Below are 92881 nucleotides of genomic sequence, written 5' to 3' on the forward strand. Positions count from 1 at the left end.
ATCCTCCTGCCAGTCGCCGCCCGCGTATTCATAAATACGACGGAAGCTGACGTCCGGGGTCAGGTCTTTATAATCCTTGCAGGCCAGCTCGCAGGTTTTGCACCCGGTGCAGCGGCTGGAATCAATAAAAAATCCATACTGGGTTGTCATCGGTTACTCCTTACGCCTTTTCAACCTGAACGAGGTTTGTGTGGGATGGGTTGCCCTTCGCCAGCGGCGATGGACGCTGCGTAGTGAGAACGTTGATGCAGCCCGCCTGATCGATACGGTTCGCATCCGGGTTATACCAGGCCCCTTCCCCCAGCGCGACAACGCCAGGCATCATGCGCGGAGTCACTTTAGCTTCGATATGCACTTCGCCACGTCCGTTGAAGATACGTACGCGATCGCCATTACTGATGCCGCGCGCTTTCGCATCCATCGGGTTGATCCACATCTCCTGTCGGCAGGCCGCTTTCAGAACGTCAACGTTGCCGTAGGTGGAGTGAACACGCGCTTTGTAGTGGAAACCGGTTAACTGAAGTGGGAATTTCTCCGTCAGCGGATCGTTGTAGTTTTCGAAGCCAGGCGTATAGATCGGCAGCGGATCGATAACGTCCCCTTCCGGCAATTCCCACGTGGCGGCAATTTTTGCCAGCTCTTCGGAGTAGATCTCGATTTTGCCCGACGGCGTGGTCAGCGGATTGGCCTGCGGATCGTCGCGGAAGGCTTTATACGCCACGTGATGCCCTTCCGGATCGCGCTGCTTGTACATGCCCTGCTTGCGGAAGGTATCGAAGTCCGGCAGGTCTGGAATGGCTTTGCGTGAGAGCTCGTGCAGATGGCGCATCCACTCTTCCTGAGTACGCCCCTCTGTGAACTGCTGCTCAACGCCAAGACGTTTCGCCAGCTCGGACGTCATCTCATAGATAGTTTTGCACTCGAAGCGCGGTTTGATGGCCTGGTCTGTGAAGATCACATAGGACATGTTGCCGCAGGAGGCGTCCAGCGCGAAATCCATCTGCTCAGAGGCGGTGCAGTCTGGGAGCAGAATATCGGCATACTTCGCCGATGAGGTCATGTGGCAGTCGATCACCACAATCATTTCGCACTTCTTGTCGTCCTGCAAAATTTCATGGGTGCGGTTGATCTCTGAGTGCTGGTTGATCAGGCAGTTACCGGCATAGTTCCAGATCATTTTGATTGGCACATCCAGCTTATCTTTGCCCCGAACACCGTCGCGTAGCGCGGTCATTTCCGGGCCGCGCTCAATCGCGTCCGTCCACATAAACATGGAGATGCTGGTCTGAACCGGGTTATCCAGCGTTGGCATACGTTCAAACGGTACTTCATACGAGCCTTCACGCGCCCCGCTATTACCGCCGTGAATGCCGACGTTGCCAGTCAGAATCGAGAGCATAGAAATAGCGCGGGTGGCAATTTCGCCGTTCGCGTGACGCTGCGGTCCCCAGCCCTGGCTGATATAAGCCGGTTTTGCTGAACCAATTTCACGGGCCAGCTGAACAATACGTTCGACTGGAATGCCGGTGATGGTGGATGCCCACTCAGGGGTTTTCGCTACCCCGTCGCTGCCCTGACCAAGAATATACGCTTTGTAATGCCCGTTAGCCGGTGCGCTGGCTGGCAGCGTCTTCTCGTCATAGCCGACGCAGTATTTATCAAGGAACGGCTGATCGACGAGGTTTTCAGTGATCATCACATACGCCAGCGCATTGACCAGCGCCGCATCGGTACCAGGGCGGATAGGGATCCACTCGTCTTCTCGCCCCGCGCCGGTATCGGTGTAGCGCGGATCGACGATGATCATACGTGCGTTGGATTTGGCGCGCGCCTGCTCAAGATAATAGGTTACCCCACCGCCGCTCATACGCGTTTCGCCCGGGTTGTTGCCGAACAATACCACCAGCTTGCTGTTTTCTATATCCGACGGGCTGTTACCGTCTGCCCAGCCGCCATAGGTGTAGTTCAGGCCCGCGGCAATCTGTGCGGAAGAGTAGTCGCCATAATGGTTGAGATAGCCGCCGCAGCAGTTCATCAGGCGCGCTACCAGCGTTTTACCCGGCGGCCAGGAGCGGGTCATGGTGCCGCCCAGCGTCCCGGTGCCATAGTTCAGGTAGATGGATTCGTTGCCGTATTCTTTGATCAGGCGCTGCATGTTGGTCGCGATAATATCGTAGGCTTCGTCCCAGCTAATGCGCTCGAACTTCCCTTCCCCACGCTTACCGACACGCTTCATCGGATATTTCAGACGATCCGGGTTATAAACGCGACGGCGCATTGAGCGGCCACGCAGACAGGCACGAACCTGGTGTAACCCTTCGTAGTTATCATCGCCGGTATTGTCGGTTTCAACGTATTTGATTTCACCGTCCACAACATGCATACGCAGGGGACAACGGCTACCACAGTTAACGGTACAGGCACTCCACACCACTTTTTCCGGGGCTGAAGCGGGAGACAGAGCCTCCGCCGCCGACGCCAGACGGGTAAAAGGAAGCGTAAAGGCGCTGCTGGCAACCGCCAGACCACCTATTGCCGTGGTTTTCATCAACCCACGGCGAGTGACCTCGGCAGCCATTAACGCTTCAGGCGCTTTGATTTTCATAAAGACTCACTTTGGTTGCTCACAAAGAAAAGAGAGGCGGCGCATACCGCTATGTAGTTTTATATATAACGAATTCCTTCGTTACAGGTGTTTTATGCTAACTTTCGTTCGGAGGAGTATTACTACTTTAGAGGGAGGGAATATTGCGTCGTATCAAATCAAAGATATAAAAAAAGCGCCCTGAGGCGCTTTTTTGTTTTGCAGCAAAATATTAGCCGATGAACTGCTGGCCTTTCATGTAAGGACGCAGCACCTCAGGGATCTCAATACGACCATCTGCCTGCTGGTAGTTCTCCAGCACGGCAACCAGCGTACGGCCAACCGCCAGACCAGAACCGTTCAGGGTATGAACCAGACGGGTCTTCTTGTCGGACTTGCTGCGGCAACGCGCCTGCATACGACGCGCCTGGAAATCCCAGACGTTAGAGCAAGAGGAGATTTCACGGTAGGTGTTTTGCGCAGGCACCCAGACTTCGAGGTCGAAGGTTTTGCAGGCGCCGAAGCCCATGTCACCGGTGCACAGCGCCATACGGCGGTATGGCAGCCCCAGCAGCTCCAGCACTTTCTCTGCGTGACCTGTCATCTCTTCCAGCGCGTCCATAGACTCTTCCGGACGAACGATCTGCACCATCTCAACTTTATCGAACTGGTGCATACGGATCAGACCGCGCGTATCACGACCGTAAGAACCGGCTTCAGAACGGAAACATGGAGAGTGCGCAGTCAGTTTGATTGGCAGATCGTCTTCGTCGATGATCTCATCACGCACGAGGTTGGTCAGCGGCACTTCCGCGGTTGGGATCAGCGCGTAGTTGCTGCTGTCAGCTTCTTCGTCCAGCGGACGGGTATGGAACAGATCGCCGGCAAATTTCGGCAGCTGGCCTGTACCGTACAGCGTATCGTGGTTAACCAGATACGGAACGTAGGTTTCGCTGTAGCCATGCTGCTCGGTGTGCAGATCCAGCATAAATTGCGCCAGCGCGCGGTGCAGGTGAGCAATCTGTCCTTTCATTACCACGAAGCGAGAACCGGTCAGCTTAACCGCAGCCGCAAAGTCCAGGCCCGCGTGCATTTCGCCCAGCGTCACGTGATCGCGCACCTCGAAGTCAAACTCGCGAGGCGTACCCCAGCGTTTCACTTCAACGTTGTCGTTTTCGTCTTTGCCGACAGGGACGCTGTCGTCAGGAATGTTCGGGATCGCCAGAGCGATATCACGAATTTCAGCCTGAAGAACGTCCAGTTCAGCTTTCGCCTGATCCAGCTCTTCACCCAGTTTGTTCACTTCCAGGCGTAATGGCTCAATATCTTCCCCGCGCGCTTTCGCCTGGCCAATGGATTTCGATCGAGAATTACGCTCTGCCTGCAGATTTTCTGTTTGTACCTGCAAAACTTTACGACGCTCTTCAAGAGCGCGCAGCTTATCTACATCCAGCTTAAAGCCCCGGCGTGCCAGTTTTTCAGCGACTGCGTCTGGCTCATTACGCAGCAGATTGGGATCGAGCATGCTTATCCTGTGCTTATCGAATTAAAAGAGGAAAAAGTGACCACAGCCTGCGGCCACAGAGATATATTGCCAACATTACCGCAACGATTGAACTAACGGTAGCGTTTTATAGGGCTATTTTGATCCTGTCCGGCAAGCCAGGCGAGCTTTTCGCCAATCTTACCCTCAAGACCTCTATTTGTGGGGTGATAATAGCGGGTTTGTGCCATCTCCTGCGGGAAATACTCCTCGCCGGCGGCGTAGGCGTTGGGTTCGTCATGGGCGTAGCGATACTCCTGCCCGTAACCCATCTCTTTCATCAATTTGGTTGGCGCATTGCGCAGATGAACCGGCACATCGTAGTCCGGACGTTCACGTGCATCCGACATCGCCGCTTTGAAGGCGGTATACACCGCGTTACTTTTCGGTGCGCAAGCCAGATAGACAATTGCCTGCGCAATGGCACGCTCGCCCTCCGCAGGCCCGACGCGGGTAAAGCAGTCCCAGGCGGAAATAGCGACCTGCATGGCGCGTGGATCGGCATTACCGACATCTTCTGACGCAATCGCCAGGCAGCGACGCGCGACATATAACGGATCGCCACCGGCGGTGATGATACGCGCATACCAGTAGAGCGCCGCATCCGGAGCGCTGCCGCGCACGGACTTGTGTAATGCAGAGATGAGGTCGTAAAAACGATCGCCTTTATTATCGAAGCGCGCGCTGCGCTCACCGGCAATTTCGGTGAGCAGTTCAGGCTTTAATACGCGCTTGCCCGCATCGTCCACTTCGGCCATATCGGCCATCATTTCGAGCGTGTTCAACGCACGACGGGCATCACCGTTAACCAGTTCGGCGATAGCAAGACGCGTCTCGTCCGGCAGAACGATATCCTGCCCGCCGTAACCGCGCGCTTTGTCCTCCATCGCCTGCGTCAGAACTTTTTCAATATCTTCCGTGGTCAGCGATTTAAGCAGATACACGCGCGCCCGGGAGAGCAGCGCAGAGTTCAGTTCAAACGACGGGTTTTCCGTGGTGGCGCCAATAAAGAAAATCGTACCGTCTTCAATGTGCGGCAGAAAGGCGTCCTGCTGGCTCTTGTTGAAGCGGTGAACTTCGTCGACAAACAGAATGGTGCGACGTCCGGCATTGCGGTTTTGTCGCGCCCGCTCGATCGCCTCGCGGATCTCTTTCACCCCCGACGTGACCGCCGAGATGCGCTCAACGTCCGCGTTGGCATAGCGGGCGATCACTTCAGCGAGCGTGGTTTTTCCGGTGCCGGGTGGCCCCCAGAGGATCATGGAGTGCAGATGCCCCGCCTCAATAGCGCGCGGCAAGGGTTTCCCCGCAGCCAGCAGATGTTGCTGACCGATGTACTGCGCTAAATTTTCTGGCCGCATACGGGCGGCCAGAGGTTGAAACGCATTATCTGAAAAATCGAGCGACAGGTTGCTCACTCATGCCTCTTACTTATTGCGTTGATCGTCCACCGTTACGCCCTGCGGCGGGGTAAAGGTGAATTTCGATGCATCAATGGCGCCGTTTTGCTGAGACTTCAACTGATAGCTGCTGCGCTGATCGTCCTGCTCAACCGCGCCGAACTGATTGATGGTACCGTTGCTGCTCACGTTAATGGTGAACTGCTTCAGATTACCGTTGCTGCCTTTTGGCGTCAGGACGAACTCATCACCGTTTTGTTTGATGTTGTACTGCTGCCAGTCGCTGGACTGGTTACGGGCAATGAGCATAAACGGCGTATTGCTGGTCGCGTCTTTTAGCCAGGTGGCGGTCGCCTGCTCAACAAACGGGTTGTAGAACCATAAGGTTTTCCCGTCAGACACCAGAACGCTTTCATCCGGCTGGGTCATGTGCCAGTTGAACAGATTTGGGCGTTTTACCCACAAATCTCCCTGGCCTTCCTGCACCGCGTTGCCGCTGCCGTCAGTCACTTTTTGCGTGAAGCTGGCGTGGAAACTGCTCACTTTATCCAGTCGGCTTTTAAGGTCGCTGGCTGCATCAGCCCAGACGCTGCTGGCAACAAAACTGGAGAGTAATGCACAGGCGATGGCGATTTTTTTCATTGTTATTCCTTAAAATACGTCTTCCCGATATGGGGGTTCCGTTTCTATTCTGTACCTGCCCGAAGGCAGGCGACAGAAGAATATGCTTAATTTTTGCTGATTTACCCTTCTTTGCAATCGCTGAAGATTACTCAAAAGGCGGTGGCGCCAGCACCTCACGGTTACCGTTGTGCCCCTGTTCGCTCACGATGCCCTGGGCTTCCATCTGCTCAATGATACGCGCCGCGCGGTTGTAACCGATACGGAACTGGCGCTGCACGCCGGAGATGGACGCTTTGCGTTTTTCGGTGACGAAATTAACCGCCTGGTCGAATAACGGATCCAGCTCTTCGCCGCCGTCAAAACCACCGCCGCCACCTTCGTTTTCGCTGTCAGAGGTGATGCCGTCAACATATTGCGGTCGCCCGCGCGCTTTCCAGTCCTGCACAACCGCGTGCACTTCCTGGTCGCGAACAAACGCACCGTGAACACGCACCGGCGAGGTGGAGTTCGGCCCGGAATAGAGCATATCACCCATCCCCAGCAGCGACTCTGCTCCGCCCTGGTCAAGGATAGTACGGGAGTCTATTTTACTCGACACGGTAAACGCGATACGGGTCGGGATGTTTGCCTTAATAAGACCGGTGATTACATCCACGGACGGACGCTGCGTTGCCAGTACCAGGTGGATGCCCGCCGCACGCGCTTTCTGTGCCAGACGCGCAATCAGCTCTTCCACTTTCTTGCCAACGGTCATCATCAGGTCGGCAAATTCATCCACCAGCACCACGATGTAAGGCAGTTTTTCCAGCACCGGATGCTGGGCATCCATGCTGTCACCCGGCTTCCAGTATGGGTCCGGAATCGGACGGCCCATACGCGCCGCCTCGGCGATTTTCTCGTTATAACCGGCCAGGTTACGCACGCCCAGCGCCGACATCAGCTTGTAGCGACGCTCCATTTCATTGACGCTCCAGCGTAATGCGTTGGCGGCGTCCTTCATGTCGGTAACCACTTCCGTTAACAGATGCGGAATGCCTTCGTAGACGGACAGTTCGAGCATTTTTGGGTCGATCATGATGAAACGCACGTCTTCAGGCTGCGCTTTGTAGAGCATACTGAGGATCATGGCGTTCACACCGACCGATTTACCCGAGCCTGTTGTACCCGCAACCAGCAGGTGCGGCATCTTCGCGAGATCGGCAACCACCGGATCGCCGGCGATATCTTTACCCAGCACCACGGTCAGCGGGGACGGGTTGTCGCGGAATTTGGTGTTATCCAGAACTTCACGCAGATAAACGGTCTGGCGTTTCTTGTTTGGCAGCTCAAGGCCAACGTAAGGCTTGCCTGGGATCACTTCCACCACGCGTACCGCCACGGTGGACAGAGAACGCGCCAGGTCGCGGGAGAGGTTAGAAATACGCGCCGCTTTTACGCCCGGTGCCAGGTTCAGTTCGAAACGGGTGATCACCGGGCCCGGTGAGTAGTTCACCACGTCCGCTTTAATGCGGAAGTCAGCCAGACGCGCTTCCACCAGACGGGCCATCTGCTCAAGGGCAAAGGTATCCACCGGCTCGACTTCCGCTGGCGGTGGCGTTAACAGATCCAGCGACGGTAGCGGCGTACTTGGTCGTTGCAGCGGTCGGCTGTCTCCGTTACGCATCAGCAGCGGGTGAATCAGGCTCTCCTGCGGCTGTGGTGCTGGCTGCTGGAACTGTGGCTGAGGCGGTTGAGAAGGTGTCTGCGGCTGCGCATACGCCTGCGGCGCCGGCTGTTGCGGCTGCACGTAAGCCTGTGGTGCAGGCGGCTGACGCACCGGCTCCGCTTCCGGCATTACGCTCGGCGTGAACAGCGGTTCGCTTGGGCCATCATCCACCAGATCTTTCATTGGTGAGAATTCGAAATCCGACAGCGAGAACGGGTTTGCCCCCGAAGGTTGCTCACCGGAATAACGCTGCTGCTGCGTTGCTGCAAACTGGCGCGCCAGCTCCGCTTCGGCCGCATCATCGTCGTCCTGCTGTGAAGGCACGTCATGCTGTGAAGGCACGTCATGCTGATACTCTTCGCCGTAACGCTGATTCTGCTGGGCAGCAAACTGACGCGCCAGCTCATCCTGATGCAGTTCGTCGGCATCATCTTCGTAGTCGGACTCACGGGCTTTTTCTTCCGCCATACGCTGGGAAGGCAGTTTAATGCCATAAGAGGCCAGCTCCCGGCGAGTCGGTACGCGCACGCGGTTAGGGCGCGGCAGCTGTGGACCAATGCCCTCTTTCACCTGAGGACGCGGGGCGCTGTCGGCTGCCGGGCTGAATAGCGGAGCGGACGCGGCAGCGGCTGCCGTTGCCTGCTTCACGGCTTCTGCACCCGACGCAACGGCTGGCGTAGGTTCTACAGGTGGAACGCTGACCGAAGGCGCTTTTGCAACAGGCTCCTGCACCGGCTCGGGCACGGGCTGATACCAGGCGGCAAGCTGCTCGCGCTCACGGGCGCGGCGCTCTTCCACTTCTTCAAAATAGTATAATGGCGGACGGGATGGCTTCGCTTCCTCCACCACTTCGGGTTCAGACACCGGCGCAACGTATGGCTGTTCAGGTACAGCGGGTTCGGGCGTATAAGCCTGATACGGTTGTTGCGGCACGCTGGCAGGCTCAGGCGGCTGATACGGTTGCTGCCACTGTTCCTGCTGCACAGGAATATAACTTTCAGGCTCAGGCGCAATGGTCGGTTCAGGCGTATGGACGCCTGGCGCAGTCTGCCAGTCTACCTGCGGTTGCTGGATCGCGGACTCCGGTGCCGGAACAGGCGAGGACGGCATCACGGCTTCAACAGGCGCAACATGGGCCTGAGCAGCCGTCGTTGCGGCAGCAGCAGCGGCTACCGGTTCAGTCACGGAGTGGCCATTCAGCAGCGGATCGTATTCGTCATACTCTCCCGGCGTGGCTCGATGGCCAGAGAACAGTACGTCATCAGGATCGACGGCCGCACCGCGATACTCAATCTGCTCGTCTTCATCCATACGTTTGCCGGAGAACAGCGCGGCATCCGTTTTACGGCCTAACGGGTTAGCAAATTTTTCAGCGACGCGCTGGCGGCGCGCCAGAGCACCGCGCAGAATACGCGCGCGGCGAGATTCACGCCGCTGTACAGGCGCCTCGTCTTCCTCTTCGTACTCATCTTCATACTCGTCTTCATCGACCCACGTATCGTCACGACGGGTACGGTTGCTGGCGAACGTCAGCAGCGTCAGAATAAAGCTGCCGATCTTCTCAGCAATGCTCACCCAGGACCAGCCGGTAAACAGCGTCAGGCCCGCCGCCCAGATACAGAGCAGCGCCAGCGTGCCGCCGCTGCTATGAAGCATCGGTTGCAGCGCGGAGCTCAACAGGCTGCCGATCACCCCGCCGGAGGCGAAGTACCAGATATCATCAGCGTTGATCGCCGCCAGCCCACAGGAGGTGAGGATCAGCGCCAGGGCGCCAATCAGGCGCAGCGAAACGGCAAAATAATCGATGTAGTCGTCGTTCTGTCGATGACGCCAGGCAAACCAGCATCCGCCAATAATGATGACGGGAAGGGTATAAGCCATCACTCCGAAAATGAAAAAGAGCGTGTCCGCAAGCCAGGCACCGGGAACGCCACCTAAGTTATGAATAGGCTCATGCCATGCGGTTTGCGACCAGCTGGGATCTGAGGGGTTGAAACTGAGTAAGGCGGCCATCAGCCAGACGGCAAAAAGGGCAATAACAATCAGTAACGCCTCGAGGAGACGACGTCCGCTGCTTAGCTTAGATAATGTGACTTCTTTGTCTTCAGTGTATTCCTGGCTCAAGAAAGGCTCTCCAGGTATCAGGCATGTCCTGCCTGTGTGCTAAAACGGACAACAGCGCCGGGTATCCCCGGCACTGTTGCTGTATGGATTAACAGGAGTGTAATCAAACTACACTGATTTTGCACCTGTTCCGTGTTAGCGCGTCTTAATAACCAGACGATTGCTCTGTTTGACCTCTTCCATCACCACATAAGTACGGGTGTCGTTCACGCCTGGCAGACGCAGCAGGGTTTCACCCAGCAGCTTACGGTAGGCGGACATATCAGGCACACGGGTTTTTAACAGGTAGTCAAAATCACCGGAAACCAGATGACACTCTTGAATTTCTTCAAGTTTTTGTACAGCGGCGTTAAATTGCTCAAACACATCCGGCGCACCACGATTCAGAGTAATCTCAACAAATACCAGAAGTGAGGCATCCAGATAATGCGGGTTTAGCAGAGCCGTATAGCCCTGGATAAAACCCTGTCTTTCCAGTCGACGCACACGCTCAAGGCACGGCGTCGGGGAAAGTCCCACACGTTTTGAAAGCTCGACGTTGGAAATACGCCCATCCTTTTGCAATTCATTAAGAATGTTACGATCGATACGGTCGAGATCTTTGCCAGGGCGCTTCTTGCTATCTACCATTATTATTGTCTCTCTGTATTCCTTCCCTACTCCTGCCTGGACCCTGTGCACATCACTGTTCAGAGCCTGCACCCGTTATTCATCACATCGCCTGGTTATGTATTAGACGCGATGTGGATTCGGGTTCTGCGGTAAGAAGACCGTTGCCCGAAAGCAGTCACAGACATCACGTATGGCGTCTGTCCACACCATGCGTAGATTTCACTGACCCGGTAAAAATGGCATTTACGTGCATGTCTATTCGGCATGCAGTTCATGCGTCTTTTTTTCTTCCTTGAATGTTTTCGCAAAAGCGCAGGGGATTGTCAAAGCAAAACATCGATTTTTAGTACAAGATGCCGGATATTCATTACGGGGGGGTATTAATCATCATTTTATTGCCTTATAAACGCGCGATTTTCAGTAGCAGACGTGATATGACCGTGTCTGATCCATAGGGCGTGACTATTGCATATATCGGAAGCAAAACTGTCGTGCTCTTTTTTTACGGCAACAAATTCCCTACAATCCAGCCCATTGCCTGCCAACAACAATGGGGATCTCATGGGCACGACCAAACACAGTAAGCTGCTAATCCTTGGTTCTGGACCTGCGGGATATACCGCAGCGGTCTATGCTGCACGCGCTAACCTGCAACCGGTACTGATTACCGGGATGGAAAAAGGCGGTCAGCTGACCACCACCACGGAAGTGGAAAACTGGCCGGGCGACCCGAACGACCTGACCGGGCCGCTGCTGATGGAGCGCATGCACGAGCATGCTGCTAAATTCGAAACCGAAATCCTGTTCGACCACATTAATAAAGTGGATTTGCAGAACCGTCCGTTCCGTCTGACCGGCGACAGCGGTGAATACACCTGCGATGCGCTGATCATCGCTACCGGTGCCTCTGCCCGTTATCTCGGTCTGCCGTCTGAAGAAGCATTCAAAGGGCGAGGCGTATCAGCCTGCGCGACCTGCGACGGTTTCTTCTATCGCAACCAGAAAGTTGCGGTGATTGGCGGCGGCAACACCGCTGTTGAAGAAGCGTTGTATCTGGCGAACATCGCCTCAGAAGTACACCTGATCCACCGTCGCGACACCTTCCGCGCCGAGAAGATCCTGATCAAACGCCTGATGGATAAAGTGGCGAGCGGCAACATTGTGCTGCATACCAACCGTACGCTGGAAGAAGTGACCGGCGATCAGATGGGTGTGGCAGGTCTGCGAATTCGTGATACGCAGAACACCGACACCGTCGAAACGCTGGAGGTGGCAGGCCTGTTTGTGGCAATCGGTCACAGCCCGAACACGGCCATTTTCGAAGGCCAACTTGAGCTGGAGAACGGCTACATCAAAGTGCAGTCTGGCATTCACGGCAATGCGACGCAGACCAGCATCCCAGGCGTCTTCGCGGCTGGCGACGTGATGGACCATATTTATCGTCAGGCGATCACCTCTGCGGGCACCGGCTGTATGGCCGCCCTGGACGCAGAACGCTATCTGGACGGACTGGCAGAACAAGGTAAATAATCTTTACAAGTCAGTAACAAACGTAAATAAAGGCGGCCACTGGTCGCCTTTATTTTTGCTCACGTGTAACATGCAGATGTCTAATTTCTTATAACGTCACCTGCAAAGTACGCAATGGAAAAAACCCGTCAACAAGAGTTAACGCGCTGGCTGAAACAGCAAAGCGTTCTGTCCCGCCGCTGGCTTATGATTTCCCGCGTTCTGGGATTTATCAGCGGTCTGTTGATTGTTGCCCAGGCATGGCTGCTGGCCCGCATTCTCAATCATATGATCATGGAGAGCATCCCGCGCGAAGCGCTGCTGCTGCCGTTTATCGTTCTGGTGCTGGTTTTCGTCCTGCGTGCGTGGGTGGTCTGGCTGCGCGAACGGGTTGGGTTCCATGCCGGCCAGCACATCCGCTATGAGATCCGCCGCAAAGTGCTCGACCGGCTTTCGGAAGCCGGGCCTGCGTGGATCCAGGGCAAACCGGCCGGTAGCTGGGCGACGCTGATCCTGGAGCAAATCGACGATATGCACGATTACTATGCGCGTTATCTTCCACAGATGGCGCTGGCAGTGTTTGTGCCTCTGATGATTGTTATCGCCATCTTCCCTGTTAACTGGGTAGCGGCTCTGATCCTGATGGGGACCGCCCCGCTCATCCCGCTGTTTATGGCGATGGTCGGCATGGGTGCGGCAGATGCTAACCGTCGCAACTTCCTTGCGCTGGGTCGGTTGAGCGGTCATTTCCTGGACCGTCTGCGCGGAATGGAAACCCTGCGGATCTTTGGTCGTGGTGAAGCGGAAACCGAAAACATTCGCCTGGCGTCGCAGGATTTTCGTCAGCGCACCATGGAAGTGTTGCGCATGGCCTTCCTTTCTTCCGGCGTGCTCGAGTTCTTTACCTCCCTGTCGATTGCGCTTGTGGCGGTTTACTTTGGCTTCTCCTACCTCGGCGCGCTGGACTTTGGCCACTACGGTACGGCGGTCACGCTTTCCGCCGGGTTCCTGGCGCTGATCCTGGCCCCGGAATTTTTCCAGCCGCTTCGCGATCTCGGCACCTTTTACCATGCCAAAGCGCAGGCGGTGGGTGCTGCCGACAGCCTGAAAACCTTTATGGAAACGCCGCTGGCGCATCCGGAGCGTGGTGAGGTGACGCTGAATACGAACGATCCGGTGACCATTGAAGCACAGGATTTTTCTGTTCTGTCGCCTGAAGGCAAAGTGCTGGCCGGCCCGCTGAACTTCACCCTGCCTGCCGGGCAACGTGTGGTGCTGGTGGGTACCAGCGGCTCAGGTAAAAGCTCATTGTTGAATGCGCTGTCAGGTTTTATGGCGTACACCGGATCGCTGCGTATCAACAAAACGGAGCTACGCGAGCTCGATCCTGATGCCTGGCGTAAACAGCTAAGCTGGGTGGGTCAAAACCCTCAGCTGCCTGCCCCGACGCTGCGCGAGAATGTGCTGCTGGCAAGGCCGGATGCACGTGACGATGAGCTGCAATCGGTCCTCGACCGCGCCTGGGTCAGCGAGTTTTTGCCGCTGCTTGCGCAGGGTGTCGATACCGTCATTGGCGATCAGTCTGCCGGGCTGTCAGTGGGCCAGGCACAGCGCGTCGCGGTTGCCCGTGCGCTGCTGAACCCCTGTTCGTTAATGCTGCTGGACGAACCCGCCGCCAGCCTGGACGCTCACAGCGAGCAGCGCGTGATGGATGCGCTTAACGCAGCCTCACGCCAGCAAACTACCCTGATGGTGACCCACCAGCTGGAAGGTATTGCCGACTGGGATCAGATCTGGGTGATGGAAAACGGACACATTGTTGAGCAAGGCGATTACGCCGCGCTTGTTGCCGCGCAGGGGCCCTTTGCGACCCTGCTGGCGAACCGTCAGGAGGATATCTGATGCGCGCCCTGCTTCCCTATCTTGCTTTGTATAAACGCCACAAATGGATGCTGACGCTCGGGATCGTACTGGCGATTATCACTCTGCTCGCCAGCATCGGCCTGCTTACGCTTTCTGGCTGGTTCCTCTCCGCGTCTGCGGCCGCAGGCTTTGCCGGGCTATACAGCTTTAACTACATGCTGCCTGCCGCCGGGGTGCGCGGCACGGCGATTACGCGAACTGCCGGGCGCTACTTCGAACGCCTGGTCAGCCACGACGCGACCTTCCGCGTGCTGCAACACCTGCGTATTTATACGTTCAGCAAATTGCTGCCCCTCTCCCCTGCCGGGCTGGCACGTTTTCGGCAGGGCGAATTACTCAACCGCGTAGTTGCGGATGTGGATACGCTGGATCACCTCTATCTGCGCGTCATCTCGCCCATGGTGGGCGCGTTTGTGGTGATTGTCGTGGTCACGCTGGGGTTGAGTTTCCTGGATGTTCCCATCGCACTGACGCTCGGCGGCATCATGCTGATGACGCTGATTATTCTGCCGCCCCTGTTTTATCGTGCAGGTAAAACCACCGGGGAAAACCTGACGCGTCTGCGCGGGGAATACCGCCAGCAGCTCACCTCCTGGTTGCAGGGTCAGGCCGAGCTCACCATTTTTGGTGCCATCAAGCGCTACCGCACCCGTATGGAAAATACGGAACTGAACTGGCATGAAGCCCAGCGTCGCCAGTCTGAACTGACCGCGTTTTCTCAGGCGCTGATGATGTTAATCGGTGGGTTTGCCGTTATCGCCATGCTCTGGATGGCCTCCGGTGGCGTGGGCGGTAACCCGCAGCCTGGCCCGCTGATTGCGCTGTTTGTTTTCTGTGCCCTGGCAGCCTTCGAAGCCTTAGCCCCGGTCACCGGCGCCTTTCAGCATCTCGGCCAGGTGATTGCCTCTGCGCTGCGCATTACGGATATTGCAGAGCAGGAGCCGGAAGTGAAGTTCAGCGCGGGTCAAACCATCGTGCCGGAGCAGGTCGCGCTGACGCTCAGCAACGTCACCTTCGCCTACGACAAGCAGGCGCAAAACGCGCTGGAAGATATCAGCCTTTCTGTTGATGCCGGGCAGCGCATTGCGATCCTTGGCCGTACGGGATGTGGCAAATCGACGCTTCTGCAACTCCTCACGCGCGCCTGGGACCCGCAGCAGGGCGAGATTCGGTTTAACGACCTTCCGCTGTCTGATTTTAGCGAAGCGGCCTTGCGTAAAACGGTCAGCGTCGTGCCCCAGCGTGTGCACCTGTTCAGCGCTACGCTGCGCGATAATCTTCTTCTGGCGGCACCGGACGCCTCTGACGATACGCTGCGGGCGATGCTGGAACAGGTTGGGCTGCACAAGCTGCTTGAGGACGACGGGTTGAACAGCTGGCTGGGTGAAGGGGGCCGACAGCTTTCCGGCGGCGAACTGCGTCGTCTGGCCATCGCGCGCGCCTTACTGCACGATGCGCCGCTGATGTTGCTGGATGAACCGACAGAAGGTCTGGATGCGACAACCGAGAGTCAAATTCTTGATTTACTGACAAAGGTGATGAAAGGCAAAACCGTGCTGATGGTCACTCACCGCCTGCGCGGGCTGGTGAATTTCGATCGAATAATTGTGATGGACAACGGACACATAATTGAGCAAGGTAATCACGCAGAGCTGCTGGCAAAACAGGGTCGCTACTACCAGTTTAAACAGCGCCTGTAGACTATATTTGTAGCGTCCTCTCTCGCGTACTGGAGTTCTGTTGTCATGCGCCTGGTGCAGCTTTCTCGCCATAATATTGCGTTCCCTTCTCCGGAGGGGGCGCTGCGTGAACCTAACGGATTGCTGGCTTTGGGCGGCGATCTCAGCCCGGCGCGTCTCTTAATGGCTTACCAGCGCGGCATCTTCCCGTGGTTTTCTCCCGGCGACCCGATTTTATGGTGGTCTCCGGACCCGCGAGCCGTGCTGTGGCCCGGGCAGTTTCACCTGAGCCGCAGCATGAAACGTTTTCACGCAAATTCGCCCTATCGCGTCACGCTCAATCATGCCTTCGGGCAGGTTATCGAAGGCTGCGCTGAAGATCGTCATGAAGGCACCTGGATAACCCGCGACATCATTATCGCCTACCACCAGCTTCATGAGCTGGGCTACGCGCACTCCATCGAAGTATGGAAAGATGATGACCTCGTTGGGGGGATGTACGGGGTGGCGCAGGGCACGCTGTTCTGCGGCGAGTCGATGTTCTCCCGCGCCACGAATGCGTCGAAAACCGCGCTGCTGGTTTTTAGCCAGGAATTTGCCCAACGCGGCGGACAACTGATGGATTGTCAGGTGCTGAATGAGCACACCGCCTCGCTCGGCGCGGTTGAAATTTCCCGCCGACGCTATATCGAACACCTTGAACAGTGCCGACAGGAGACTCTTCCGCGCGATTTTTGGGTTCCCAGAATGCTCTTTATGCCCAATGCCTAAATGTTTTCCGCATATTTTTTATGAGGGTGTTATAATTACGCCGCAGAGTAGCTTCTGCCTGTTGCCCCGCCGCCGTTTGGGACCCTCGCTTCAGATAACGTCCTGACGTTTATCCTGTCGTATCCCCTTTACGAATGCGCTTTCCGTTCGGTTGTACCGTGACGCTTGGGCAATACGCTGAAATTGTTTTGCTGCGTTTTAAACGCGCAATTCTTTACTTAATTGATGAATTTCGGCATTATCTTGCCGGTTCAAAACTTGGTAGTGATACCCCAGAGGATTAGATGGCCAAAGAAGACAATATTGAAATGCAGGGTACCGTACTTGATACGTTGCCTAATACCATGTTTCGCGTAGAACTGGAAAACGGTCACGTGGTAACTGCGCACATCTCCGGTAAAATGCGCAAAAACTATATCCGCATTTTGACGGGCGACAAAGTGACTGTTGAACTGACCCCGTACGACCTGAGCAAAGGCCGCATTGTCTTCCGTAGTCGCTAATTGTTTTCGCCTGTAATGGCAGATGAATATTTAAAAGGTCGGGACAATCCCGGCCTTTTTTATTTATGGCCTTAGTGTGGCTGTGTCGGCAGATGTATTGTCATGCACGGGTTCATGGGTACGATTAAATCTTCAGCTATCGCGTGGGTAATGTCATGCAACAGTCCCGTCAGGTGCGGCAACATATCGCGGTCAAAATGCGAAACCAGCAGCACGTGGTTTAACGCCCGGCAGTAGTCACATTTCGTTTCTGTATCTTCCAGCAACCACTCTTTTTGTCGCGGCTGTTCCGCTTCGTCCTCAAATTCCACCACCTGAAAATCACGCATGGATTCTGTGAGGCCGGATTTTACCTCTTCCAGATAAGCTCCGAGACAGCGGCAAACGGGCTGCGTTTGTGGGAGCGAATGACAGTCGAGCAGGATTTCAGTGAGCAGGTTACAGCGTTCGGCAAGAGTTGGGAGATCGGGGTTGAGGGAGAGTTCGGTGTAGAGCTGGGCGAAGCTATTAATATTAGTCATATGTAATCCTTTATGCACGCAAGATTGTCTGTGCACACACTTTCAGGACGCCAATCCCGGCACCCGATTTTGCAGGTGCGACACCATTTTATTACTGTAGATTTATCCAGCAACTGACTTCGAAAGAAACTGGAAAGCGCCTCGCAAAATTCCTCTGCGGCCTGATGCCCTCACCCCAGCCCTCTCCCACTGGGAGAGGGAGCAAACAAAAAAAACGGCAACCGAAGTTGCCGTTTTGCTTTTACCTTTCAACTCAGTGAGCCGCTTCCGGCTTGTGCTTCGCCGCACTCTGGAAATCGTACGTCAGCTCGTTCTTCGCCTGATCCAGCGCCACGGTCACCTGGCCGCCGTCAACCAGCGATCCAAACAGCAGTTCGTTCGCCAGCGGTTTCTTCAGGTTGTCCTGAATCACACGCGCCATCGGACGGGCACCCATCGCACGGTCGTAGCCTTTCTCGGCCAGCCAGTTGCGGGCCTCCTGGCTCACTTCCAGCGACACGCCTTTCTGATCCAGCTGAACCTGCAGCTCGACGATGAACTTATCCACCACCTGATGGATCACCTCGGTAGACAGGTGATCGAACCAGATAATGTTGTCCAGACGGTTACGGAACTCCGGCGTGAAGATCTTCTTGATCTCCTCCATCGCATCGGTGCTGTTATCCTGATGGATCAGGCCGATGGATTTGCGCTCGGTTTCACGTACCCCGGCGTTGGTGGTCATCACCAGCACCACGTTGCGGAAATCGGCCTTGCGCCCGTTGTTATCGGTCAGCGTCCCGTTGTCCATCACCTGCAACAGGATGTTGAACACGTCCGGGTGCGCTTTCTCAATTTCATCAAGAAGCAGGACCGCGTGCGGATGCTTGATCACCGCGTCGGTGAGCAGGCCGCCCTGGTCAAAGCCCACGTAGCCCGGAGGCGCACCAATCAAACGGCTGACGGTGTGACGCTCCATATACTCGGACATATCAAAGCGCAACAGCTCAATGCCCAGCGCTTTGGAGAGCTGCACCGTTACCTCGGTTTTACCCACACCGGTCGGGCCGGCGAACAGGAAGGAACCGACAGGCTTGTGGTCATGCCCCAGGCCAGCACGGGCCATCTTGATCGCTTCGGTTAAGGCCTCAATAGCTTTATCCTGACCAAAGACCAGCATTTTCAGGCGATTGCCGAGGGTGCGCAGCGTATCACGGTCGCTCTGAGAGACGCTCTTCTCAGGGATACGTGCGATACGGGCCACCACGGACTCGATATCCGCTACGTTCACGGTTTTCTTACGCTTGCTCGCTGGCATCAGGCGCGCACGCGCACCCGCTTCATCAATCACGTCGATCGCTTTATCCGGCAGATGACGATCGTTGATGTATTTCACCGCCAGCTCCACCGCCGCACGCACCGCTTTCGCGGTGTAACGCACGTCGTGGTGCGCTTCGTACTTGGTTTTCAGGCCGTTGATGATCTGCACCGTTTCGTCAACCGACGGCTCGGTTACGTCGATTTTCTGGAAACGACGCGCCAGCGCACGATCCTTCTCAAAGATGTTGCTGAACTCCTGGTACGTCGTAGAGCCCATCACGCGGATCTTGCCGCTGGAGAGCAGCGGTTTGATCAGGTTGGCGGCATCTACCTGACCACCGGAAGCCGCGCCTGCGCCGATGATGGTGTGGATCTCATCGATAAACAGGATGCTGTTGGTGTCCTGCTCCAGCTGTTTTAACAGCGCTTTGAAACGTTTTTCAAAATCACCGCGGTATTTGGTGCCCGCCAGCAGCGAGCCGATATCCAGCGAGTAGATGGTGCAGTCGGCAATCACTTCCGGCACGTCGCCCTGCACAATGCGCCAGGCCAGACCTTCGGCAATCGCGGTTTTACCCACGCCAGATTCCCCCACCAGCAGCGGGTTATTCTTGCGGCGACGGCACAGCACCTGTATGGCACGTTCCAGCTCTTTGTCGCGGCCAATCAGCGGGTCGATACCGCCAACGCGAGCAAGCTGGTTAAGGTTGGTGGTGAAGTTTTCCATACGATCCTCCCCGCCTGCTTGCTCTTCATTGCTGTTGATCTGTCCGCTGGGATCCGATGCCTGGTTAGGCTCGTCTTTTCGCGTTCCGTGAGAGATGAAGTTGACCACATCGAGCCGGCTGACTTCGTGTTTACGCAGCAGGTAGGCCGCCTGGGACTCCTGCTCACTGAAGATGGCGACCAGCACATTGGCGCCCGTCACTTCGCTACGTCCGGAAGACTGGACGTGGAAAACCGCGCGCTGTAGCACGCGCTGGAAGCTGAGCGTCGGCTGTGTGTCGCGCTCTTCTTCACTGGCTGGCAGCACCGGTGTGGTTTGTTCGATGAAGGCTTCGAGTTCCTGACGTAGCGCCACCAGATCCACGGAGCAGGCTTCCAGCGCTTCGCGGGCAGATGGGTTGCTAAGCAGTGCGAGCAGCAAATGCTCGACGGTCATAAACTCATGTCGGTGCTCACGCGCTCTGGCGAAAGCCATGTTTAAACTGAGTTCCAGTTCTTGATTGAGCATAGGCACCTCCCCCAATTTTATGCCTTATCAGGCCTTTTCCAGCGTACACAGCAACGGATGCTCGTTCTCCCTTGCATAGTCGTTCACCATCGCTACTTTGGTTTCCGCTACTTCGGCAGTAAAGATGCCGCAGATCGCTTTGCCACGATAATGAACGGTAAGCATCAGTTGCGTTGCACGTTCAACATCATAAGAAAAGAACTTTTGTAGCACGTCAATAACAAATTCCATCGGCGTGTAATCATCGTTCATTAACATAACTTTATACATAGATGGCGGTTTTAGCGCGTCGCGCACTTTATCTTCCGCCAGCTGGTCAAAATCCAGCCAATCGTTGGTCTTACCCATTATGCATAACCACTTTGAATCTACCTCAGATGTTAGATAACAATCATCTATTACTGTCATCCGCGATGTCTGTCACAAACTGTTGCAATAGCGTTAACTGCCTCAAATTTTGGTTGATTATTGTCCCAACTCCAGCGCCAAACGCTTGACGGCTTCTTCCGTTTCTCTAAATTGTACAAGCGTGAGTTGGCGAGGTTTTGAACAGCCCCCACTCCACCACCGGTTCATTCCATCTTAATTTATAAGATTTACGAAGGATGTCGAAGCATGGAAATGGGTACTGTTAAGTGGTTCAACAACGCCAAGGGGTTTGGCTTCATTTGCCCCGAAGGCGGCGGCGAGGATATCTTCGCTCACTATTCCACCATTCAGATGGATGGTTACAGGACGCTCAAAGCCGGGCAGTCCGTCCGGTTCGATGTACACCAGGGGCCAAAAGGCAATCATGCCAGTCTGATCGTCCCCGTTGAAGCAGAAGCGGTTGCATAGCTCTCTGATTCATTGTGTACACCCTGCAGGCAAAATGCCAGCCCGATCGGCTGGCATTTTTATTTTCGGGTTATTCGCGCGCCAGCGCATCCACCGGATCCAGCCGCGCCGCGTTTCGCGCCGGTAGCCAGCCGAACAGAATTCCGGTGAAGGTGGAACATAAAAACGCCGTCAGGATCGCCATCGGCGAGAAGCCAATCTCCCAGCCCGGTAAGAAGAGCTGGAGCGCAAAGGCGATCATCATCGAGAGCGCAATCCCCATCGCACCGCCCACCAGACACACCAGCACCGCTTCAATCAAAAATTGCTGCAGCACGTCGCTAGCTCTGGCTCCGACCGCCATGCGGATGCCGATCTCCCGCGTACGTTCGGTCACCGACACCAGCATAATGTTCATCACCCCTATCCCGCCGACGACCAGCGAAATCACCGCCACCAGCGTCAGGAACAGCTGAAGAGTACGTGTGGTCTTTTCCGCCGTTTTCAAGAGGCCATCCATATTCCAGGTGAAGAAATCCTTTTTCCCGTGGCGCAGGGTTAACAGCCGCTCCAGCTGCTGTTCCGCCAGCCCGCTGTCGTAGCCCTCCTTCACTCGAACGGTAATAGAGTTAAGCCAGGACTGCCCCATGATGCGCCCGGAAATGGTGGTGTACGGCAGCCAGACGCGCAGGATTTTACTGCTGCCGAACATCGACTGCTTCTCTTCCGCCACGCCGATCACCGTCGCTGGCATGTTGCCTACGAGGATCACTTCCCCCACCACATTGGTCTTATTCGGGAACAGCTGCCTGCGGGAGTTAGCGTCTAACACCACCACCTGCGCCCTGCCCGCCAGCTGTTCAGCGTTGAAGGTCGCCCCTTCGCTGAAGGTCATGCCGTAGACGTTGAAGTAATCTCCGCTGACGCCGTTAGCGCTGGCCGCCACGTCGATGTTGCCGTAGCGCAGACGCAGGTTTTGCGAGACGGCAGGCGTGGCGGAGTTCACCCACGGCTGCTTCTGAATAGCCGCCAGATCGTCATACTTCAGCGCCTGCTGATACTGCGGCTCGTCGTCGCCAAAATCTTTGCCGGGGTAAACGTCGATGGTGTTAGTCCCGATGGCACGAATATCTGCCAGCACCAGCTGTTTCGCCGCATCGCCCACCACCACAATCGACACCACTGAGGCAATACCAATAATGATGCCAAGCATGGTCAGCAGAGTGCGCATTTTGTTGGCCGCCATCGCCAGCCAGGCCATGGTCAGCGCCTCGCGGAAACCGCTGGAAAACTGGCCCCAGCCGGTTGCGGCTGGCAGCGCCTCTTTCGCCGCCGCCGCTCTGGACTGACGTGGCGGCGGGTTGCTGACCAGCTCGCCGTCGTGGATCTCGATAATGCGTTCCGCCTGCGCTGCCACCTGCGGATCGTGGGTGACGATAATCACCGTATGCCCCTGATCGCGAAGCTGATGCAGGATCGCCATCACCTCTTCACCGGAATGGCTGTCGAGCGCACCGGTTGGCTCATCGGCGAGGATCACCTGCCCACCGTTCATCAGCGCGCGGGCAATACTCACGCGTTGCTGCTGACCGCCGGAAAGCTGCGAAGGCTGATAATCAACACGCTCCGCCAGCCCAAGACGCGTTAACAGCGCCTTCGCGCGTTCGAGGCGTTTTTTGCGCTCGACGCCCGCATACACCGCTGGCACTTCCACATTCTGCGCCGCGCTCAGGTGTGAAAGCAGATGGTAACGCTGGAAGATAAAGCCAAAATGCTCGCGACGCAGCTTCGCCAGCGCGTCGCCGTCCAGGGTGGAAACATCCGTCCCGGCCACGCGATAGGTGCCGCTGGTAGGCTTATCCAGACAGCCGAGAATGTTCATCAGCGTTGATTTACCCGAGCCCGATGCCCCGACAATCGCCACCATTTCACCGGCTTCAACGCGCAGGGAGATGCCTTTCAGCACCTCCACCGGCCCGTCGCCGGACGGATAGCTGCGACGAATGTCATTCAGCTCAAGCAGCGCCGTCATTGCGCGGCTCCAGGCAGGCTTTCGCTGGTGACCACTTCCTCACCCTCTTCCAGCCCTTTAACCACCACCACGTCGGTGTCGTTACGTGCGCCAATCACCACTTCCCGCTCGCGGGTTTCACCGTTGCGCAGCACTTTCACCTTGTAGCGATTGTCCCCGGCGGATTCGCCCAGCGCGGAGAGCGGAACCGTCAGCACGTTTTTCACGCCGGTCAGCTGGATATGCACCTGAGCGGTCATGTCCAGACGCAGCACGCCCTGCGGGTTAGGCACCTCAAAACGCGCATAGTAGAAGATGGCGTCGTTGACCTTCTCCGGCGTCGGCAGGATATCTTTCAGCACCCCTTCATAGCGGGTTTGCGGATCGCCCAGCACCGTAAACCAGGCTTTCTGCCCCGGCTTAAGGTGAATGACGTCCGCTTCAGATACCTGGGCTTTCACCAGCATGGTGCTCATATCCGCCAGGGTCAGGATGTTCGGCGCCTGCTGCGCGGCGATGACCGTCTGGCCTTGCAGGGTGGTTATCTGCGTCACTTCCCCGGCCATTGGCGCAACGATTTGCGTGTAATCGAGGTTGGTTTTCGCCGTATCCAGCGAGGCCTGATTCCGCTTGATTTGCGCATCGATGGTGCCAATCTGCGCCTGCTTCACCGCCAGCTCCGTGGCGGCTGTGTCCAGATCCTGTTTCGAGATGGCCTGCGTTTTCGCCAGCGCCTGCTGGCGCGACAGGGTGACCTGAGCGAGATTACGCTCCGCCTGAGCCTGAGCGCGCTGCGCGCGCAACTCCATCAGCGTCGCTTCCACTTCGCGGATCTGGTTTTGCGCCTGCTCAGGATCGATCACGCCAAGCAACTGGCCTTTTTTAACCTTATCGCCAATCTCAACCGACAGGGTTTTAAGCTGACCGCTGACCTGCGCGCCCACGTCAACCTTACGCAGGGCATCCAGCTTCCCCGTCGCCAGCACGTTTTGTTGCAGCTCGCCCGGACGAACAATCAGCGTTTGATACTGTGGTACCGGCGCGTTCAGTACCTTCCATAACCAGAATCCGCCTGCTAACACCACTACCGCCAGCAGCAGAAACAGCTTTCTGCGTTTTCCCTTCAGGTTCATAAATATTCCAAATAATTGTTCTGGCTATCATCACCGTTGATTTTATCTAAACCACTCCTCAACGAAACCCCCGATCCCCGTAATCGTCGGGAATTGTTTACCCGATGTTGATAAAGCGCCTGCTGAAATAGCGAAATTCCACCAGAAGCAGGATCTAACATGTCTTCCATCGTCGATACACCTTATTCAACGCTGTCCCAGCCTAAATCGGGCTGGCAACTGTTTAAAAGCCTGGCATCGGGTTCCCTCACGCCGGGGCTGGCGTGGCAAAATCCGGCCTATCGACGTAAGTTTATGTTGCGCTCGCTGGCAACGCCGTTCACCACTGCGCGCCTGCTCGGAAACCTTGCAAAACAGCCCCGTCTGATGCAGATCCTGCGCGTGCAGCCCGGCCTGCCGTGCCGCCTGCACCGACCGTGGCTGACCGTCAATATGGGCCGTCAGAATACGCTGGACGCATTGGACAATCACTATCAGATGATGAGCCGCCATCTTCCGGCGTCACTGCTGAACGGCTACCTTTCCAGCCAGGGCATCACGCTGGTGACGTTAACGGGCAAAGAGGAGCAGCAGTTTAGCGTTCGCCTGAGCGCGGATGCGTTTCTGGACAAAGAAGGGGAAGCGACCCTCACTTTTTGTGACCACCAGAACACGGTGCTGGCCGAGCTGACCTTTACGCTGTGCAAATACCAGGGCAAGTCAACGCTCTTCATCGGCGGAATGCAGGGGGCGAAAGCGCATGTCCCGCACGAGCACATTCAGCTGGCGACCAAAGCCTGTCACGGACTGTTCCCAAAACGTCTGCTGGTTGAAGCGGTCATGACGCTGGCAGGCGCCTTCCCCGTCGAGCAGATCCTCGCGGTGAGTAACGCCACCCACATCTACCGCAGCTGGCGCTATCGCAAGAAAAAAGAGGGAAAATTGCTGGCTGACTATGACAGCTTCTGGCGCTCCCTTGGCGGACAGCAGCAGGAGAACGGCAACTTTGCCCTGCCACTGACCATGCCACGCAAACCGATGGAAGAGATTGCGAGTAAAAAACGGTCCGAGTACCGCCGCCGCTATATCCTGCTTGATAGCCTGCTCCAACAGGTATCGCAGGCGACTGCCCGTTAATCGGCTCTCCCGCGTGCCAGCCAGAGGACGCGGGAGAACATTTTACGCAGCAGCGTGGGCACCGACTCCACGCCCCGCCTGCCCGCTTCCGTCGCGACTTCAATGGCCAAATCCGGTTTTGACGACCGATGGATAGCTTTGGCAATCACCCTACGCATATTCATGGGCACATCCACCGGGATCATCGCCACGCGGTGAAAGACATCGTCAAATCCCTGGCGGTACATAAAGTGCTCCATGTCCATCGCGGGCAGCGTGGTCAGATGTTCCCGCTCCTCTTCACGATCGTTATTGAGCAGGCCACGCACGGTCGCCGCATATTTTTTACCCGCCTCATCGCCATCCACCAGCACGTGCCACTCTATCCCCATCCGGCGCGCAAATTTGATCAGCGGCTTTAAGCCAGACTGAGCAAATTCGATCACTTTGATCCCTTCGGCATCAAAGTGGTGCCCGCACTGGCGCGCCAGCTCGTTTATCACCCAGGTTTCAGTTTCACCTTCCACCAGTAACCAGCAGCGGGCAAACAGGGAAGAGGCTCGGTTAAAACGGATATGAAACGCAATGCGCCGGCCATCTTCGGCATTTAACCCGCCGGGCCCGAGCCGGTAGGCGGTGACCCGCGAGGATTCACGCACCAGGCGGCAGACATACTCCACCGGCGTCAGGGAGAGCAGCTCGCCGGAATTCGTGGTGGTGACACGCTGCAACGGCAGCAGATTAAGAAGATGCCACGCCACGGAAAGCATAATCGGGTGCAGCCGCGTTTCCGGATCTTCCACCAGCAGCAGCGGGCGCGCGTCCCGATCCAGGCGCACCGTCCCTTTCGCCTGTAACAGCGTGGAGAATAATCCCAGCAGGATCACCCGATGCGTGCGCCCGCTGGGGCGGTCAATCATGCGGTTGATAATATCGAGATAGCGCCAGCTTCGTTGCTCGTCGTGCGAGCGGCGGCGCATCAGGCGGTGGCGCGCCTGCCCCGTTCCCTGCTCAGAGAAGTAGTGCTCCAGCAGTTGCACCATGGCAGACAGCCCCTGACGGATCTGGCCGTCGGTGAGGTTCTGCGGCCGTGAGACCAGTTCACGGGCGAGGAAATCCAGTTCGCGGGCGGTTACTTCCACCTCGGGCATATTCGGCACGGCGCCGTTACGGATCCGCCGCATAAAGCGCGCGTCTCGTAAGCGCAACACGGGGGAGAGGCGGATCAGATGGCGGGCAAGCTCGTCAATATTATCGAGCGGGATCGGATTCCCCTTCTCATCAAGGAATTCACGCAGGGTTAATACCCCGTCGTTTTGCGCCATTTCGCCCTCAAGGCGATAGAAAATACGCTGGAACCCATCTTCACAGGGCACCCAGCAGGGCGACATAGGGCGAAAACGACGCACGCGATGGCGTCCGGGCTCGTATTCGCGGAAGGTCAGAATGATATGCAGGTGTTTCTCGCGCCCGTTGACATCCCCCGGCGGAAACCAGAAGTCATCATGGACGAAGTGGTACAAGTTCTCTTCAGGCGAAAGCAGCAGCGTCAGGGCATCCAGCAGGCTGGATTTACCCCAGGCGTTTTCGCCTATCAGGACGTTGTTCTGTTCCAGTTGCAGCGACAGGCGGTTAATCCCGCGAAACCCGACAATCTCCACACGTTCGAGTAGCATACATCCCCCGCAATTCGGCCACTTTTTCCTTCAAGTTATCAGCAGTATAGCGGCAGGCTGTAGGTCACGACAGCAGAATATACGCCCCCTTAATTATTGGGCTATGCTCTAATTACCTCCGTTCTGAACAAGGATTGACATCACATTGCCTTAAATCAAATTTAGTGAATTTATTTGAGTGGCGAAGGGATGTTGATGGTTTCAAAATACTGGCTCTTTGAGTCGTCATCCCTTTATGGCGATATAACCCGCGCGCAGGAATGGGCGCGGACGTTTATTATTGAGGTGGTTATGTTCAGAAAATTAGCGGCAGAATGCTTTGGTACATTCTGGCTGGTGTTTGGTGGTTGCGGTAGTGCAGTACTCGCAGCCGCATTTCCGGAATTAGGTATTGGATTTGTCGGCGTCGCGCTGGCATTCGGTTTAACCGTATTAACCATGGCATTCGCCGTGGGGCATATTTCCGGCGGTCATTTCAACCCGGCCGTCACGTTAGGTTTATGGGCGGGCGGACGTTTCCCGGCGAAAGATATTATTGGCTATATTATTGCCCAGGTTATTGGCGGTATTATTGCCGCGGCGGTGTTGTACGTCATTGCCAGCGGAAAAGCCGGGTTTGACGCCGCGGCCAGCGGATTTGCGTCAAACGGCTTCGGCGAACACTCTCCAGGCGGCTACTCAATGCTGTCTGCTATCGTGATTGAAATTGTGCTCACCGCAGGTTTCCTGTTGGTGATCCACGGCGCAACGGACAAATACGCGCCTGCGGGCTTTGCCCCCATTGCTATTGGTCTGGCGCTGACGCTTATCCACCTGATCTCCATCCCGGTGACCAATACCTCCGTTAACCCGGCACGCAGCACTGCGGTGGCTATTTTCCAGGGCGGCTGGGCGCTTGAACAGCTGTGGCTGTTCTGGGTGATGCCAATTATTGGTGGTATTCTGGGCGGCGTGCTGTATCGCACCCTGCTGGAAAAACGCGATTAATTAAGTGCGGCCTGTAATGTCGGGTGGCGCTAAAGCTTACCCGACCTACGTGAGTGTGCACTTTGTAGGCCGGGTAAGGCGCAGCCGCCACCCGGCTTTCTTTTGCCGCTTTACTGTACAGCCTTTATTGGGTAGTGTCTCTGGCGCTTAAATGATACTCAAAAGGACCGGCTGTTCATGTTCTCAGGACTCCTCATCATTCTTCTGCCCCTGATTGTGGGCTACCTTATTCCGCTGCGTCATGAATCGGCCTTAAAGCTTATTAATCGTTTTCTCAGCTGGATTGTTTACGTCATTCTGTTCTTTATGGGGATCAGCCTGGCCTTCCTGGATAATCTGGCGACGAACTTGCTTTCCATCCTGCATTATTCTGCGGTTACGGTAGTGGTTATTCTGCTGTGCAATATTGCCGCGCTGTTCTGGCTTGAACGCACTATTCCCTGGAAAAATCACCATCATCAGGAAAAGCTTCCCTCCCGAATTGCGATGGCGCTGGAATCATTAAAGCTGTGCGGCGTGGTGGTGCTCGGTTTTTTACTGGGGCTAACCGGATGGGCTTTTTTACAGCACGCTACGGAAGCCAGCGAATATACGCTGATTTTCCTGCTCTTCCTGATCGGTATTCAGTTGCGAAATAATGGCATGACGCTGAAGCAGATTGTCCTTAACCGCCGGGGCATGATGGTTGCCGTTATCGTTGTGGCCAGCTCAATGGCGGGGGGAGTGATTAACGCCTTTATTCTCGATCTGCCGCTGAAAACCAGCCTGGCGATGGCATCCGGTTTTGGCTGGTATTCGCTCTCCGGTATTCTGCTGACCGAATCGTTTGGTCCGGTGATCGGCAGCGCCGCCTTCTTTAACGATCTGGCGCGCGAGCTGATAGCCATCATGCTGATCCCCGGCCTGGTACGCCGCAGCCGCTCTACCGCGCTGGGCCTGTGCGGGGCCACCTCAATGGACTTTACCCTGCCGGTGTTACAGCGCTCGGGAGGTCTGGAGATGGTTCCTGCCGCTATTGTACACGGCTTTATTCTGAGCCTGCTGGTCCCCATTCTGATGGCGTTCTTCTCAGCCTGATACTGCTTTGGCGGTAGTGAACCTGCCGCCAAAATTGCGCTAAATCAATAACCCTCCACTTAGTATAAGAAAGCACTTTTCTCCGTTGTGGCACAGGCATAACCTTAAACATGTATCTCAAATATAACTTTAACAGGTGTGATTATGTTTTGTGTGCAATGTGAACAAACCATCCGTACCCCGGCAGGCAACGGCTGCTCTTACGCGCAGGGTATGTGCGGCAAAACCGCAGAAACGTCCGATCTCCAGGACCTGCTGATTGCGGCGCTGCAAGGCTTATCCGCCTGGGCCTTCAAGGCCCGTGAATATGGCCTTGTCGATCACTATGTCGACAGCTTTGCGCCGCGCGCATTTTTCTCCACGCTGACTAACGTTAACTTCGATTCTCCACGCATTGTGGGCTATGCCCGCGAAGCGATTGCCCTGCGTGAAGCCCTGAAAGCGCAATGCCTGAATGCCGACGCCAGCGCCCGCGTGGACAACCCGATGGCGGAACTACAGCTGGTGAGCGACGACCTGGGCGAGCTACAGCGTCAGGCCGCCGAATTTACTCCCAATAAAGACAAAGCGGCGATTGGCGAGAACATCCTCGGCCTGCGCCTGCTGTGCCTGTACGGTCTGAAAGGTGCTGCGGCGTATATGGAGCACGCGCACGTACTCGGCCAGTACGACAACGACATTTATGCCCAGTACCACAAAATCATGGCATGGCTGGGCACCTGGCCTTCCGACATGAACGCCCTGCTGGAATGCTCGATGGAAATCGGCCAGATGAACTTCAAAGTGATGAGCATTCTGGATGCCGGTGAAACCAGCACCTACGGCCACCCAACGCCGACGCAGGTCAACGTCAAAGCGACCGAAGGTAAATGCATCCTGATCTCCGGCCACGACCTGAAAGATCTCTACAACCTGCTGAAGCAGACCGAAGGCACCGGCGTTAACGTTTATACCCACGGCGAAATGTTGCCCGCGCACGGCTACCCGGAACTGCGTAAATTTAAGCATCTGATCGGTAACTACGGCAGCGGCTGGCAGAACCAGCAGGTGGAGTTCGCCCGCTTCCCTGGCCCAATCGTCATGACCTCTAACTGCATCATCGACCCTACCGTGGGCGCGTATGACGACCGTATCTGGACCCGCAGCATCGTCGGCTGGCCGGGCGTGAGCCACCTTGAAGGCGATGATTTCGGTCCGGTTATCGCGCAGGCGCAGCAGATGGCAGGCTTCCCGTACAGCGAAATTCCGCACCTCATCACCGTCGGTTTTGGCCGTGAGACCCTGCTGGGTGCGGCGGATTCCCTGATTGACCTCGTCAGCCGTGAAAAACTGCGTCACATCTTCCTGATCGGCGGCTGTGACGGCGCGCGCGGGGAACGTAACTATTTCACCGATTTCGCCACCCGCGTTCCGGAAGACTGTCTGATCCTGACCCTGGCCTGCGGTAAATACCGTTTCAACAAGCTGGACTTCGGCAACATCGAAGGTCTGCCACGCCTGGTGGATGCTGGTCAGTGTAACGATGCGTATTCAGCCATCATTCTGGCGGTCACGCTGGCAGAGAAACTGGGCTGCGGCGTGAACGATCTGCCGCTGTCGCTGGTGCTCTCCTGGTTCGAGCAGAAAGCGATCGTTATTCTGTTGACCCTGCTCTCTCTCGGCGTGACCAACATCGTCACCGGGCCGACCGCGCCAGGCTTCCTGACGCCGGACCTGCTGGCCATCCTGAACGAGAAATTTGGTCTGCGTTCCGTGACCAACGTTGAAGATGATATGAAGCAACTGCTGAGCGCGTAAGGAGTAACTCATGACCATGCCAACCTCACAATGTCCGTGGCGGATGCAGGTTCATCACATCCAACAGGAGACGCCGGATGTGTGGACACTGTCGCTGCTGTGCCATGACTACTACCCGTACCGCGCAGGTCAGTATGCGCTAGTGAGTGTGCGTAATTCGGCGGATACCCTGCGCGCCTACACGATCTCCTCCACGCCGGGCGTGAGCGAATACATAACGCTCACCGTCCGTCGTATTGATGACGGCGCAGGCTCCCGGTGGCTGACCCGTGACGTGAAGCGCGGGGATTACATCTGGCTGTCTGACGCGCAGGGCGAGTTCACCTGTGACGACAAGAAGGAAGACAAATTCCTGCTTCTGGCGGCAGGCTGTGGCGTAACGCCGATTATGTCGATGCGCCGCTGGCTGGCGAAATACCGTCCTCAGGCCGACGTGCAGGTGATCTTTAGCGTGCGTTCCCCGGAAGATGTGATTTTTGCCGAGGAATGGCGAAATTATCCGGTGACCCTGGTGGCTGAGCACAACGCGACGCACGGTTTTGTAGCGGGGCGTCTGAGCCGCGAAATGTTGCAAAGCGTGCCGGACATTGCGGATCGTACCGTGATGACCTGCGGCCCGGCGCCGTACATGGAGATCGTGGAGAAAGAAGTGAAAGCGCTCGGCGTGACCCGCTTCTTTAAAGAGCAGTTCTTCACGCCTGTAGCGGCAGCGGCGACCAGCGGGATGAAGTTCACGAAGCTGCAACCGGCGCAGACCTTCTTTGGTCGCGTGGGCACCACGCTGCTTGAAGCGCTCGAAAGCAATAACGTGCCGGTAGCGGCAGCCTGTCGCGCGGGTGTGTGCGGCTGCTGTAAGACGAAGGTGGTTTCCGGTGAATACACCGTCACCAGCACCATGACGCTGACCGATGCGGAAATTGCAGAGGGTTACGTGTTGGCGTGTTCATGCCATCCGCAGGGAGACCTGGTGCTGGCATAATCTGGCGCAGTGCCCCCATTTGTTGCCGGGTGGTACTGCGTTTACCCGGCCTACTTTGTACATGTTGGCTCTTCGTAGGCCCGGTAAGCGTTAGCGCCACCGGGCTTTTTGCCGGGTGACACTGCGTTTACCCGGCTTACGTTGTGCCTACTGCCTGTGCGTATGGAATACCAGGCAGCCAATACAGTGACTTTCTTCTAAGCTTGTAAGCGATATCACATAAAGGAGAAGGACCACCATGAAACAAACCGTGGCTGCATACATAGCGAAAACCCTGGAGCAGGCTGGCGTAAAGCGTATCTGGGGCGTCACCGGCGATTCGCTGAACGGACTCAGCGACAGCCTCAACAAGATGAAGACCATTGAATGGATGCCCACCCGCCATGAAGAGGTCGCCGCCTTTGCCGCGGGTGCCGAAGCGCAGCTCACGGGCGAACTCGCCGTCTGTGCAGGTTCCTGCGGGCCGGGAAACCTGCACCTTATCAACGGTCTTTTCGACTGTCACCGCAACCATGTTCCGGTGCTGGCGATTGCCGCACATATTCCGTCATCCGAAATCGGCAGCGGCTATTTTCAGGAGACGCATCCTCAGGAGCTGTTCCGTGAATGCAGCCACTACTGCGAGCTGGTCTCGTCGCCGGAGCAGATCCCACAGGTGCTGGCGATAGCCATGCGTAAGGCGATCCTGAATCGCGGGGTTTCGGTGGTTGTGCTGCCGGGGGACGTGGCGCTGAAGGCTGCACCTGAAACCGCCACCACCCACTGGTACTCTGCGCCACAGCCAACCATTACCCCTGCGGATGAAGAGCTTAAAAAGCTGGCGCAACTGCTGCGATACTCCAGCAATATCGCCCTGATGTGCGGCAGCGGCTGTGCTGGCGCGCATAAAGAGCTGGTGGAATTTGCCGCTAAGCTGAAGGCGCCAGTTGTGCACGCCCTGCGCGGGAAAGAGCACGTTGAATACGATAACCCGTACGATGTGGGCATGACCGGGCTGATCGGTTTTTCCAGCGGCTTCCATACCATGATGAACGCCGATACGCTGATCCTGCTCGGCACCCAGTTCCCGTACCGCGCGTTCTACCCGACGGATGCGAAAATTATCCAGATCGACATTAATCCCGGTAGCATCGGCGCGCACAGCAAGGTGGATATGGCGCTTATCGGCGATATTAAATCCACCCTCGCCGCCCTCCTGCCGCTGCTGGAAGAAAAAACGGACCGCAAATTCCTCGATAAAGCCCTGAGCGACTATCGCGATGCGCGTAAGGGGCTGGACGATCTCGCCAAACCGAGCGAAAAAGCGATCCACCCGCAGTATCTGGCGCAGCAGATCAGCCACTTCGCCGACGACGATGCCATCTTCACCTGCGACGTGGGTACGCCCACCGTCTGGGCCGCGCGCTATCTGAAAATGAACGGCAAACGACGCCTGCTTGGCTCGTTCAACCATGGCTCAATGGCCAACGCCATGCCGCAGGCGCTGGGCGCAAAAGCGACGGCACCGGAACGTCAGGTGGTGGCGATGTGCGGCGACGGCGGGTTCAGTATGCTGATGGGGGATTTCCTGTCGGTGGCGCAGATGAAGCTTCCGCTGAAAATCGTGGTCTTTAACAACAGCGTGCTGGGCTTTGTGGCGATGGAGATGAAGGCCGGAGGCTACCTCACGGACGGCACCGAGCTGCACGACACCAACTTCGCCCGCATCGCCGAAGCCTGCGGTATCACCGGTATTCGGGTGGAGAAAGCCTCAGAGGTGGACGAAGCCCTGCAACGTGCCTTCGCCATCGACGGCCCGGTGCTGGTGGATGTGGTGGTCGCCAAAGAAGAGCTGGCAATCCCGCCTCAAATCAAGCTGGAACAGGCTAAAGGTTTTAGCCTCTACATGCTGCGCGCCATCATCAGCGGGCGCGGTGACGAAGTGATCGAACTGGCAAAAACCAACTGGCTCAGGTAAAACATTTCACAAGACCTCTTAAATGAAAGGGATGTGAAATGATTGATTTACGTAGTGATACCGTTACCCGTCCGGGCCGCGCCATGCTCGAAGAGATGATGGCCGCCCCGGTCGGGGACGACGTCTACGGCGATGACCCGACGGTCAACGAACTCCAGCGCTATGCGGCCGAGCTGAGCGGTAAAGAGGCTGCCCTGTTCCTGCCCACCGGCACGCAGGCTAACCTGGTGGCGCTGCTGAGCCACTGCGAGCGCGGCGAAGAGTATATCGTCGGCCAGGGGGCGCATAACTACCTGTACGAAGCCGGCGGCGCGGCGGTGCTTGGCAGCATTCAGCCGCAGCCGATCGATGCCGCGCCGGACGGTACGCTGCCGCTGGACAAAGTCGCGGCAAAAATCAAAGCCGATGATATTCACTTCGCCCGCACTAAACTGCTGAGCCTCGAAAACACCCATAACGGTAAAGTCCTGCCGCGCGAATACCTGAAAGCGGCATGGGATTTTACCCGCGAGCGCAAGCTCGGCCTGCACGTTGACGGCGCACGTATCTTCAACGCCGTGGTGGAGTACGGCTGCGAGCTGAAAGAGATCACCCAATATTGCGACTCGTTCACCATTTGCCTCTCTAAAGGGCTGGGCACGCCGGTAGGTTCCCTGCTGGTTGGCAGCGCGGACTACATCAGACGCGCCAACCGCTGGCGCAAAATGACCGGCGGCGGGATGCGTCAGGCGGGTATTCTGGCGGCTGCCGGACTGTACGCCCTGAAAAATAACGTGTCACGCCTGAAAGACGATCACGACAATGCGGCGTGGATGGCAGCGCAGCTGCGTGAAATCGGCGCTGATGTCATGCGTCATGACACCAACATGCTGTTTGTCCGCGTCGGCGATGAGCATGCTGCCGCGCTGGGCGAATTTATGAAAGCCCGAGGCGTGCTGATCAACGCCTCCCCGGTCGTGCGACTGGTGATGCATCTTGACGTTAACCGCGAGCAGTTGACCGAGGTGGTGAAACACTGGCAGGCGTTTTTACAGCGTTAAGGAGCATACCGTGCCGCAACGTATTCTGGTGCTCGGTGCCAGCGGGTATATCGGTCAGCATCTGACCACTGCGTTAAGCCAGCAGGGGCACCAGGTGCTGGCAGTGGCACGCAACACGGAACGCCTGCAAAAACTTCATTTGCCTGGCGTGACGTGTCACAACGTTGACCTTAACTGGCCGAAAGCGCTTCCTGCGCTGCTGGAAGGGGTCGATACGCTTTACTACCTTGTTCACAGCATGGGCGAAGGCGGCGATTTTATCGCCCACGAGCGTCAGGTGGCGATGAATGTACGTGATACGCTGCTGCAAACGCCGGTAAAGCAGGTGATCTTTCTAAGCTCGCTTCAGGCGCCTGAGAACGAGCAGTCAGACCATCTGCGCGCCCGGCAACTGACGGCAGAGACATTGCGAAGCGCCCGTATCCCCGTCACCGAACTGCGGGCAGGGATCATCGTCGGCGCGGGTTCCGCCGCGTTCGAAGTGATGCGCGATATGGTCTACAACCTGCCTGTGCTGACACCGCCGCGCTGGGTACGCTCGCGCACCACGCCCATTGCGCTGGAGAATTTACTCCACTATCTGGTGGCATTGCTGGATCATCCGGCGGCGGCGCATCGCGTGCTGGAGGCGGCTGGCCCGGAAGTGTTGAGTTATCAGGCGCAGTTCGAACATTTTATGCGGGTGAGTGGCCGCCGCCGCTGGCTGGTGCCCGTCCCCTTTCCGACCCGCTGGATTTCGGTGTGGTTTTTGAATGTGATCACCTCCGTGCCGCCGACGACTGCCAAAGCGCTTATACAGGGACTGAAACACGATCTGCTGGCGGACGATCGTGAACTGCGTGCCTTGATCCCTCAGGAATTGATCCCCTTCGACGATGCCGTACGCAATACGCTGAAAGAAGAAGAGAAGCTGGTGAACTCCAGCGACTGGGGCTACGATGCGCAGGCGTTTGCCCGCTGGCGGCCCGAGTACGGCTATTACCCAAAACAGGCGGGCTGTACGGTAAAAACCACTGCCAGCCTCTCAGCGCTGTGGGACGTTGTGAACCAGATCGGCGGCAAAGAGCGCTATTTCTTCGGCAATATCCTCTGGCAAACGCGCGGCGCGCTGGATCTGCTGGTGGGTCACCGGCTGGCAAAAGGCCGTCCTGCCGCCCCGTATCTGAACGTGGGCGATACGGTCGACAGCTGGAAGGTGATCATCGTTGAGCCGGAAAAACAGCTGGCGCTGCTGTTTGGCATGAAGGCACCGGGGCTGGGGCGGCTCTGCTTCACCCTTAAAGACAAAGGCGATCACCGCGAGCTGGACGTTCGGGCGTGGTGGCACCCGCACGGAATGCCCGGGCTGTTCTACTGGCTGCTGATGATCCCGGCACACCTGTTTATCTTCCGCGGAATGGCGAAAAGGATTGCGCAACTGGCAGAAGAAAAGCGGGAAAGTAATTAAATAAAACCCTTTTTCTTTCACCTTTCCCATTGCAACACATCGTAATTCACGAAAGAATGCGCACGAAATTCTTTTCAACACAGTGGATTGTTATGAAGGTACTGGTTACCGGGGCGACCAGCGGCTTAGGCCGAAATGCGGTCGAATTTCTGCGCAACAAAGGCATCAGCGTGAGGGCCACCGGTCGCAACGAGGCGATGGGCAAGCTCTTGCAAAAAATGGGCGCTGAGTTTGTCCATGCCGACCTGACGGAGCTGGTCTCCTCTCAGGCCAAGGTGATGCTCGCCGGTATCGATACGCTGTGGCACTGCTCCAGTTTTACCTCCCCGTGGGGTACCCAGGAAGCCTTCGATCTCGCCAACGTGCGCGCCACGCGCCGTCTGGGCGAATGGGCCGTCGCCTGGGGCGTGCGTAACTTTATTCATATCTCTTCCCCGTCGCTCTATTTTGATTATCACCATCATCGTGATATTCAGGAAGATTTCCGCCCTGCGCGCTTTGCCTGTGAATTTGCCCGCAGTAAAGCGGCTGGCGAAGAGGTGATCGACCTGCTGGCCCAGTCAAATCCGCACACCCGCTTTACCGTGCTGCGACCACAGAGCCTGTTTGGGCCGCACGACAAAGTCTTTATCCCGCGACTGGCCCAGATGATGCACCATTACGGCAGCGTGCTGTTACCGCGCGGCGGCGATGCGCTGGTAGACATGACCTATTACGAAAATGCCGTTCACGCCATGTGGCTGGCGAGCCAGCCGGAGTGCGATAAGCTGGTGTCGGGCCGCGCCTATAACATTACCAACGGCGAACCCTGTACCCTGCGCAGCATTGTGCAAAGGCTGATTGATGAGTTAAAAATCGACTGCCGGATCCGTTCTGTTCCCTACCCGATGCTGGACATGATTGCCCGCAGCATGGAGCGCTTTGGCAGTAAATCGGCGAAAGAGCCTGCGCTGACGCATTACGGTGTGTCGAAGCTCAACTTTGATTTTACGCTGGATATTTCTCGGGCGGAGAACGAGCTGGGGTATAAACCGATTATCTCGCTCGATGAAGGGATAGTGCGTACGGCGGCGTGGTTGCGGGATCACGGGAAGTTACACCGGTAAGCGTTCCAGCCTCATGTAGGCCGGGTAAGCGCAGCGCCACCCGGCAAAAAACAGAGAGTGCGGACTGATGCCCTCACCCCGGCCCTCTCCCACAGGTAGAGGGTGCAAACATTAAAACGGCAACCCGAGGGTTGCCGTTTGCTTTTACAGAGCCGTCCAGGCTTCAGCCCAAGCCAGGCCTGCACCCGGCTCATAGTACGTCGGCGCACTGTTACACCAGCCGCTGTACGGGAACGGTTTGCACTGGAACAATTTACCGTGGTTATTCACGATATCACCGGCGTTGTACTTGCTGTTCGCGCTCCATGCCGGGTAAGACGTATCTTCTCCGGATGGCGTTGCCGCTTTCGCTTTCACGTTCAGCAGGTAAGACGTGGTGCTGCTCAGCTCGCCATCGCTGACGGTCAGGCTCACTTCATACTGCTGCGCCGTTGCAGACTCAGGCGCCTTAAAGGTCACCACCGCTTTATCTTCGCCGGTCACGGTCTGGCCATCCTGAGAACGCCAGGTGTAGGTCAGCTTGTTGCCGTCTGCGTCGGTAGAGCCTTCCGCGCTCAGAGAAACCTGCGCGCCCGCTTCAACGGCACCGATTGGGCCCGCAATCTGCGCAACCGGCGCGTGGTTCACCGCGACAGGTTCAACCGGAGTTTCATCCGGAACTGGCGCTGGCGTTGGGGCCGGCGTAACATCTTCAGAAGGTGTTGGCGTTGGCGTGACCGGGGTTTCGTCCGGCGTCACCGAGGAACCGTCGTCATTCACGATATTCACGTTATAGAACTTCTGCACGCACTTGCTGTAGTCGCCCTCTTTGAACGCGCTGAACGGTGTCTGATAACCCACCAGCTGGCAAGAGTAAGTCTTGCCGTCCGGGGTATCCGCGCTCCATCCCCAGTCCTGTTCCCAGTAAATCTTCAGGGCGCCTGCGCCACCTTCGTCGAACTGCTTCATGTTGGCGCAACCCAACACTTCGTTCGCCGGAACAGGGACTTTCAGGTAGTTCGCAAATTCTTTGTAATACTTGATACGGTTCTGAGACTGCGCAATTTCAGTCGGGCCGCCGCACTCAACGCCACCGTTGATGATCTGGGTTGTTACACCGAAGCCCGGGACCAGGCCGTTGGCTTTATCGTGATCGTTCGGCTGCCATGTACCGTCGATCACCTGCAACATGCTTGGTTTTGGCGGCTGTGGATAGGCGAAGAAGAAGATAGCACTGGCCAGGTTCAGCCAGGTGTCCGCCACCAGCTCAGGTTTATCGAGCAGGGTACGCACGTCGCCGTACATCGCTTCAGAGAATGGACCGTAGTTGTAGTTGTAGGACAACTGTTTCGCACCGCGTCCGAAATAGCTCAGGAAATCGCCGTCTTTGTCTTTACCGCAAGGCCAGGTCTGTCCCTGCCAGACGTCCGGGTTACATTCGCCGTTATAGCCGCCCTTCTGCCCTTCGCTCCAGCCCATTTCACGCACGTGGACCAGCGCCTGACGCCATTCGGCTTCCGGACGCCAGCTTTCGTGGCCGCCGGTTTCCTGGGCAAAGTGGGCAAACATGGTCGCCAGCTCTTTGCGGCAGATAGCGTCGCTGTCACGACCGTCGTTGTAGGTCTTACACAGCGCCGGGAATTTACCCACGGCTTTCAGGAAGTTGCTGTAGGTATAAGCCTGTGCACGCAGCGGGAAGAGATATTCCCAGTCGCTGGCTTTCACAATCCCTTCAACGCGTTTGACGTTGTCCGGGTTCGCCGCGCGGCCTGGCTCAATCAGTTCGACCTGCGCGTTGTCCAGGGTCTGAATAGTCTCTTTAACGGAGGCCATCAGCGGGAAGTTAGTGAGCTCATGCTCTTTCTTCGCCAGATCGCTGGCTTTCATGGTGTACGGCTCGCCGGTGGTCGCCTGCAAAGAGGCGGCCTGCGCCATAAAAGGTGCAACGCAAGCACCAGCAACAAGTACACTCAGTAACGTCCTTTTGTTCATTTCAGTTTTCCTGTTCGTTTAAAATTAAATGTTAATATCCCGGCTTAGGTATTATTCCGTTAATACATAAACCACATTCAGCTGTTTTCACTTTTCGAAGAACACCTTCAGGAACTCTTCAAAAATAAAAAACGTTAATCGCGTGCTGCTAATTTTATTTGCTGATATTTAGCCCAGACCTTATGGGCATATTTCATCCGCTGCGGATAATTCTCTTTCTTCAACCCGGCGTTATAAGCGCCTACCGCTTCCCAGTTATAGCCATATACTCTTATCATTCCGGAGAGAATGGAGGCACCCACCATGATGGAGGTACACGGCTCGGTCATTAAGCGATACTCATCGATGCCTCTGCTTTCCAGCGCGGTAAAATGCGAGCTGTTGATTTGCATCAGCCCGACATCCCGCGTGCCATCGCGGTTTTTCCCAACCGCGTACGGATTCATACCGGATTCCACATTCGCTATCGCGTAGAGTAAATAAGGGTCGACATGATAATAACGCGCCGCTTTATCCCAACAGTTTGCCAGAGCGCCCTGGCTTATTATTAATAACAACAAAATGAGCTTTTTCATTTTTACCTGCTGACTTTATTGGTTATTTCTCCTTAGAAACATCCTGTAAATGAATTTCTAATTACTCCCCCTCAGAAGGGGGGAGTAATTAATGGGTTAGATTATTTGCAATCTGTTGATGCGCCTTCTTTTACCCATACGTCGCTATTTGCTGGGTTATCACCACGGGTCCACCATTTCGCACGGTAAACGTTACCTTCATAGGTGGTGGTGTCGCCGCCGTTGTAGACCAGGTCAGAACGCCAGTTCATCTTCACGTTGCTTACCAGCTCCCACGCGTCCATACCGAAGCCAGGCTGATTGCCCTGAGTCCAGTATTTCGCTTTCCACACGAGGTGGTCGAAGCTTACGGTATCGCCGTTGTTATAGATTTTGCTCGCGTCCCACGCAGCGTATTTGCTGGCGTTGGCATCGACAGGTGCGTCGCAGCTGCCGGTGGTATCGTCAGCTGGCGGGGTTACGTCGTCAGCCGGTGGTGTGACGTCATCGGCAGGAGGCGTTACGTCGTCAACCGGTGGGGTTACGTCATCGGCAGGAGGCGTTACCTCGTCAGCCGGCTTAGGCTCCACCGTCACCTGCACGTCAGACTGCACGCTGGTTTTACCGTCCGTCACAATAACGCTCAGGGTGTAGGAAGAGGTATTGTGCACTTCTGGCGCAGTGATGCGAACGTTGGCCGAATCAGTGCCGGTCGCGTTCATATCAGCCGGTACGCTCCAGCTGTAGGTCAGCGCGTCACCATCAGGATCGGATGCCTGCGCGTGCAGAGAAATTGCTTCACCGGACTGAACGGTAACGGCTTCCATGACATTGATTACCGGCGCCTGGTTGGCTTTAGGCGCTTTATTCACAACCTGGACGTCAACAGCATTGCTCAGCCCTTTAGCGTCGGTTACGGTCAAACGGAAGACCAGGTTCTGGTCGCTTGTCACAGCCGGAACGCTAAAGCTGGCTTTTGCTTTGGTGCTATTGGCGATGGTCACAGAAGGGCCTGAAACCTGCGTCCATTTATAGGTCAGCGCATCGTCGTCCTGGTCGCTGGAAGCAGAGCCATCCAGGGTTACGGTTGCAGGACCGGTGACATTTTGATCGGCAGCTGAAGCCACTGGCGCATGGTTAGTCTCAACAGGCAGATCCGGGATGGAACTTCCGCCCAGCAGGCTTTCGTTCATGGCGTTCAGGATATCGCCGTTATCAGACTCGATAGACCATGCGAACAGTCCGCCCAGGTTTTTGTTCAGTACGTATTTGCCTTTCGCCATAACGGAACGGGCGTTATCGTACGTCACCAGCTCACCGGTGGACTTGTTGAACACGTACGGCGCTTCAGCCGCTTCGTCATATTTGTATTCCCAGCCCGGTTTGCCCAGCATCTGGTTGACGATTTGACGATAGTCAACGATACCGTTTTCCCATGTCCCTTTAATTGGTCCGGTTGCGGTGCCGGTAAATGGATTATCGCCGGTATAACCATGAACGCCGGTCCAGCCGCGGCCATACATACCTGCGCCTACCACGATCTTGCCTGGCTTAACGCCCTGCTCCAGCATCGCTTTCACCGCGTTATCGGTGGTGTAGTTAGTGTCTGGTTTCCAGGAAGCACCGTACAGGGCGGTCTGGTGGCCCAGATCGGTATTGCTCCAGGCACCGTAGAAGTCGTAGCTCATCAGGAAGATATGGTCGAGGTACTGCTGCGTGGTGTTATAGTCCACGTCTTCGATCTTATCTTTACCGGCACCGATTGCAGTAGTCAGCTCGTAGGTACGACCGGTTTCCGCAGACAGTTCATTCAGCATCTGACGCAGGTCGTGCATCAGCGCGGTGTAGGTGGCTTTATCGGTCTGAGGATTGCCGAGTTTGGCGTTTTCACCGCCGCCGCCCGGGAATTCCCAGTCAATATCCACGCCGTCAAACACTTTCCAGGTGGTCAGGAAGTCTTTTACCGACGCCACGAAACGGTCACGCAGTACTTTGTTATCCATCTGATAGAACGGATCGGACAGGGTCCAGCCACCAATGGATGGCAGAATTTTCAGGTCAGGATGGGCTTTTTTCATCGCCATCAGCTGCCCATAGTTACCTTTGTAGGGATCGTCCCAGTTGCTTACGCCTTTCTGCGGTTTCTGCAACGCAGCCCATGGATCGTGAATGGCCACTGTGTAGTCCTGACGGCCAGCACAGGCGCGTTTCAGGGATTCCAGTGCACCTGAAGATTTGGCGCTGTCGTTAATACCGTCGCCGCCGCAAATTGGAATAAAGCCGTACAGCAGGTGGTTAATGTTCGCGACCGGGATCTTATCCGCAGAGAAGTTTCGATCGTAAACGCCCCACTCAGGGAAATAGGCACCGACGACTTTATCGGTATGCTGAGCGAAAGCTTTGTTATTTTCCAGCAGCGGCGTATTCAGCGGCAGCAAATGGCTTCCGTCGGTATCCGCAACGATAATCAGTTTGCTTGCGCTTTTGGTACAGCCGCTGTCGTTACACAGTTCGACCTGTTCCTGATAGCGGCCCCCTTTTTTGAGTTTGAAGGTCGCAGAACCCGCCGCGCTGCCCGCGCCGGTCCAGACGGTCTTGCCGTCCAGCAGCACTTTTGCAGACGTTGGGGCGTCACCGCTCCAGACGTTCCATTCCACTTTTACATCAACACCCTCTTTATGCACTTTGATGAGGTTGTTGTAATCCTGTGCCGCCTGATCCACTTCTACCAGCGCAAATTTATCATTGCCCGATGTAATAGAAGGCGTACCCGGCGCAGCTGCAAATGCGGAGCTGGTGGCCGCCGCAATAAAGAGCGCCAGATATTTTGGTTTCATAAATTTCATTTTTATTTCCTGATAAATTTATTTATAACGTAATAACCCATGCCTTCCGTGAGATCATGGATGCGTTTCGCGTAATGCGTATTTAACCAACGTGAGTGCCGTGAACAAAAAATTGTTGCTGCGCTGTATTCCTCCATAAAAAGATACAAGCCAAATCCCGTGTAGCTTATATCTCCTACGATACACCGAGTGTAAAGAGTCGTCCTTCTCTCCCAGCATCAAAAAGATTTATAAAAAACCTTGACCAGTATATTTAAAATGTGAAAGCAAACTGCTGACTAATAAACACCACGATTCCAGAAAAGGCGAGGTAAGGACCAAAAGAAATAGTGAGGTTATTTTTATTTAAATTATTGACGGCGAAATAACCGACAATACCGCTTAACGCTGCCGCCAGTTCAATGGAGGGTAATGCCTGCCAGCCGCACCAGGCGCCCAGCGCCGCCAGTAGCTTAAAATCCCCGTAACCCAGCCCTTCTCGTCCGGCGATCAGACGAAAAGCCCAGTAGAGCAGCCAGAGCGACAGATAGCCCGCCACCGCGCCAAACAGCGCAGCGCGTAGCGGTAATGTGTGGTCAATAGCATGGAGCACTAACCCCGCCCACAGCAGCGGCTGGGTCAGGCAGTCCGGCAACAACTGATGCTGCCAGTCGATCATGGCCAGCGGCAGTAAAAAAGCCGCCAGTAACCACAAAGAGAACAGCGCCTGAACGTCCGGCATGCACCAGGCCGTAATGCCAAAAAACAGCGCGGAGAACAGTTCCACCAAAAAGAGTCGCAGCGGGATTGCGCTGCCGCACTGGTGACAGCGCCCCCGTAATAACAGCCAACTGAGCAGCGGGATATTTTCCCATGCAGCAAGCGTGTGCTGACACACCGGGCAGTGCGAGGCAGGAAAGAGCAGATTGCCGCTCCCCTCCTCATCCATCACCATTCCCGGTACGCGCTCGGCAACAACGCCGAGAAAACTACCCATAATCCCGCCCAGGATAGCACTCATCATAGGGAAACCGAGCGGACAGGCCTCCCGCATCAGCGTGAAGGTATTCATGCGCTTTTTGACCAGGTAAGCTGCACCTGTGCTTTCACATCGCTGAGGTGGTCAACCGGCGTGAGGTTTATTTTTTGCAATGTCACGCCGGAGGTCTGATTAATTTCACGCAGCCAGCTTTTTAATTCATATACATTTACCCGATTCACCACGAACGATAAAGTTTGCCCCTCCTGGCGCACATCCGTCAGTGAAAGATTAATTTCATGAGCGCTGTTCTCGACCACCGTACGCGGATTATTCGTTTTAACTAACTGGACCTGAAGATGATTTTTATCAATTTCACTGCGCATCCAGTTGAGCGTCTCTTTTTGTCTTTTAAGCGTCGATTTACTATTTTGGATCATATTATCCAGGGGAATTACTCCTGTGTAATACACCGCAGCCCCCACAATGGCAACGGCACATATTTTTAAAATGATTTTTTCCCGAGCGCTGTAATTCTGATAGCGTGATTTCAGCTGCGCGATTCGCTCTTTCATTTATGTTTCCCTGCGATCATGGCGGTATACGGTTCGGTTGTTGAAACAGGTTGTAAGGTAAAATCAAAATTCTCACTGGTCTGGTTCACAAACGCCTGCAACGCGGGCTGGCTTTGCGCGCTAACGCTCAGCGTCAGGGTGTTTTGCTGCGCATCGTATTCCAGCAGATCGATTTCCATCGCAGGGACTGACTGCCTGGCTTTCTCCAGCTCCTCAAGCTGAAGAAAGAACCCCTTGCTCTGTTTTTTCAGGCTTTGGCCAAAGTGATATTTGATATTGGTCTGCTGGCGCATGCTGGGGAAATGGTGCTGATAAACCTGAACGATCTCCTGCTGAACCCGATTTTCCTGCTGCACCAGCATCCAGGCCATCGCAATGCGCGGCCCCAGCAGCAGACCAACGGACAGCAGGCCCGCCGCTATCATCGCTGCTTTCATGCTTTTTGCGGCCTGGACATGACCGGCCTTAAGGCTGAATTCACCGTGAAGCAGATTCACACGACAGGTTTTCCACTGCGGCTGGATCAGCACCAGCGGATGCTGCCAGGCATGCTGTACGTCAACGTGAACGTCCGCAGGCGCGTCGCCGTAGCAACACACTTCCCCGTCTCCGGCTTTCTGCATCAACAGCGGCAGCAGGGTTCCCTCCATTTCACCCGCCACGTGGGGAGATAAACGCAGCCAATAGCCTTTATCCTGTGCGACCAGCGTGCTGCCCCCTGCCGCCACGGGCAGCAGCCAGGCATCAGGCAGGGCCTGAATCACGTTTAATCCGGCCTCGTGACAGCGGGTCAATGCCGCACGCAGGCGGTCGGCGTCAATGGCAACGGCGTCGACGTCAGCGCCTTTTTTGTAGAGCACTGTCCAGTGGAGGTTGTCCACGTCGCCAATCAGCGTCTCTTCCGCCATCCACGAGAAGGCCATCGCCTGAGAAGCCACCTTTTTCGGCAGCGTGAAATGGCGGAAAATCATGTCGCTGGCGGGCAGCAGGAGACAAACGCGTGTAGCCAGCGGGTGTTCGGCCAGCATCTCCAGGCTGTCGAGCACCTCGACGCGCTCGCTGCCGGACTCACAGCACATTATTTTCCCGCCCTCGCGGCTGTCGGGGCGAACAAAAAGTACCTGTTTCATAACGTTCTACTTTTCTTATTCAATCATTCGGTAACGACGCTGCCACGTCACGATCTCACCGGCTTCGTTATTCATCTGAAGCTGGCTGACCACGCGAAGCGTTAATTCATCGGTATTGCCGCTGTAATTCACGCGGAAGTACCGGCTGTTTATAGAAAATTGATCTGCCACCTGCGGGAGATCGTCTTTTAACTGCGGGAAGGTCTGCTCCAGCGCTTTGCTGAACGCGTCCATATTTTCCCAGCCCGATTCCGGACGTGTATCCAGCAGACGAACCGCGTCATCCTGCGTGAATTTTCCCGGAAACATGGCCGCCAGCACCATGGCCTGTTCCGGTTGCAGGGTGTTAACGTCCACCTTGCTGGCGGCGTCCGGCAGCGCGCATAACACCTTGCTCACCTTCGGATATGCCGTAACCGGGAACGCTGGCAGCAGTTTGATCTCCGCGATGCTGCGCATCATCTGGTTTGCCGGTTGCCGGGCGGGCACGACGCCAGCCCACGCATCGCTTTCGGCACCCTCTTTCGCCGTGGTGCTGTCACCATCGAGATAATCCACCAGCTGGAAATAGACCGCCTCCGCCGTGCCCGGACTGAGCCCGCTTTCCGTCAGGAGTTGTTCAACAATCCGCTCTTTACGCGGTTTTTCCGCCACAGCGGGAGCGCTTTGCCCCTGGGGCGCGACGTCGGCGGTCAACAGGTTATTGACGTTAAAGCAGTCCTGAGCGTCTTCCACCTGGCTCACGACCGTGTAGTCTTCTCCCTGCGTCTCCAGCGGCTGATGCCAGTCGCCGTCCAGCGCCAGCGGCTTGCTCTCGCCGCTGGCATCGGTCTGTAACCTGTCCTTCACCACTTTTTCCTGGGCCTGCATCGCCCAGCGCAGCTGCTGCTGGCTTATCTGATAATGCGTTTTCTGCAAATTACGGCAGAACTGCTGGCTGATTTTGGCGGCCAGCGCCGACATCATCACCAGCAAAATCAGCACCACCAGCAGGGCGACGCCCTTTTGTTGACGGATTCGGTTCATGGTCTGGTCTCCGGCGAAGGCGCAGGGGTTGCGTCCGGAGTCGTCGCAGGCGCGTCGGCGGCTTTCTCTGGGGCAGCGGCAGCGGCCACCTCCGGCATATCCCCCGGCGTGGTGAACACCCAGCGCCAGGTATCCCCGTTTTCCATCGTCATCGTAACCTCCACGCCGTCCGGCAGATGGGCGGCGTCGTGCCAGGCTGTCTGCCAGCCCTGACGATAAAACCGCCACTGCAATGCTTTTACGCCGCTGACAATCGGCACTTCGTCAGGCTTAACGTCCACCGGGCCGTCAATGACCGGCCAGACGTCGCGGTACAAACGCCCCTCTTCCAGCCGCCAGCGCACGCGCTCCAGCTGGACCGTTCCGCTCACGCCATTCAGGGTGGTCAGTTCAAGGGCATCGCCCTCCTGACGGAACAGATCTGGCTCATTACGCGGCGCTCGCGCCTGTAGCTGGAAAAAGTCGCGCTCCATCAGACTCCAGCCGCGCTGAAGCTGGTTGAGCTTAGCGGCGCTGGCATCGGTGGCCGAGCTGGTACGCATCGCGCCGTCCAGAATTTGCCAGGCCAGGGTGCTGATTACCGCGAAAATAGTCAGCGCAATCATGATCTCCAGCAGGGTAAATCCGCGCTGGCGTCGCGTTTTCTTCACTTGCTCTCTCCCGGCGGAATGATGTGCAGGGAAATAACCGGCTGGCTCTCATCGCCTTCCGCATAGACGCGAATGGAGTTCGCCCAGCCGTTGTCGGCGGTTTTCACCCGCTGCTTACGCCAGTTCCAGCTGCGCCCGCCCATGATTTCCGTCCCCTGCTGCTCAGCATCCGGGAAGTCGGTTTTGGTGAGCTGCGCTTCCGCCAGCTGATTTTCCGCCACCCAACTGGCCTGCAAGGTATCGGCCAAGCCATGGGTAAAACGCACGTTCAGGGAGACCGAGTTCATTAGCGCCAGCGCGGAGGTGGAGAAAATCACCAGCGCGACCATCACCTCCAGCAGCGTCATCCCCTTTTGCTTTGTGTTGTCGTTAGCCATCGTTTTCTACCGATACCGGCGCCGCACCCTGCGACACCACGCGGAAATGGTGCTGTTTGTCGTAACTTTGCAGCGTCAGCGTAAAGCGGCTGATTTCACCGTCCGGTAAAAAGATCACCTGTGGCTCGGACGCCACCGTCGCGGCCAGGCGCTGCGGCGAGAGCGACACGTGCATCTCTTCCGGAAAATCACCTTTGGTGGTAATACGTCCGGCAGATAAAGGCACCCAGTGACGCTCGCCATTTTTATCCGCGATCGTCACCAGCTGATATTTATCGGTGGCGATCACCAGCCCGACAATATTTCCGTCCATCACTGCACGGTCTGAACCATAATCAACGAGCGCTTTTAATTGCTGGCCAAATATATCCGCGCCGCTGCGCGAAGGAATGGTGGACACCACCATCATGGCGCAGCTGGCAAATATCACCAGCGCCAGAATAATTTCCAGCAACGTAAAGCCGCGTTGATTTTTCATTACTTCTCGTTCTTATCCAGAGACCAGTTGGTAATGTCATCGGCAGTATTCGCTTCGCCGTCCGGACCCGCAGAGAAAATGTCCACCGCACCGTGTTCACCTGGGCTGACCAGAATATAATCGCTGCCCCATGGATCCTGCGGCAGGCGGCGAATATAGCCATCCGTGCGATAGCCGTTCGGGATTGGTGCGATTTCCGGCTTCGTCACCAGCGCCTGCAAACCCTGCTCTGTGGTCGGGTAGCGGTGGTTGTCCAGCTTATACATATCCAGCGAGCCTTCGAGCGCGACAATATCGCTGGTCGCCTTTTGCGTATCCGCTTTTTCTTTATTACCCATTAAGTTTGGCACTACCATACTCGCCAGAACGCCGAGAATAACAATCACCACCATTAATTCGAGCAATGTGAAGCCCGCCTGGCGAGCCAGGTTTTTACGTTTTAGAGCCATGATTTAACCTACCATATTATTAAGTTGCAGAAGCGGTTGTAATATTGAAAGAACGATGAATAAAAGAATCGTCGCCATGGATACCACCAGCGCCGGTTCAAATACCGACAGCGTTAATGTAATTCGATGCTGTAATGCCGATTCCTGATTTTCCGCCGCGCGATCCATTAAATTACCTAATTCCCCGCTCTCTTCACCGGAGGCAATCATATACAGCATGGTTGGCGGGAATAATTTCGCCTGTTCCAGCGCCGCATACAGCGACGCCCCCTGACGTACGGTATCGGCGGCCTGCTCAAGCACCTGACGGGCATAGAGATTTTCAATACCGTCCATCGCGATATACATCCCCTCCAGCAGCGGCACGCTGCTGGCCTGCAAAATGCTCAGGGTACGGATATAGCGGGCGCTGTTGATGGCGCACACCAGCTTTTTAATCGGCGAGCCATTCACCAGCCAGCTGTGCCAGCGAAAACGGTTTTTCACGTTTCGCACCCAGGTTTTGAAGCCGACGAACGCCCCCGCCAGGCTGCCGACAATATAGATACCCCAGGCTTGCAGGAAATCACTTACCGCAATCAGCGTCCGGGTGGTGATCGGCAGTTGCTGTTTCATGTGGGTAAACTGCTCAATCACCTGCGGCACCACCGCCACCAGCAGAATGCCGATCACCGCGATAGCGACCACGGTGAGGGTAATCGGGTAGACCATCGCCTGCGTCAGCTTGCTTTTCATCTTCTGGCGCTGTTCGTTGTACTCCGCCAGCTTCTCCAGCACGTCGCCCAGATGGCCGGTCTTCTCACCGGCCATCACCAGCGTGCAGTAGAGTTTGTCGAAGGTGCGTGGAAACTGGCTAAAGGCGTCGAACAGCGTATGCCCCTCGACCACCTTCTCGCGGATCTCCATCACCATCGCCGCCAGCTTTTTATCTTCCGTCTGCTTAGAGATCGCCTTCAGCGCACTTTCCAGCGGCAGCGCGGCGTTCACCAGCGTCGAAAGCTGACGGGTAAACATCGACAGCACCGGGGTAGAGAGCTTTGCCCCGGTTTTCGCTTTCCCGCCTGTCGCCGTTTCGCGGGTTTCGGTGATGCTCACGGGCATCAGCTTTTGCTCGCGAAGCCACTGGCGAACCTGCTTTTGCCCCTCGGCCTGTAACGTCCCGCGCTGGGTTTTTCCCGCGGCACTCGTCGCCGTCCAGGCGTAGAAGGCCATTACGCATCCCCCCCACGCTCGGCGGTGACGCGCATGACTTCTTCCAGAGACGTCACGCCGCCGATCACCTTCAGCAGCCCGTTTTCACGCAGGCTGTAGGCCTGCTTAAAGAGCTGCGTTTCTATGGACATTTCGTCCTTATCTTCATGGATGGCGCGGCGCATGGTACTGTCCACCACCAGAAACTCATGAATACCGGCGCGGCCCTGATAGCCGCTCTGACGGCAGTGTTCACACCCCACCGCGCGATAAATCGCTTTTGGCGGCGCGTCCATAAAGCTGAACAACGCTTTTTCATTGGCATCCAGCGGACTGGTGGTCCGGCAGTGCGTACACAGCCGACGCACCAGACGCTGGGCAATGACACCGAGCAGCGATGAACCGATTAAAAACGACTCCAGCCCCATATCCCGCAGACGGGTTATCGCCCCTGCGGCGCTGTTGGTATGCAGCGTCGACATCACCAGGTGACCGGTCAGCGACGCCTGCACCGCGATCTGGGCGGTCTCACCGTCGCGAATTTCCCCGATCATCACCACGTCCGGATCCTGACGCAGAATCGCGCGCAGCCCGCGGGCAAAGGTCATGTCCACGCGCGGGTTAACCTGCGTCTGCCCCACGCCTTCCAGCTCGTATTCGATCGGGTCTTCCACGGTCAGAATGTTGCGCTCGTGACCGTTCAGCGCCGAAAGAATGGCGTACAGCGTGGTACTTTTACCGGAACCCGTCGGGCCGGTAACGAGGATGATCCCGTGCGGGCGGTCAATCAGCCCTTTCAGCTTCTCCAGCTCTTCATCAATCAGCCCAAGCTTGTTGATGTCGGGCTTGAGATTGCTTTTATCGAGCAGGCGCATGACCACGCGCTCGCCGTACTGGGACGGAATGGTCGACACACGCACATCGATGGCCTTGCGGCCGATGCGCAGGGAGATACGTCCATCCTGGGGGAGACGTTTCTCGGCGATGTCGAGTTTCGACATCACCTTAATACGCGACACCAGCAGCGGCGCGAGCTTACGCGCCGGTTGCAACACCGGGCGCAGCACGCCGTCAACGCGGAAGCGGATGCTCAGCGTGCGCTCGAAGGTTTCGATATGAATATCCGACGCGCCGTCCTTCACCGCCTCGCCGAGAATGGCGTTGATCAGGCGGATCACCGGTGAGTTTTCGTCGTTATCGAGCAGATCTTCGTTATCCGGGATCTCCTCGGTTAAGGCCATCAGATCGATATCCGCGTCCATGTCGTCCACCAGCTGCTGCGACACGCCGCTGCTCTGCTGCCAGATTTTGGCCAGCATCTCGTCAAACGCTTCCGGCGTCACAGTGACGGGGATGAAAGCACGGCCCAGCACCCGGCGCACCTCCAGCAGAGCATGCGCAGGAGTGTCGTCCCGGATATAGACATCATTGTTGTAAAACAGAACGCCGTTATCTTTTGCGTAGCTGCTGCTACACAGTGTTTTACTCAGTTCGTCCACGTTACCCCTCCGCGCTATTCTTTAAACGGATTGCGCGTGGCGCTGGTTTTCACCGGTGCGGCGCCAGTGCTTGCAGAGGGAAACGCGGGCAGGACGGCGTTGTCAGTCGGCTCAACAATTCCGAGCTTTTTCTCCTCTACTCGCTGCATCTGGCGCACCCGGATCTGGTCATATTTCTCTTTCGAGGCCGCGCTGTAGTTGTCGTCGTCACGCAGGACGGTGGTATGAATAAACACCATCAGGTTGCGTTTGGAAGTATCCTGCGAGGTGTAGCGGAACAGCTGACCGACCAGCGGGATATCGCCGAGCAGGGGCACTTTGGACACGGACTGTTTGGTCACATTTTCCATCAGACCGCCGAGCACCACCGTCTGACCACTGTGGACCATCACTTCGTTATTAATCGTGCGCGTGTTGAAGGTTGGGCCGAGGCTGGAGTCTTCCGTCGCGCTGTTGTCGACGCTGGACACTTCCTGCTCAATCTTCAGATGGATCATGTCGCCATCGTTAATCTGCGGCACAATCTTCAGCTTGGTCCCTACGGTTTTACGCTCAACCGAGTTAAAGACGTTGTCGCCGCTGGTGGTTTGCGAACCGGAAAGCACCGGCACATCCTGACCGACGTTGAACGACGCTTCTTTGTTATCCAGCGTGACCACGCTTGGCGTGGAGAGGATGTCATTTTTGCCGTCAGTGGAAAGCGCGGTCACCAGCGCACCGAAGTCACCGTTAAAGAAGCCGGTCGCAAGGCCAGTGAAACTTGCCCCTTTCATGGTGCCATTTTTAATCTGGCTGATTGGCAGGCCGGTGGAGCCAAACTGCACCCCGCCGTGCTTGCTGGTCCACTGCACGCCAAGATCCAGGCCGTTACCGTCCTGCACTTCGGCAATGATCGCTTCCACCAGCACCTGCGGACGGCGAATATCCAGCTTGTCGATCACTTTCTCGAGGGAGTTCATCACGTTAGGCTGTGCGGTGATCACCAGGGAGTTGGTTGACTCGTCGGCGGTAATATTCAGATCGGTTGAGGCGCTCGCGGATTTCGCTTTGGCCGCACCCGGCTTGTCTTTCAGCTGCTCACCAATCCCGGTGAGAACCGGCACCACTTTGGTGGCGCTGGCATACTTGAGGTAGAAGACGCGGGTATTGCCCTCGTTATTCTGCTCACGATCCAGCTGATGAATAAGGGAACGGGTGCGCGCCCGCGCATCTTCCGCGCCGCTGATCACCAGGCTGTTGGTTTCGTCATCCGCGACGACTTTAGTCGCCAGCTGCGGCGCGTTCTGCCCTTTCTGTTCTTCATTGTTGAGGTTATTCAACATCTCCGAGAGTTCTTTGGCGGACGCAAAGCGCAGCGGGATGATTTCGCGACGCTGGATGCCGTCTTTATCGACGCGCTGCACCAGATCCACCAGCCGGTTCACCACCGAGGCTTTACCGGTTAACAGCAGGACGTTGGACGGCTCAAAGTGGACCACATTCCCGATACCAGTGGCATCGTTGAGCTGACGCAGCAGCGGGGCCAGCTCACGAACAGGCACGTTTTCCATGCGCACCACGCGGGTGATGATCTCGTCACCTTTGCCCGGATTTTTGCTGTCTGCCAGCGGCGCACCGGCGGTACGCGCTACGCTTGAGCGCACCACTTTGACCATGCCGTTGTCCATCGGGATCACCGACAGGCCGTAGAGATCCAGCACGCTCAGAAAGAATTGATAGTACTCATCTTCCGTCAGCACGTTGTAGGTTCGGACCGAGACGGTTCCCTGGACGGACGGATCGACCAGAATGGTTTTATTGAGATTGCGGCCTACCGTATCGATAAACTCGCGAATATCAGTATTTTTAAAACTCGCGCTAAAGTTAGCTGCAAGCAGCGAACTGGAATATAACGACAATGCGGTCAGCGCCACGCACGCCCAGGGAATTTTTTTCATGTCTGCACACTTTTTAATTGTTTAGAACATTAATCCGAATATTTTCAAGGTGAGCGTGACGTCGTACGATGACCTCCGCTTCTTTCATTTTTGACCAGTTGGCAATAATGCTTTTCGCTTTTGCTTCATCGGTCATATCGACAGAGTTAACCTGAACCGCCACATCGCCTTTTTCCAGACCTGACTGGCTGTAAAAGGCGGAGGCATTCCTTGGGTTTATCCTGTAGCCTTCCAGTCGGCCCTTTTCAGTTATGGGTTTTAACACCAGATAATCATCAAGATGCACACTCTCTGCGCCAACATCTTTTGTCGATTTCGTTACCGGGCCGCTATCCACGCCACCCTTAAAATAGTCCGGTTTATTTAATGCCAGAACCTGCGTAGTACCTTCATAATTAACCACCACATTATCTTTGTTTATTTCCTGAATAAATGCGTCGTTAAATCCAGAGAGAGGTTCACCCTCACGGTAGCTTCTCTGACCGCCTGGCGTTTTGATGACAGCAAAGGAGAGCCAGGCGTCATCGCTGTTCACAATACCTTCGATTTCAGCTGCCAGCGGGGCTTTCACCGCACCCGGTAAGATTTCCTGACGCACGGCTGCCGTAAAAAGCGAAAAGGATTTCTCTTCGCGCGTTTTTTTCAGCGGCTGTTGATCGGCATTAGCCAACTTATTCATAACTTTTTTATAATCTTTAAAGGTGAGATACCCTTGCTGGCCGCAAAAGATCAGCAGCACAAACATAATACAAGGCGTTATCCACCGTGAAAGAAATGAGAACCTCATTTTTTATCCGGCCTATAGCAAAGCAAAAATAAGCAGCGTCATACTGCGCCAATATGGATGAAAATAGTAATAAGCTGGTGCAAATGCGACCACTGACTTCGCCGCTAACTTTCATAAAGAAAAATATTGACCGTATAAAATCCAAATGTTAGACGCTGCCAGCAGGATATTTTTACCCTGTTTGCAAATTGACCGTTCAGGGGCGTTACCTTACTTTCTGATGCTGTTGCTATTCCTAATCAGAGACGGTAAGTCGTTATGTATCAGAGCCACTTTAATTTTAAAAATCCGCCATTCAGATCGATCGCCCGTTTATCCGGGGATTTTCTGGTGCCTTATCATCAGGATGTGTTCAACCTGTTGAAAGAGAAAACCCAGCAGGCGGGAGTTATCGGGCTCTTTTGCGACGACGCCCCGCTTCTGGGTCACTTCAGCGATGCGCTAAAAACCCGCCACAGTAACGTCCTTGTTATCAATGCGTTTCCCAAACTGAGTGCCAGTAGCCTGCTGTACAAGCTCAATCCGGTAACGAAAGAGAGCAAGAATCGCCTGCAGGCGGTGGATGCTATCCTGCGCCAGTGGCACGAGGGAAAAGCGAAAACCAGAGTGCTGGTGATTTCACACGCCGAAGCCATGAAAGAGAGCTGCCGTGAAGTCCTGGGTACGCTGCTCACGCGAGCCCAGGAGCTGAACTTCCGGCTCTCCGTGGTGCTGACGGGCACTGCGGATCAGGAAATCCTGCTTAAGCAACCTGAACTGCGCGAATATACACACACTCGTCATGTCCTGCGCCCCCTGACCTGCCGCGAATTCCTGGGCTATGTGCAGGCGCAATGCGAAGAACACGGCTGTGAAAATTCGCCGTTAACGCCGGCCCGCGTGCGCAAAATGCACACGTTGACCAAAGGCAACATCAGCAAACTTAACGAACTGGCGCACCTGTCAATGCTCGCTGCCTGGACGGAACGCGCGTCGCAGGTCAGCCCGCGTCATTTACGCCTGGCGGCGGGAGAGATCCTGCCCGCGAAAAAACACGGTAAGCGTCTGGCAACCGTGGGGCTGTTCGCATCGGTGCTGTTTGCCGCCTGCGGCTGGTATTTAACCTCGTCCATCAGCGGGCACCTTCCCATCCAGCTGCCGGTCCCCGTCAGCTGGAAACAGCCGACGCGAAAAACGGAGGCGCCCGTGGTGCCGGTTATCGACAATGAAATGGTTAATCAGCCGGATGCGATGCACCAGCTCTATCTGATGTGGGGATATGACGCCTCGGCCGAAGATGCGCTGTGCCAGAACGCCGCTAAAGTGAACCTGATGTGTAAACAGGGGAACGCGTCGCCGGAGACGCTGGCGCAGGAAGGGTATCCGTGGGTCAGTGAGCTGAAAACCAGCGGTCACCTTAACTATGCGGTGGTCGCCAGGGTCGGAGATACATCACTTGACCTGTTAATGAATAACCGGACCTGGCAGGTGAGCCGCAGCTGGTTTAACCGGCATGCGACCGGCAACTTCACCCAGTTGCACCGCCTGACACCGGAAGGAAAAGACGCGATCGGCGCGGCCAGCGACAGCAAAGACATGGCCTGGCTCGATCAGCAGTTAAGCCTGGCGCTGAACCAGCCCGAAACGCATGCCCGGATCTGGACCGCTGAGATGATGAAACGCACCCGTGAGTTTCAGCAAAAAATGCATCTGCACGTGGATGGCATCCCCGGCGAAGAAACGCTGATGCAGCTGATGCGCGTAACCAACAGCACGCCGAGCGTACTGATTCAGGCCACCCGCACTACCCCGGACGCAAAAATGCAGGAGAAGAAAGCCTAATGTCGACCATCTGCCTTGCGGCCCAGCGCAGCTATACAACCGGGGAAGCGGTCTGGTTTTCGTACCGCCTCCCCAGCCTGAAAAACGTATTCGGCAAAACAGCATTATGGATGGTCGGCCTTTGCGCCATGCTGGTTGTCGGCCTGTATATGCATGTCTACTGGAACATGCGCCACCCGGCGCCTGAACCGGTCAACGCCAGCGTTGCCAAACCGGAAACCCAGCTTTCGGAGATGCACTACGTGTATGTGAGTAAACCGTTCCCGCATCCGCAGCCTAAAGCTGCGCCAGTGCCTGTTGATGTTCCACCGATGCAGGATCTGCCGATCATCAGTGATGATGCCGACTGGCAGCAGGCGCCCGACGGCGCGGTGCCGCAAGAGCCCTCGCGGGATACCCTACCCGGAACTGAGGCGCATGAGCACGATACCGCCCCCGCCAGCACGAGCAGTGAAGAGTCATCATTAACGGAATTATTTAAACAGGCATTAAAAGAGCAGGAGCAGGATTATTCTCAAGGAAAAATTCCCGCACCGCCGGTTGACGAAACGCAGGATAATTCACAAGCAAGTGTTAAAAACAGTGAAAACAGCCGTTCCCCTTTCAGTGATAAAGGAGACCGGCGGGAGTAGGAATTAATATTTTTCAGGCAGTGCGGTGAGGTTAAGCAGTCGACCTTTTTCCACCACAATATATTGACCTTTTTTCAGATCGGAGAGGATTTTAATAATGGTGCTACGTGCCAGGTTAGTGTATTCCTGAATGTAATCATAAACGTTAATGTCACGCTGATGCTGTACAATCAGGTCGTTGATCTCATATAAAAATTCACGAACAACAGAATATGCGCTGCGAGCGACCAGAATATCATCGCGCTTGCTCATCAGGCATATGTACCAGGAAAGCACTTTTGTCAGTTCAGGCCACAGGTTTTTCTCGGTCATCAGCTGGGCGAAGACCTCTTTCTTGATCGAGCGAACAACTGTATTCGACCGAACAAGGCCGTACATATGGGTGGCGTTGTAATACATCGACGACAGGCCGAAAATGCATTGCCCGGTAACGGTAAACAAGCACAGTTCGTCAGAGTCACGTCGAAATTCGACTTCGCCGCTGACGATAATATGAATTAAACCGGAATCAGCAGTGGAAATCTTCTGCCATTTTTTTAACGTTCTTTCTTCAACGCATGAGGTTGCAGAAATAATCTTTTCCATTTCATGTTGCGGACGTAATTTTTTTCCATAGATGCTTAACATTGTTATACCCGTTTTAAGATGTGATTTTAAAAAAACATGGCAACGGCATTCATACCGAACCATAAATATTTTCCTGATGAAAAACTCAAGAATAAAAAAAAGAGTAAAGTTTTTTATTCGCTAAATTGCTTAGCGTGCTATGTGTCCATCTTAAATCCGAATAATTTTAAGTCAATTAACTAAAAATGAAATGAGATTGTACTTAGGATTAATCTAATAGAAACTTGCGGAAATATACTCATTTGGGGGTAAGCCAAAGGTTTACCCCTGCCCGTATTTCTCTAAAAGTGCTTCGGCAATCGCCATGGTTTCAACATCCGCTACGCCATTCCATAACTGCGGACGAAAATGCATCTGGAACACCATGATGATGCGTTTTTGCTGTGCAGGCGTGCTGTTTTCTGGCACCTCGTAACCGTAGCGCGCCAGCAGATCGAGCAGTGCTGCGGTATCAACCTGCTGATAATGCGGTCGCCCGTTGATATAAAAATTCACCCGCGCCGGTTCAGGCCAGGCTCCGATGCCCTGCTGCGCCAGTTCGCGCCACGGAAACAGCGGGCCAGGGTCGTCTTTACGCTGCGGGGCGATATCCGAATGGGCCACAACGTTCTGCGGTTTAATGTCGTAGCGGGCGATGATGTCTCTGGCAAGCGGGATCAGCGCCGCAATTTGCCCCGGTTCGAAGGGGGTAAAGGTTTTCACGCCATCGGTTTTCCGCCAGCCGCGGTTTTCCAGCTCAATGCCGACGGAGGTATCATTTATGCGGTTGGTCCCACGCCAAAAGCTAATACCTGCATGCCAGGCCAGCTCGCTCTCCGGCACCAGCTGCCAGATACGCGGTTTGCCCTGCGGAGCTGGGGGCTTTGCGGGGATGAGATAGTGAGAGCTGACGTTTTTATCGGTCAAGGTCGCAAGCGAGGTGTCGAAATCATCGGCGGTGTAATGGATCACCAGCACCTTTATGCGCGGGTAGGCCGCCTGCGCCTGATGGCGCGTATCAAGTTCGTACGCGCCTTTATCAACAATGCCCTCTTCCGAGGCGCATCCTGCCAGCAACAATGCCAGCAGGAGGGTTGAGAGCGAACGCTTCATCGACGGGTTTTCACCGCCGTGCCGCTTACGCTCACCATCAGCATGCTGGCATCTTTCCCGACCGTTTCGTAGTCGATATCAATGCCCACCACCGCATCCGCGCCCAGCGCTTTGGCCTGCTCGCCCAGCTCCTTAAACGCAATGTCACGCGCTTTACGCAGTTCTTTCTCGTAGGCACCGGAGCGCCCGCCGACGATATCCCGAATGCCGGCAAAGAAGTCCCGGAAGATGTTGGCGCCCAGAATCGCCTCACCGGTGACCACGCCGCAGTACTCGGTAATGGGTTGACCTTCCAGGGTTGGTGTTGTTGAAAATTGCATACTTCCTCTCCGTCTTTAGCGTTCAATGCGTTAGCAACTGCATTATCGGTTCGTTACGCTATGATTGAAAGGATAGTTAATAAATAAGGAAATCAACATGCGCTACTCTGCTTTAACGCTTTTAGTGCCCTGCGCGCTGGTGCTCAGCGCCTGCACTACGCCGGTCACGCCAGCCTTTAAGGATATCGGTTCCCGCAGCGGCCCCTGCATTGAGGGCGGCCCGGACGCCGTGGCGCAACAGTTCTATGATTACCGCATTCAGCATCGCGGTAATGACCTCACCGCCCTGCGCCCGTACCTGAGCGATAATCTGGCGAAACTGCTTAATGACGCCTCGCGCGATCCGCAGCAAAACGCGCTGCTTTCATCCCATCCGTTCTCCAGCCGCGCCACGCTGCCGGACAGCGCCGACGTCGCCAGCGCGTCCACCATTCCGAATACCGACGCACGGAATATTCCTCTGCGCGTGAAGCTAACCCAGGGGACGCAAACCTGGCAGGATGAGGTGCTGATGATCCGTGAAGGCCAGTGCTGGGCAATAGATGATGTGCGCTACATTGGCGGCAGCGTTCATGCTCCGGCGGGCACCCTTCGCCAGTCGATTGAGAACCGCTAACGCATACGATAAATAAACGTTAACCCCGTAAAATGTCCGGCATTTCATGCGGAATGCCGACATTTATTCTCGCCCCCCTTTCCCGTCCCTATTTTGTGCTATGTTTAAGAGGAAACACGGGTTATATTTAACTTTTAACGCAGAAATATTGCATAACTATTCTGTCAACGGTACTATCTGCGGCCTCAATTGCTATAGATTGCCTGGATGAGTAAAGACTGCCCCGATGAGTATTAAACTAAACGGCATTAACTGCTTCTACGGCGCACACCAGGCGCTGTTCGACATTACGCTGAGCTGCCCGGAGGGCGAAACGCTGGTTTTGCTCGGCCCAAGCGGCGCGGGAAAAAGCTCCCTTCTGCGTGTTTTAAATCTGCTTGAAATGCCCCGTTCGGGAACGCTGGCCATCGCCGGTAACCATTTTGACTTCGCGAAAACCCCTTCTGATAAAGCGATTCGTGAACTGCGTCAAAACGTGGGCATGGTTTTCCAGCAATATAATCTCTGGCCGCATCTGACGGTGGTGCAAAACCTGATTGAAGCCCCGTGCCGCGTGCTTGGCTTAAGCAAAGACCAGGCGATGGCGCGAGCTGAAAAGCTGCTGGAACGTCTGCGTCTGAAACCGTACAGCGACCGTTATCCTCTGCATCTCTCTGGTGGTCAGCAACAGCGTGTGGCAATCGCCCGTGCGCTGATGATGGAGCCAGCGGTGCTGCTGTTCGACGAACCAACCGCAGCGCTGGACCCGGAAATTACTGCCCAGATCGTGAGTATCATTCGTGAACTGGCGGAAACCAACATTACCCAGGTCATCGTGACCCACGAGGTGGAAGTGGCGCGCAAAACCGCCAGCCGCGTGGTCTACATGGAAAACGGGTATATCGTTGAGCAAGGTGATGCGAGCTGCTTCACCAACCCGCAAACCGATGCCTTCAAAAACTACTTATCACACTGATGTGTTAGGGAAATTATAATGAAAAAAGTATTGATTGCCGCGCTGCTTGCTAGCGTCAGCCTTTCCGCTACCGCAGCCCAGACCATCCGTTTCGCCACTGAAGCGTCCTACCCTCCGTTTGAATCCATTGATGCGAACAACAAGATTGTTGGCTTCGACGTGGATCTGGCAAATGCCCTGTGTAAAGAGATCGACGCGACCTGTACCTTCAGCAACCAGGCGTTCGACAGCCTGATCCCCAGCCTGAAGTTCCGCCGTATCGACGCCGTGATGGCCGGTATGGACATCACTCCGGAGCGTGAAAAGCAGGTTCTGTTCACCACCCCTTACTACGACAACTCGGCGCTGTTCATTGGCCAGAAAGGTAAATACGCCTCCGTTGACCTGTTGAAAGGCAAGAAAGTCGGCGTGCAGAACGGCACCACGCACCAGAAATTCATCATGGATAAGCACCCGGAAATCACCACAGTGCCGTATGACAGCTACCAGAATGCGAAGCTGGACCTGCAAAACGGCCGTATCGATGCGGTGTTCGGGGACACGGCTGTCGTGACTGAATGGCTGAAAGCGAACGACAAGCTGGCCGCCGTGGGTGACAAGGTGACAGATAAAGACTACTTCGGTACAGGTCTGGGTATTGCCGTACGTCAGGGCAACACCGAGCTGCAGCAGAAATTCAACGCTGCGCTGGAAAAAGTGAAGAAAGACGGCACCTACGAAACCATCTACAAAAAATGGTTCCAGAAGTAATTCCTGATGAATGAAATTTTTCCTTTAGCAAGCGCCGCCGGGATGACCGTCGGCCTTGCCGTTTGTGCACTGATTATCGGCCTCGTACTGGCGATGTTCTTTGCGGTGTGGGAGTCCGTTAAGTGGCGCCCTGTCGCATGGCTCGGTTCAGCGCTGGTGACTGTGCTGCGTGGACTGCCGGAAATTCTGGTGGTCCTGTTTATCTATTTCGGCTCCTCACAGCTGCTGTTAACGCTGTCGGACGGCTTTACGATTAATCTCGGCTTTGCGCAGATCCCGGTGCAAATGCAGATTGAGAACTTCGACGTCAGCCCGTTCCTGTGCGGCGTAATTGCGCTCTCCCTGCTCTATTCGGCCTATGCGTCACAAACGCTGCGCGGCGCGCTGAAAGCGGTACCGCAGGGACAGTGGGAATCCGGTCAGGCGCTGGGCCTGTCGAAAGCGGCGATCTTCTTCCGCCTGGTGATGCCGCAGATGTGGCGTCATGCCCTGCCAGGGCTGGGCAACCAGTGGCTGGTACTGCTGAAAGATACCGCGCTGGTGAGCCTGATCAGCGTGAACGATTTAATGCTGCAAACCAAAAGTATCGCCACCCGTACGCAGGAGCCATTTACCTGGTACATCGTCGCGGCGGCTATCTACCTGGTGATCACGTTGCTGAGCCAGTACGTTCTGAAGCGTATTGATCTGCGCGCAACGCGTTTTGAACGGAGACCAGGCTGATGCTGGATTATTTACCCGAACTGATGAAAGGGCTGCACACCAGCCTGACGCTGACCGTTGCGTCTATCATCGTAGCGCTGATCCTGGCGCTGTTCTTCACCATCGTCCTGACGCTGAAAACGCCGGTGCTGGTGTGGATTGTCCGTGGCTACATTACGCTCTTTACCGGTACGCCGCTGCTGGTGCAGATCTTCCTGATTTACTACGGTCCAGGGCAGTTCCCGTCGTTACAGGAATATCCGGTTATCTGGCATTTGCTCTCTGAGCCATGGCTCTGCGCCCTGATAGCTCTCTCACTGAACAGCGCGGCCTATACCACGCAGCTGTTTTACGGCGCGATCCGCGCGATCCCGGAAGGCCAGTGGCAGTCCTGCGGTGCGCTGGGCATGAGCAAGAAGGACACGCTGGCGATCCTGCTGCCATACGCCTTTAAGCGTGCGCTCTCTTCCTATTCCAATGAAGTCGTTCTGGTGTTCAAAAGCACCTCTCTGGCCTACACCATCACCCTGATGGAAGTGATGGGCCACGGGCAGCTGCTGTACGGACGTACCTACGACGTGATGGTGTTCGGTGCGGCGGGTCTGGTCTATCTGGTGGTCAACGGTCTGCTGACGCTGATGATGCGTCTTATCGAGCGTAAGGCGCTGGCGTTTGAGCGCAGGAATTAATCACGCCAATGCATAAAACGGTATTCATTGAGCGGGTAACCTGATGGGTTATCCGCTTTTTTTTGCAACAAAGGTAATATTTAATCATTTTTATTGCATATAAATTCATTAGATGGCATTGTATATCCAGGCCGCAGACACGGCGCATAAATAAGACAGACGGGAGCATTACAATGAAAAAGTTAGTTCTGGCCGCATTACTCGCAACCTTCGCCGCAGGCGCATCCGCCGCAGATAAAATCAATTTTGGCGTTTCTGCCACCTATCCGCCGTTTGAATCGCTGGATGCCAGCAACCAGATCGTCGGCTTTGACATTGACCTGGCGAAAGCGCTGTGCAAGCAGATGCAGGCCGACTGCACCTTTACTAACCACGCGTTTGACAGCCTGATCCCGTCCCTGAAATTTAAAAAATACGATGCGGTGATCTCCGGCATGGATATCACCCCAGAGCGCAGCAAGCAGGTCGCGTTCACCGACCCGTACTACGCGAACTCTGCGGTAGTGATTGCGAAGAAAGGGGCTTATAAGTCTTTCGACGAACTGAAAGGCAAGCGCATCGGCATGGAAAACGGCACCACGCACCAGAAATATCTCCAGGACAAGCATCCTGAAGTGAAAACCGTGGCCTATGACAGCTACCAGAACGCAATTATCGACCTGAAAAATGGCCGTATCGATGGCGTATTTGGCGACACCGCGGTGGTGAATGAGTGGCTGAAAACCAACCCGCAGCTGGGTACAGCGACGGAGAAAGTGACCGATCCGCAGTACTTTGGTACCGGCCTCGGCATCGCGGTACGTCCGGATAACAAAGCCCTGCTGGAAAAACTGAACGGCGCGCTGAAAGCGATCAAAGCTGACGGCACATACCAGAAAATCAGCGAGCAGTGGTTCCCGCAGTAATCTCTTTTTGCCGGGTGGTCTGGCCTACGGGGGTGGTCTGTAGGCCGGGAAAGCGCAGCGCCACCCGGCAATTTCTCATAGCGGCACAAAGAACCTGAACCGCGCCCCGCTCACGGACTCCATCAGCCTGATCCCGCCACCGTGCAGCTCCAGCATTCTCTTCACGATTAACAGCCCTAATCCCCCACGGTTCTCCCGCGACGCCTGAGGATTTAACGCTGACGGTCGCTGGAACAAATCGTCGCGCAGCGAGGCATCTACGCCCGTACCATTGTCTGCCACTTCGACCTGAAGTCGTTCATTCTCCTGCCAGACCGCCAGACGAATTTCTCCGCCGCTCGGCGTATGACGGATGGCGTTATCCAGAAGATTAGTGACCACGCGCTCGATCATCGACACGTCGGCGTTCACCAGCGGCAATCGCCCCGGCACATCAATACGCAGGTTCACCTCGCGCGTGCGGGCGGTAAGTTCAAACTTCTGCGCCACGTCGGAAATCAGTTCAGCCATGGCAAAACGCTCGCGCTGGGGCTTGATGCCGCCGTGCTCAAGACGCGCCAGCTCGAACAGCTGCTGCGACAGATGGCGTACCTTTTGCCCCTGACGCAGCGCGGTAGCGAGGTACTGCTGATGCTCCTGCGGCGACAGCGTGGCGGATTTCAGCGACAGCGTTTCCAGATAACCCAGCAGCGACGTCAACGGGGTGCGTAAGTCGTGCGAAATGTTGGCGATAAACTCCCGGCGCTGGCGGTCGCTGTCGGCCAGCCGATCCCACTGAGAGGTGATTTTGCGCGCCAGCTCGATAAAGGTATTGCGCAGGATCGCCACTTCATCCTGGCCGGCAGGCTCGAGCGGCTGGGCCGCCAGCTGCTTAATCGCGCTGATGCTGTCCTGCTCCAGCCCGGCCACGTCCAGCGTGAGCTGTTTAACCGGGCGCGTCACCCAGTACCAGAGCAGCAACCCGGCCAGCAGACCAAACAGCGCCACCAGCAGCATCGACCACAGCGCCGTACTCCAGAGCGCTTTGTGCCAGGCCATCTCCGCCAGCGCGTTGGACTCCTCCCCCTGCAAAATAATGTACAGATACCCCTTCAGCTCACCGTCCTGCCGCAGCGGGGTGGCGCTGAAGACTTTCTTATTCTGGCTTCGGGGATCGTCGCCAAACACCGGCATCACCGTCCCGCTCAGGAAATTCTGTATCGGCGCGAGGTCAATTTTTTGCCGCTGAATGTGCCCCGGCGGGGCGGCATCGGCCAGGATATCGCCATCAGGCGAGACAACATACAGCTCGACGCTCGGATTAAAGGTCATCAGCCGGTCGAACAGCGGCTTTAAGGCGCTGCGATCCACCCTGCCCTGCGTATCCAGAATCGCTTCCCGCTGCGCAATCTGCTGCGCCAGCCCGCCGGAGAGACGCTGCACCATCGCATTGCCGTACTGCATGCTAACGTAGAGCTGTACCGCACAGGCGACGGTGGCGCAGAGCAGCAGTAACACCGTAAACAGCAGCGTCAGGCGCTGGCTCAGGCTAAAGCGACGCATTATGATTCTGCTCCGCAAATTTGTAGCCTTTGCCCCAGACGGTGCGAACGATCTCCGGCTCGGCGGCATCTTTCTCTATTTTGATGCGCAGGCGGTTAATATGGGTGTTGACGGTGTGTTCGTAGCCTTCGTGCTGATACCCCCACACCTGCTCCAGCAATGCCAGCCGTGAAAAGACCTCTCCGGGATGGCGGGCAAAAAAATAGAGCAGTTCAAATTCACGCGGGGTGAGATCGACGTGTTGACCATTAAGACGCACGGTGCGCGCCAGCGGATCGATAGTCAGACCGTGCGCCTGAATAATGCCGTCCGTCTGCGCCTGGCCCATCGCCTGCTGTCGGCGGAACAGCGCCTTAATGCGGGCAATCAGCTCCTGCACCGAGAAAGGTTTTGCCAGATAATCATCCGCCCCGGTTTCCAGGCCGGTAATACGGTCAGTTTCACTGCTGCGGGCGCTAATGATGATAATGGGCAGGTAGCGGGTCATCTGGCGGATACGGCGGCAAATCTCCAGACCATCAACATTCGGCAGCATCAGATCGAGGATCACCGCGTCCCACGGCTGTTTTTCAAGACGCTGTAAGGCGTTGCCCCCGTCCGGCTCGTGGGTAATGGCGTAGCCTTCATCTTCCAGGTTAAGACGCAGGAGTGCCGCGATATCGTGGTCGTCTTCTACCAGCAGGATCTGCTTCATGGGTAAGCCTTCAATCATTTGTTATGACGTAAGCTTACCTGATTTCGAGCGGGGGAAGAGTTCACATTTTGTTTAAGACTTCACGAGCAACGTCAGCACTTCGTAATGCGCAGTGTGCGGGAACATATCAAAGAGCTGAACGCGCGCAATGCAGTAGCCCGGCAGGCTGGCGATATCCTTCGCCATGGTCTGCGCATTACAGCTGGAGTAGACAATGTACTCCGGCGCCATCTGGCTCAGGTAGTCGCAGAGCGCCTGGCCGATGCCCCTGCGCGGCGGGTTTACCAGCACCAGCTCCGGCACGTTGCCCTGGCCGGTGGCGAACCGGGTCGAGTCCAGCGCCTGGAAGTGCAGATTCGTCAGCCCCAGCTCCGCGGCGGACTGTTTCGCGCAGGCGATGGCCTCCGCAGAAATTTCAATCCCGGTGAGCTGCATGTCTGGCGTGGCACAGTGCAGGCCAAAGCCGCCGACGCCGCAGAACAGATCCCACATGTGATGAACCTGTAACGCACGCACCCAGTCGCGCGCGGTCGCGTACAGCGCGCTGGCGACGGTGGGGTTAGTCTGGAAGAAGCTTTGCGGACGGATCCACAGCGGCACGCCGTTGAAATTCTCCGCCAGCGCATGCTGTTCGGTGAAGAAAATCTCTTTCTCTCCTTCCATGATCGCCATATGCACCGGCTGAATATTAGCGGTAATGACCTTGAGCTGCGGAAGCTGTTCCTGCAGCCACGGCAACACCGCGCGAAGCTGCTCCAGTTTGGTTTCCGAACGCAGCACAAAGCGCAGCATCATCCCGCCGTCGATTTGGCTTTCGGTCAGCAGAAGGTACTTAAGCTCGCCGCGCCTGCGGGCAACGTTATAGGGCGTTAACCCCGCGCGGGCGATAAAGGGTTTCAGGGCGGTAAACACCGGCTCAAACGAGGCGGGATACAGCGGACAGCCGGTGAGATCGACGGGCGTGCCGTCACGGTGCAGCATGCCCAGCAGCGGCTTTTCGACGCTGCCGCTGACCACCATTTTGGCTTTATTACGAAAGCCCTGCTCCGGCCCGCTGACGGGTGCGCACCACTCGCCCACCGCGTGTGCTGCCAGCAGCTGTTGCAGGTCGGCCATTTTGGCGGTGAGTTGTTGAGGGACCGGCTGTTCTATCCACTGACAGGAGCGGCAGCGTCCGGCGTCATAGAGTGCGCACTGCATATGAAAACCTTAAGAATCACGAGGGCTGCGATTATACACATTATTGCAGGCGGAAGAACCGCCGACTGGAGGCGGGAACATAGAGCAGGCAGAGCACCAGCATGTCCGGCAATTTTTGCATCACTAAGGAATGGAAAATCTCGCGGCGGGAGCCGCCGGGAATGCTGAACAGCTCCGGATAGCCATAGCCCAGCGAGGCGGCCCACAGATAGCTGGCGGCGGTGATCTGCGTAAGAAAATATACCCAGCGCGCCCAGTTGCGCCCCTTTACCAGCGAGAACGCACAGTAGATCTCAATAAACACCAGCATCAGGCTGCTGAGAAACACCAGCGTCAGATTCCACGTCTGCGCGCTGCGGTGAATGAACTCCCCCATGCCTCGCGGGCCCAGCGTGTTCATAATCATCAGCACATCCAGGCAGCGGATCATAATAATGGCGAGCGCCGCCACCTGCACCAGCGCAGGGACGTTCGGACGGGCGTGCGAATGACGTGTTTTTTGCAAGAATCCCAATGTTTTTACTTCCCTGAAAAACAGTGCCGCGTCATACGCGGCACATCACTGGAAATAATAATTCCTTCAGCCGCGTCTTGCACGCTGGATATCGCGCACGCGCTGCTTTTCCGCGCGCGCCATCAAATACCAGGCGATAAATCCGACAATTCCGACCACGCCGAGGATGATGGAGGCCAGGGCATTAATCTCCGGATTCACCCCCATGCGCACGCTGGAGAAGACCAGCATCGGCAGCGTCGTCGCGCCTGGGCCCGAGACAAAACTGGCAATAACCAGATCGTCGAGCGAGAGCGTGAACGCCAGCAGCCAGCCGGAGATCACCGCCGGCATAATCATCGGCAGCGTAATGATGAAAAAGACCTTCAGCGGCGTGGCGCCGAGATCCATCGCCGCCTCTTCAATGGAGCGATCCAGCTCGCGCAGCCGCGAGGAGATGACCACCGCCACATACGCCGTACAGAAGGTGACGTGCGCCAGCCAGATGGTGAGCATCCCGCGATCCGCTGGCCAGCCGATGGCGTGCGCCAGCGCGACAAACAGCAGGAGCAGCGACAGACCGGTGATGACGTCCGGCATGACCAGCGGGGCGGTGATCATAAACGCAAAACCATTTGCTCCGCGAAAACGGCCGAAGCGCACCATCACCAGCGCGGCAATCGTGCCCAGCACGCAGGCCATCGTCGCCGCCAGCGCCGCAATGGTCAGGCTCAGCCCCACCGCACTCATCATCGCATCATCGTGGAACAGCTCGCTGTACCAGCGCGTCGACCAGCCCGCCCAGACGGTGACCAGCTTTGAGCTGTTGAACGAGTAGATCACCAGCATCAGCATCGGCGCGTACAGGAAGGTAAAGCCGATAATGAGGATCGCAATTCGCCACGGGGAGCGTACTACCGGTAAGTTGTTCATCCGTGGTCTCCCATCTGTTTCTGCTGATGTTTGTGGAACCACATGATCGGAACGATCAGCAGCAGTAACATGACAATCGCCACCGCCGAGGCCACCGGCCAGTCGCGGTTATTGAAGAACTCCTGCCACAGCACGCGGCCAATCATGATGCTGTCCGGGCCGCCGAGCAGTTCGGGGATCACAAACTCCCCGACCGCCGGGATAAACACCAGCATCGATCCGGCGATGATCCCGCCTTTTGTGAGCGGCACAATGACGCTGAAGAACGTCTTCAATGGGCGTGCGCCGAGATCCAGCGAGGCTTCCACCAGCGAGTAATCGATTCGCGTCAGCGCCGTATAGATTGGCAGCACCATAAACGGCAGATAGGCATAGACAATCCCGATATACACCGCAAGGTTGGTATGCAGGATCGTCAGCGGCTGGTCGATCACCCCAAGCCACAGCAGGAAGTTATTCAGTATGCCGTTATTCTTCAGGATCCCCATCCACGCGTACACGCGGATCAGGAACGATGTCCACGACGGTAAAATGACCAACAGCAGTAAAATATTTCGCGTCGACGGCTTGCTGTGCGCCACTGCCCACGCCAGCGGGTAGCCCATCAACAAGCAGCAGATCGTTGAGATCGCCGCAACCTGTAACGACTGTAAATAGGCTTCGAAATAGAGCGGATCCTCAGTCAGTTGCAGGAAATTCCCGAGGTTTAAGGTCAGCGTCAGCTGCCCGTCGGCCCACTCCCACAGATCGGTATACGGTGGGATCGCCCGCGCCATCTCCGCCAGGCTGATCTTAAAGACGATCAGGAACGGCAGCAGAAACAGCAGGATCAGCCAGATATAGGGCATGGCGATGACCAGCTTGCGGCCATGCGCCATCTGCACGCGCGCCAGCCAGTGCGAGAAACCGCCCGGTTTTTTGACGCGGGCTGGAGGTTCAAGTGTGCTCATGACCGCTCCTTATACCGTCAGGACTACGCAACTGTCCGCATCCCAGCACAGGCTCACTTCGTCGCCCCAGGTTGGCTGTCCCTTGCGATACCGGTGTTCGTTCTGTAACTGGGCGCTGAGCATCTGCCCGCTTTTCAGGCGGACATGGTAAATCGACAGATCGCCGAGATAGGCGATGTGTACCACTTCGCCCACGGCAAAGTTATAGCCATCGGCGGGCGGCTCATCGCAAAGCATGATTTTTTCCGGGCGCAGGGCAACGTAAACCGGCACGTTGTCCACCACGGAATTATCAGAATCAACCTTAAGCGGGTGCACCAGCCCCGGCGATTCAATCACCAGACCGTCTTCCTGGCGTTCCTTCAGCAGCCCTTCGAAGACGTTTACCGAGCCGATGAACTCCGCGCTGTAGCGGGTTGTCGGGTGTTCGTAAATCTCCTCCGGCTCGCCTATCTGCACGAACTTACCGCGATTCATGATCGCAATGCGCCCGGCCATGGTCATCGCCTCTTCCTGGTCGTGCGTCACCATCACGCAGGTCACCCCTACGCGCTCAAGGATATCCACCACTTCCAGCTGCATCCGGTCGCGCAGCTTTTTATCCAGCGCGCCCATCGGCTCGTCGAGCAGGAGTAATTTCGGCCGTTTGGCCAGACTTCTTGCCAGCGCCACGCGCTGACGCTGGCCGCCGGAAAGCTGATGCGGCTTACGCTTCGCGAACTCCTGCATGTGCACCAGGCTCAGCATCTCCGCCACGCGCGCGGTGATTTCGGCTTTCGGCAGTTTGTCCTGCTTCAGGCCGAAGGCGATGTTCTGCTCGACGGTCATGTGCGGGAACAGGGCATAGGACTGGAACATCATGTTAATGGGCCGCTGGTACGGCGGCACGCTGGAGAGGTCTACCCCATCCAGCACGATCTGCCCGGCGGTAGGTTGTTCAAACCCGGCCAGCATACGCAGCAGGGTCGATTTACCGCAGCCGGATGCGCCGAGCAAAGCAAAAATTTCACCTTTGTAGATCGTCAGGCTGACATCGTCCACGGCATGCTGGCCGTCGAAGGATTTGGTGAGGTTACGAATTTCAAGAAGCGGGGTCAGCGCTTTACGGACTTTCGCCTGCGGGCGGGGGATCGCGTCATTCACGGGGTGCTCTCCGGCATAGATCAACACTGGTGCAAACGCACCGTCAGGGTGCGCATCGCCGGGCGGCGCTAACGCTTGCCCGGCCTACGGGATTTGTCGGCCCGGTAAGCGACAGCGCCACCGGGCAACGATATCAAACGCCGTTACTTACCGCTTTTCACCTTCGTCCACGCGCGGGTACGCACACGGTCAATTTTCGGTTCCTGCACTTTCAGGGTGAAGAGCTTGGCAAACACATCGGCTGGCGGGTAGATCGCCGGATTATTGCGGATTTCTTCGCTCACCAGCGGCACGGAGGCCTTGTTACCATTGGCGTAGTAGACGTGGTCGCTGATGTGGGCAATCACTTCCGGACGCATCAGGTAGTTGAGGAACTGATACGCTTCCTCTTTGTTTTTCGCATCAGCCGGCATCGCGAAGACGTCGAAGAACGCCAGCGCCCCCTCCTTCGGAATGAAGTAGGAAACATTCACGCCGTTTTTCGCCTCTTTCGCACGGTTCGCTGCCTGCCAGACGTCACCCGCCCAGCCGATGGCCACGCAGATATCCCCGTTAGCCAGGTCGTTGATGTACTGAGAGGAGTGGAAGTAGCGAATATTCGGACGCAGCTTTAATAGCAGGTCGGTCGCCGGACCGGTGTAGTCGTCGGCCTTGCTGCTGTTTGGATCTTTGCCGAGATAGTTAAGCACGGTGGCGAAAATCTCTTCCGGCGCATCGAGGAAAGAGACGCCGCAGCTTTTCAGCTTCTCGAGATTTTCCGGCTTCAGCACGACGTCCCAGCTGTCCAGTTTGACGTCCGGGCCCAGCGCCGCTTTGACTTTATCCACGTTAAAGCCAATACCAGTGGTCGCCCACAGGTAAGGCATGGCGTATTTGTTGTCCGGATCATGCTTCGCCACCAGCTTCAGCACTTCCGGATCGAGGTTTTTCCAGTTCGATAACTTGTTCTTGTCCAGCGGCTGGAAGACACCGGCGGTCAGCTGACGCTCCAGGAAGCTTGCAGAGGGCACCACCAGGTCGAAACCGGTACTGCCCGCCATCAGTTTGCCTTCCAGTACTTCGTTGGAATCGAATACGTCGTAGACAACCTTAATGCCGGTCTCTTTTTCAAAATTCGCGACGGTGTCCGGCGCAATATAGTCAGACCAGTTATAGACGTGCAGCGTTTTTTGTTCCGCAGCGAGCGTGCCGGCAGAGACGGCCATCAGAGCACCCGCAACCAGACCCGATAACCATTTTTTATTCAAGGCGATCATATTGTTATTCCTTCTGAAAGCTCGTTAACAAACGAACCAAAACTGTGCAGCATGAAGATATGCAATATTCATGCATAGTTTGTCGCTCTGCCCGAAATAAAATACACCCCTCTTCCCGGCAGGTTCCGCTCGCTTTTTTAAGCACCGCAAGAATAACTGTAGCCCGTGTCTCCGGCTATAGCCCAGACGAAAAAACGCCTTTTATCAATTTTTTATGCAGATTATGTCTACGTGATAAGCCGAAACGGCCTGAGAGGAGGTGAAAAATTCTTTAAAGAAAGGTTAAAAGCAGCAGAAAAAGCGGTGTTATGCAGCCGCTCTGGTAGCGACTGCGCAAAAGTCAGACAGGCTTAGTGGAGAAAATTGGAAGATGCATCATTATTCTCGGCATCATCTTCCGCGCTATACAGCAGGTGATGTGCGTTGGCTTCCATCATTACCATGGAAATTTGCTCTTCGCTCAGGCGCATAAACCAGGCGAACTGTTTGAAGGAGAGCCCCGCGCCGGAGAATAAAGACTGGCAAACCACCAGCTTCGGCAGATTATCATCCTGTATGTCGAGAAACGCTTTCACGGTCAAAGAACTAGCGTTAATCGCTGACAGATCGGATGCCAGTGCAAGCAGCGCTGAAGGCTTCACTTCAGCCAGCGCCGAGAACAGGATCACGTCGTTAATCAGATCGATTTTGGCATCAAAAATACCATCGAAATTTTGCATGTGAGGCAGATGCAGCGCCTGGCAGGAGTCGCATTCGAAAAAAGTAATACCGGCATCATCGAGCCATTGACGTAACGTATCCAGTGTAGGTACGACCTGTAAATCCATCGCTGTGCAGCCTCTTAAATAAAAACGTTGTCCAGCTTACGCAAAAAGTGCGCGCCGATCCATTTAACCGCCCGTTTTCAGGCAAAATCCCGGCGTCGCATGGCGTTCAATCCATGCGATCATTTTACCTGCAATATCGACGCCTGTGGTTTTTTCCACCCCTTCCAGCCCCGGCGAGGCGTTAACTTCCATCACCAGCGGCCCGCGGTCGGCACGCAGCAGATCGACCCCCGCCACGTCCAGGCCCAGCGTCTGCGCCGCTTTCACCGCAATCTCGCGCTCGCGCTCGCTGATAAGGGCCACCCGCGCGATACCACCGCGGTGCAGGTTAGAGCGGAAGTCGCCCTCTTTCGCCTGCCGCTCTATGGCGGCAACCACTTCATCGCCCACCACAAAGCAGCGGATGTCGCACCCTTTGGCCTCTTTAATATACTCCTGCACCAGAATATGGGCATTCAGACCGCGAAAGGCGTCAATCACGCTTTCCGCCGCCTGACGCGTCTCCGCCAGTACCACCCCAATACCCTGCGTGCCTTCCACCAGCTTAATGACCAGCGGCGCACCGCCCACCATGTCGATTAAATCGCTGGTGTCGTCCGGGGAGTGAGCAATCCCGGTGACGGGCAGATCGATCCCCTGGCGCGCCAGCAGTTGCAGCGAGCGCAGCTTATCGCGGGCGCGTGAGATCGCCACGGACTCATTGAGCGGATAGCTTCCCAGCATTTCAAACTGGCGCAGCGCGGCCGTGCCGTAATAGGTGATCTGGGAGCCAATGCGGGGAATTACCGCATCAAAATGCGGGAGTTTGCGGCCTTTGTAATGAATCGACGACGCCGCAGGGTCGATGTTCATATAGCAGGACATCGGATCGAGGATCTCAACCTGATGTCCGCGTTTCGCCGCCGCTTCTCGCAGGCGTTTACATGAATAGAGCGTTCCATCCCGGGACAATATGGCAATTTTCACCCTGCACCTCTCTAAAGACATGGGAAAAGCCTGCCTATCATACACGAGGCGCAGGAGGAAGGGACTATCGCGTTGCCCAGCCCTGTTTGTGCAGGTAATCAAGAATGAACGGGCGGTTTTCTTTAATGATGGTGCGACGAATATGGTCGCTCCAGGTATCGCGGCGGTTGTTGCTGTCGCGCGTCAGATAGTAGTTCGCCAGCTCTTCATCGTATTGATGCAGAACGTCCTGATCGACCGGCTGGTAGTGGTTTTCATGCACCAGCATCGCAGCAGGAATACGCGGCTTCAGATCCGGGTTATCCGCCGGCCAGCCGAGGCACAGACCAAACAGCGGCAACACGTGTTTCGGCAGCTTCAGCAGTTGCGTCACGCTTTCGATGTTATTACGCAGCCCGCCGATATAGACGCCGCCAAGCCCCAGCGATTCCGCCGCCGTGAACGCGTTTTGCGCCATCAATGCCGTATCCACCACGCCCAGCAGCAGCTGTTCCGCCAGCCCCAGCTCCGCCTCAGGACAGATTTGCAGGTGACGGTTAAAATCGGCGCAGAACACCCAGAACTCAGCCGCCTGGGCAACGTGCTTTTGTCCGCCCGTCAGCGTTACCAGCTGTTCACGCATCGCCGGATCGGTGATGCGGATAATGGAGCTGCACTGCAAAAAGCTGGAGCTGGAGGTGCCTCTTGCGCTGTCGATGATCGCGTCCCGCTGCGCCTGGGTGATCGGCTCATCGGTGAAATGGCGAATGGAACGGTGGGAACGAAGCAGGTCAATGGTTGGCGTCATTTTGTCTCTCTTTGTATTGCGTAAAACGTATGGCAGCCAGTATAGGCAATGATCCACCTGATGTAATTGGCGAAACATAGCCTGACTGTATCAAAGTGACAGGTGAAACCTTCTTTCCATGACGGCAGGTTATCGTGCACTATAGGGATTATTCGCCGTCAGGCTTGTTTTTTGAGGAGAGAGAAATGTTTGCAGTAATTTTTGGTCGTCCAGGATGCCCTTACTGTGTGCGCGCGAAAGAGCTGGCTGAGAAACTGACTGAAGAACGTGATGATTTCAACTTCCGTTACGTGGATATCCACGCGGAAGGCATCAGCAAAGCCGATCTGGAAAAAACCGTGGGTAAACCGGTTGAAACCGTGCCGCAAATCTTCCTCGATCAGAAACACATCGGCGGCTGCACCGATTTCGAAGCGTACGCCAAAGAGCACCTGGGCCTGTTTGCCGCTCAGTAATGCTAAGACGCCCTCACCCTGAGGGCGTTTTTATTTATGGTGCTTCCGCTGTTGCAGCAGGCTGCGCATAAATAAGAAACAGAGCGCCCCCAGCGCACACCAGAAAACGCCACTTAGTAGCCACGCCACTTCCTGCCAGACGCTTCTCGACGAGAGAAACAGCACGCGCATCAGAAGCAGGCAGAGGGGCGCCGCAAGGATGGCCCCCAGCAGCGGCATTACCACCTCGCCTTTGCGCGAGAGAAAACTGGCCACTACCCCCGGCAGGATAAAGAACAACAGGCCCAGCTCGGGATGACCGGACGCTCTGAAGGCGCCCTTAACATTAAAAGCAAGCGACATGCAAACGACCGTAAACAGCAAAAAGCAGCTGATTACGCCAACCCAGTTTCGTTTAAAGTTCAAACTATCCTCCTGACTTATCTCTATCAAATACAAAAATCGTCCGGTGGACGCCCAGTCAGATAAAGCATTGCGGCAATCCTTGCCAAAGCACGCACACAAGTCGTGCGATAATAGGTGGCTGTCGGTAGCTATTACGATTAAACTAACCGCCTGCTAGTGTTTAGGGTATTTATCAGGAAGCAGGGAGGTGCAAAGTGATTCCCTGACTCTGAAAACAGTAGCCCAAATAGTCCTTTCATTCAACAACTTACTGGTAAACAAGAAGTTAGCCTCCGTGAATATAAACGTCGCAGACTTGTTAAATGGGAATTACATCCTGTTATTATTTGTGGTACTGGCACTGGGCCTTTGTCTGGGTAAATTGCGCCTGGGTTCAGTTCAACTTGGTAATTCCATTGGCGTTTTAGTCGTCTCCCTGTTATTAGGTCAGCAACATTTCAGTATTAACACGGACGCGCTTAACTTAGGTTTCATGCTGTTTATTTTCTGCGTTGGCGTGGAAGCCGGTCCGAACTTTTTTTCCATTTTCTTCCGAGACGGCAAAAATTATCTGATGCTGGCGCTGGTGATGGTCGGCAGCGCCCTGCTGATTGCGTTAGGGCTGGGCAAACTGTTTGGCTGGGACATCGGCTTAACGGCCGGCATGCTGGCAGGCTCGATGACCTCCACGCCGGTGCTTGTTGGCGCGGGGGATACGCTTCGTCATTCTGGCATGGCAGGCACGCAGCTTTCCGCCGCGCTGGATAACCTGAGCCTGGGCTATGCCCTGACCTATCTGATTGGTCTGGTGAGCCTGATTGTTGGCGCGCGCTATCTGCCAAAACTTCAGCATCAGGATCTCCAGACCAGCGCCCAAACCATTGCCCGAGAGCGTGGTCTGGATACGGACTCCAAACGTAAAGTTTACCTGCCGGTGATCCGCGCCTACCGCGTCGGTCCGGAACTGGTTGCCTGGACCGACGGGAAAAACCTGCGCGAGCTGGGGATTTACCGTCAGACCGGCTGCTACATCGAACGTATCCGTCGTAACGGCATTCTGGCAAACCCCGACGGTGACGCGGTGCTCCAGATGGGCGATGACATCGCCCTTGTTGGCTACCCGGACGCCCACGCGCGTCTCGATCCGAGCTTCCGCAACGGGAAAGAAGTGTTCGACCGCGACCTGCTGGACATGCGTATCGTCACCGAAGAGATTGTGGTGAAGAACCACAACGCCGTGGGCCGCCGTCTGGCGCAGCTGAAGCTGACCGACCACGGCTGTTTCCTCAACCGCGTGATCCGCAGCCAGATTGAAATGCCTATCGACGATAACGTGGTGCTTAATAAAGGCGATGTGTTGCAGGTCAGCGGCGATGCCCGACGTGTTAAAACCGTTGCCGACCGTATCGGCTTTATCTCGATTCACAGTCAGGTGACGGACCTGTTAGCCTTCTGCGCCTTCTTCATTGTTGGCCTGATGATCGGGATGATCACCTTCCAGTTCAGTAACTTTAGCTTCGGCATCGGTAACGCTGCCGGTCTGCTGTTCGCCGGGATCATGCTGGGCTTCCTGCGAGCGAACCATCCCACCTTCGGCTACATCCCTCAGGGAGCGCTGAACATGGTGAAAGAGTTCGGTCTGATGGTCTTTATGGCGGGTGTCGGCTTAAGCGCCGGGAGCGGCATTGGCAATGGCCTGGGTGCGGTCGGCTGGCAAATGTTGGTTTCCGGACTTATCGTCAGCCTGGTACCGGTAGTCATCTGCTTCCTGTTCGGCGCCTACGTGCTCCGCATGAACCGCGCCCTGCTCTTCGGCGCGATGATGGGCGCGCGCACCTGCGCACCGGCAATGGAGATCATCAGCGACACCGCGCGCAGCAACATCCCGGCGCTGGGCTATGCAGGCACCTACGCCATCGCAAACGTGCTGCTGACGCTGGCAGGTACGCTGATCATCATTATCTGGCCAGGACTCGGATAAATCTCAAGATTGCGTGTGGCTGAAAAAATTTTCGTTACGCGCAGAACTTTTTACGCAGGGTGCAGTCATAACTAGTGCCACTGCTTTTCTTTGATGTCCCCAATTTGTGGAGCCCATCAACCCCGCCATTTTTGGTTCAAGGTTGATGGGTTTTTTGTTGTCTGAATTTTGTGACCTTCCTAATCAGCCACTTACGAGTCACCTTTAAGACAGATGGCGGCAAAATGGCGGCAGCGCAAAAACTTGTCGCCGTAGGCCAACAAACTTCCCTCTGATTTTGTCCCCTGCCCTCCCCTTCAAAATCATCGCACCAAGACGACAAATGAATACAATCGAAAAAAAACCAGTAAGGAAAGCGCATGTTCGACTTTTATCCAGAGAAGACCTACAGCAGAACAGAAGTTATAAGCAGGCCAACGCCTGTTCCTGCAGTTAACGGGGTTTATTTTTGGTGGTTCAAAGAGATTCCGCCAGGAGTGCCAACGGAAGGATGTATCACAGCAGAAGGTTACACGCTTCTCTACGTCGGCATTTCACCCGACAAGCGCGGGAAGCCTAACAGCCGCTCGAACTTAAGAAAGCGCCTCAAAACGCATTACAGCGGCAATGCCGCAGGCTCAACGCTTCGACGCACACTCGGCGTGCTACTGAGTGGAGTAAGTTGCTTCCCCCTTCGCCGGGTTGGTTCCGGCTCCAGGATGACATTCACTCACCCAGGCGAGCAGTGGCTTGACCTTTGGATGGAGCAAAATGCCAGGGTTCACTGGATACCTGTTGAAGCGCCGTGGGAAGTTGAAGGCAAATTGATTGCAACCATTCCCCTGCCTTTAAATATTCAGGGAAATGCTCACAGCTTTAAACCCACACTTTCGGGGATGCGCACTCAGGCGGCAGTTGAAGCACGTTTGATGGATATTGCGGATGAGCGGGGTTTGAAAAGACGATTGGCGGCGCAGTAAAACCGTACCGCCCGATCTGAGTCAGTAAGCAAATTGTTCCTGCATACCCTTGGGATGAGGCGGTGCTGCGCTGATTTTTTGCGGACGGCATAATGACCGCACAAAAGTCTCATGCGTCACGAAGGTATGCCCGCATTCGATGTTAGTGCACTGGTTGTAGCGTTCTTTGGTTTCGTTGGAAACCTGGAAGCTGCTTCGGGTATGTGCCGCCTGTCCGCACATAGGACAATTCATCATAATAATCAGCCCTCATTATTAACCAGTTCGCAATAATGATACATCATTGTTCGCATTTTGGAACTAATCATTCCATTGCGAACTCATCTATTTTCACCTCAAACTCAATACTGGTTGTGAAACCACTGTCAGCGCTGACCGTATGCGTGAGCGTGGTAATTGTCCACTCCGCTTCATCTATGGGCCGCTTAAAACCGCTGACCTTCACTGGCATTTCCGTGTAGAGATCGGCCCGGCCCTCTGCCAGTTGCAGGGAAAAGGACGCCACACCACGCTGCAGGCGTTCCCATTGCGTTTTGGCGGCCCGTTCAGCGTTGGCCCGGTTGGCATAGGTCCTGTTCAGTACCAGCACGTTTTCATCCGTGCCGACCAGATAATCCCCCTGTTTTGCCTCCGGCTCCTTTGCGGTCGTGGTTTTCTTCCGGCGCTTAACGCTTGTGATTTCCTTCTTTGCTGGCTCCCGTGTATGCAGCCAGCTGGCAATTACACCCGTATAAGCTCCACGATCTGCCAGGCTGAAACAGTGGCTGTCTCCGGCCTTGCGGGTGATAGTGATTACCGGCAGTGGCTTTCCGCTTGCAGTTCTGCCCTGCCCCTGGCGAATAAACAGCAGGTGCCCGTCTTTTACAGAGGCAATGGCCCCAAACTGCCGCGCCAGCTTCATCAGGAAACTTGCGTCGCTCTCATTGGTCTGGTCCAGGTGATCCAGCGGCTTATCGGTCAGGTCCTTGCCCAGGGCCATTGTCAGGTTGTGGCGAGTAGCAATATCTTTCACCACTTCGCCCACCGTGGTCTGATGCCAGGACTTCTCCCGCCGGGTGTTCAGGGTTTCCCGAAAGTCGGCACTGCGGGCGCGGATGGTCAGTCTGTCCGGTGCGCCTGCGTGTTCAATCTCATCCACCGTGAAACTGCCCTTTGGGAAAAGTGGCTGCCCTTTCCAGCCCAGCGCCAGGGTGATCACCGCCCCGCGCCGGGGCAACACAATCTGCCCGTCCGCGTCGTCCAGTTCCAGATCGAGCTGATCAGCATCGAAACCTCTATTGTCCGTCAACGTCAGGCTCATCAGGCGCTTATCCAGCACCTCTGTCACGTTCTTGCCCTCAATCACAATACTGAAAGAGGGTGTTTTGCTGTTAAGGTCCAGCTGTTCCGAGCTGATACCGCGCCGCCGTGCATCACAGCTCACCGATTGCCGTTAAGCGAAACATTCTGTATTCCACACCCACTGCTGAGCCAACAGGCATTCAGCCGTTTCGTGCAGGACTACCTGGTGTTTGGCAACGCCTACCTGGAGAAAAGGACGAACCGGCTGGGCGGCATTCTGTCGCTTGAGCCATCGCTGGCGAAATACACCCGCCGCGGGATCGATCTCGACACCTACTGGTTTGTGCAATACGGCATGACCACGCAGCCCTACGAGTTCACCAAAGGCAGTATCTTTCACCTGGTGGAACCAGACCTGAACCAGGAGATTTACGGCCTGCCGGAATACCTGTCCGCCATCCCTTCTGCCCTGCTCAACGAATCAGCCACGCTGTTCCGTCGGAAGTATTACATCAACGGCAGTCACGCGGGTTTTATCATGTACATGACCGACGCCGCGCAGAACCAGGAGGAAGTTAACAACATCCGCCAGGCCATGAAAAGTGCCAAAGGGCCGGGAAACTTCCGCAACCTGTTTATGTACTCGCCCAACGGTAAGAAGGATGGCATTCAGATCATCCCGTTGTCAGAGGTGGCAGCAAAAGATGAGTTTCTGAACATCAAGAACGTGAGCCGCGATGACATGATGGCAGCGCACCGCGTTCCGCCTCAGATGATGGGGATTATGCCTAGCAATGTTGGCGGGTTTGGGGATGTGGAGAAGGCCAGTCGCGTCTTTGTCCGCAACGAGCTGATGCCACTGCAGAAAAGGCTGAGTGAATTAAACAACTGGTTGGCTGATGAAGTTATACTTTTTTCAAGCTATGCACTATAGCAGATAATCATTCCGCCTCCCAGGAGGCGGAAAATCATATAACATTGCAAATATTGCCAATCAGCCTTTTAACAATGTTTTTCACCTCAGAATTCGACGTTACAAGGCGTAAAAGATTATGCTCGTAAAGTTGACGCGTTGAATACCCCAATAGCTTATGCACCTTAGCGATATAAGCAGTTTCGCGAATTGGATATTTTTCGACTAAACTGATGAGATTTTTCTGACGTAGACAGTTTTCAAAAAAATCATTTTCTTCCCTCAAAAAATCACCAACGTTAATATTTATATTAACATCATTCCCCTCTTCAATACTTCTCAAAGTTGGCAAATGCGAAAATAGCTTAGACCTAATGGCTTTCTCTATTGCTCTACAGCATAGTCTTTCTTTGTGCTCGGAAAGCATGGACAATGACTCGTCACACAACCGCGCATATAATGCATCGGGATCTGATATATTTTGAGAATCCTTATAATTATTCATTACGTTTAAAATCAATTCCGGATGATAGTATATTGATTCGATTGAGTGTACATTTAAAGAATAAACCCCTTTCATTTCAAGATTAAAAATCTGTCGCTCAGGTTTATTATCATTATCAATAATGCCATATGGAATGACGTGATGAAGATTTTCCGATTCTCTCAGACCATCCACAGAACGCTCGACATAATCGCAACTAGCTTTTGGTATTATCGAATAACCTGGAAAAATTATCGAGTATAGCTTCTGGTCTAAGCTTGATGATGTATTACCCTCAACAAAGATTATTTTTTTCCTTGACCCAAGTATGTCTTCTCGAAGCCTCTCATCAATTTCCGCCAATGAGTCAATTGCGTCTATATACCAACGAACTGGTCGCATATTTTCATACACGCAATCTCTCAGCAACAATACTCTGGAATGAGGCACTGCTGATGGCAAAGATAAATCATGTGTGGATATTACGTATGAACAATCGGGGCGCTCATTTAAAAGAGATTTAATCAACGAATGAGATATTGACGGATGCAAATGCCTCTCTGGCTCATCGATTAAAAAGAAGGCGCCATCTGGGGCTGTAAAAATGGCAATTGCAATAAATATTGCATTTCTTTCTCCGTCAGAAAGCTGAGCCAAGCTATATTCATCCGAGCCATTGCGACTTACCAACAAAGAATCCGAATCATCTATTCTTATTGTAATATTAATAAAAGCCTCATTCAGGCATCTATTAATTTTTTCAACTGGAGTTTCCGCAAGAGTTAAATTACCACGCCCTTCGCGAGAAGCTAGGGAGAAATTATTTACAAAAGTTCTGGCTGCATGATTCTCTGCAGAAATTATTTTGTTCAGTAAGATCTCTGTTCTACGACCGGAATAATCATCTTTGTATCTTGACTCTTCCTGCGAATCCCAACTCTTAATATAACCTGATGTTTGATGACTTTCATGATTGGATACGTTGGATCTGTTAGACTGAATCCAATTTTGTCTATGCGCAATTATTTTCTCAAATCTATTAGGATATTTTTTGTATAGAAAATCAATTATAGAAGACTTTCCGGAACCATTTGGCCCTAACAAGAAAACGACCTCTCCAGGAGCCAACTTCAATTCAAAGCTAGAACCATCAGCCTTCGGAATTTCAAACATTAAGACACCTCTTATTGCCATCTTGAACACTTATAGAATATGACAAATCATTCAAACATAATCAATTTAATAAATTACGATTGAAACAAAGCCACTGAAATATGTCTAGAAGCCACGTGCGCGCGCTCGTATCCCCGCCACGCCTGCCCGCTTTGTGTAGTGGTTTTCATGCAGGCGCATGACGGGCCGGAAAGCGCGCCAGTTCTGGCGGCCCCGACCCGTAGCGATCCTTTTTGGATCATGCGAATCCATGCACCATAGACATGCACTGCGTTCTCAAACCGCAGAATGCCAAACGGGAGGGAGTTTCCCATGGCGCTGAATCACTAATGCGTACTCTCATCCTGCCCTACTGCATATTCATTCAGCCTGGTAACCAGATCGCTTGTCAGCTCCGACAGCCACGAAATCGCAACCTCCTTGTCGTCATCGCTACAATCTGAGCTGGCGACCAGCCGGGCCATAAGTTCTATCCGCTGCAGTGCAAGTGACTCCATGAACAAATCGTTCACAACTCCCTCCCAATATTACTGTTTATATATACAGTACATCATATAATTTTAAAGCTGAAATAGTTTTTTACTCAGCTAACTCTTTGATTAATAGATATGCCATTTCTCTGAGCTGTCAGCACCACTGACGCCACTTGTCATCCTCCTGTAGGCGCTGGTTACGGTAGAACAGGCGCAGCCCGGCTCTAGATGGCAGGCTGCCGCCACGCAGAAGCAGATCCACTTCCGTTTCGCTGGCGTCAAAGCCTCTGGACCTCAGCTCCGCATCGAGCTGCAGGCGCTGGTGATCCGTAATTTCCTGTTTGTAGCCTTTTCTGCGTTTCGGTTTGACCAGCCGCAGCCTTGCCGTCAGCTCGCGCAGTTCCTTTTTGCTCATGTTTTCGTAGTCCGGCAGCGCTGCAGGTTCTTCGCTGCCCGGTAGTTCGCCCCCTGTCTGGTACGTTTTTTCAACAGGGGGACAGTTATTGCCACGAGTCCAAGGGGCGCAAGCGCCCTGGTCGGCTGCCGCCTACTGAACGTCAACGGCCTTGCGAACCATCTTCCACTTGATTGCGTGCGTGCAGATCCGGCCCTCAATGATCGGGGACCAGATGCCATAGATACCGTCATCGCAGCAATGTTAATCATTACTTTTTCACGCTTTTTGTCCTTGCGTAGGCGATGACGAAGCACCCGCCCATCTGCGAGCATGTCGTTGATGGTGTCGATAGATAAGCCAGTGAGTTCACTATATCTTTCGATAGTTACATGGGGGGTGATGAGAGTGATTGAAATGTTAGGTCTCATGATGCAACATTCCTCGTTTAGTAATGATTAATCAGGATGAATACTGATCGTTTGTATTTTGTGAACACGATAAACATAAGATCACATCATGAAATCATCAAGGTAATAGTTCACCTGGAGTGACCATGAATCTGGAAAAAGGCGGCCGTGGTGCCATAGAGCGTATGGTCGAAGCTTATGGTTTCAAGACAAGACAAGCTTTGTGCGACCATTTGGGAATTTCAAAAAGTACCCTAGCAACACGCTATATGCGTGACTCTTTTCCGGCTGAGTGGGTGATTCAATGCTCCTTAGAAACTGGTATCTCTCTAAACTGGCTCACCACAGGACAAGGTTCAAAGCAAGGTTCACATAAAGCAAACACTAAAGAACTTGAAAAGCATGTTTTGACCAATGGGTCATTACGCAAAGACGGCTCATATGTTTTTGATGCAAGCTTTTTGCCTGATAATCTGAAAAATCCTGTTGTTGTGATCGACGGCACTTCAGAATTTATCTGCGATATGGATTATGGGGATGTGCGTGACGGCATGTGGGTAGTGAGTATTGATGGAGAGGTTGCTCTAAGGAGTTTGACACGTCTTCCAGGTAGCCGACTTCGCATAGATGGGGGCAATAGTTCATTCGAATGCGCAATTGCGGAAATTGAGATACTTGCAAAAGTTTTGGTTAGTTGCCTCCGATAAAAGGAATTTTTATGACAACGATGTCTGAACCCAATGATGAACAGAATGAGAATGGTGATCTTAGGGCCGTAAAGCGTCTCTATGAGCTGACTATTCGCATAAGAGACTTTGAGATAACACAGTTATCTCAACGTAATAATTTTTTCATGATTTTTCAGGGCGTTCTTTTCGCAGGTTTAGCCACCCTATACCAAAATGATAAGGGCGAAGCATTCGTTCCTTTCATTGCACTTGTTGGCCTGATTGTATCGTTCTATCAGATAGGAATTTCTTCTGGTGCAAAATATTGGCAAGAATATTGGGAAGAGGCTGTTAAAGAAATTGAGGAAGAATTACTCCGTGTGATGTCACTGAAAGGGCATGAAACACGTGAGAAAGTTTACCGCATATTCAGCATTTCGATGGTAGAAGTAGATGCTAAGGTCAAAGATCGATTAAATCGCTCTAGCACAAACAGGATAATAAAATTTTTAGTGTCTTGTAAATTTTCAGTTAGTCGCATACCAATATACACTGCTCTAACATTTTTCGCCCTTTGGCTATCCCTAGGTATATATAGTTTTGTTGGACGTCATTTCTTGATTCTTTGGATATAAGGAATATCAAATGGAAAACTTATACTACACACAGTTCAGCCATATAGATTTTAAAGATCCCTTCTTTGATTCACTAAAAAATGATTATCCGGACTTTGCAGGATGGATTGAAAAGAAAAAAAATGATCCATCAGCATTAGCCTATGTTCTTTTTAATGAACAAAATAACATTGAAGGTTTTTTATATCTGAAAATCGAAAATGAGAATGTTACTGATGTAACCCCTCAATTACCGATGAGAAAGCATCTAAAGGTTGGTACATTCAAATTTGAATCACGCGGAACTCTTCGAGGTGAACGTTTTATTAAGAAGATATTCGACCATGCTTTAGAATGCGATGCAGAAGATATTTATGTAACGGTTTATCCAAAACACGCTTATCTTATCAGGTTATTCAAGTCGTTTGGATTTGATACTGTTGGTTCGAAAGGTCCTGACGATAATGCGGAAGACGTTTTACTAAAAGAATTGCAGAACGTTCAGTTGACCGGGGATATAGTAAATGACTATCCATTCGTACATCATTCAGATAATAATAGAAAATACATCCTCTCGGTAGATCCCCATTACCATACAAATCTTTTCCCGGACTCCATACTCCGTACAGAATCTCCTAGCATTGTCAGCGACGTGTCGCATACGAATAGCATAAGAAAAATATATATTTGTGCTATGCACGGAGTTACATCATTTAGACCTAATGACCTTGTGTTAATCTATAGGACGAACAAAGGGCTTTCCGGCCCAGCGTATTATAATTCAGTAATCACTTCGTTATGTGTGGTTAGCAATGTTAGGAATATCGATGAATTCGATACAGAAGACAGTTTCATAAATTATTGTAAAAAATATAGTGTTTTTGACATTAAAGATTTAAGTTATTTTTATCGTTCAAAAAAATATCCATTTATAGTTTCATTTACATATAATTTAGCTTTTCCTAAAAGACCAAATCGTGCTAAACTTATTTCTGAAGTTGGTTTGAATTCTAATGCCTACTGGGGGGTATTAGATTTATCCAACCAGCAATTTGAACATATTATTAAACTTGGTGAAGTAGATGAAAGTGTTATTATCAATTAAACCTGAATATGTTGAAAAGATTCTTGACGGAACAAAGAAGTTTGAATTCAGAAAAGGAATCTTCAAAAACCCAGATGTTAAATCTGTGGTTATTTACTCAACTATGCCTGTAGGTATGATTGTTGCTGAGTTTGATATCGCTGATGTTATAGAAGATAAACCAAGTAATGTATGGAAAAAAACTTGTCGGTATGCTGGTATTAGCAAACAGTTTTTTGATTCGTATTTTCACAGTAAAGAGAAAGCCTTTGCTATAAAAATTGGTGAGCTAAAAATTTACGATCAACCCCGCCACCTAAGCTCATTAGGCGACAACATTACTGCGCCTCAGTCTTATCGCTATCTGTGATGTAGGTTGCCTCGAACATCATACATTGACACTGGTTATTCACACAGTAAAAATGCTCTCCAAATGGAGGGCATTTTTTATGGCAGTACGAAAACTCGACACAGGAAAATGGATTTGCGAATGCTACCCCGCCGGGCGTAGCGGGCGACGGGTGCGTAAGCAGTTTGCGACCAAAGGCGAGGCAATGGCTTTTGAACGCCACACAATGGATGAAACAGAAGCCAAGCCGTGGTTGGGTGAGTCAGTTGATCGCCGGACACTCAAAGACGTCGTAGAACTTTGGTTCAAACTGCACGGCAAATCCCTGACCGCTGGTGAGCACGTTTATGACAAGCTGATCCTGATGGTTGATGCCCTCGGAAATCCTCCTGCGACAGACCTCACATCTAAAATGTTTGCACACTACCGCGACAAACGTCTGACCGGAGAAATCTATTTCAGTGAGAAATGGAAGAATGGAGCCAGCCCATTAACAATCAATCTGGAACAAAGTTATCTGAGTGGAGTGTTTAGCGAGCTGGCCCGGCTTGGAGAATGGAGCGCACCGAACCCACTGGAGAACATGCGCAAATTCACCATCGCCGAAAAAGAGATGGCCTGGCTGACACATGAGCAAATTACAGAACTCCTGGACGACTGCCATCGTCAAAGTGCCCTTCTCGCTTTAGTTGTCAAAATCTGCCTAAGCACCGGAGCACGCTGGCGCGAAGCGGTAAACCTCACACGCTCTCAGGTCACAAAGTACCGAATCACGTTTGTCAGGACCAAAGGTAAAAAGAACCGTAGCATTCCGATCAGCAAAGAGCTATATGAAGACATCACTGCCCTGGAGGGGTTCAAGTTCTTCACGGACTGCTATTTCCAGTTTTTGTCGGTGATGGAAAAAACCTCCATCGTGCTTCCGCGCGGACAGCTCACTCACGTTCTGCGTCATACGTTCGCAGCACACTTTATGATGTCAGGCGGGAACATCCTTGCCCTTCAGAAAATTCTAGGCCACCATGATATCAAAATGACGATGCGCTATGCTCATTTAGCCCCAGACCACCTAGAAACAGCACTTCGTTTCAATCCCCTCGCGACAATGCCAAATCAAGTCATGTAGAATAAATATAGTAGTAGATACCTAATAACTAGCTTAAGGACATATTCATGCAGATCCCAATACCTACGCCAATTCATGATTTTAGCTTTAATATTAGCCTATTGCGTGGATTCATATATCAGACAGAAGCCGCAATTAGCGAAAATATAGATAAATACAAAAAAGATGGGCCAGATACCTTTGTCATAGAAGAACATCCAGAAGATAACATTTACATCACATTAAACCACTACATGGGTATCGATGATCAGTCTTTCGACCTCGATAAAACTTTCAAAATACGTTACCCAAGCATAATGCGGCGATCAGCCTTCCTGACTATATTTGGTTTATTAGAACACGAAATGGAAAATTTCTGTAATATTTACTCCAAGGAAAAACAAACGAATGTTAAATTATCTGATTTAAAGGGTTCTGGCTTTGAAAGAATAGACCTATTCTTGAAAAAAATAGTAGGCCTAACATCATCTACAAATTATCCTGAACTAAAAAAAATAATAAAACTTAGGAATAGCTGCGCCCATAACGATGCCCGCTTTGTCACAAACGACAACCAACCGATTAAAGAAATAGATGATCTAATCAAAAAATATCCAGCTCTGCTTGAAAAAGATGAAGAGCAAGTACTATTCAAAGGTGATGTCTTACTGACATTTCTCAAAGTATTTGAAGAATATATCAAAGAGATAGAAGCCGTGATTACCCCCCCTCGTCAAACTAAGAGTCTCTTTCAATAGTGGCGACAAAGTGGCGACAGCGGTTGGCATTACCCCCTAATCGCCACATTTCATCACCAACCTAACTTATTGAATATGTTACAAGTCATTGTTTTTACTAACCCGTTTACATAAATAGGTTTTTTGTTTCCTGAAATTAATACCCTTCCCTATCAATTACTTATAACACTACCTTATTTTCCATGGCGGTATAGCTGATTTTCTTGCGCGGTTAAATTTTGCCTGGTCAATATCTTAAAAGAACAACGATTGAGCGTAGATATGATCGGGTTTGAACTTCGATACAGGCAGCTGGCATAAGCTGGAACGAATTAATCCACCTGATGACAGGAAAAGGAATGAAGGCTTCATCCGGGGATAGCGGCAGAAGTCTACATAAAGCTCGCTCACCACTCCAATTTAGGAATCGCTCTTCTGAAACCGGAATTTATTTAGGTCCCATGTATGCGTTCACATATCGCGTGCAATAGTATTGAGGTTATTGACGGTGGATATCACTACCCTTGCCCGTAAATGGGGCTCAAGACTACTTAAGGCCGTCTGGTTTGTGTTAATTAGCTTTCTGGCAGGACGTATGCTGGGTCCTTCAACAGCTTATATTAACCACGACGTTGCAACTGCTATTTGCGGATTTATCTATGGTGATATTAATGCGGAGACAATGTACGAAACATATACAAATATTGATATTTTAATTCTGTTAACATCTGCAACGATCGTCTGTCTCATAACATTGAAGATATTCAACAAAACCAGGAATCATTAATCTTCTAATCCCGCCCTGTCTGTGGCTCAAAGACGACGGCTCAACGTAATGGTACTTCACTGAGGACATTTATTTGCCCTTATTGCCCTTCCCTCACTCGCCACAAACACATATGATTTAGTGTATATGACAAAAACCACGCAGGATCGCCAGATGCTTCACCCGCTCCAGCTCTTCAAAACCCTCTCCGACGAAACGCGGCTCTCCATCGTCATGCTTCTGCGTGAGGCGGGCGAGCTGTGCGTCTGCGATCTCTGCTCCGCTACCAACGAGCCGCAGCCGAAAGTCTCCCGCCATATGGCCTTACTGCGCGAGGCCGGGCTGGCCATCGACCGTCGCGAGGGTAAGTGGATCTACTACCGTCTCTCTCCCAACATGCCCGCGTGGGCGGCAACCGTTATCGATAACAGCTGGAACTGCCTGCGAGAAGAGACACGTATGAAGCTGAAAAACCGCTTCCCGGGCTCGTGCTGACCACAACACATTCACAAAAACAGATATAACGGAGTAAAAGATGTTTCTGGCAGGGGCTATTTTTCTGTTTACGCTGGTACTGGTGATCTGGCAGCCCAAAGGGCTCAGTATCGGCTGGAGTGCCACCATTGGCGCCGCGCTGGCGCTGGCGAGCGGTGTGATCCACGTTAACGACATTCCGGTGGTCTGGAACATCGTCTGGAATGCGACGGCCACGTTTATCGCGGTAATTGTTATCAGTTTGTTGCTGGATGAGTCCGGTTTTTTCGAGTGGGCGGCGCTGCACGTTGCTCGCTGGGGAAACGGCCGCGGGCGGTTGCTGTTTACCTGGATCGTGCTGCTGGGTGCGGCCGTGGCGGCGCTGTTCGCCAATGACGGTGCGGCATTGATCCTGACGCCTATCGTTATCGCCATGCTGCTGGCGCTGGGGTTCAGCAAGCAGGCCACGCTGGCGTTCGTGATGGCGGCGGGATTTATCGCCGATACCGCCAGCCTGCCGCTGATTGTCTCCAACCTGGTCAACATCGTCTCAGCGGACTTCTTTAAGCTGGGCTTTAGCGAATACGCCTCGGTGATGATCCCGGTTGATATCGCCGCAATTGCCGCGACGCTGGTGATGCTGCATCTGTTCTTCCGCAAGGAAATACCGCCGGAATATGACCTGGCAAAACTCCGCGAGCCCGCACGGGCCATTCATGACCTGCCGACGTTCAGAACGGGCTGGATCGTGCTGCTGCTACTGCTCGTCGGTTTCTTTGTGCTTGAACCTCTGGGTATCCCGGTCAGCGCTATCGCAACAACTGGTGCGCTGATTTTGTTTGCCGTTGCTAAACGCGGGCACGCCATTAACACCGGGAAAGTGCTGCGCGGCGCACCCTGGCAGATCGTTATCTTTTCGCTGGGGATGTATCTGGTGGTGTATGGCCTGCGTAATGCCGGGCTGACGGAGTCTCTTTCAGGCGTTCTTGATCGCTTAGCCGGACACGGACTCTGGGCCACTACGCTGGGAACCGGATTTATCACCGCCTTTCTGTCATCCATAATGAACAATATGCCAACGGTATTGATCGGCGCGCTCTCCATTGAGGGTAGTGCGGCAACAGGCTTGATTAAGGAGGCGATGATTTACGCTAACGTGATTGGCTGCGATCTGGGGCCGAAAATCACCCCCATCGGTAGCCTGGCTACCCTGCTATGGCTTCATGTGCTGGCACAGAAAAACATGACCATTACCTGGGGCTACTATTTCAGGACGGGCATCATAATGACGCTGCCAGTTCTGTTTGTGACGCTCGCCGCGCTGGCGCTACGTCTCTCCTTCACACTGTAATGAGTAACGGATATGAGCAACATCACTATCTACCACAACCCGGCCTGCGGCACGTCGCGCAATACGCTGGAGATGATCCGCAACAGCGGTACGGAACCCGAAATTATTCTCTATCTTGAGAACCCACCGTCGCGTGATGAACTGACCAGGCTGATTGCAGACATGGGGATTCCCGTGTGCGATCTGCTGCGCAAAAACGTCGAGCCTTACGAGCAACTGGGCCTTGCCGGGGGAAATTTCACCGATGACCAGCTTATTGATTTCATGCTGCTATACCCCATTCTGATTAACCGTCCGATTGTGGTGACGCCGCTGGGTACCCGCCTGTGCCGCCCTTCTGAAGTCGTTCTCGACATCCTTCCGGACGCGCAAAAAGGGGCATTTACGAAGGAAGATGGCGAAGTCGTCGTTGACGCCAGCGGGAAAAAAATCTCCTGACATCAGGCGTAGCCGGGGCGAGCGCTATCAGACGGTATCCTCGCCTGCAATCCGCCCCACCATCGCCCGGATCTCCTCCCGGGTTAACGGCGACCGGTCGGTTACAAAATGCAGCGTCATCCCCTCGATAAACGCATCCAGCGCACGGGCGGTGGCCGGATCAAACCACTGCTCAAGCGTAGTCTGGCTCATCTTCATCCAGTCCTGCATCACCGTTTTCAGCGCGGCGCTGCGGTGCATAAAAGCGTACAGCTGATACATCAGCGCCATATTGTGTGGCGTGGTCACGGCTGAACTGTGGATCAGCGTGGTAATGGCCTCGCACGCCCTCTCCCGCCCGGCCACCCCCGCGAAGAAATCCCGGTACTGCTGAGACATCTGCTGCGTAAACCACGTGAACGCCTCCTCCAGAAGCGACTCCATCCCGTCGAAATAGTAGGTCATCGACCCCAGCGGTACGCCTGCGCAGGTGGCAATTTTGCGGTGCGTGACGGCATGAATACCGTGCTCAGCAATGGTGTCCAGCGTCGCCTGGAGTATCTTCTCGCGGCGGTTAGGGTCGTTTGGTGGTCTGCTCATAAAATCCTCATCCGGTTTATGTACAAATGTACACAAAGTTGCTAGTGTTGTCGCTATTGTTGTACTTCTGGTGCTGATCCCAATGACGCTAACTTCTCCTCGCAAAGCCCTGCATCTGCGCATGTGGGCGCTGTTTATGTTCTTCTTCATCCCCGGGCTGCTGATGGCTTCCTGGGCAACGCGCACCCCGGCAATCCGCGATACGCTATCCGTCTCGACGGCGGAGATGGGGATCGTGCTGTTTGGCCTGTCGATTGGCTCGATGAGCGGCATCCTCTGCTCGGCCTGGCTGGTGAAGCGCTTTGGCACGCGCACGGTGATCCGCACCACCATGTGCTGCGCCGTGGTGGGAATGTTCGGTCTGAGCGTGGCGCTGTGGTTCGCCTCGCCGCTGATGTTTGCCCTTGGGCTGATGGTATTTGGCGGCAGCTTTGGTGCGGCTGAAGTGGCCATTAACGTCGAGGGGGCCGCCGTCGAACAGGCGATGAACAAAACGGTGCTGCCCATGATGCATGGCTTTTACAGTCTCGGCACGCTGGCGGGCGCGGGCGTTGGGATGGCGCTGACGGCGCTGGGCATTGCGGCCAATGTGCACATTTTGCTGGCGGCGCTGGTCTGTATTATCCCGATCCTCACCGGCATCAGGGCTATTCCCGCAGGCACAGGACAACACGCCTCGGACGAACAGAAGTCTGCGGCAAAAGGGTTGCCCTTCTATCGTGATTTCCAGCTAATGCTGATTGGCGTGGTGGTGCTGGCGATGGCATTTGCTGAAGGCTCCGCCAACGACTGGCTACCGTTGCTGATGGTGGACGGGCACGGATTTAGCCCCACCTCCGGCTCGCTGATCTACGCTGGATTTACGCTCGGCATGACCGTCGGACGCTTTACCGGCGGCTGGTTTATCGACCGTTACAGCCGCGTGGCGGTCGTCCGTGCCAGCGCCCTGCTGGGTGGGCTGGGCATCGCGATGATCATCTTTGTGGATGTGGACTGGATTGCCGGTGTGTCGGTGATCCTGTGGGGGCTGGGCGCCTCCCTTGGCTTCCCGCTGACCATTTCCGCTGCCAGCGATACCGGTCCCGATGCGCCGACGCGCGTGAGCGTTGTGGCGACCACGGGCTACCTCGCTTTCCTGGTGGGGCCGCCGCTGCTTGGATTCCTCGGTGAGCACTACGGGTTGCGCAGCGCCATGCTGGTGGTGTTAGGGTTAGTGATTATTGCCGCCCTGGTGGCGCGTGCGGTGGCAAAACCGGAAGCAGAACAAACGACAATGGAGAAGGGATATGAGCGTTAAACTGATTGCAGTCGACATGGATGGCTCCTTCCTGAGCGATGCGAAAACCTATAATCGCGCGCGTTTTCTGGCGCAGTACGCGCGCATGAAAGCGCAAGGCATCCGTTTTGTGGTCGCCAGCGGAAACCAGTACTACCAGTTGATCTCATTTTTCCCCGAGATCGCCCATGAAATCGCCTTCGTCGCCGAAAACGGCGGCTGGGTGGTGGATGCGGGCGAAGACGTGTTTAACGGCGAACTGTCGAAAGAGCATTTTCTGACCGTCGCCACCCTGTTAAACGACGTGCCCGGCATTGAGATAATTGCCTGCGGAAAAAACAGCGCCTACACGCTGAAAACGTATAACGACCTCTTCAAAGAGATTGCGGCGAAATACTATCACCGCCTTGAAAGCGTCAGCAGCTTTGACAACCTCAACGATATTTTCTTCAAGTTCGGGCTTAACGTCTCTGACGACGAAATACCGCGCATTCAGGCGCTGCTGCATGAGAAGCTTGGCGACATCATGGTGCCGGTGACCACGGGTCACGGCAGTATCGACCTGATAATCCCTGGCGTGCACAAAGCTAACGGCCTGCGGATCCTGCAAGCGCGCTGGGGCATTGAGGACAGTGAAGTGGTGGCCTTTGGCGACAGCGGTAACGACGTGGAGATGCTGCGCCAGGCTGGGTTTGGCTTCGCGATGGCCAACGCCAGACCGCATATAAAAGCTGTGGCCCGCTATGAAGCGCCGAACAATAATGACGAAGGGGTGCTGGACGTGATTGATATGGTGCTGGAGGGGAAGGCGCCGTTTAATTGATTCCGTGCGCTCTGGTGCCTTCACCCTAACCCTCTCCCACAGGGCTGAGGGTTCCCCACAAAATAATGCCTGCACAGATGGCCCCCTCTCCCTTGAGGGAGAGGGCTGGGGTGAGGGGGAACATACGGCTCTGGTGGTCATTCCGTTCACTTTATGTTCCTTGCTACTCTGTAACGACATGACCGGTGAACGTGCCAGGGTGGCTCAGTCGCCACCACCCTGGCGACCCG

General features: G+C 54.6%; 84 protein-coding genes and 3 pseudogenes. 38 read left to right on the forward strand and 49 right to left on the reverse strand.

Annotated elements, in window-relative coordinates:
• The 7 genes from ACNQ0T_RS18815 to lrp all read right to left on the reverse strand — a co-directional run.
• Positions 1-150: 4Fe-4S binding protein (locus ACNQ0T_RS18815; RefSeq protein WP_031612572.1), on the reverse strand; the 150-nt coding region annotated here is incomplete at its 3' end.
• Positions 151-160: 10 nt separating this feature from the next.
• On the reverse strand, positions 161-2605 hold the full coding sequence (dmsA, locus tag ACNQ0T_RS18820; RefSeq protein ID WP_023299718.1) for a dimethylsulfoxide reductase subunit A: 2445 nt from the start codon (positions 2603-2605) through the stop codon (positions 161-163).
• A 211-nt stretch (positions 2606-2816) separates the two neighbouring features.
• Entirely contained in the window at positions 2817-4109 is a 1293-nt protein-coding gene (gene serS, locus ACNQ0T_RS18825; RefSeq protein ID WP_003858266.1) for a serine--tRNA ligase, read from the reverse strand.
• A 92-nt stretch (positions 4110-4201) separates the two neighbouring features.
• Complete coding sequence (rarA, locus tag ACNQ0T_RS18830) at positions 4202-5545, reverse strand: replication-associated recombination protein RarA (protein WP_032624539.1); 1344 nt, start codon at positions 5543-5545, stop codon at positions 4202-4204.
• A 9-nt stretch (positions 5546-5554) separates the two neighbouring features.
• A complete protein-coding gene (lolA, locus tag ACNQ0T_RS18835) occupies positions 5555-6169 on the reverse strand; it encodes an outer membrane lipoprotein chaperone LolA (protein WP_022647618.1) in 615 nt (204 codons plus the stop codon).
• A 127-nt stretch (positions 6170-6296) separates the two neighbouring features.
• Positions 6297-9980, reverse strand: a complete 3684-nt coding sequence (locus ACNQ0T_RS18840; RefSeq protein WP_417930317.1) for a DNA translocase FtsK 4TM domain-containing protein — start codon at positions 9978-9980, stop codon at positions 6297-6299.
• A gap of 135 nt (positions 9981-10115) precedes the next feature.
• A complete protein-coding gene (gene lrp / locus ACNQ0T_RS18845; RefSeq protein ID WP_000228469.1) occupies positions 10116-10610 on the reverse strand; it encodes a leucine-responsive transcriptional regulator Lrp in 495 nt (164 codons plus the stop codon).
• 543 nt (positions 10611-11153) lie between these two features.
• On the opposite strand from lrp, the gene trxB reads away from it, so the two are divergent.
• From trxB to infA, 5 genes are all read left to right on the forward strand, one after another.
• Positions 11154-12122: a thioredoxin-disulfide reductase gene (gene trxB / locus ACNQ0T_RS18850; RefSeq protein ID WP_022647616.1), complete on the forward strand. Its 969-nt coding sequence runs from the start codon at positions 11154-11156 to the stop codon at positions 12120-12122.
• A 114-nt stretch (positions 12123-12236) separates the two neighbouring features.
• The gene (gene cydD, locus ACNQ0T_RS18855; protein ID WP_032624541.1) at positions 12237-14003 is read left to right on the forward strand and encodes a heme ABC transporter permease/ATP-binding protein CydD; all 1767 of its coding nucleotides are present in this window, start codon (positions 12237-12239) and stop codon (positions 14001-14003) included.
• A complete protein-coding gene (cydC, locus tag ACNQ0T_RS18860; protein WP_417930318.1) occupies positions 14003-15724 on the forward strand; it encodes a heme ABC transporter ATP-binding protein/permease CydC in 1722 nt (573 codons plus the stop codon). The genes cydD and cydC overlap by 1 nt, the downstream gene beginning before the upstream one ends.
• 45 nt (positions 15725-15769) lie before the next feature.
• Complete coding sequence (aat, locus tag ACNQ0T_RS18865) at positions 15770-16474, forward strand: leucyl/phenylalanyl-tRNA--protein transferase (RefSeq protein WP_023299713.1); 705 nt, start codon at positions 15770-15772, stop codon at positions 16472-16474.
• Between the two features lie 284 nt (positions 16475-16758).
• Positions 16759-16977, forward strand: coding sequence for a translation initiation factor IF-1 (gene infA, locus ACNQ0T_RS18870; RefSeq protein WP_002211347.1), 219 nt, complete (start codon positions 16759-16761; stop codon positions 16975-16977).
• A 71-nt stretch (positions 16978-17048) separates the two neighbouring features.
• On the opposite strand, the gene ACNQ0T_RS18875 is transcribed toward infA, so the two are convergent.
• The 3 genes from ACNQ0T_RS18875 to clpS form a co-directional block, all read right to left on the reverse strand.
• Entirely contained in the window at positions 17049-17498 is a 450-nt protein-coding gene (locus ACNQ0T_RS18875; RefSeq protein WP_038415770.1) for a hypothetical protein, read from the reverse strand.
• 253 nt (positions 17499-17751) lie between these two features.
• Entirely contained in the window at positions 17752-20031 is a 2280-nt protein-coding gene (gene clpA, locus ACNQ0T_RS18880) for an ATP-dependent Clp protease ATP-binding subunit ClpA (protein ID WP_022647611.1), read from the reverse strand.
• 27 nt (positions 20032-20058) lie between these two features.
• Positions 20059-20379 carry an ATP-dependent Clp protease adapter ClpS gene (gene clpS, locus ACNQ0T_RS18885; RefSeq protein ID WP_006174393.1) on the reverse strand — a complete coding sequence of 107 codons (321 nt, stop codon included), beginning with the start codon at positions 20377-20379 and terminating at the stop codon, positions 20059-20061.
• A gap of 267 nt (positions 20380-20646) precedes the next feature.
• Between clpS and cspD the strand changes: the two genes are divergently transcribed.
• The gene (gene cspD / locus ACNQ0T_RS18890; protein WP_006174390.1) at positions 20647-20868 is read left to right on the forward strand and encodes a cold shock-like protein CspD; all 222 of its coding nucleotides are present in this window, start codon (positions 20647-20649) and stop codon (positions 20866-20868) included.
• A 70-nt stretch (positions 20869-20938) separates the two neighbouring features.
• Here cspD and macB read toward each other — a convergent pair whose 3' ends face one another.
• Positions 20939-22879, reverse strand: coding sequence for a macrolide ABC transporter ATP-binding protein/permease MacB (macB, locus tag ACNQ0T_RS18895; protein ID WP_023305795.1), 1941 nt, complete (start codon positions 22877-22879; stop codon positions 20939-20941).
• The gene (gene macA / locus ACNQ0T_RS18900) at positions 22876-23991 is read right to left on the reverse strand and encodes a macrolide transporter subunit MacA (RefSeq protein WP_022647609.1); all 1116 of its coding nucleotides are present in this window, start codon (positions 23989-23991) and stop codon (positions 22876-22878) included. The genes macB and macA overlap by 4 nt, the downstream gene beginning before the upstream one ends.
• A 159-nt stretch (positions 23992-24150) precedes the next feature.
• Here macA and ACNQ0T_RS18905 point away from each other — a divergent pair, with 159 nt between their 5' ends.
• A complete protein-coding gene (locus ACNQ0T_RS18905; protein WP_063138164.1) occupies positions 24151-25107 on the forward strand; it encodes a VirK/YbjX family protein in 957 nt (318 codons plus the stop codon).
• Here ACNQ0T_RS18905 and ACNQ0T_RS18910 read toward each other — a convergent pair.
• Positions 25104-26762: an ATP-dependent endonuclease gene (locus tag ACNQ0T_RS18910; RefSeq protein ID WP_417930319.1), complete on the reverse strand. Its 1659-nt coding sequence runs from the start codon at positions 26760-26762 to the stop codon at positions 25104-25106. The genes ACNQ0T_RS18905 and ACNQ0T_RS18910 overlap by 4 nt on opposite strands.
• Before the next feature lie 291 nt (positions 26763-27053).
• On the opposite strand from ACNQ0T_RS18910, the gene aqpZ reads away from it, so the two are divergent.
• The 8 genes from aqpZ (at position 27054) to ACNQ0T_RS18950 (ending at position 37152) form a co-directional block, all read left to right on the forward strand.
• On the forward strand, positions 27054-27749 hold the full coding sequence (gene aqpZ, locus ACNQ0T_RS18915; RefSeq protein WP_026080729.1) for an aquaporin Z: 696 nt from the start codon (positions 27054-27056) through the stop codon (positions 27747-27749).
• Between the two features lie 177 nt (positions 27750-27926).
• Complete coding sequence (locus ACNQ0T_RS18920) at positions 27927-28826, forward strand: lysine exporter LysO family protein (RefSeq protein WP_022647606.1); 900 nt, start codon at positions 27927-27929, stop codon at positions 28824-28826.
• A gap of 144 nt (positions 28827-28970) precedes the next feature.
• On the forward strand, positions 28971-30623 hold the full coding sequence (hcp, locus tag ACNQ0T_RS18925) for a hydroxylamine reductase (protein WP_023299708.1): 1653 nt from the start codon (positions 28971-28973) through the stop codon (positions 30621-30623).
• 10 nt (positions 30624-30633) lie between these two features.
• The gene (gene hcr / locus ACNQ0T_RS18930) at positions 30634-31602 is read left to right on the forward strand and encodes an NADH oxidoreductase (protein ID WP_023299707.1); all 969 of its coding nucleotides are present in this window, start codon (positions 30634-30636) and stop codon (positions 31600-31602) included.
• A gap of 238 nt (positions 31603-31840) precedes the next feature.
• Complete coding sequence (gene poxB, locus ACNQ0T_RS18935; RefSeq protein ID WP_023305792.1) at positions 31841-33559, forward strand: ubiquinone-dependent pyruvate dehydrogenase; 1719 nt, start codon at positions 31841-31843, stop codon at positions 33557-33559.
• Between the two features lie 38 nt (positions 33560-33597).
• Positions 33598-34599, forward strand: coding sequence for a low-specificity L-threonine aldolase (gene ltaE / locus ACNQ0T_RS18940; protein WP_063148385.1), 1002 nt, complete (start codon positions 33598-33600; stop codon positions 34597-34599).
• Between the two features lie 10 nt (positions 34600-34609).
• A complete protein-coding gene (locus ACNQ0T_RS18945; RefSeq protein WP_045623357.1) occupies positions 34610-36046 on the forward strand; it encodes an SDR family oxidoreductase in 1437 nt (478 codons plus the stop codon).
• A gap of 92 nt (positions 36047-36138) precedes the next feature.
• Positions 36139-37152: an NAD-dependent epimerase/dehydratase family protein gene (locus ACNQ0T_RS18950; RefSeq protein ID WP_022647600.1), complete on the forward strand. Its 1014-nt coding sequence runs from the start codon at positions 36139-36141 to the stop codon at positions 37150-37152.
• 144 nt (positions 37153-37296) lie between these two features.
• On the opposite strand, the gene ACNQ0T_RS18955 is transcribed toward ACNQ0T_RS18950, so the two are convergent.
• From ACNQ0T_RS18955 to gspC, 15 genes are all read right to left on the reverse strand, one after another.
• Positions 37297-39123: a chitinase gene (locus tag ACNQ0T_RS18955; protein ID WP_022647599.1), complete on the reverse strand. Its 1827-nt coding sequence runs from the start codon at positions 39121-39123 to the stop codon at positions 37297-37299.
• A gap of 134 nt (positions 39124-39257) precedes the next feature.
• Positions 39258-39698, reverse strand: coding sequence for a type III secretion system invasion protein IagB (gene iagB, locus ACNQ0T_RS18960; protein ID WP_417930320.1), 441 nt, complete (start codon positions 39696-39698; stop codon positions 39258-39260).
• A 101-nt stretch (positions 39699-39799) separates the two neighbouring features.
• Complete coding sequence (locus ACNQ0T_RS18965; protein WP_417930321.1) at positions 39800-42523, reverse strand: glycosyl hydrolase family 18 protein; 2724 nt, start codon at positions 42521-42523, stop codon at positions 39800-39802.
• A 253-nt stretch (positions 42524-42776) separates the two neighbouring features.
• On the reverse strand, positions 42777-43574 hold the full coding sequence (locus tag ACNQ0T_RS18970) for a prepilin peptidase (protein WP_023305788.1): 798 nt from the start codon (positions 43572-43574) through the stop codon (positions 42777-42779).
• The gene (gene gspM / locus ACNQ0T_RS18975; protein ID WP_022647595.1) at positions 43571-44056 is read right to left on the reverse strand and encodes a type II secretion system protein GspM; all 486 of its coding nucleotides are present in this window, start codon (positions 44054-44056) and stop codon (positions 43571-43573) included. Before gspM ends, ACNQ0T_RS18970 begins: the two co-directional genes overlap by 4 nt.
• Positions 44053-45186 (reverse strand): type II secretion system protein GspL, encoded by a 1134-nt coding sequence (gspL, locus tag ACNQ0T_RS18980; protein WP_063853944.1) that lies wholly within the window; start codon positions 45184-45186, stop codon positions 44053-44055. The genes gspM and gspL overlap by 4 nt, the downstream gene beginning before the upstream one ends.
• A 15-nt stretch (positions 45187-45201) precedes the next feature.
• The gene (gene gspK / locus ACNQ0T_RS18985; RefSeq protein WP_038415755.1) at positions 45202-46212 is read right to left on the reverse strand and encodes a type II secretion system minor pseudopilin GspK; all 1011 of its coding nucleotides are present in this window, start codon (positions 46210-46212) and stop codon (positions 45202-45204) included.
• Positions 46209-46862: a type II secretion system minor pseudopilin GspJ gene (gene gspJ / locus ACNQ0T_RS18990; protein ID WP_169441022.1), complete on the reverse strand. Its 654-nt coding sequence runs from the start codon at positions 46860-46862 to the stop codon at positions 46209-46211. The genes gspK and gspJ overlap by 4 nt, the downstream gene beginning before the upstream one ends.
• Entirely contained in the window at positions 46859-47239 is a 381-nt protein-coding gene (gene gspI, locus ACNQ0T_RS18995; RefSeq protein WP_163347672.1) for a type II secretion system minor pseudopilin GspI, read from the reverse strand. Before gspI ends, gspJ begins: the two co-directional genes overlap by 4 nt.
• Positions 47232-47717, reverse strand: a complete 486-nt coding sequence (gene gspH, locus ACNQ0T_RS19000) for a type II secretion system minor pseudopilin GspH (RefSeq protein WP_023299697.1) — start codon at positions 47715-47717, stop codon at positions 47232-47234. Before gspH ends, gspI begins: the two co-directional genes overlap by 8 nt.
• Positions 47717-48166 (reverse strand): type II secretion system major pseudopilin GspG, encoded by a 450-nt coding sequence (gene gspG, locus ACNQ0T_RS19005; RefSeq protein WP_038415752.1) that lies wholly within the window; start codon positions 48164-48166, stop codon positions 47717-47719. Before gspG ends, gspH begins: the two co-directional genes overlap by 1 nt.
• A gap of 3 nt (positions 48167-48169) precedes the next feature.
• Positions 48170-49378: a type II secretion system inner membrane protein GspF gene (gspF, locus tag ACNQ0T_RS19010; protein ID WP_417930322.1), complete on the reverse strand. Its 1209-nt coding sequence runs from the start codon at positions 49376-49378 to the stop codon at positions 48170-48172.
• Positions 49378-50856: a type II secretion system ATPase GspE gene (gene gspE, locus ACNQ0T_RS19015; protein WP_063138156.1), complete on the reverse strand. Its 1479-nt coding sequence runs from the start codon at positions 50854-50856 to the stop codon at positions 49378-49380. Before gspE ends, gspF begins: the two co-directional genes overlap by 1 nt.
• Before the next feature lie 14 nt (positions 50857-50870).
• Complete coding sequence (gspD, locus tag ACNQ0T_RS19020; protein ID WP_023299693.1) at positions 50871-52793, reverse strand: type II secretion system secretin GspD; 1923 nt, start codon at positions 52791-52793, stop codon at positions 50871-50873.
• 13 nt (positions 52794-52806) lie between these two features.
• The gene (gspC, locus tag ACNQ0T_RS19025; protein ID WP_417930323.1) at positions 52807-53538 is read right to left on the reverse strand and encodes a type II secretion system protein GspC; all 732 of its coding nucleotides are present in this window, start codon (positions 53536-53538) and stop codon (positions 52807-52809) included.
• Between the two features lie 300 nt (positions 53539-53838).
• Here gspC and ACNQ0T_RS19030 point away from each other — a divergent pair, with 300 nt between their 5' ends.
• Positions 53839-55401: a peptidoglycan-binding protein gene (locus ACNQ0T_RS19030; protein WP_417930324.1), complete on the forward strand. Its 1563-nt coding sequence runs from the start codon at positions 53839-53841 to the stop codon at positions 55399-55401.
• Positions 55401-56033, forward strand: coding sequence for a hypothetical protein (locus ACNQ0T_RS19035; protein WP_052680851.1), 633 nt, complete (start codon positions 55401-55403; stop codon positions 56031-56033). Before ACNQ0T_RS19030 ends, ACNQ0T_RS19035 begins: the two co-directional genes overlap by 1 nt.
• Before the next feature lie 3 nt (positions 56034-56036).
• Here ACNQ0T_RS19035 and ACNQ0T_RS19040 read toward each other — a convergent pair whose 3' ends face one another.
• The 3 genes from ACNQ0T_RS19040 to ACNQ0T_RS19050 form a co-directional block, all read right to left on the reverse strand.
• Positions 56037-56660 (reverse strand): helix-turn-helix domain-containing protein, encoded by a 624-nt coding sequence (locus ACNQ0T_RS19040; protein WP_022647582.1) that lies wholly within the window; start codon positions 56658-56660, stop codon positions 56037-56039.
• 261 nt (positions 56661-56921) lie between these two features.
• The gene (locus ACNQ0T_RS19045) at positions 56922-57752 is read right to left on the reverse strand and encodes an N-acetylmuramoyl-L-alanine amidase (RefSeq protein WP_023305777.1); all 831 of its coding nucleotides are present in this window, start codon (positions 57750-57752) and stop codon (positions 56922-56924) included.
• The gene (locus tag ACNQ0T_RS19050; RefSeq protein ID WP_003858361.1) at positions 57749-58072 is read right to left on the reverse strand and encodes a heavy metal-binding domain-containing protein; all 324 of its coding nucleotides are present in this window, start codon (positions 58070-58072) and stop codon (positions 57749-57751) included. Before ACNQ0T_RS19050 ends, ACNQ0T_RS19045 begins: the two co-directional genes overlap by 4 nt.
• A gap of 97 nt (positions 58073-58169) precedes the next feature.
• Here ACNQ0T_RS19050 and ACNQ0T_RS19055 point away from each other — a divergent pair, with 97 nt between their 5' ends.
• The 6 genes from ACNQ0T_RS19055 (at position 58170) to artJ (ending at position 62689) form a co-directional block, all read left to right on the forward strand.
• Entirely contained in the window at positions 58170-58688 is a 519-nt protein-coding gene (locus ACNQ0T_RS19055) for a lipoprotein (protein ID WP_417930325.1), read from the forward strand.
• Positions 58689-58914: 226 nt separating this feature from the next.
• Positions 58915-59643: an arginine ABC transporter ATP-binding protein ArtP gene (artP, locus tag ACNQ0T_RS19060; protein ID WP_006809439.1), complete on the forward strand. Its 729-nt coding sequence runs from the start codon at positions 58915-58917 to the stop codon at positions 59641-59643.
• Between the two features lie 18 nt (positions 59644-59661).
• The gene (artI, locus tag ACNQ0T_RS19065; RefSeq protein WP_006174322.1) at positions 59662-60393 is read left to right on the forward strand and encodes an arginine ABC transporter substrate-binding protein ArtI; all 732 of its coding nucleotides are present in this window, start codon (positions 59662-59664) and stop codon (positions 60391-60393) included.
• Positions 60394-60399: 6 nt separating this feature from the next.
• Positions 60400-61116: an arginine ABC transporter permease ArtQ gene (gene artQ / locus ACNQ0T_RS19070; RefSeq protein WP_003858367.1), complete on the forward strand. Its 717-nt coding sequence runs from the start codon at positions 60400-60402 to the stop codon at positions 61114-61116.
• On the forward strand, positions 61116-61784 hold the full coding sequence (artM, locus tag ACNQ0T_RS19075) for an arginine ABC transporter permease ArtM (protein WP_022647579.1): 669 nt from the start codon (positions 61116-61118) through the stop codon (positions 61782-61784). Before artQ ends, artM begins: the two co-directional genes overlap by 1 nt.
• Before the next feature lie 173 nt (positions 61785-61957).
• Positions 61958-62689, forward strand: a complete 732-nt coding sequence (gene artJ / locus ACNQ0T_RS19080) for an arginine ABC transporter substrate-binding protein ArtJ (RefSeq protein ID WP_015571008.1) — start codon at positions 61958-61960, stop codon at positions 62687-62689.
• Positions 62690-62764: 75 nt separating this feature from the next.
• Here artJ and ACNQ0T_RS19085 read toward each other — a convergent pair whose 3' ends face one another.
• The 11 genes from ACNQ0T_RS19085 to nfsA form a co-directional block, all read right to left on the reverse strand.
• Positions 62765-64234, reverse strand: a complete 1470-nt coding sequence (locus tag ACNQ0T_RS19085; protein WP_023299687.1) for a sensor histidine kinase — start codon at positions 64232-64234, stop codon at positions 62765-62767.
• Positions 64218-64925: a response regulator transcription factor gene (locus ACNQ0T_RS19090; RefSeq protein WP_058676903.1), complete on the reverse strand. Its 708-nt coding sequence runs from the start codon at positions 64923-64925 to the stop codon at positions 64218-64220. Before ACNQ0T_RS19090 ends, ACNQ0T_RS19085 begins: the two co-directional genes overlap by 17 nt.
• 72 nt (positions 64926-64997) lie before the next feature.
• A complete protein-coding gene (rlmC, locus tag ACNQ0T_RS19095; RefSeq protein ID WP_337257752.1) occupies positions 64998-66125 on the reverse strand; it encodes a 23S rRNA (uracil(747)-C(5))-methyltransferase RlmC in 1128 nt (375 codons plus the stop codon).
• Positions 66126-66165: 40 nt separating this feature from the next.
• Positions 66166-66663 carry a YbjO family protein gene (locus tag ACNQ0T_RS19100; RefSeq protein ID WP_087878582.1) on the reverse strand — a complete coding sequence of 166 codons (498 nt, stop codon included), beginning with the start codon at positions 66661-66663 and terminating at the stop codon, positions 66166-66168.
• Between the two features lie 42 nt (positions 66664-66705).
• Entirely contained in the window at positions 66706-67551 is an 846-nt protein-coding gene (gene potI, locus ACNQ0T_RS19105) for a putrescine ABC transporter permease PotI (protein ID WP_003858378.1), read from the reverse strand.
• Positions 67548-68501, reverse strand: a complete 954-nt coding sequence (potH, locus tag ACNQ0T_RS19110; protein ID WP_022647573.1) for a putrescine ABC transporter permease PotH — start codon at positions 68499-68501, stop codon at positions 67548-67550. Before potH ends, potI begins: the two co-directional genes overlap by 4 nt.
• A 9-nt stretch (positions 68502-68510) precedes the next feature.
• Entirely contained in the window at positions 68511-69644 is a 1134-nt protein-coding gene (gene potG / locus ACNQ0T_RS19115; RefSeq protein WP_006809449.1) for a putrescine ABC transporter ATP-binding subunit PotG, read from the reverse strand.
• A 143-nt stretch (positions 69645-69787) separates the two neighbouring features.
• Positions 69788-70900: a spermidine/putrescine ABC transporter substrate-binding protein PotF gene (gene potF / locus ACNQ0T_RS19120; RefSeq protein ID WP_022647572.1), complete on the reverse strand. Its 1113-nt coding sequence runs from the start codon at positions 70898-70900 to the stop codon at positions 69788-69790.
• Positions 70901-71250: 350 nt separating this feature from the next.
• Positions 71251-71727 carry a YbjN domain-containing protein gene (locus ACNQ0T_RS19125; protein WP_022647571.1) on the reverse strand — a complete coding sequence of 159 codons (477 nt, stop codon included), beginning with the start codon at positions 71725-71727 and terminating at the stop codon, positions 71251-71253.
• Between the two features lie 63 nt (positions 71728-71790).
• Positions 71791-72693 carry a 30S ribosomal protein S6--L-glutamate ligase gene (gene rimK / locus ACNQ0T_RS19130; protein ID WP_032621711.1) on the reverse strand — a complete coding sequence of 301 codons (903 nt, stop codon included), beginning with the start codon at positions 72691-72693 and terminating at the stop codon, positions 71791-71793.
• A 64-nt stretch (positions 72694-72757) separates the two neighbouring features.
• Complete coding sequence (nfsA, locus tag ACNQ0T_RS19135; RefSeq protein WP_023299683.1) at positions 72758-73480, reverse strand: nitroreductase NfsA; 723 nt, start codon at positions 73478-73480, stop codon at positions 72758-72760.
• Positions 73481-73665: 185 nt separating this feature from the next.
• Between nfsA and ACNQ0T_RS19140 the strand changes: the two genes are divergently transcribed.
• Positions 73666-73935, forward strand: coding sequence for a GrxA family glutaredoxin (locus ACNQ0T_RS19140; protein ID WP_014169305.1), 270 nt, complete (start codon positions 73666-73668; stop codon positions 73933-73935).
• A gap of 30 nt (positions 73936-73965) precedes the next feature.
• On the opposite strand, the gene ACNQ0T_RS19145 is transcribed toward ACNQ0T_RS19140, so the two are convergent.
• Positions 73966-74340 carry an inner membrane protein YbjM gene (locus tag ACNQ0T_RS19145; RefSeq protein WP_023299682.1) on the reverse strand — a complete coding sequence of 125 codons (375 nt, stop codon included), beginning with the start codon at positions 74338-74340 and terminating at the stop codon, positions 73966-73968.
• 274 nt (positions 74341-74614) lie between these two features.
• Between ACNQ0T_RS19145 and ACNQ0T_RS19150 the strand changes: the two genes are divergently transcribed.
• Both ACNQ0T_RS19150 and ACNQ0T_RS19155 read left to right on the forward strand, forming a co-directional pair.
• Positions 74615-76300, forward strand: coding sequence for an aspartate:alanine antiporter (locus ACNQ0T_RS19150; protein WP_001024855.1), 1686 nt, complete (start codon positions 74615-74617; stop codon positions 76298-76300).
• Positions 76301-76659: 359 nt separating this feature from the next.
• Positions 76660-77259 (forward strand): GIY-YIG nuclease family protein, encoded by a 600-nt coding sequence (locus ACNQ0T_RS19155; protein ID WP_108367340.1) that lies wholly within the window; start codon positions 76660-76662, stop codon positions 77257-77259.
• Between the two features lie 21 nt (positions 77260-77280).
• On the opposite strand, the gene ACNQ0T_RS19160 is transcribed toward ACNQ0T_RS19155, so the two are convergent.
• Positions 77281-77496, reverse strand: a complete 216-nt coding sequence (locus ACNQ0T_RS19160; RefSeq protein ID WP_108367339.1) for an ogr/Delta-like zinc finger family protein — start codon at positions 77494-77496, stop codon at positions 77281-77283.
• A 67-nt stretch (positions 77497-77563) separates the two neighbouring features.
• Positions 77564-78655, reverse strand: coding sequence for a phage late control D family protein (locus ACNQ0T_RS19165; RefSeq protein WP_108367365.1), 1092 nt, complete (start codon positions 78653-78655; stop codon positions 77564-77566).
• Here ACNQ0T_RS19165 and ACNQ0T_RS19170 point away from each other — a divergent pair.
• A pseudogene (locus ACNQ0T_RS19170) lies at positions 78655-79474 on the forward strand (phage portal protein); the annotation flags it as partial. The gene ACNQ0T_RS19165 and the pseudogene ACNQ0T_RS19170 overlap by 1 nt on opposite strands.
• A 34-nt stretch (positions 79475-79508) precedes the next feature.
• Here ACNQ0T_RS19170 and ACNQ0T_RS19175 read toward each other — a convergent pair.
• The 3 genes and pseudogenes from ACNQ0T_RS19175 to ACNQ0T_RS19185 form a co-directional block, all read right to left on the reverse strand.
• Positions 79509-81110, reverse strand: a complete 1602-nt coding sequence (locus tag ACNQ0T_RS19175) for an ATP-dependent nuclease (protein ID WP_164720194.1) — start codon at positions 81108-81110, stop codon at positions 79509-79511.
• A gap of 627 nt (positions 81111-81737) precedes the next feature.
• Positions 81738-82223 (reverse strand): annotated as a pseudogene (locus ACNQ0T_RS19180) (replication endonuclease); the annotation flags it as partial.
• Positions 82211-82408, reverse strand: a pseudogene (locus ACNQ0T_RS19185) (regulator); the annotation flags it as partial. The pseudogenes ACNQ0T_RS19180 and ACNQ0T_RS19185, both read right to left, overlap by 13 nt.
• 125 nt (positions 82409-82533) lie before the next feature.
• Here ACNQ0T_RS19185 and ACNQ0T_RS19190 point away from each other — a divergent pair.
• From ACNQ0T_RS19190 to arsC, 9 genes are all read left to right on the forward strand, one after another.
• The gene (locus tag ACNQ0T_RS19190) at positions 82534-83094 is read left to right on the forward strand and encodes a phage repressor protein CI (protein ID WP_108367336.1); all 561 of its coding nucleotides are present in this window, start codon (positions 82534-82536) and stop codon (positions 83092-83094) included.
• An 11-nt stretch (positions 83095-83105) separates the two neighbouring features.
• Complete coding sequence (locus ACNQ0T_RS19195; RefSeq protein WP_004223864.1) at positions 83106-83690, forward strand: hypothetical protein; 585 nt, start codon at positions 83106-83108, stop codon at positions 83688-83690.
• Between the two features lie 10 nt (positions 83691-83700).
• Positions 83701-84774: a hypothetical protein gene (locus tag ACNQ0T_RS19200; protein ID WP_004223862.1), complete on the forward strand. Its 1074-nt coding sequence runs from the start codon at positions 83701-83703 to the stop codon at positions 84772-84774.
• Positions 84752-85123 (forward strand): ASCH domain-containing protein, encoded by a 372-nt coding sequence (locus ACNQ0T_RS19205; RefSeq protein WP_004223857.1) that lies wholly within the window; start codon positions 84752-84754, stop codon positions 85121-85123. Before ACNQ0T_RS19200 ends, ACNQ0T_RS19205 begins: the two co-directional genes overlap by 23 nt.
• Before the next feature lie 79 nt (positions 85124-85202).
• On the forward strand, positions 85203-86228 hold the full coding sequence (locus tag ACNQ0T_RS19210) for a tyrosine-type recombinase/integrase (RefSeq protein WP_108367335.1): 1026 nt from the start codon (positions 85203-85205) through the stop codon (positions 86226-86228).
• Between the two features lie 47 nt (positions 86229-86275).
• Positions 86276-86965, forward strand: a complete 690-nt coding sequence (locus ACNQ0T_RS19215; protein WP_241213042.1) for a hypothetical protein — start codon at positions 86276-86278, stop codon at positions 86963-86965.
• A 919-nt stretch (positions 86966-87884) separates the two neighbouring features.
• Entirely contained in the window at positions 87885-88205 is a 321-nt protein-coding gene (locus ACNQ0T_RS19220; RefSeq protein ID WP_108367334.1) for a metalloregulator ArsR/SmtB family transcription factor, read from the forward strand.
• A gap of 40 nt (positions 88206-88245) precedes the next feature.
• Positions 88246-89535 carry an arsenic transporter gene (locus ACNQ0T_RS19225; protein WP_023299679.1) on the forward strand — a complete coding sequence of 430 codons (1290 nt, stop codon included), beginning with the start codon at positions 88246-88248 and terminating at the stop codon, positions 89533-89535.
• A 12-nt stretch (positions 89536-89547) separates the two neighbouring features.
• A complete protein-coding gene (gene arsC, locus ACNQ0T_RS19230) occupies positions 89548-89973 on the forward strand; it encodes a glutaredoxin-dependent arsenate reductase (protein WP_023299678.1) in 426 nt (141 codons plus the stop codon).
• A 27-nt stretch (positions 89974-90000) separates the two neighbouring features.
• Here arsC and ACNQ0T_RS19235 read toward each other — a convergent pair whose 3' ends face one another.
• The gene (locus ACNQ0T_RS19235; protein WP_126290699.1) at positions 90001-90552 is read right to left on the reverse strand and encodes a TetR/AcrR family transcriptional regulator; all 552 of its coding nucleotides are present in this window, start codon (positions 90550-90552) and stop codon (positions 90001-90003) included.
• A gap of 82 nt (positions 90553-90634) precedes the next feature.
• Here ACNQ0T_RS19235 and ACNQ0T_RS19240 point away from each other — a divergent pair, with 82 nt between their 5' ends.
• Both ACNQ0T_RS19240 and ACNQ0T_RS19245 read left to right on the forward strand, forming a co-directional pair.
• The gene (locus ACNQ0T_RS19240) at positions 90635-91849 is read left to right on the forward strand and encodes an MFS transporter (RefSeq protein ID WP_275062383.1); all 1215 of its coding nucleotides are present in this window, start codon (positions 90635-90637) and stop codon (positions 91847-91849) included.
• Complete coding sequence (locus tag ACNQ0T_RS19245) at positions 91839-92651, forward strand: Cof-type HAD-IIB family hydrolase (protein WP_022647558.1); 813 nt, start codon at positions 91839-91841, stop codon at positions 92649-92651. The genes ACNQ0T_RS19240 and ACNQ0T_RS19245 overlap by 11 nt, the downstream gene beginning before the upstream one ends.
• The last annotated feature ends 230 nt before the right edge of the window (positions 92652-92881 follow it).

It is taken from the genome of Enterobacter cloacae complex sp.6700776 (assembly GCF_048284255.1).
GTDB classification, from domain to species: Bacteria; Pseudomonadota; Gammaproteobacteria; order Enterobacterales; family Enterobacteriaceae; genus Enterobacter; species Enterobacter intestinihominis.

Excerpts from the sequence above, each read along its gene's own strand:
- ACNQ0T_RS19245 (WP_022647558.1), top strand. The coding sequence starts at position 91,839 with ATGAGCGTTAAACTGATTGCAGTCGACATGGATGGCTCCTTCCTGAGC.
- ACNQ0T_RS19205 (WP_004223857.1), top strand. The coding sequence starts at position 84,752 with ATGAAAGTGTTATTATCAATTAAACCTGAATATGTTGAAAAGATTCTT.
- artP (WP_006809439.1), top strand. The coding sequence starts at position 58,915 with ATGAGTATTAAACTAAACGGCATTAACTGCTTCTACGGCGCACACCAG.
- ACNQ0T_RS18910 (WP_417930319.1), bottom strand. The coding sequence starts at position 26,762 with ATGCTACTCGAACGTGTGGAGATTGTCGGGTTTCGCGGGATTAACCGC.
- artM (WP_022647579.1), top strand. The coding sequence starts at position 61,116 with ATGCTGGATTATTTACCCGAACTGATGAAAGGGCTGCACACCAGCCTG.
- ACNQ0T_RS19215 (WP_241213042.1), top strand. The coding sequence starts at position 86,276 with ATGCAGATCCCAATACCTACGCCAATTCATGATTTTAGCTTTAATATT.
- gspI (WP_163347672.1), bottom strand. The coding sequence starts at position 47,239 with ATGGCTAACGACAACACAAAGCAAAAGGGGATGACGCTGCTGGAGGTG.
- rlmC (WP_337257752.1), bottom strand. The coding sequence starts at position 66,125 with ATGCAGTGCGCACTCTATGACGCCGGACGCTGCCGCTCCTGTCAGTGG.
- ACNQ0T_RS19160 (WP_108367339.1), bottom strand. The coding sequence starts at position 77,496 with ATGATGAATTGTCCTATGTGCGGACAGGCGGCACATACCCGAAGCAGC.
- gspD (WP_023299693.1), bottom strand. The coding sequence starts at position 52,793 with ATGAAAAAAATTCCCTGGGCGTGCGTGGCGCTGACCGCATTGTCGTTA.
- poxB (WP_023305792.1), top strand. The coding sequence starts at position 31,841 with ATGAAACAAACCGTGGCTGCATACATAGCGAAAACCCTGGAGCAGGCT.
- iagB (WP_417930320.1), bottom strand. The coding sequence starts at position 39,698 with ATGAAAAAGCTCATTTTGTTGTTATTAATAATAAGCCAGGGCGCTCTG.
- gspG (WP_038415752.1), bottom strand. The coding sequence starts at position 48,166 with ATGGCTCTAAAACGTAAAAACCTGGCTCGCCAGGCGGGCTTCACATTG.
- nfsA (WP_023299683.1), bottom strand. The coding sequence starts at position 73,480 with ATGACGCCAACCATTGACCTGCTTCGTTCCCACCGTTCCATTCGCCAT.
- lolA (WP_022647618.1), bottom strand. The coding sequence starts at position 6,169 with ATGAAAAAAATCGCCATCGCCTGTGCATTACTCTCCAGTTTTGTTGCC.
- aqpZ (WP_026080729.1), top strand. The coding sequence starts at position 27,054 with ATGTTCAGAAAATTAGCGGCAGAATGCTTTGGTACATTCTGGCTGGTG.
- potI (WP_003858378.1), bottom strand. The coding sequence starts at position 67,551 with ATGAACAACTTACCGGTAGTACGCTCCCCGTGGCGAATTGCGATCCTC.
- cydD (WP_032624541.1), top strand. The coding sequence starts at position 12,237 with ATGGAAAAAACCCGTCAACAAGAGTTAACGCGCTGGCTGAAACAGCAA.
- ACNQ0T_RS18965 (WP_417930321.1), bottom strand. The coding sequence starts at position 42,523 with ATGAAATTTATGAAACCAAAATATCTGGCGCTCTTTATTGCGGCGGCC.
- ACNQ0T_RS19210 (WP_108367335.1), top strand. The coding sequence starts at position 85,203 with ATGGCAGTACGAAAACTCGACACAGGAAAATGGATTTGCGAATGCTAC.
- gspF (WP_417930322.1), bottom strand. The coding sequence starts at position 49,378 with ATGGCCTTCTACGCCTGGACGGCGACGAGTGCCGCGGGAAAAACCCAG.
- trxB (WP_022647616.1), top strand. The coding sequence starts at position 11,154 with ATGGGCACGACCAAACACAGTAAGCTGCTAATCCTTGGTTCTGGACCT.
- ACNQ0T_RS19200 (WP_004223862.1), top strand. The coding sequence starts at position 83,701 with ATGGAAAACTTATACTACACACAGTTCAGCCATATAGATTTTAAAGAT.
- ACNQ0T_RS19045 (WP_023305777.1), bottom strand. The coding sequence starts at position 57,752 with ATGAAGCGTTCGCTCTCAACCCTCCTGCTGGCATTGTTGCTGGCAGGA.
- ACNQ0T_RS19090 (WP_058676903.1), bottom strand. The coding sequence starts at position 64,925 with ATGAAGCAGATCCTGCTGGTAGAAGACGACCACGATATCGCGGCACTC.
- ACNQ0T_RS19190 (WP_108367336.1), top strand. The coding sequence starts at position 82,534 with ATGAATCTGGAAAAAGGCGGCCGTGGTGCCATAGAGCGTATGGTCGAA.
- gspC (WP_417930323.1), bottom strand. The coding sequence starts at position 53,538 with ATGTTTGTGCTGCTGATCTTTTGCGGCCAGCAAGGGTATCTCACCTTT.
- potF (WP_022647572.1), bottom strand. The coding sequence starts at position 70,900 with ATGATCGCCTTGAATAAAAAATGGTTATCGGGTCTGGTTGCGGGTGCT.
- ACNQ0T_RS19140 (WP_014169305.1), top strand. The coding sequence starts at position 73,666 with ATGTTTGCAGTAATTTTTGGTCGTCCAGGATGCCCTTACTGTGTGCGC.
- ACNQ0T_RS18950 (WP_022647600.1), top strand. The coding sequence starts at position 36,139 with ATGAAGGTACTGGTTACCGGGGCGACCAGCGGCTTAGGCCGAAATGCG.
- macA (WP_022647609.1), bottom strand. The coding sequence starts at position 23,991 with ATGAACCTGAAGGGAAAACGCAGAAAGCTGTTTCTGCTGCTGGCGGTA.
- ltaE (WP_063148385.1), top strand. The coding sequence starts at position 33,598 with ATGATTGATTTACGTAGTGATACCGTTACCCGTCCGGGCCGCGCCATG.
- ACNQ0T_RS19040 (WP_022647582.1), bottom strand. The coding sequence starts at position 56,660 with ATGTTAAGCATCTATGGAAAAAAATTACGTCCGCAACATGAAATGGAA.
- ACNQ0T_RS19235 (WP_126290699.1), bottom strand. The coding sequence starts at position 90,552 with ATGAGCAGACCACCAAACGACCCTAACCGCCGCGAGAAGATACTCCAG.
- potH (WP_022647573.1), bottom strand. The coding sequence starts at position 68,501 with ATGAGCACACTTGAACCTCCAGCCCGCGTCAAAAAACCGGGCGGTTTC.
- ACNQ0T_RS19195 (WP_004223864.1), top strand. The coding sequence starts at position 83,106 with ATGACAACGATGTCTGAACCCAATGATGAACAGAATGAGAATGGTGAT.
- ACNQ0T_RS18970 (WP_023305788.1), bottom strand. The coding sequence starts at position 43,574 with ATGAATACCTTCACGCTGATGCGGGAGGCCTGTCCGCTCGGTTTCCCT.
- ACNQ0T_RS19055 (WP_417930325.1), top strand. The coding sequence starts at position 58,170 with ATGCGCTACTCTGCTTTAACGCTTTTAGTGCCCTGCGCGCTGGTGCTC.
- ACNQ0T_RS19030 (WP_417930324.1), top strand. The coding sequence starts at position 53,839 with ATGTATCAGAGCCACTTTAATTTTAAAAATCCGCCATTCAGATCGATC.
- cydC (WP_417930318.1), top strand. The coding sequence starts at position 14,003 with ATGCGCGCCCTGCTTCCCTATCTTGCTTTGTATAAACGCCACAAATGG.
- ACNQ0T_RS19035 (WP_052680851.1), top strand. The coding sequence starts at position 55,401 with ATGTCGACCATCTGCCTTGCGGCCCAGCGCAGCTATACAACCGGGGAA.
- gspK (WP_038415755.1), bottom strand. The coding sequence starts at position 46,212 with ATGAACCGAATCCGTCAACAAAAGGGCGTCGCCCTGCTGGTGGTGCTG.
- ACNQ0T_RS18905 (WP_063138164.1), top strand. The coding sequence starts at position 24,151 with ATGTCTTCCATCGTCGATACACCTTATTCAACGCTGTCCCAGCCTAAA.
- gspH (WP_023299697.1), bottom strand. The coding sequence starts at position 47,717 with ATGAAAAATCAACGCGGCTTTACGTTGCTGGAAATTATTCTGGCGCTG.
- serS (WP_003858266.1), bottom strand. The coding sequence starts at position 4,109 with ATGCTCGATCCCAATCTGCTGCGTAATGAGCCAGACGCAGTCGCTGAA.
- ACNQ0T_RS19225 (WP_023299679.1), top strand. The coding sequence starts at position 88,246 with ATGTTTCTGGCAGGGGCTATTTTTCTGTTTACGCTGGTACTGGTGATC.
- infA (WP_002211347.1), top strand. The coding sequence starts at position 16,759 with ATGGCCAAAGAAGACAATATTGAAATGCAGGGTACCGTACTTGATACG.
- ACNQ0T_RS18920 (WP_022647606.1), top strand. The coding sequence starts at position 27,927 with ATGTTCTCAGGACTCCTCATCATTCTTCTGCCCCTGATTGTGGGCTAC.
- ACNQ0T_RS19220 (WP_108367334.1), top strand. The coding sequence starts at position 87,885 with ATGCTTCACCCGCTCCAGCTCTTCAAAACCCTCTCCGACGAAACGCGG.
- hcr (WP_023299707.1), top strand. The coding sequence starts at position 30,634 with ATGACCATGCCAACCTCACAATGTCCGTGGCGGATGCAGGTTCATCAC.
- clpS (WP_006174393.1), bottom strand. The coding sequence starts at position 20,379 with ATGGGTAAGACCAACGATTGGCTGGATTTTGACCAGCTGGCGGAAGAT.
- artI (WP_006174322.1), top strand. The coding sequence starts at position 59,662 with ATGAAAAAAGTATTGATTGCCGCGCTGCTTGCTAGCGTCAGCCTTTCC.
- ACNQ0T_RS19125 (WP_022647571.1), bottom strand. The coding sequence starts at position 71,727 with ATGGATTTACAGGTCGTACCTACACTGGATACGTTACGTCAATGGCTC.
- ACNQ0T_RS19240 (WP_275062383.1), top strand. The coding sequence starts at position 90,635 with ATGACGCTAACTTCTCCTCGCAAAGCCCTGCATCTGCGCATGTGGGCG.
- ACNQ0T_RS19175 (WP_164720194.1), bottom strand. The coding sequence starts at position 81,110 with ATGTTTGAAATTCCGAAGGCTGATGGTTCTAGCTTTGAATTGAAGTTG.
- clpA (WP_022647611.1), bottom strand. The coding sequence starts at position 20,031 with ATGCTCAATCAAGAACTGGAACTCAGTTTAAACATGGCTTTCGCCAGA.
- ACNQ0T_RS18955 (WP_022647599.1), bottom strand. The coding sequence starts at position 39,123 with ATGAACAAAAGGACGTTACTGAGTGTACTTGTTGCTGGTGCTTGCGTT.
- macB (WP_023305795.1), bottom strand. The coding sequence starts at position 22,879 with ATGACGGCGCTGCTTGAGCTGAATGACATTCGTCGCAGCTATCCGTCC.
- ACNQ0T_RS19050 (WP_003858361.1), bottom strand. The coding sequence starts at position 58,072 with ATGCAATTTTCAACAACACCAACCCTGGAAGGTCAACCCATTACCGAG.
- dmsA (WP_023299718.1), bottom strand. The coding sequence starts at position 2,605 with ATGAAAATCAAAGCGCCTGAAGCGTTAATGGCTGCCGAGGTCACTCGC.
- ACNQ0T_RS19155 (WP_108367340.1), top strand. The coding sequence starts at position 76,660 with ATGTTCGACTTTTATCCAGAGAAGACCTACAGCAGAACAGAAGTTATA.
- artQ (WP_003858367.1), top strand. The coding sequence starts at position 60,400 with ATGAATGAAATTTTTCCTTTAGCAAGCGCCGCCGGGATGACCGTCGGC.
- lrp (WP_000228469.1), bottom strand. The coding sequence starts at position 10,610 with ATGGTAGATAGCAAGAAGCGCCCTGGCAAAGATCTCGACCGTATCGAT.
- aat (WP_023299713.1), top strand. The coding sequence starts at position 15,770 with ATGCGCCTGGTGCAGCTTTCTCGCCATAATATTGCGTTCCCTTCTCCG.
- hcp (WP_023299708.1), top strand. The coding sequence starts at position 28,971 with ATGTTTTGTGTGCAATGTGAACAAACCATCCGTACCCCGGCAGGCAAC.
- artJ (WP_015571008.1), top strand. The coding sequence starts at position 61,958 with ATGAAAAAGTTAGTTCTGGCCGCATTACTCGCAACCTTCGCCGCAGGC.
- ACNQ0T_RS18875 (WP_038415770.1), bottom strand. The coding sequence starts at position 17,498 with ATGACTAATATTAATAGCTTCGCCCAGCTCTACACCGAACTCTCCCTC.
- cspD (WP_006174390.1), top strand. The coding sequence starts at position 20,647 with ATGGAAATGGGTACTGTTAAGTGGTTCAACAACGCCAAGGGGTTTGGC.
- gspM (WP_022647595.1), bottom strand. The coding sequence starts at position 44,056 with ATGAAAGAGCGAATCGCGCAGCTGAAATCACGCTATCAGAATTACAGC.
- gspL (WP_063853944.1), bottom strand. The coding sequence starts at position 45,186 with ATGAAACAGGTACTTTTTGTTCGCCCCGACAGCCGCGAGGGCGGGAAA.
- arsC (WP_023299678.1), top strand. The coding sequence starts at position 89,548 with ATGAGCAACATCACTATCTACCACAACCCGGCCTGCGGCACGTCGCGC.